This window comes from Paenarthrobacter sp. RAF54_2, assembly GCF_052113945.1.
Classification (GTDB): domain Bacteria; phylum Actinomycetota; class Actinomycetes; order Actinomycetales; family Micrococcaceae; genus Arthrobacter.
The window spans coordinates 1-114,139 of the sequence record NZ_JBFRDV010000019.1 but is presented as its reverse complement, the minus strand read 5'-3'; the positions used below and the strand labels follow the sequence as shown (position 1 = coordinate 114,139).

Below are 114,139 nucleotides of genomic sequence, written 5' to 3'. Positions count from 1 at the left end.
GCCCATGGTGCGGCCATGGAAAGCCCCCTCAAGGGCGATGATCTTGGTCCGCTTGGCGTCGCTGTTCCGGCGCGCCAGCTTGAATGCTGCCTCGTTGGCTTCCGTGCCGGAGTTGGCAAAGAAAACCTTGGAACCGGCAGGAGCGTTGGTGATGGCCAGGAGCTTTTCAGCAAGGGCGATCTGCGTGGGGCTCGTAAAGAAGTTGGACACGTGTCCAAGCGTGGCGAGCTGGCTGGAAATGACTGAGGTGACGAACGGGTGGGCGTGGCCCAGTGCGTTCACGGCAATACCGCCCAAGAGATCCAGGTACTCCTTCCCGTCGGCGTCCCACACGAGGCAACCCGCGCCGCGGACCAGGACCCGCTGAGGCGTACCGAAGACACCCATAAGGGATGACGAGTAGCGGGCCAGCCAGTCAGCGCCTGAGCTCTGGGAAACGAGCGTGGTTGCGGCAGCCTCCGCAGCGATAGAGGAATGGCTCAGTTCGGTACTCATGCGTCTACTTCCTCGTCGGGTACTACCTGCGTGCCGATGCCGGCGGTGGTGAAAGTTTCAAGAAGCATCGAATGCGGGAGGCGGCCATCCACGATGTGAGCACGTTCCACGCCTTCGTCGATCGCCTTCAGGCACGCGGCCATCTTGGGGATCATGCCCGACTCGAGCCTGGGCAGCATCTCTCGGAGCTCGGACGCGGTCAGCGAAGAGATCAGCGACGACTTGTCCGGCCAGTTCGCGTAGAGGCCTTCAACGTCGGTCAGGATGACGAGCTTGGTGGCGCCCAACGCCGAGGCGACAGCTGCGGCCGCTGTGTCTGCGTTGACGTTCAGGACCTGGCCGGTAGTGGGACCGGAACCGTTCCCGTCGTCGAGGATTTCCGGGGCGACCGTCGAGATCACCGGGATGCGACCGGCGTCGAGGATGTCCTTGATCCCGGCGGGGTCCACGCCTACGACTTCGCCCACCAGGCCGAGGTCAACTTCCTCGCCGTCCACCACGGTGCCCGTGCGGACTGCGCGCAACAGGCCGCCATCCTCGCCGGACATGCCAACGGCGTAAGGACCATGGGAGTTGATCAAGCCGACGAGTTCGCGTCCCACCTGACCGGTGAGGACCATCCGCACAACGTCCATGGCTTCCGGAGTGGTGACACGCAGTCCACCCTTGAACTCGGACTCAATGCCAAGCCTGCCCAGCATGGAGTTGATCTGGGGGCCGCCGCCGTGGACCACTACAGGGTGGATGCCCACGTGGTGGAGGAACACGATGTCCTCGGCGAAGGCGCGGCGAAGGTCATCGTTGACCATGGCGTTGCCGCCATACTTGATCACCATGGTGGTGCCGGCAAAACGCTGGATCCACGGCAGTGCCTCGATCAGGGTGCCCGCTTTGTCCTGGGCCGCTTCCGCCGAAACGTGACTCGTGGAGGTGGTTTCCCGGGTATGCGCAGTCATAGTCATCCGCTCAGCTCGAGTATGCGCTGTTCTCATGCACGTAGTCGTGCGTGAGGTCATTTGTCCAGATGGTTGCCTCGGCGTTGCCGGCCTGAAGGTCGATGTCGACGAGTACTTCACGTGGTTCCAGGTCAACGAGGTTGCGGTCGTCGCCGATGCTGCCGTTGCGGCAGATCTGCACGCCGTTCATGGACACGTTGAGCTGGTCCGGCTCGAATATGGCGTCGGTGGTGCCCACGGCGGACAGCACGCGGCCCCAGTTGGGGTCCTTGCCGAAAATGGCGGCTTTGAAGAGGTTGGAGCGTGCAACGGCGCGGCTAACGATCTCGGCATCGCCTTCGCTTGCTGCATTGAAGGTACGAATGGCGATATCGTGGCTGGCACCTTCGGCGTCGCCGATGAGCTTCCGGGCCAACTCGGCGCAGACCTTCGTGATGGCCTCGCTCAGCTGCTCCGCTGAAGGCAAAGCTTCCGAGGCACCTGATGCCAGCAGCACCACGGTGTCGTTGGTGGACATACAGCCGTCAGAGTCGGCGCGGTCAAAGGTGACCCGCGTGGCATCGCGGAGGACGACGTCGAGCTCGTCCGCCGGCACCTCGGCGTCGGTGGTGAGGACAACCAGCATCGTTGCGAGGCCAGGGGCCAGCATGCCGGCACCCTTGGCGATGCCGCCAACGGTGAATTGCTTGCCCTCAGCATCAGTGCCTGTGAAAACGGCTTCCTTGGACACGCTGTCCGTCGTCATGATGGCAGTTGCGGCGGCCGAACCGCCGTCTGCGGACAGCTCGCCGAATGCGGCCTCAACGCCCGGAAGGATTTTATCCATGGGCAGTTGCTCACCAATCAGGCCAGTGGAGCAAACCACGACGTCGGAAGCTGAGACTCCCAGCACTTCTGCCACTTTCTCGGCCGTGGCGTGCGTGTTCTGGAATCCCTGCGGACCAGTGCAGGCGTTGGCGCCCCCTGAGTTCAGGACCACTGCGTCAACACGTCCGTCGCTGACCACCTGGCGTGACCAGTGAACCGGAGCAGCGGCCACGCGGTTTGAGGTGAAGACAGCAGCAGCGGACTTTTGCGGGCCGTCGTTGACCACCAGGGCCAGGTCCGGGTTGCCGGATGCCTTGATGCCGGCTTTGACGCCGGAAGCCCGGAATCCCTTGGGTGCGGTAATGGTCACGGTGCAACTCCCTGCAGGTTAAGGCCGGCGGTTTCGTCCAGGCCGAGGGCAATGTTCATGGACTGCACGGCTCCGCCGGCGGTTCCTTTGGTCAGGTTATCGATGGCGCACGTCACGATCACACGGCCAGCGTGCTGATCAAAAGCCACCTGCATGACGGCATGGTTGGAACCCTGCACCGACTTGGTCGTGGGCCAGTGGCCTTCAGGCAGCAGGTGGACGAACGGTTCGTCGTCATAGGAGTCCGCCCAGGCTTGGCGCAGTTCTGCATAAGTAACGCCGTGACCGACTTTTGCTGTTGCCGTGGTGAGAATGCCGCGGCTCATCGGCGCCAGGGTGGGAGTGAAGGACACTGTCACCGGCTCGCCGGCGGCGTTGGACAATCCCTGCTCGATTTCCGGCGTGTGCCGATGACCGCCGCCAACACCGTAAGGGCTCATGGAACCCATGACCTCGGAGCCAATCAGGTTGACCTTCGCCGCCTTGCCGGCACCGGAGGTACCAGAGGCCGAGACAATCACGACGTCGTCCGTCAGGAGGAGATTGTTGGTGAACCCGGGCGTCAAGGCGAGCMGGGCCGACGTCGGGTAGCAGCCGGGAACGGCGATGCGCTTGGCGCCCTTGAGCGCGTCGCGCTGTCCCGGCAGTTCCGGGAGCCCATACGGCCAGGTGCCAGCATGGGCCGAGCCGTAAAACTTTTCCCATGCAGCCGCATCCTGCAGGCGGTGGTCCGCACCGGCGTCGATGACCACTGTGCCTTCCGGCAATTGGGCAGCGATCTCTGCAGAAGCGCCGTGCGGGAGTGCCAGGAAGACGACATCATGCCCGGACAGGTTCTCCACCGTGGTGTCTTCCAGAATCCGGCTGGCCAAACCGTGGAGATGAGGCTGCAACTCCCCTAGTCTGGAACCGGCGTTGCTGTGCGCAGTGATAGCACCGATAGTGACGTTCGGATGGCCTGCAAGCAGGCGCAGCACTTCTCCCCCGGCGTAGCCGCTGGCACCGGAGACGGCAACAGAAATAGTCATAGCTCCACTGTACAGCAAAACTATTCATGGTTGCCGATATTTATGCATGCCGTCTTCTGGCAAGTGCACGGCGTCACAATAGGTTAGTGCCGACAGCGTATGCTTAGTGGAGGGTGATCCAGACCGTGCAGTCCGAACGTCGGCTGCAGCGTTGCCCGTTAGCGATACGGGGCACATATATGGCACCCACGTCCACCGCTGAGCGCCCCAAAACACGCGCAATTCAGCCAAACCCCGTTGTCCAAAGCTATTCGGAGCTCCTCAAGAGCGTGAAAGCTGCCGGCCTCCTCGAACGGCGCAGCGGGTTCTACATCTGGCTCTTCGTAGCCCTCATGATCCTCATGGCCGCCACCTGGACAGGCTTCGCCCTCTTGGGTGATTCCTGGTTCCAGCTCCTGATCGCTGCCGCCGTGGGTATCTTCTGTACACAGTTGAGCTTCCTGGCCCACGAGGCCGGGCACAAGCAGATCTTCGCCTCGCGTCGTGCCAACGATTGGTCGGCCCGCCTCCTGGCAACAGGAATCGCAGGCATCAGCTACTCCTGGTGGGAGCAAAAGCACGGTGCCCACCACAACCATCCCAACGTCATTTCCAAGGACCCCGACATCCGGAACAACGCGCTGGTCTTCTACGAAGATGCAGCCGCCGAACGCAAGGGACGCCTGGCCTTCCTGACCAAGAAGCAGGGATGGTTCTTCTTTCCGCTCCTGACACTCCTTGGCCTGAGCCTGCAATTCGACTCACTTCGCTTTATCTTCGGCAAGCAGAAGGTACGCCACCGCTGGGTGGAGACGCCTATCCTCGTTGCCCGTCTTACCGCTCTTCCCGTCCTCGCCTTCACGTTCCTCCCCATCGGTATGGCGTTTGCGTTCCTCGGCGTCCAGATCATGGTCTACGGCTTCTACATGGGTGCTTCGTTTGCCCCCAACCACAAGGGCATGCCGGTCCTTCCCAAGGACAGCCGCGTAGACTTCCTCAACCGCCAGATCCTCACCTCGCGCAACATCTCGGGCGGACGCTTCATGGACTTCCTGCTGGGCGGACTGAACCGCCAGGTAGAACACCACCTGTTCCCTGACATGGCCCGGCCCCACCTTCACAAGGCCGCAGGAATCGTCCGCGAATTCTGCACGAAGCACTCCATCCCCTACACGGAAACCACGCTGATTCAGTCCTATGGAATAGTGGTCAGCTACCTCAACGAGGTAGGCCTGGCAGCTGGACGTGGCTTCGACTGCCCCGTCGCTTCGACGCACGGACGCTTCTAGGCCTCCGCAACCCTAGGCGGCATCCTTCATAGGATGGATCCTGGAACCGGGCACCGGAAGGACCGTCCCGGAGTAAGGAGCCACCATGACGCACGCCATTGTTGCCAACGAGCCCGGAGGACCTGAAGTCCTCGAATATGCCTCCGTGGAGCCACCAGTACCAGGTCCCGGGCAGCTGCTGATCAAAGTCGCAGCTGCCGGGGTCAATTTCATCGAAACCTACCAGCGCAGCGGCACCTACAAGGTTGACTACCCCTTCACCCCCGGCGCGGAAGCGGCCGGTACGATCGAAGCAATCGGTGAGGGTGTGGAGGACTTTGCGGTAGGCGACAGGATTGCCACGGCCGAAGGCTCCAGGACGTACGCTGACTACGCGATTGTGGAAGCTGAGAAGGCGCTACCCGTGCCGGCCGGCGTCGATGATCACACTGCCGCCGCCCTGCCCCTGCAAGGAATTACCGCCCACTACCTCATGAACTCCTCCTTCCGCGTGGAACCCGGGCACACGGTGCTGCTGCACGCGGGAGCCGGCGGTGTGGGGCTGCTGCTGACCCAACTCCTGAAGGCACGGGGGGCACGGGTCATCACCACCGTTTCTTCCGATGAAAAGGCCGACCTCTCCAAGCTCGCCGGCGCCGACGAAGTCCTGCGCTATGAAGGCTTCGCGGACAGGGTCCGCGAGCTTACCGACGGCGAGGGCGTGAACGTGGTGTACGACGGCGTGGGCAAGGATACGTTCGACGACTCCCTCCGAAGCCTGCGCATCAGGGGGACGATGGTGCTCTTCGGCGCCGCTTCAGGGCCCGTCCCCCCGTTCGATCCCCAACGACTGAACTCCGGCGGGTCCCTGTCGTTGACGCGCCCCACGATGGGCCATTTCGTCCAGAACAGGCACGAGCGGCGTTGGCGTTCAGCTGAGATCTTTGAAGCCGCAGCGAACGGTACGCTGGCGGTTCGCGTCGGCGCTACCTACCCCCTGGCCGAAGCGGCACAGGCGCACCGGGACCTTGAAGGGCGCCTCACCACAGGAAAAGTCCTCCTGCTTCCGTAGTCGCCCCGCTCAACCTCCACTGGGCGGTTCAGCTATGACCGCTAAGCGAACATCTGTGCAACAAACCGTGACGGGCAGGAAGCGTCCGACACCTTTTGTTCACCTTTCTGGGAAAAGCTGACTGCGTGAGCACAGAACATTCTGCCGTGGCCGGGAACACACCTGCCTTGGCTACCTATCGCCCCCAATTTCCGGGGGCTTCTGCAGCACCGGCCCAGCGGACCCTGGTGGATATCCTCGAGACGACTGCGGCAGCTTTTCCGGAATCCTCGGCGCTGGACGATGGCCGGAAGTCACTGAGCTACACCGAACTCCTGGGAGCAGTCCGAGCGTTCGCGCGGACCCTGAACGCCGCTGGTCTTGGCCGAGGGGACAAGATGGGCGTCCGCGTCCCATCCGGCACCAGCGATCTCTACATCGCCATCCTGGGAATCCTCATGGCCGGAGCAGCGTACGTCCCAGTTGATGCGGACGACCCCGACGAGCGCACCAGGCTGGTTTTCGGCGAAGCAAAGGCTGGCGCTGTGGTTGGCGCCGGTCTGGACCTTGACCTGGCAGGCGAGGCACGGCAGCCTGTGACTGAGCCGCAGAAACCCGGGCTGGATGACGACTCATGGATCATCTTCACCTCGGGTTCCACGGGTACGCCGAAGGGTGTAGCCGTCACTCATCGTTCCTCGGCCGCTTTCGTGGACGCCGAAGCCCGTCTATTCCTTCAATCCGACCCGATCGGACCGCAGGACAGAGTCTTGGCAGGCCTATCGGTTGCGTTCGATGCTTCCTGCGAGGAGATGTGGCTGGCCTGGCGGCACGGCGCCTGCCTGGTACCGGCTCCGCGCGCCCTTGTCCGGACCGGCATGGATCTGGGCCCATGGCTCATCAACCACGGCATCACCGTTGTTTCCACAGTGCCCACCCTCGCTGCCTTATGGCCAGTCGAAGCGCTCGAGAATGTGCGTCTCCTCATCTTCGGTGGGGAGGCCTGCCCGCCTGAACTTGCAGAACGGCTCGCCGTCGACGGTCGTGAAGTCTGGAACACCTACGGGCCAACCGAGGCTACGGTGGTGGCATGCGCGGCGCCCTTGGGCGGACCCGGCCCCGTTCGGATCGGACTGCCGTTGGACGGCTGGGACCTCGCCGTCGTCGATTCTGCCGGCGTTCCCGTGGCCGAAGGCGAAATTGGGGAATTAATCATCGGCGGAGTCGGACTGGCCCGATACCTGGATCCCGGCAAGGACGCTGAGAAGTATGCGGCCATGCCCACCCTGGGCTGGGACCGCGCCTACCGGTCCGGGGACCTTGTGCGCTTCGAAGCCGAGGGGTTGGTCTTCATCGGCAGGGCCGACGAACAGGTCAAACTCGGTGGGCGACGGATCGAACTGGGCGAAGTCGATGCCGCACTGCAGGCGCTGCCTGGGGTGGCAGGTGCGGCCGCCGCGGTGCAAACGACGGCAGCAGGTAACCAAATCCTTGTCGGTTACCTTGCGGCCACCGAGGGCTACGTACTGGACCTGGACGAAGCCCGCAGACGGTTGAGCGGGAGCCTGCCGGCAGCATTGATCCCCCTGCTGACGGTTGTTGATTCGCTGCCGACAAAGACCAGCGGCAAAGTGGATCGTCGCGCGCTTCCGTGGCCTCTTGCCGGGGCCGGGGCCAAGGAGGCCCGCCAAGCACCGCTGAATTTGCCGGACGACGCCCGATGGATTGTGGAGCAGTGGGAATCGGTCCTCGGCAGCCCTGTGAGCTCCCTCGATGCGGACTTCTTCGCGTACGGTGGCGGTTCACTGGCGGCCGCACAGCTTGTTTCCGCATTGCGCGTTCGCTACCCGATCATCACCGTGGCGGACATCTACGCGACACCGCGGGTGGGGGCACTCATAGATACTGCCCGGCAGTCACTTCCCGACGGCGGCATGCCCGGTCCCGTTGCGGAGCGCACGGTACGGCCCACTGCGTTTAGGTCGCAGGTCTTCCAAGTGCTCATGGGCGTACCACTGCACATCTTGGTCGGGATGCGGTGGTTGACCTACCTCATGGCTGCCAACAGGCTGTTGGCCGATTTCGCTGGGTTCACTGCGGCCCCCGTTGTTTCCTGGTGGTGGATCGGGGCATCCTGGCTGGTCTTCGTCAGTCCGCTCGGCCGGATGGCGATCTCGGTGGTGGCTGCCCGCATCCTGTTGGACAAGGTTGAGCCAGGAACATATCCCCGATCCGGCAAGACGCACCTGCGGCTTTGGCTGGCTGAGCAAATACAGGACCTCTCCGGTGCCATTGGTCTGGCCAGCGCACCGTTCGTTCCATACTACGCACGGGCCCTCGGCGCGAAGATTGGAAGGGACGTCCATCTGCATTCTTTGCCGCCGGTAACCGGTCTACTGTCCTTGGGAACTGGCGCCAACATTGAGCCGGAGGTGGATCTCTCCGGCTGGTGGGTGGACGGCGATTCTGTCCACATAGGGCAAATCCATGTTGGCGCTGGAGCCGTGGTGGGCTCCCGAAGTACGCTCATGCCCGGTGCAACCATCGGCGCAGGCGCACACGTCGAAGCAGGGTCTGCCGTGCTGGGCAAGGTGAAGGCCGGGCACCTCGTGGCCGGCTCCCCGGCCGGACGCCGCGGAAAAGCAAAACACGACTGGCCTGAGCCCAGCAACCGGCGTTCCCTGATGGACCGGCTCTGGTTCTCCGCCTTCGCTGCTGCGTCGGCATTGCTGGCATTGATCCCTTACATTTCAGCGTTCGCAGGCGCGATGGTGGTCCTTGCTTTCATCCAAGGCCATGACTCCCTGGAGACTGCAGTCCCCCGGATTGCACTTGCACTGCCTCTCGCAGCCCTCGTCTGGTTCTTCGGCAACCTCATCCTTATCCTGGCCGTGGCGCGGCTCCTCGGCTTGGGCTTGAAGGAAGGCTATTACCGGGTCCGAAGCCGCATTGGCTGGCAGGTTTGGGCCACTGAGCGGTTGCTGGACATGGCGAGGGACCTGCTTTTCCCCATCTACGCAAGCCTCTTCACTCCACTGTGGCTACGCCTGCTGGGGGCCAAAGTGGGCAAGAACGTGGAGGCATCAACTGTGCTGTTGGTGCCCAGGATGACCACCATCGGCGATGGTGCTTTCCTCGCAGACGACACCATGGTGGCGTCCTATGAACTCGGCGGCGGCTGGATGAGGATCGCCCCTGCCAAAATCGGAAAACGCTCATTCCTGGGCAACTCGGGCATGACGGCAGCGGGACGGAATGTGCCCAAGAATTCACTCGTGGCGGTGCTCTCGGCAACGCCTGCAAAAGCGAAGTCAGGGACCTCCTGGCTGGGCAGCCCGCCTGTCAGACTGCGCCGGACCGCCGTCGACGCCGACCAGACCCGGACGTTCCAGCCGCCCCTGAAACTCAAGGTAGCCAGAGCACTGTGGGAGGCATGCCGGCTTGTCCCGGTCATCCTCACGGTCGCCATCGCAGCCAGCGTGATGTTGGCCTTGGATTGGATTGCCCGTGGTTGGGGTTACGGGATAGCGGCCCTGCTGGGCGGTGTTGTGGTTCTGGCAGCAGGTGCCGTGGCCGCGTTCAGTTCCATCATTGCCAAGTGGGTCCTGGTGGGTGCCATCCGGGCCGGCGAACACCCACTGTGGAGTTCGTTCATTTGGCGGAACGAGGTAGTGGACACCTTCATCGAGATGGTGAGCGCACCGTGGTTCGCCCGTTCGGCAGCGGGCACGCCGGCCCTGGTGTGGTGGCTTCGCGGCCTCGGAGCGAAAATTGGGCGGGGAACGTGGTGTGAAAGCTATTGGCTGCCCGAGGCTGACCTCGTGACACTTGGGGAGAACTCCACCGTCAACCGGGGCTGCGTTGTCCAAACACACCTCTTCCACGACAGGGTCATGAGCTTGGATACGGTCACGTTGGGAAATGGTGCCACGATGGGACCACACGGCGTCATCCTCCCCGCGGCCAGCATCGGGAACGGCGGAACTGTCGGGCCGGCGTCGTTGGTCATGCGCGGCGAAACCGTGCCGGCCGGAACATACTGGATGGGAAATCCGGTGAGTCCTTGGGAGGGTCCGGCAGCACGGGCCGCCCGACTCAAGTAGATTGGGGCAGATCATGACGGAACCGATCACCAAACTTGTGGTCAATGCCGACCCCTACACGCTGGACCACGGCAGCACGAGCTACCGTGTGGATCGTTACGAATTGGATCTCGATGTCAGGCTCGGCAGTAACAAGCTGATCGGAAAAGCGATCCTCCGCTGCACTGCCTTGGAGCCTGCTGCCCAGATAGTCCTGGACCTGGTGGGCCTTCGGGCATCCAAAATCCAGGTGGATGGCAGGAAGGTCCAAAAGTTCAGCCAACGGGCCGAACACCTTGTGGTCACCACTTCGTCCCCCTTGAAGACTGGTCAGMCGTTTGTCCTTGAGATCCGCTATGAGGGCAACCCACAACCGCGACGCGGCTTGTGGGGCGAAGTCGGTTGGGAAGAACTGAACGACGGCGTCCTGGTGGCCGGCCAGCCGAACGGCGCAGCATCGTGGTTCCCTTGCAACGATCATCCCCGCAGCAAATCCTCGTTCCGGATCTCGGTGACCACGGATGACAATTACCGACCGGTGTGCAACGGCCAGCTGGTATCCCGATCACGAAAATCAAGCCGCGAGACCTGGGTCTACGAACATTCCGAGCCCATGGCCACATATCTCGCCACACTGCAGATCGGCCGTTACGTGATGATCCCGCTCAACCCTGCAGACACCCATCATCGGGTCCCGCAGTTCGCCGCGGTCACTGCGGACATGGCTGGCGACGCCCGCCAAGGGCTTCAACGCCAGCCGGACATGATGAAGACGTTTGAGGACTGCTTCGGCCCCTATCCGTTCAGCGATTACACCTCGGTTGTCACCGAAGATGAGTTGGAAATCCCGTTGGAGGCACAGACCGTCTCCATTTTTGGCCGCAATCACATGCGCGGCACGTGGGAGGCCGAACGATTGATCGCCCATGAGTTGTCTCACCAGTGGTTTGGTAACTCCCTGACTGCCAGCAACTGGAAAGACATCTGGCTCCACGAGGGGTTCGCCTGCTACGCCGAGTGGCTATGGTCCGAGGAGTCCGAAACCATGCCAGTCGCGGCCCGCGCCTTGGCCGCTTGGAAAAAGCTCGACGCCGGGCCGCAGGACCTGCTGGTTGGCGATCCCGGTCCGGAGCTGATGTTCGATGACCGCGTGTACAAGCGCGGCGCCCTTTCGCTCCACGCCGTCCGCCTGGCAGTCGGGGACGAAGCGTTCTTTGGGCTGCTGCAGCATTGGACGGAGCGGAACCGGCACGGATCCATTTCCACGGCAGCATTTATCGATGCCGCCGATTCTTTCATTCCAGGGTTGGATGCCGGGGGCATCCTTCGGCCATGGCTCTACGAGGCGGCACTTCCTCCACTAGCGTCGCCTCTTTAGCCCACTGCCAAGGCGGCGACGAAACCTTCCGGCAGATCAATGCCCGCATCGCCGCTGCTGTTCAGGTCCGGCAAGCCCGGACGCTCCAGCACATCCACCTCCGCCGGGTTCCTTCGAAGGCCTTCCCCGGTCATCTTCAGCCAGGCCTCCTTACGCGCCCAGAGCTGGGCACGCTGCTTTTTGCGCTGAGTATCTGGCACCGAGGTGAGGAACCGTTTCTCATCTGTGGTTAGGGCGACATCGTCAAAGCCCACGAACGCTGCTTGATCAGTCGCTTCAAGGTCCACTCCCAGCCGGAGGCCAAGCCTTGGATTCACGACGCCGGCCAGCAGCAACCAGCCCTGCGCTTTGGACGCGCTCAGCGCGAGAGGCGCGGGCACGCCGTCGAGCATGAAGCCTGGACGGCCGTGGTCCCGTCCGTGACCGCATTGAGGGCAGTGATAGTCGGGGTTCAGTCGGTTGGGGCTTACCCCAAGGAGCGAGGCCGCGAAGCGGTGCAGGGCAACCCGGCCGGCGATGAATTCTTCCCGAGCCTTGGTGCTGGCGAACCGCTGTGCGCGTTCCATGGCAGCCGGCCCGAGCTCCTGAACGGCAGAGTCCGGAACGGGGACGTCGGCGAGCTTCTGGAGCTCAAGCACAGGGCTTTGCACTATCGCAGTTCCTTCCGATCAGGACGTGGACCCGTCAGTAAGCGCTGAGACCGCATCCAGCTGCTTCGGCGTGAGCTCGAGGTCCGCTGCCGAGGCGTTGGCGCGGAGTTCGTCGACGGTCTCGGCCCCGACGATCACCGAGGCCACGGCAGGACGGGAGAGCAGCCACGCCAATGACACCTGCTGCATTCCGAGCCCCCATTCTCTGGCCAGACGGTCGAGCTTGCGGGCAACGGCGATCTCGGACTCCGAATATCCGGGTCCACCATAGCGCTTGTCCCCCGCAATTTCGCGATCCAGAACACTCAGATCGGCGAGCAGGCCGCCGTGCAGCGGCGCGTAGGGGACGATCGACACCCCGAACCGCACGCAGGCGGCGCTCAGCTCCCGCTCGACGCTGCGGTCCAGGAGGTTGTACATTACCTGCGCAGCCACGGGAGCAGAGACCAGCCGACGGTCATCGGCGATCCACAGGGCCTCGGCCACCTGCCAGGCCGGGTGGTTGGACAGCGCGACGTAGCGCAGCTTTCCTTGGCGGATCAGGTCGTCGTAGACAGCAAGTGTCTGCTCCAGCGGCGTATTCGGATCAGGGAAATGGGCGTAATAGAGGTCAATGCGGTCTGTGCGCAACCGGCGCAGGCTCTGCTCAACCTGCTGGATGATGTACCGGCGTGAGAGACCGGCATCCGGGTCGAAGCGGCGCTCCCCCGACTTCGTGGCCAGCACCACCTCATCCCGATGACCGGCGAGGGCGCGACCAAGGATCTCCTCTGCCGACGCCCGCTCCGAGGCAGGCGGGGCACCAGGCCGGTCGAATGTCGGCGTGGAGCCGTAAACGTCTGCGGTGTCGAAGAAGTTGATGCCCAGGTCCAGGGCTGCTTCGACCACGCCATTAGCTTCGTGTGCGCTCGGTGCTACGCCGAAGGTCGCGGTGCCCACGCAGATACGCGACACACGCACGCCGGTCGGGCCGAGAACGGAGTACTTCATCCTGAGGATTCCTATCTGCGGGTTCGGTCCGGCTGGGACGTGGAGCGATCGTTCAGGACGTCCCTGACGGCTACGAGCCGCGGCTGAGTTTAAACACTAACCAATTGGCTATATTTCGGCACGCCAGCACCTCCGCGTGGGGAGGCAACTGAAAAAAATCCCCGGAACCAGGAGGTTCCGGGGATTTCTTCGCAGAGAGAGGCCTAGCGCTGGACTGCTCCGAAGCGCTCCGAAGCAACAGCCGCGGCTCCGGCGCGGGCCTCCGAGGCCTCGTCGGCCGTCAAAGTGCGGTCGTCGGCACGGAAGCGAAGGCCGAAGGCCAAGGATTTCTTGCCTTCCTCAATCCCGGGTCCAACGTAGACATCGAATAATGCGACGTCTTCGAGGAGTTCGCCCGCACCTTCACGCAATGCTGCAAGGACCTGGTCAGCCGGCACCTCCTGCGGAACGACCAGGGCCACATCCTGGGTTGCCACTGGGAATCCGGAGATGTGCTTGGCAACAATGACGTCGGCAGCAGCTTCAAAGAGCGCCTCCACGTTGACCTCAACCGCCACAGAGCGTGCTGGCATGTCGTGGGCTGCGAGGAGCTTCGGGTGCAGCTCACCGGCGTATCCCACCACGTCGCCTGACCGCAGCGCGAGCTGTGCGGCACGTCCGGGATGGAATGCCTGGTGGCTTCCCTGGCTGACGACAAGTTCAACACCGAGAACATCCGCGATGAGTCGGGCCACATCCAAAGCATCTGCCCAGTCCCAGGGACGCGGCGTGTGCGTCGCCGCCGCAGGCGAATCGTGGCCGGTCAAGACAGCGGCGATGTGCAGCGGCTGGTGCGGGACGCCGTCGTACAGTGCATCCAGTACCTCATCGGAAGGCTTGATGCCCAGCGGCGGAATGGATTCAGTACCGAGCTTCTCGCCGGGCAGGAAGACAGAGCCGGCCTCGTAGAGTGCCAGGTCACGGAAACCGCGGGAGTGGTTGCGGCGCGCAACCTCGATCAGTCCCGGCAGGATGGACGTACGGAGGTAACCGTTTTCCTCGCTGATGGGATTCGCCAGCTTCAACGCCGCACGTTCTTCGCCTTCCGTCGGCACGCCGAAGGTGTCGTTGGCTACCTTGGCCACGAACGGATAGGACAAGACCTCCGTCAGCCCGGCGTCTGCCAGTGCCTGTACGACGCGGCGCTTCTGCTGCTGGCTGCGGCTCAGGCCACGCCCCGGAGGCGCCACGGGCAGGGTGGCCGGGATGTTGTCATAACCAACCAAGCGGGCAATTTCCTCGGAGAGGTCTTCCTTGGTTTCAAGGTCGTTGCGCCAGCTTGGAGCCGTCACCAGGTAACCGGTGGCAGTCTTTTCCACGGCAGCACCCAGATCCACCAGGGATGTGGTGATCTGCTCTTCCGTGAAGTCGATGCCGATACGGGCGGCAGCGAACTCTGCCGGCAGTTCAATCGTGACGGCGTCAGGGGCCGTTCCGACGTCGGTACCGGTCTCGTCAGCTGTGCCACCAGCGAGTTCAACCAAAAGGTCCACGACGCGCTGGGCGGCGATACTGGCAACGTGCCAGTCAACGCCGCGCTCGAAACGCTTGGAAGCCTCGGACGGGAGCTTGTGCCGACGACGCGAACGGGCAATAGATACTTCATCGAAGTGCGCGGCTTCCACCAGGATGTTCGTGGTGGAATCCGAAACCTCGGTGTGGGCACCGCCCATGACCCCGGCAATGCCGATGGCTCCGGAGTCATCAGTGATCAGCAGGTCTTCGACGTCGAGCGTGCGCTCTTTGTCGTCCAGAGTGGTGATCTTCTCCCCCGCCACGGCACGGCGGACCACGATGTCGCCCGCAAGCTTGTCGAGGTCGTAGCAGTGGTTCGGCTGACCGAGCTCAAGCATGACGTAGTTGGAGATATCAACGGGCAGGGAGATGGAACGGACGCCGGCCAGACGAAGACGGGCGGACATCCAAGGCGGCGTGGGACGGGAAGCGTCCACGCCACGCACTGTGCGTGCCACGAAGCGGTCACAGCCCGGCTTGCCATAGATGGGGGCGTCGTCGTTGAGCTTGACGCCGTAACCGCCTTGGAGGCTGGCCGGAGCGTTGACCTTGGAGGCCGGGTCAACGAAGGATGTTCCGGTGGCGTGTGCGTACTCGCGTGCCACACCACGGATGGAGAAGGCGTAGCCGCGGTCCGGGGTGACGTTGATTTCTGCAGCCTGGTCATAGAGACCAAGGAGTTTCATCGCATCCGTGCCGATTTCCGGATCCAGCCCAATCCGTGAGAGGACCAGGATTCCGTCGTGGTCATCGCCGATACCCAACTCGCGGACGGAAGCGATCATGCCCGCAGACAGGTGGCCGTAAGTCTTCCGCGCCGAAATCTTGAAGTTTCCGGGCAGCACAGCTCCGGGAAGCGTGACAACAACTTTGTCGCCTTCCACGAAGTTGTGGGCACCACAAATGATGCCCTGCACGCCGGAGGGATCGATTCCCTCGCCAGTCAGGGTCTGTTCCTGCCCTTCAGGGACAACACGGACCTGGCACCAGTTGATGGTCTTGCCATTGGATTGCGGTTCCTTGACCAGGCTCAGCACCTGGCCAACCACGATGGGACCCGTGAGTTCATCCGTGGGACGGTGGACTTCTTCTTCTTCGAAACCGACCTTGACCAGGTCCGCCATGACATCTTCGGCCGTAGCATCGGCCGGAACCTGCGCAAATTCACGCAGCCAGGAAAGTGGGATACGCACTGTTAGATCTCCATCCCGAAGTGCTCGCTGAAACGTACATCGCCCTCGATCATGTCGCGCATATCGCCGACCTCGTTGCGGAACATGAGCGTGCGCTCGATGCCCATGCCGAAGGCAAAACCTGAATAGACGTCCGGGTCGATGCCGGCAGCCCGGAGGACGTTGGGATTGACCATGCCGCAGCCACCCCATTCGATCCAGCGGGGACCACCCTTGGCACCGGGGTGCCAGATGTCCAGCTCAGCAGAGGGCTCGGTGAACGGGAAGTAGTTCGGGCGCAGGCGAATGGAGGCTTCGTCGCCAAACATCTGGCGGGCGAAGTGCTCCAAGGTTCCACGGAGATCGGCCATGCTCAGGTTCTTATCGATCGCCAGGCCTTCGAACTGGTGGAAGACAGGCGTGTGCGTTGCATCGAGCTCATCAGTGCGGAACACCTTGCCCGGGCACAGCACGTAGATGGGAACTTCGCGCTCCAGCATGGAACGCACCTGCACCGGAGAGGTGTGCGTGCGCATGAGCAGGTGTGCCTCGGGAGGCTCCACGAAGAACGTATCCTGCATTTCACGGGCCGGGTGGTCCGGCTTGAAGTTCAGGGCGTCAAAGTTGAACCACTCGGACTCGACCTCTGGGCCTTCGGCAATTTCCCAGCCCATGCCGACGAAGATGTCCGAAACACGGTCCTGCAGCGTGGACAGCGGATGACGCGCTCCCGCCCGGCGTCGACGCGGAGCAGCCGTGACATCAACGGTTTCCTCCACCAGGATCCGGGCGTCGTTCTCGGCTTCCAGGACTTCGGTCCGGGCTGCGAGCGCTTGGTTGACCCGGCCGCGCGAGGATCCCATGAGCTTTCCAGCCGCAGCCTTGTGCTCCTTGGCGAGGCCACCGATTTCACGGTTGGCCAGGCTCAGGGGCGACTTCTCTCCGGTGTGGGCGAGGCGGACAGCCTTGAGTTCTTCGAGGGAGGAGGCAGCCGCAATCGCGGCGATCGCATCCTCAACGGCGGCGTTGATGGCGGCTTCATCCAGCGGATTCGGGATGGCAGCGCCTGGCAAAGTGTCAGTCATCTACTGTTCTTAGCTACGAGTCGGGAGCGGCCGGCATGGCTGGCCTGCAAAACGAAAGGGCAGTGCTCACCACGGATGGCAGGCACTACCCTTCAGTCTAGTTGAAGCTCACAGGCGCCATTTAACCCCTGGTTTGTGTACGCCACGGGTCTAGCATGGCTTCATGACTCCCGGGCAGCGCTTACGGCAAGTTGCCAACATGCTGAACCTGACCACACCGTTGGGGCTGCTGGTCGCGCGGACGTCCCGATCGCGCATTTCGCGTGGGCCTCGGGGACTGCTGATAGCAGCAGGGTATGCGTGGAAGCTTCCACACGCCGGGGCGTTTACGGTGGGGAACGTCATCCTCTACCGCGCAGCCCACGGCGTGGCAGGACGCAACGAGCTGCTCCTTGCCCACGAGGAACGGCACAGCACTCAGTACGCCTACTGTCTGGGGTTGCCGTTCCTCGTTTTCTACGGTGTCGCCGCCGGCTGGTCCACGCTGCGTGCGGGCAATCCGGCGTCGAGGAATTTCTTTGAACGGCAAGCTGGACTCGCAGCGGGCGGCTACATTGACCATCGAATCGAGGCCGAAGCATGAAACGCACCATTACCGTCACGGGAACGGCGAGCGCCAAGGCAGTTCCGGACCTGGTGACACTGACTCTGGGCGTGGAGACGCGACGGGAGACTGCGTCCAAGGCATACGACGACGCCGGCCAGGCAGCCGCCGCCGTCGTCGCCAGTTTGCGGGCGGCTGGCCTGCAGGACGCCGATATGCGCACCAGCGGCTTAAACCTTCGGGCAGACCTCGTGTGGGTAGAGGGACAAGGACAGAGGGTCGCTGCCTATGTGGCGACCACCAATGTTCGCGTCAGCATCCGCTCACATGCCCAAGCTCCGGCCACCATCGCTGCCGCGGTAGCCGCCGGTGGGGACGACATCCGGATCAACGGCATAGAGCAGGGTTGTGCAGATATATCCCCGGTTACTAAACAGGCGCAGGAAGCGGCATGGCAGGACGCGCTTCAGCGGGCTGAACAGTACGCGTCCTTAGCGTCCGCCCGGCTGGGCTCCGTGGTTTCGATTTCCCAGCAACCTATGCCCGGCTCCCCCATTCCGATGGGTGTACTCGTTAGGGCCTCCGCTGCTGAAGCACTACCCATCGAGGCAGGAGAGTCGTCGGTAGCGGCAAGTGTCAGTGTGGAATGGGAACTTTTGAAACCCTAGGTCCATCCAATGGCACTTGGAGCGCCGTCCGCACCACCACTGCGATACCAGCGGCCATGGCCTCCAGCGGCATCGACGGCGTCGGGTTCCCCTCGGGCACCTGCTCCGGAAGATAGGGAAGATGGACAAATCCTCCCTGAACGCCGTCCTTACTTGCGAGGGCATGCATCAGCGCATAGAACACGTGGTTGCAGACGTAGGTTCCTGCAGACTGCGAGATCTCACCCTTGATGCCTTCGATCTGCAGGTTCCGTAGGGCGGCTTTGATCGGCAGCGTCGAGAAGTAGGCCACCGGTCCACCAGGAACCACTTCCTCGTCGATAGGCCGCTTGCCCTTGTTATCCGGGATGCGGGCGTCATCACAATTGATGGCTACACGCTCCAGGGAGACCCTTTCCCGTCCTCCAGCCAATCCAGTGCACACCACGACGTCCGGCGTCAGGGTTTCGACGGCGGCCAGCAGGACTGTCGCCGCTTCACCGAACACGCAGGGCAGCTCTAGAGCTTCCACTTTGTGCCCCTCGGAGCGAAGGATGTCCCGCACGCGCAGGACAGCCTGCCAGGAAGGATTAACCTCCTCTTCGCCAAACGGTTCGAAGCCAGTCAGCAGAATCATGGGCCAACCTTAGCAATGTCCGGAATCGGCATTTGAGGTCCTTGACATTAGTTCGAACATACATTCGAATAGAGTCCATGAGATGGGACGCACAAGCACTTTCGCCAACGCGTGGACTGGCGTCCGAAAGCGTTGGCAGTATGGCACCTGGCCCTGCCCCGGCCATGGACGCACTACTGCCGCTGGCCGGGCTTGTGCGTTCCGTCTCAACACCCGAATTCTCCGGAGTCACCTTCCATGAGGTCACCGCAAAGTCAGTGCTCAACAGGGTGCCTTCGGGTTCCAATATGCCTTTCGAGTGGACAGTGAACCCCTACAGGGGCTGCAGCCATGCCTGCGTCTATTGCTTCGCCCGGAAGACGCACACCTACCTGGAGTTCGACGCCGGACGCGACTTCGACTCCCAGGTTGTAGTCAAGATCAACGCGGCAGAGGTCCTTCGGAAGGAACTGGCCAAGCCCTCTTGGGAACGGCACCAGGTTGCCCTCGGAACCAACACAGACCCCTACCAGCGCGCCGAAGGCCGATACGCGCTGATGCCGGGGATCATCCGGGCCCTCGCCGATTCAGGCACACCGTTTTCGATCCTGACCAAGGGCACGTTGCTTGCCCGGGATATTCCCCTGCTCAAGCATGCAGCCGCCCAAGTCCCAGTAGATCTGGGCATCTCACTGGCCATGACCAACGAGGACCTTGCTGAGATTGTTGAGCCCGGCACCCCCTCGCCGAGGGCCCGCCTCAAGCTCATCGCGCGCCTGCGTGAAGCAGGTTTGGGTTGCGGAGTGATGGCCATGCCCATCCTGCCTTGGCTCACGGATTCAGACGAGGCCCTTGAGTCCCTGTTCTCAGAACTCTCCAAGGCCGGCGCCACAGGCGTCACTGCGGGAGCCCTCTACCTCAAGCCCGGTACACGAGAGTGGTACATGAAGTGGCTCGCCGCCCACCATCCCGAACTTGTAGGACGATACCGCCGCCTGTACGGGCAGGGATCTTATGCGTCAAAAGAGTACCGTTCCTGGTTGTCGGCCAGGATCAATCATTTCAAAGCCAAGCATGGCTTTACTGGAACACAAGGCTTCAGCCACCGTAATGCCCGGCCAGCCACCACTGCCGCCTCGGTCACGGATAGTGCCCTTGGGACGCCGTTGCCAGGGCAGGAGCCACTTTTCTAGGCAGCTAGGCGCGTGCAGTCACGCGTTCCAGTAATGCCCGGACTATTGGGAAGTCCGCCGGGATCCAGGCAAGGCTAAGAGCTTCTTCCTCATCAACCAGTGATACCCAGCGCAATTCGTCGTGATCCTCCAGGGCACGGGGTGTGCCTTCAGCGAGTTCCGCCAACCACACGCGCATGGCCGCGCGCTCATTGAGGGGCCACCCCGCGGCCTCACCGGACTCCAGCTCCGCACCGAGACGAACTATAACTCCCAGCTCCTCCGCGAGCTCCCGATGAAGGGCTGCTTCGGCCGACTCACCCTCCTCTACTTTGCCGCCTGGAAATTCCCACATTCCGGCGAACTGCGGCGGCGCAGTGCGACGCGCTACAAGGAGTCGGGCCGGGGCGTCCAAGGAGTCGACGACGGCGGCGCCCACCACGTTTACCAGTCCAATCACTGAACCAGTCTATGTGCTGGGAATCATGGGGATCGTCACATAGCGACGTCAAGTCACGGTCACGGGACTAAGCTTGTTATCGGATTTTCTCCACCTTTTCCCAGCCCTCAAGGCACCTCACGAAGCAGGCTCATGACTATCACTGTGTCCCCACCGGCCGTCGCCAAAGCAGCAAGGCGCCACCTAGGTTTGGCCATCCTGGCGCTGGCCATGGGAGGGTTCGCCATCGGCACCACCGAGTTCGCCATGATGGGTCTTCTCAAGGAAATTGAGGAAGGACTGGGCATCAGCACTCCCGAGGCTGGCAACCTCATCTCCGCCTATGCCTTGGGCGTTGTCATTGGAGCGCCCATCTTCGCTGCCTTCGGAGCCAAACTTCCCAGGAAGCACCTGGCACTGGGGCTGATGCTGTTCCTTTCCATCGCCAACCTGACCTCTTTCATTGCTCCCGACTACGGTTTTATGCTGCTTTCGCGTTTCGGGTCCGGTCTGCCCCACGGCGCGTTCTTCGGTGTGGCTGCTGTCATCGCTGCGGGCTTGGTGGCACCCACCAAACGGGGCTGGGCCATCTCCATGGTGATGGCAGGCCTCACCGTCTCCAACGTCATCGGGGTGCCTCTGGCTACCTGGGTGGGGCAGACCTTCGGCTGGCGGCTTCTCTTCATCATCGTTGGGGCCATTGGCTTGCTTACTGTGTTCATGGTGTGGAAATTCGTCCCCTTCGAAGCAGCGCACCCCGAGGCGAGTATTCGACGCGAACTCGGCGCCCTCAAGCGGCTTCAGGTATGGCTTGCTTTGCTGATCGGCATCATAGGCTTTGGTGGGTTCTTCGCCGTCTACACCTACATCGCGCACACCATGACGGGCGTGGCAGGCATACCAGAAAGCCTCATTCCGGCAGTGGTGGCGTTATACGGGCTGGGGATGGTTGCGGGGAACATGATTGGCGGCCGCATTGCGGATAAGTCCGTCATGGGCACCATCTATTGGGTCATGCCGGGCATCGCCGCAGCATTGGTCGTTTACGCAGTCGCAGCGCACTGGGCTTGGTCCGCATTCATCATGGCCTTCGTCGTTGGCGGCATAGGCTCCATGCTCACGCCAGCGTTGCAGACCCGTCTCCTGGATGCCGCCCCGGGCGCTGCCTCGCTCGCTTCATCGCTGAACCACTCCGCCCTGAACATTGCCAACGCTCTGGGCGCCTTCCTCGGCGGGACCGTGATCGCTTGGGGCTGGGGCTACGTGGCTCCGGCCCTCGTGGGTGCTGTCCTCGCCATCCTCGGTCTGGGAGTTGCCATCATCAGCGGGCTGCTGGAACGCAGGAAGCCGCTGGCTACCTCATAAATCGCTAGAGCGTGATCCAACTGCTGGATGCTGCAACAAAAAAGGTGGGCTCCGCTATTTGACCAGTTCAAATAGCGGAGCCCACCTTTGTTTAATGCGGACCTGACTAGGCCTGGACGCGCTCAACATCAGGTTCAAGGTAAATGACCCGCGCGATCGGAACGGCTGCCCGGATCCGCTGTTCGGCGTCGTCAATCACCCGGGCAATTGCCTGACCGGTATCGGCGGCACCCATGGTGATCTTGGCAGCAACCAGCAGTTCTTCCGGCCCCAGGTGCATCGTCTTGAGATGGATGATCCTGGTGCCATCCGCCTGCAGTGCCTCGGTGATTCGTGCGACGTCGTCTTTGGTAGCCGACTCACCCAACAGAAGCGATTTGGTCTCGACCGCAAGGATGACAGCAATGGCGACCAACAGCAGGCCGATCATGGCCGTACCGAAGGCGTCCCAGACGCCATCACCGGTGACGAGGGTCATACTGACGCCGAAGAGCGCGAACGCCAAGCCCAGCAAGGCGCCAAAGTCTTCCAGAAGGATGACCGGCAGCTCGGGCTGCTTGGCGTTGCGGATGAACTTGGCCCACGTCTGCTTGCCACGGATATGGTTCGATTCCACAATGGCGGTTCGGAAGGAGAACGACTCGGCAACGATGGCACCAACCAGGACGGCCAACGGCACCCACCAGAAGTCGCCTTCGATGCCATGCGGGTGCTGGAACTTCTCCCACGCTTCGTACAGGGCAAAGAGGCCACCCACGCTGAACAAGACAATGGAGACGATGAACGCGTAGATGTACCGCTCGCGTCCGTAGCCGAAGGGGTGCTCGGGGCTTGCGGCACGCTGTGCGCGCTTGCCTCCTACCAGGAGAAGGATCTGGTTGCCGGAGTCGGCCACCGAGTGGATGGCCTCGGCGAGCATGGATGATGACAGTGTCAGGACGAATGCAACGAACTTCAGGACAGCGATGGTCAGGTTCGCGGCGAGGGCCGCCACGATCGCTTTGGTACCGCCACTTGCAGCCACGAAAGCTTCACCTCTTCGGTTTTGGGTAAGTATGGATTGTGCCAAGAAGAGTCGTCATCGTCTTATCTTGCAAGAAATACCGTACCGGGCGTCAGGCTATTTCTGCATTCCCGACCCGGGCGCCCTGCTGCGAACGGGCGCTTGCATAGAGGCAAACGGTGGCCGCTGTACCCAGATTCAAGCTCTCGGCAGCGCCATAAACAGGAACGGCTACGCGGTGATCCGCGAGTGCCAGTTCAGCATCGGAGAGCCCTTGGGCTTCGTTCCCGAACAACCAGGCTGTGGGTGCCTCAAGGGCATAATCCGAGGCAACGGAGTCATTTCCGAGCCTCCGGGCAGCATTCTCGTCCTGGAGCTGGTCCAGGTTTACTGTCCCATAGCCGTCGGCAGCCAGGACTCCTATCCCCTGTGCCCGGCAGCGCGCGACGAGATCTTCAACATCAGCCCCCAGTACTACTGGGAGGTGGAACAACGAACCGGCTGTGGACCTCACCGCCTTGGGGTTGTAAATGTCCACGCTGGAGCCCGTCAAGACCACGGCGTCGGCACCTGCAGCGTCGGCCGCCCGCAAAACGGTGCCTGCATTGCCGGGGTCCCGGACCTGGCACATGATCGCAATAAGGCGAGGACCGGCTTCGAGCACTGATTCGAGGCTGACATCCACAAAACTACACACGGCAACGATGCCCTGCGGATTGACAGTGTCCGCGATGGCGGCCAGGACGTCGTCGCTGGCCAGCCGAAGCTGCGTTCCTTCTGCAAGGTCTGCGAGTTCCGGGAGCCGCTCAAGGCATGCCTCGCTCGCAAAGACTTCATGCACGACGGCGGCACCGCCAGCCGCTGTGCGCTCCCGGTGAAGGGTCAAAGCCTCGCGAACCGCCTGTGGACCCTCAGCCAGGAAACGGCCGCGCTTAAAACGGGCCGGGCGCCCGGCAAGCTTGGCGACGTCCCTCACCCGATCTGCTCGGGGGTTGGTCATCGGAAAGTCTTGCGGGCGCCCGGTTTGGTTCATATAAAGAACTTTAGTGGCAGTTGCGACTAGTTCTTGATCTGCTGGCGGGCTTCGCCGCCGGCCGGCTCGAAGCCGGCAGCCTTTGCAGCCTCTACCGTGGAGAACCAGTATTCAGCAGCAGTGTTCTCGTACCAAGTGGAACCCGGTACGTGGTACTTCTTGGACTCGGCGTTGCCCTTGATGGCGTGGCCTTCAGGAGCACCTTCGCCCTCAACGGCAGCAATRGCGCCATCGATGGCCGGCTTCTCGGAGACAGAAGCCTTGACAGCCGTTGCGGTAGCAGCAGCCGGAGCAACCTTGGCAGCCTTCGGTGCGGCAACCTCGGCCTTGGCAGCCGGAGCAGACGTGTCGGCCGGGAGGGCAGCCTTGGCAATGTTCACCAGTGCGGCGAATGCGTTGGCGTCCGAAACAGCCAGTTCGGCCAGCATGCGGCGGTCAACCTCAACCTCAGCGGCCTTCAGGCCCTGGATCAGGCGGTTGTAGGTGAGGCCGTTGGCGCGGGATGCAGCGTTGATGCGCTGGATCCAGAGGCGACGGAAGTCGCCCTTCTTCTTGCGGCGGTCGCCGTAGCTGTACACAAACGAGTGCAGCAGCTGCTCTTTGGCCTTGCGGTACAGGCGCGAACGCTGACCGCGGTAACCCTTGGCGCGTTCGAGGATAACCCGGCGCTTCTTGTGGGCGTTTACCGCCCGCTTCACACGTGCCACGTGCGTACTCCTTCAGAAATCTTTATCCCAAGCTGCTACTGCCGGAAATCCGGCCGGCCTGAGAAGGCTTTTGGTGTAGTCGGCCGCTACCGGATGGCAGCAACCAAAGAACTTGGAACTTAGACGCCGAGCATCTTCTTGATGACCTTGGCATCGCCCTTGAAGACGATCTTGTCGCCGGCGAGGCGACGGGTCAGCGTGGAGGACTTGTGCTCCAGGTAGTGGCGGCGGTTGGCCTGCTGACGCTTCAGCTTGCCGGTGCCGGTCAGCTTGAAGCGCTTCTTAGCACCGCTGTGGGTCTTCATCTTCGGCATGGGAACCGATCTCCTTACGTGTCCACGGACAAAGTCCGCAGTTCTTTCGTGCAGCCGGCCTACAAGGGCCGGCGTGCTGGTTGCTTGCCGTTGGAGGCCAGGGCCTCCGCGGCGTTGAACTAGTTGGTCTTGCGTGATGCAGGCTTCGGCGCAGCCTTGGGGGCTGCGGGCCGAGCTGCCGGCTTGGGAGCTGCCGGCTTGGCGACGGGCTTCGGAGCCGAGGGAACTGCAGGCTTCGGGGCAGCAGCCGGAACAGCTGGCCTCGGAGCTGCCGGTGCGGGGGCGGCCTTGGGGGCCGGTGCTTTCTCCGCCGGTGCAGCCTTCACAGCCGGGGCTTTCTCAACCACGGGTGCTTCTTCGACTACCGGAGCCGCTTCAGCTACCGGCGCCTCTTCGACTACCGGAGCTTCCTCAACAACCGGCGCCTCTTCAACTACGGGTGCTTCCTCAACAACCGGAGCCTCTTCAGCTACGGGCGCTTCCTCAACAACCGGAGCCTCTTCGGCAATGGGTGTTTCAGCCTCGGGAGCCTCCACAGTTTCCTGCTTGGGCTCTTCTTCGGAAGCAAGCAGGCCTGCCGGAAGAAGGTCGCCCAGGGTCTGCGTCAGCGGAGCCTGGTCGCCCGTGGTGTCCACGCGTCCGGAGGCCTTGGCCTCGTTCTGTGCCTTGGCTTCGGCACGCTGGGCTGCACGCCGGGCTTCAGCCTTGGCTTCGGCCTTGTTCTTCAGCGGACCGATCACCATGACCATGTTGCGACCATCGATGCGTGGGCTGGACTCAACAATGCCAACCTCGGCGACGTCTTCAGCAAACTTCTGAAGCAGGCGGATGCCCATCTCCGGACGCTGCTGTTCGCGGCCACGGAACTGGATCATTGCCTTGACCTTGTCACCAGCGCCGAGGAAGCGAAGTGCATGTCCGCGCTTGGTTTCGTAGTCGTGCTTGTCGATCTTGAGGCGGAAACGGATTTCCTTCAGAACCGTGTTGGTCTGGTTCTTGCGGGCCTCACGCGCCTTCACGGCAGCTTCGTACTTGTACTTGCCGAAGTCCATCAACTTGCAAACAGGAGGCTTAGCCTGCGGGGCAACTTCAACGAGATCGAGATCGGATTCGGCAGCAAGACGCAGGGCGTCCTCGATGCGGACGATTCCTACCTGTTCGCCGGCAGGGCCGACCAGCCGCACCTCGGGGACGCGGATACGCTCATTGATTCTTGGCTCGCTAATGTTAAAGCTCCTGTGGTTGTGGTGAGTTTCACCGGCAAATAGAGAAGGCCTCCAATTGCTGGTGCAATCGAWGGCCTCAAGGATCGGGTGTGCTCCCTTGTAGAGAAGCACGCACTCCGGAGGCTGGGCCTCTGAGCGTCCGACCAGTACCCGGCAACCTCTTGTTCCGTGAAGGAATCCTGTTCCCCGAAGGGAAAACGGCTGACGCGGGTGGGAGAGAACTCCGCTTGCAAACTGAAAATCAATTCTACAGAAATAACCCGCCAAGCGCACATTGCACGGGGCGGGAGCATTTAATGCGAATAACGACTTCCAGTCGGTCTGTGACAAGCTTACCAGTATGAGCACTGAAGACAGCAATTCGCGCAACTCCTACTCCGAGGACACCGCCACAGTCCCCGCCGCCGATGCCGGGGTTTCCCAACAGATCCGCGACATCGCGGAAGTTGCGGCAGTAGAAGTCATCACCACCGGCGCGGTCCACCTGATGAGCGCCGCCGCTGTGAAGGTCGGCCTTGCCGATGACCCCAACGCAGAAGACCTCAAAGACCTTGACGAGGCCCGCAAGCTCATCACTGCATTGGCTGGCCTCGTAACGGCAGCTGCCCCCGAAATCGGTTCCCAGCATGCCGGGCCTTTGCGTGATGGACTGCGCTCCCTCCAGTTGGCTTTCCGCGAGGCAACGGCCCCAAGTACATACGACGGCGGCCCCGCCCACATGTGGTCGGGGCCGCCGTCGTCGTTAATGCCGCCGTCATCATACTGCTGCGGCATCACTGAAGATTTACCGTCGTTGGAGCTACACGCGGGCCCGGCGCCGCTTGGACATGAGGGCGAAGCCCGCGATGCAAAGTACGACCCCTGCGGTTCCGACGGAGGCAAAACCTCCGGACGGGCCCACAGTGTCAATAAATATCCCGGCAAGGGGCGCGCCGAAGGCAATGCCAGCCGTTAGCGCGGATCCGTACCACCCCATGGCCTCCCCGCGGCGTTCCTCATCCACGAGGTCCGCCACCTTCTCCGACGACGCCGACAACACCGGAGCGCAAAGAAGACCCGGGAGAATCGAGAGCAGGGCAAGCGTCCAGGTGTCGTGTGCGAAACCCATCGGGATGGTGAGCGCGGCCATGCCCAACAACAGCAGCATGGGAGAGACCGAACGGTTCATGGCTCCATAAATGAGTCCACCCACAACCGATGCCGCACACCAGAAGAAGAAGACGATGCCGATCTCGTTCTGGTGACCGCCGCGCTCCAACAGGCCAACGATACTGACGTCGGAGCCGCTAAGTACCATCCCCGATCCCGCAGCTACGGCGAAAAGGGCCGCAACGGAAACTGTAAACCAGGTGAAATTGCGGGCCACGCGATTCCGAAGGCCGGCTGTGCGGGACACGGCTGCCGGCGCCATTTCAGACGCCGCCTCCTGCACGTGACCTGGTGCGGAGGCCACCATGGCCGCCTCGGCAGCGGCAAGGTCGGCGGCAGCGCGTGCCGCAGATTCCTCCGGGGTGCAGTTGGGATCGCTGCGGGTGGGAGGGTTGAACCAGATCAAGAACAGGCCAGCCACGGAAACAGAGATGCCCACCGCGGTGAGTCCCACTGCCGAGAAGCCGCTCGTGGCGACGATCGCACCAACAGCCGGGCCGATCATGAACACGAGTTCAGTGGCTATGGAATCCAGCGCAAACGCCGAGCGTCGCTGGTCCCCGTCCACCATGACACCCAGCGATTGACGGACCACGCTGAAGATCGGCAACGTGAACAAGCCCCCCACGAAGACCAAGGGAAGCAACCAGGCGTACGGGACGTGCGGAACAATGGACCAAATGACTGTTTCCGAGATGACGGATGGGATCAGGGCCTTCCGCAGGCCCACCATGTCCACGCGCCGACCACGCCAAGGCGCCCCCACGGCAATGCCAATGGTCATGACGGCGGCAGCGGCGCCCGCGGCGGCATAGCCCTCCCCCAGCGTCAGGACAATGTGCAACGTCAGGAGCACGCCAGCCGCCGAATGTGGGATGCGGGCGATCATGCCCACCAGCAGGAGCCGCCGGACAGGGCGGATAGACAGCATCTCTTTGTAGAGAGCGAAGTTCACGGACTAATTCCTCTTGTTCCCCCGGGGCAGTCCCCGGTGGACGGGTACTGCCGCTAGTGCAGCCCAGGCTCCTGCGCCGCACGTTGCAGTTTTACTTCGATGGAGTCGACGCCCTCGGCAAACGATTCCAGCTGCGCCCACGCCTCATTCAGGTCAGCCACCAGCGACTGGACGGATACGGCGTCGAGTCCGTCCTCAAGGAACAGCACTATCCGCAGTTCCGGGCCAGCGCCTCCGCCTGGGACCGCCCGGCCATCCGCCGTCACGCAGGCGACGCCACCACCGGTCTGTGTTTTGACTCGGCGCACCGCCGGAAACGCCTCGGCCTGTGAAGCGAGAGCAGACTCCAGTTGATCATCAAGGTAAGACGGCGTCCAGTCCCGCTGCTGCGCCAACGCCCACATGGCTGGCCGCCGAACCACGAACGTGAACGCGGAACCGGGGTCCAGCACCAGCAATTGTGCGCCTTCGGAAACGGCCGAAAGGGCAGCCCTTGCCGCATAAACAGCTACCGGCCGGGCGTCCGCATGCCAGGCTTCAAGAGCAGCGGCCGTCGTGAACACGGGCATGGCCTTCCGACCATCAGGGGCCTTGAGTGTGACTAATGCCATATCGGCCTGCTTGTCCCCGTGCAGCCCATGAACACCTTCGGCTTCCTCGGCGAGCTGGGCTACCACGGGAACGAAGACCCGGGCGGTCGCGAGTGAAGCTACAACCTCCGCCTCACTGCCCGTCCCATTCAGCAGTGCAGCAACCGCAGCGAGGTAACCTGAATCCGCCGAACCGTCGTCGTCCTCGAAATTGTGGATCTTGGCATCGTCACCACTAAGGCTGCGGCCTTCCCAAGGTTGCCCCGCCGAGTCTGTAGCTCCGCCGGCGCCGGCCAAGGCAGCAGCAATATGGCCCGGAAGTTCGCGTCGTGATGCTGTCATCAGCGGCGGCCGGCTACGTCCAGGGCTTCGGGCAGAGTGAAAGCACCTGCGTACAGGGCTTTGCCAACAATCGCACCCTCGACGCCCAAGGGCACGAGCTCGCGAAGCACGCGCAGATCCTCGAGGCTGGAGATACCGCCTGAAGCGACTACGGGCTTGCCCGTTTTCTGCACCATCTGGCGCAGCAAGTCAACGTTCGGGCCCTGCAGCGTTCCGTCTTTGGTGACGTCGGTAACCACGTAGCGTGCGCAGCCGGCGTCCTCCAAGCGGGCAAGAACTTCCCAGAGGTCGCCGCCTTCTTTGGTCCAGCCGCGACCGGCCAGGGTGGTACCTCGGACATCGAGGCCGACGGCGATCTTGTCACCGAATCGGTCGATGGCGCGCCGTGTCCACTCAGGGTTCTCCAATGCTGCTGTACCGAGGTTAACCCGCTCCACGCCCAATTCCAGGGCGCGTTCCAGCGACTCGTCATCCCGCAGGCCGCCGGACAACTCAACCTTGACGTTGAGCTGGGACACGACCTCGCTGATGAGGTCCGCGTTGTTGCCACGGCCAAAAGCGGCGTCGAGGTCCACCATGTGCACCCACTCAGCACCGGCGTTCTGCCAGTTCAAGGCAGCTTCCAGAGGCGTGCCGTAGCTGGTTTCCGAGCCTGCCTCGCCTTGCAGCAGGCGGACTGCCTGGCCATCAACGATGTCGACGGCGGGGAGGAGTTCCAGAACGGACTGGGCTGAGGTGGTCATGTGTGTCCTAGGAGTTGATGGGGACGCGGGGCGTTCAGTTGCCTGGCAGCGTCAGGAGATAGGCGGCCAGCAGGGACATCCCCGCCAGCACGTAGAAAGAGACGGAAACCCACAGTGGCTTCTTCTGCTGGTGGAAAGAGATACCTCCACCCACCAGCACGCCGGCAAGGCCCATGAGCACTACCGACCACATTTAGGCTGCACCACGATCGTCCGCTGCCGGAGCCTGTGCCACCGTGGATCCAGGCTTGCGAAGGCCGTCCACCCAGTTGCGCAGGAGGCGCGCCCCGGCGTCTCCGGATTTCTCGGGGTGGAACTGGGTTGCGCACAGGGGGCCGTTTTCGACAGCGGCGATAAAGCGTGCACCGTGCTCGGACCAGGTCACCAGAGGTGGGGCCATCCGAGGCTGGACGACGTCGAAGTTCCACTCCTGCACGCCGTATGAGTGCACAAAGTAGAAGCGTTCCTGCTCAACGCCCGCGAAAAGCTTTGATCCTTCAGGGACGTCCACCGTGTTCCAACCCATGTGAGGAACCACAGGGGCGGGAAGGAGTTCAACCTTGCCCGGCCATTCGGCCATGCCCTCGGACTCGGTGCCGTGCTCGACTCCGGCTTCGAAGAGCACCTGCAGCCCAACGCAGATTGCCAGGACAGGCCGCCCACCTGCGACGCGGCGGCCGATCATGCGGATGGCATCGACGGCCTTGAGTTCCTTCATTACCGTTTCAAAGGCGCCGACGCCGGGGACCAGCAGCCCGTCGGCATTCAGCACATCCTCAGGCTTGGAGCTGAGAACCACTTCGGCGCCCGCACGCTCAAGGGCGCGAACAGCTGAACGGACGTTGCCCGAACCGTAGTCCAGCACGGTAACCGTGGGCTTACCTTCAGGGGACTCCGGCTTGAGGTTAGCCGAAGCGTCAGTAACCGCACCGTCCTTCAGGATTTGCCCGCTCATAGCGCCCCCTTGGTGGATGGAATGCCCTCGACACGGGGATCCGACTCCACTGCCGAGCGAAGAGCCCGCGCGAAGGCTTTGAACTGGGCCTCGACGATGTGGTGCGGATCGCGGCCTGCAAGGACGTTCATGTGCAGGCAGATACCGGCGTGCAACGTGATGGCTTCAAAGACGTGACGGGTCAGCGAACCCGTGAAGTGGCCACCGATGAGGTGGTACTCCTGCCCCGCGGGTTCTCCTCCGTGCACCAGATATGGGCGCCCCGAAACATCCACGACAGCGTGCGCCAAGGCTTCGTCCAATGGAACCGTAGCTTCGCCAAAGCGGCGGATTCCGGCTTTGTTGCCCAAGGCAGTACGCAAGACCTCACCAAAAGTAATGGCCACATCCTCCACGGTGTGGTGGGCATCGATGTGGGTGTCACCCGTGGCCTTGACGGTCATGTCGATCAGGGAGTGCTTGCACAACGCCGTCAGCATGTGGTCATAGAAGGGAACCGTGGTGCTGATGTCCGAGACACCGGTGCCATCCAGGTTGATCTCCACCAGGACGGAGGATTCGCTGGTGGTGCGCTCCATGCGCGCAGTGCGGTCAGCGGACGGCTTGGCGCCGGTTTCGCTCATTGGGACGTCCTTATACACGAAGAATGGGGTGGGTCTATTGACAAGTTTAGTTGGGCTGGGACGCAGGGCTGTCCAGAAGGGCTTCCAAGGCCTCAAGGAAGGCCGTTGTTTCCTTTTCTGTTCCTGCAGTCACCCGCAAGTGTCCGGGAATGCCGACGTCGCGGATCAGGACGCCCGCATCCAGCAAGCCCTGCCAGATCGCATGTGGGTTCGAAAGCCCACCGAAGAACACATAGTTCGAGTCCGAAGCCGCCGGCTTGAGTCCCATTCGGAGGAGCTCGGTCACAATCCGGTCCCGTTGGACCTTGATGTCCTCGACGTCGGCCATGAGCGCTTCGCGGTGGTTGAGGGCAGCCAGGGCCGTGGCTTGCGTGACCGCTGAGAGGTGGTAAGGCAGCCGGACGAGCCTGATGGCGTCAGCAACCTCAGGTGCGGCAGCCATGTAGCCCAGGCGCGCACCTGCCAGGGCAAAGGCCTTGCTCATGGTGCGCGAGACGATCAAACGCTCCCGCCCGGGAAGCAGCGTCAGCGCGCTGGGCGTGTTCTCGTGCGCGAACTCGTGGTAGGCCTCATCCACGATGACGATAGCCTGGCTGGCCTCGCCGGCTTCATACACGGCTTCGACCACATCCAGGCCGAGACCCGTTCCCGTGGGGTTGTTCGGAGAGCACAGGAACACGATATTCGCGCCAGTCTCCTTCACCTGGGCAGCAGCGGAAGCCGCATCCAGGCCATAGTCATCAGCTCGCACTCCACGGACGTACTCAGTGTCCGTGCCACTGGCGAGCAGCGGGTACATGGAATACGTGGGAGGGAAGCCCAATGCCTTGCGCCCCGGACCTCCGAAGGCCTGCAGAATCTGCTGCAGGACCTCGTTGGAGCCGTTGGCCGCCCAGATGTTGTCCGCGGAAAGCCCGTGACCGAGGTAATCGGCGAGGGATTCACGAAGTTCGGTGAACTCGCGGTCAGGGTATCGGTTCAGGCCCATGGCCGCGGCCGCAACGGCCTCGGTAATGGCCGCTTGCACATCGGCCGGCACGCCATGGGTGTTCTCGTTGACGTTGAGCAAAATGGGGACATCAAGCTGCGGCGCGCCATAGGGGCTCAGTCCACGCAGGTTGGTCCGGAGGGGAAGTCGGTCAAGTCGCTCAAGCTGGTCACTCACCAAGACAGTTTAAGGTGCCGGTGCGACTGCAGAGTAACTGTGACGCCAGGGACGCCCACTCACGGCCGTCTGGCTACTCAATTGGCGGGAACGAACAGTTGCTGGCCGGGTTGGATGCGTCCTCCGCGGAGATCGTTCAACTGGATGATTTCTGCGATGACATCACGCGGGTCCCGCTCCGGCGCGGCCGCACCGGCGATGCCCCACAGTGACTGCCCGGGCTGGACAGTAACCGTGACGGCCACCGGCGGCTGCAGTTGGGACTGGGAATCCGAAGCCTTGGCCGGAGAGTTGATGAAGCCGGCAAGGCTCAGCAGCGCGGCAAGCAGCAGCATGGCGGGGATGCCGAAGAACACGATCCTGCCGCGCCGGGTAAGCCGGAGACGCGTAGGCGCCGGGGTGTTGCGGAATTCGTGGAACGTAGAGATTGCGGACATGAGCTGAGCCCTTCTGAGCGATTGCCTGCATCGGATGCCCGTTGCCGGCTGCCAATTCCTTGTGTTCGTTGGACCCGCCTCGGATATTCGAACACTTTCTTCGAACATCCGAGCCAGGTTCAACTTTTATAGAACACATATTCGAACCTTGCTATGACATTTTTAGCACTTATCAACGAACGGTGTCGAGACTCGCTAGAACGAATGTTTGATAAACGCCTGTGCCTGGCCTAGGTTTGAGTGAAGAAACAGGCACTGTTTCAGTGGAACAGGAGGGTCTGACATTTTTTCAGATCCAACATCCCCGGGCACACTTCAGACCGTGACCGGGCGGAACAGAAGGGCATTGGCGAACATGGCAGCGAAAGCCACCGGCGGCGGGGTACCCCTGCGGAGCCAGCAGCCTCAAAAGAGTCCCAAAAGCCTGACTGTCCGGCAGAAGAAAATCCTGGAAACTATCCAGCGGTCCGTCAATGACAACGGCTATCCGCCCAGCATGCGCGAAATTGGTGACACCGTTGGTCTGGCGAGCCTGTCCAGCGTCACCCATCAGCTCTCCCAGTTGGAGAAGCTCGGCTACCTGCGCAGAGATCCCAAGCGCCCCCGCGCCATGGAAGTCCTCATGCCTTTGACCCTTGACGGCGGGACAATTCCCGGAGTCGAAGCAGCTACCACACTGCGTAGCGCAGGTGGACTCGCCGTGACGGAGTTGGCCAGTGCCAGCGACACCGCCATGGTGCCCCTGGTGGGACGCATCGCGGCCGGTGGCCCCATCCTCGCAGACCAGACTATTGAGGACGTCCTGCCCCTGCCCCGGCAACTGGTGGGCCACGGCGAACTGTTCATGCTGAAGGTCGCTGGTGACTCAATGATCGACGCCGCAATTTGTGACGGTGACTGGGTAGTTGTCCGGCGCCAGAATGACGCCATCAACGGTGACATCGTGGCAGCACTCCTGGATGACGAAGCCACGGTAAAAACCTTCCGCCAGCGGGACGGCCACACGTGGCTGCTCCCCCAGAACACGCAGTACGAACCGATACTGGGAGACCAAGCCACCATTATGGGCAAGGTCGTTTCGGTCCTGCGCTCCCTCTAAGGCGTTCGCCTACGTTTTCTTCCCGCTCAAGCGTTCCAGGACGCCGCGCACAACATTACGATCCGTCGTTGCCCAGAAGGGTGGCAAAGCGGCACGCAGGAACCCGCCGTACCTTTCGGTGGATAGCCGTGAGTCCAGGACGGCGACCACGCCTTTATCGCCGGTAGAACGGATGAGGCGTCCTGCTCCCTGAGCCAGACGAATTGCCGCGTGCGTAGCTGACACCGCCATGAACCCGTTGCCCCCAGATTGCGCAACGGCCCGCGAGCGAGCAGTCATCAGCGGATCATCGGGCCGGGGGAACGGAATGCGGTCAATCACCACAAGGCGGCATGAACCGCCAGGGACGTCGACGCCCTGCCACAGGGACATGGTGCCGAAGAGGCAGGTGTCCGGTTCATCGGCAAACTGCTTCACCAGTGCTGCCATAGTGGATTCGCCCTGGCAGAGGATGTCCACATCCAGACGTGGGCGCATCGCCTCTGCGGCTTCCTCGGCCGCCCGACGTGAGGAGAACAGGCACAGTGCTCCCCCGCCGGATGCACGGATGAGGTCTTCTAGCTCATCGAGGGCTTCAGGAGAAGTGCCCCTGCCGGGCTTGGGCAGGTGCTTGGCCACGTAAAGGACGCCCTGCTTCGGATAATCAAAAGGCGATCCGACGTCCAACCCAGTCCAGCTCGGTGCACCCTCTCCAATCAGCCCCAGGCCACCGGCGGCAGGCTCAAAGGCGGATCCAATAGCGAGCGTGGCAGAAGTAAGCACCACTGTGTGCCCTGCGAAAAGGCCTTCCCGCAGCCGGCCGGCAACGCTAAGCGGAGCGATGTTGATCAGTGCGGGAGCGGTCTCATCCGGCGGGGAGTACCCCTGCTGGGGATCGAAGGTGCTGTTCCTGGAGAACCACACCACTTCGCGGTTCTCCTTGGCTGCGAGCATCCGCTCGCACAGTTCCAGAATGAGCATGAGCCGTGAGCGCGCAAGCTGCCGGCCGCCGTCGACCGCGTTTGAAGAGTCAGTCTTCGAGTCAGACAACGCAGCGCGTGTGGCATCACGCAGTTGGTCCAGGCAGTCCAGTTGTTCGTCGTTGAGCCCGTTGGGCAGCAGTCCGTTGGGGACTCCGGCAATGGCCATGTCCAGTCGGTCGGCTGCCGCGTTCAGGGCGTCTACGGTAATGGCGGTGTGCTTACGCGCGCTCGAAGCCGCAGCATGCACCATTGCTACGGACAGCTGGCCCGTGACGGCCCCCGTGACCCTGTCCTGCAGCTCATGAGCTTCATCAACCACAACGACGTCGTACTCGGGCAGTACAGCAAGCCCTTCGAAGGCACTGACGGCAAGCATGGCATGGTTGGTGACCACGACGTCCGCCTCAGCCGCCCGGGCCCGCGCCTGCTCGCTGAAGCATTCCTCAGCGAGCGGGCACTTTTGCGCTCCGAGGCACTCCATGGACGTCACGGAGACCTGCCTCCAGGCGCGGTCGGTAACGCCCGGCATCAGTTCATCGCGGTCGCCCGTGGCCGTCTTTTCGGCCCATTCACGGAGCCGGATGACTTCCTTGCCCAATTGCGACGACGGGCCGCCAACCGCTGCTGCGAAATGCGGCACGCTGGTGTCCTCACCCAGGGAAAAAAGTTGGCCCTCTGACGGTTCTTCACTGGGGAAGCCACCCTCCAGCTTTTGCAGGCAAACATAGTTTGCCCGGCCCTTGACGAGCGCCACGTTCACGGGACGCTCGAGGGCCGGGCTTATCGTCTCCAACAGCCGGGGCAGGTCCCGGCCCACAATCTGTGTTTGCAGGGCCAAGGTAGCGGTGGACACAAGCGTCGGTTTGTCGCTGTCCATGGAATGGGCGATCAACGGAATCAGGTAAGCCAAGGACTTACCCGTTCCCGTTCCGGCCTGGACCAGCAGATGTTCACCGGACTCGATGGCCCTGGTGACTTGCCTTGCCATCTCGTGCTGGCCTGAACGGCTTTGACCGCCCATCCCGTCAACAGCTTTGTCCAACAGCTCGAGGGTGAACTTCTCCCCCACTGACTCGACGACGTCCGCCGCGACCTTCTCAACCATTGCTGACGAATGACTCCAGCTCGGCGGCCAATCCTTCACGAACCATGGCCACCACGCGGGTTCCGTTTTCCTCGTGCTCGAGGCTCAGGATTTCCGAATCGGAGTTGTGCAGCTTGTTGACCATGTCACCACGGTCATACGGGATGAGGACCTCGAGGCGGACTCCCGGCCGGGGAATCGACCGGCTGATCTCTTCCAGGAGTTCAGGTATGCCCTGGCCCGTGCGGGTGGAAACCACGGCGTGCCGCGGCTCTTTCTGCTTCAGGCGTTCCACGACGAAAGGATCCGCTACGTCCACCTTGTTCAGGACGATGATTTCCGGAACCTTGCGGGCGTCAACCTCGGTGAACACAGCACGCACCGCCGCGATTTGCCCTTCCGGGTCCGGGTGGGAGGCATCCACGACATGCAGGATCAGGTCTGCGTCCGCTACTTCTTCCAGTGTGGAGCGGAAGGCTTCCACCAGCTGCGTAGGCAGCGAGCGGACGAATCCAACGGTGTCAGCCAGCGTGTAGCCGATGCCATCCGGGGTCTGTGCCTTCCTGACGGTCGGGTCCAGGGTGGCGAACAGGGCGTTTTCCACCAGCACCCCAGCATCGGTCAGCCGGTTCAGGAGCGAAGACTTTCCAGCGTTGGTATAGCCGGCGATTGCGACCGAGGGTACGGCATTACGACGGCGGTTGGCCCGCTTGGTCTCGCGCGCCGGCTTCATCGCGGCGATCTCCCGACGCAGCTTGGCCATGCGCGTCCGGATCCTTCGGCGGTCAAGCTCGATCTTTGTTTCACCTGGACCACGCGAACCCATACCGGCACCGGCTCCACCCACTTGGCCACCGGCCTGGCGGGACATGGAGTCACCCCAACCACGAAGCCTGGGAAGCAGGTACTCCAGCTGTGCGAGTTCAACCTGTGCCTTACCTTCGCGACTCTTGGCATGCTGCGCGAAGATATCCAGGATCAGCGTGGTCCTGTCCACCACCTTGACCTTGACGATGTCCTCAAGTCCGCGTCGCTGCGAGGGGGAAAGCTCGGTGTCGACCACCACGGTATCGGCGCCAGTGGCGGCCACGATGTCCTTGAGTTCCTGGGCCTTGCCCGATCCGAGGAACGTGCCGGGGTCCGGCTTTGTGCGCCGCTGAACCAGGCCGTCTAGGACCTCGGATCCTGCTGTCTCTGCCAATGCTGCGAGTTCGCGAAGCGAATTCTCGGCGTCAGCCAAAGTGCCTTCTGTCCACAGGCCAGCCAGGACAACGCGCTCCAGGCGCAGCTGCCGGTACTCAACCTCTGTGACGTCTTCGAGTTCGGTGGAAAGGCCCGCGGTGCGGCGGAGCGCACGTCGGTCCGCCAGGTCTTCCTGGTCGCCGTCGTAAATGCTGTGTTCGTGGTCAAGCGTGGAGATCGCTTGTGCCCTGCCGAAAACACCTTTGGCATCATTGTCATCGGATGCCTGTGCGGGTACATCCTTGGAAAGAATCCGGTCAATGACGGCCTGGATTTGTTCAGGACTCATGTCCTGGGCGTCGGAATCGGATCCGGAGTGCTTCTGGGTGGTCATGGTCTCCTTAGACTGTTCGGCATATCCAGAATAGTGCTGTTTTGCGTCCAATGGGACGGTATTCGCGGTGGGCTGACGAGCTTCGGCCATATAGGGCCTCCTGTGGTGCTTGGATCGAGCGGGTTGGTCCGCGGGAGGTCCTGTCCTGCAGGAGAATTCATCGCCAAACCCATAAACCAAGAGCTAACAGCAGATGGCAGGGCCACTGCTTTCGCGACAGCTGGGGTGGGACATGTTCTACTGAGCAACGGCGATCAACCAACAACGGGCGATTGCGGAGTCTGCCGGACGGAACCTGCGGGCGGAATGGCCATGAGCTGGGCTGATACGCCAAGCGGGCCTGCATCGCGGGCAGGTGCCTTGCCGACGTGAAAGGGTCGGCTCGGGCTGATTACTCAAAGATCAAGAACATGCCTTCCACATTAGCAGCACTGTCAAACTGTCCCGGCCCGAGGGCAGTTTCCCAAGCCGCCGATAGCCAACTAATCTGGCAAATTATGGAGTCTGCACACTATTTCAGCGCCCAACCGGCCGGTCCGTTCACCCGCAAGCCCCTCACTGTGGAACTGGCTGGAGCTACCCGTCATGTGCAGACGTCGTCGGGCATCTTCAGCCCCGACGGTGTGGACAAGGGCACCAAGGTACTTTTGGCCGAGGTTCCACCGCCTTCGCCCCGGGGCAACCTGCTGGATATTGGGTGCGGTTGGGGTCCTGTCGCCCTCACGATGGGGCTCATGGCGCCCCTGGCACAGGTCTACGCCGTGGATGTCAACGAGCGCTGCATCGCGTTGACCAACGAGAACGCGGCTGCCCTGGGCTTGAACAACGTGAAGGCCAGCCTCCCGGATGAGGTAGACCCCGGCGTCGAATTCGACACGATCTGGTCCAACCCGCCTATCCGCATCGGCAAGGACGAACTACACTCGCTGCTCCTGACGTGGCTGCCCCGGCTGGCACCTGGCGGCAACGCGTGGATGGTGGTTCAGAAGAACCTGGGCTCGGACTCCCTCCAACGCTGGCTGGCCAACGAACTGGACAAGTCCTTCACGGTTTCCCGCGAGAGCACTTCGAAGTCTTTCAGGATCCTTCGCGTCAGGAAAGCATCCCACCAGCCACAATGACTGCGGGGCCGCTGAGCTCAACGTGTTCCCGGCCATCCTCACCCGGGAAGAACTTCACGTCCACCACGCCACCGGGAACGTTGACGTGCCAAGAGTTGGGGGCGCTGCTGCCAGCCCAATGACGGATCGCGACGGCGGCGGCACAAGCCCCGGTGCCACACGATTGGGTTTCGCCGACTCCACGCTCGTGGACGCGCATGGTGATGGTTCCCACGCCGTCGTGAACCAGCGGCTCTGCGGGTACTACAAACTCGACGTTGGTGCCGTTTGCAGGCTTGGGATCCACTGCTGGAGCGGTGAATAATTTCGTAGCGGAGAGTTCGCTGAGCTCGGCAAGCGCAACCACAGTGTGCGGGTTGCCCATGCTGACGGAGAGGCCGGGCCTGGCCACTTCCAGGCCGTCTGCGCTGACCAAGGCATCCATGGCTTTGCTTTGTGCTTCTGCAGGGAAAATGAATTCCCAAGGGCCCATATCCACGGCGTAGCCGTCGGCCGTGCGCACAATCTTCTTAATCCCGCCACGTGTTCCGATGGTCAAGGACTGACCCGGACCAAGCTCTACCAGGCCTTCGGCAATCAGGAAATGCACGAAGACGCGGACGCCGTTGCCGCACATCTCCGACAACGAGCCATCGCCGTTACGGTAGTCCATGAACCATTCCGCAGAGGCGTCCTGCTCGAGCAGGACGCGGCCTTCGGGCAGATACCGCGAAGGAACAGCACGGATAAGACCGTCGCCACCTATCCCCCGATGCCTGTCGCACAGCTGTGCTACTTGCTCGGGAGAGATCTCGTGGACATCACCGGGATCAGCAATCAGGACGAAATCATTGCCCGTTCCATGGCCCTTGGAAAACGCCAAGCCGGAAAGGCTGGCAGTGGGCACGGGGGCGCCGGCAGCGGCGGACTGCTGGGCGGGAACTGCGGCGGTTTGATCCATGGGACTAGGCTACCCGCCGGGCAGGTTCGGCCAGAAATTGCTGTAGTGAGCGCCAGCCCGGCTAGGCCAGCGCGACTGCTTTGGACACGAGCTCCGAATCCTGCCAATCGAGCCACGCGATCCGCGGATCGGCCCGAAACCACGTCAATTGTCGCCGGGCGAACTGCCTCGTGGCCACAATGGTTTCTTCAGCTGCCTCCGGGACGCTGACTTCGGCGTCGAGCACCCTGAGGAACTGTGCATATCCCAGTGCACGCGAGGCTGTCTTGCCGCGTCGCAGGCCAGCCGCATCAAGCCGTTCCACTTCCTGCAGCAACCCCGCATCCACCATCCGGTGTACGCGGATCGCCAGCCGCTCCCGCAGGACCTCGCGGTCCACAGACAGGCCAATCTGCAGGGCCGGCTGGAAGTACTCGCGTTGTGGCATGAACGAGCTGAACGGGCGTCCTGTCATTCCGTAAACCTCCAGGGCCCTGATCACCCGCCGGGCATCCCCCAGACGGCCTGCCGAGACGGGATCCACCTTTTCAAGCCGGGCCCGCAACGGCGCCAGACCGAAGGTTTCCCATTCGTCCTCAAGCCGTTTTCGCAAGTCGGGGTCCCTGCCGGGGAACTCCAGTACATCCAGGGCGGCCCGCACGTAGAGGCCAGAGCCGCCCACCATGATGGCCCGCTTGCCCCGGGCGTGGATGTCATTGATGACGGCGCGGCATTCCGCTTGGAAGTCCGCCACGCTGGCTTCCTCCGTGACGTCCTTTGTGTCCAGCAGATGATGTGGCACGCCCTTGCGTTCGTCCACAGTGATCTTGGCCGTACCTATGTCCATGCCGCGATAGAACTGCAGGGCGTCAGCGTTGATGACCTCGCCATTGAGTGCAAGGGCCAGCTCGACGGCCAGGTCCGATTTACCGGACCCGGTTGGCCCGACGACGGCAATCACCGGCGGCGCGGCATGGGAGAGGGCCATTCGATCTCGAATAATCGACGTCAGGCGCCGCGAACAGGCAGCGACGGCATGCCCAAGGACACGCCCTTCTTGCCCGAGGCCGCACCAGCACTGGGAACACCGCAGGAATCTGCCTGCGAGCGATCCCAGGCGTCACCCGCCCTCGACCGGCGCAACATGTAATCGTCCAGGCTTGCAGGATCGGCAACCAGGTGAAATGCCGCGGCTTCGGTAATGGTCACGGTGACAAAGTCCCCGGGGCGAGGGGTTTGCGCACCGTCAGGTACTGAGAAATGAACGAGTCGCTGATCCTTGGAACGGCCAGACAACCGGTGCGTTTCCTCTGCTTTACGGCCGGACTGCGCTGTCACCAGGATTTCCACACGGCGACCCAGCTGCTTGGCGTTCTCCTCCGCGGCAATACGGTCCTGCAGGGCGGTCAGACGTTCAAAACGCTCCTGGACCACTGCTTTGGGAAGTTGCTCCGGGAGCTCGGCAGCAGGCGTACCAGGCCGTTTGGAGTACTGGAAGGTGAAGGCTGAGGCAAACCGCGATTTCTCGACGACGTCAAGCGTCGCTTGGAAATCCTCCTCGGTTTCTCCGGGGAAGCCAACAATGATGTCCGTAGTGATCGCCGCGTTGGGGATCCGCTCACGCACCTTGTCCAGGATGCCAAGGAACTTGCTGGAGCGGTACGAGCGCCGCATATCCTTGAGGACCTTGTCCGAGCCCGATTGAAGGGGCATGTGCAACTGGGGCATCACGTTGGGTGTCTCGGCCATCGCATCGATGACGTCGTCCGTAAATGCGGCAGGGTGCGGGCTGGTGAAGCGTACGCGCTCAAGGCCCTCGATGTCCCCACAGGCACGGAGAAGCTTTGAGAAGGCCAATCGGTCACCGAACTCAACGCCGTAGGAATTCACATTCTGGCCCAGCAACGTCACTTCCACGGCGCCGTCGTCCACCAAGGCCTTAATTTCAGCCAGGATTTCGCCGGGACGACGGTCCTTCTCCTTGCCACGGAGCGATGGCACGATGCAGAACGTGCAGGTGTTGTTGCACCCTACTGAAATCGAAACCCAGCCGGAATAGACGGAGTCGCGCTTGGTGGGAAGGGTGGAGGGAAAGACGTCCAGCGATTCCAGGATTTCGAGTTGGGCCTCGTTGTTGTGCCGCGCCCGCTTCAGCAGTGCCGGAAGTGCGCCTACGTTGTGGGTGCCAAAGACAGCGTCAACCCAAGGAGCCTTCTTGACGATGGTTTCCCGGTCCTTCTGGGCGAGGCAGCCACCAACAGCGATCTGCATGCCAGGGTGGGCTGCTTTGACCTGCCGAAGCTGGCCAAGGTTTCCATAGAGCTTGTTGTCGGCATTTTCCCGAACGGCGCACGTGTTGAACACCACAATGTCCGCAACCTCACCGTCCGCGGGCACGTAGCCGGCGTCCTCAAGGAGGCCGGCCATACGTTCGGAATCGTGGACGTTCATCTGGCAGCCGAAAGTCCGGACCTGATACGTCCTCGGTTCAAACGGGGCAGGCTCAAACGGGGCAGAGGCATCCGTCACTTGGGCATCAGCACTGGTTGCCAATGCCAGGGCCGAAGGCGTGGATTCTGCTGAGGGGGAAGGAATGGTCAAACTCACTACTCAAGGGTACCGGCTTGGGCAAGTACCTCACCGACGATCCGGAAGGCCATTGAAGGGGCATAGCCCTTCCGTGCCAGCATGGACGCCAGCCTGCGGGTGTACTTGTCACGTTCTGCGCGGTCCGAGAGATCCATGCCGGGCCTCAGTTTGCGCTCCACAAGCTCGCGGGCGGCGATTTCCTCATCTTCATCGCTGAGCTGTGAGAGTGCTTCCTCGGCATCATCGAGATCGATACCCTTCTCCGTCAGCTCACGACGAATGGCACCCTTGGCCAGCTTCCTGCTTTGGGAACGGCTGCGCACCCACATTCTGGCAAACTCAGCATCATCAATGAGCTGGACTTCCTCGAAGCGGTCCAGCACGGCCTCTGCAACCTCTTGGGGAACATTACGTTCTGCCAGCTTGCGGGACAGCTGCAGCCGACTCCGTGGCGCCATCGTCAATTGCCGCAGGACGATGGCGCGGGCCACGGATTCGGGATCAGGCTCAGGATCGCCGGATACGGAGGACTCCGGGTCCGGCCCGCTCCTAGCCGTCAACGGCCTTCAGCTTCGGGGAATCTGCCTCCGGCTTGACACCCACGCCAAGCTTTTCCTTGATGAGGCGCTCAAGTTCCTGGGCCAGCTCCGGGTTATCACGCAGGAAGCGCCGTGAATTCTCCATACCCTGGCCTAGCTGATCGCCGTCGTACGTGAACCACGAGCCGGACTTCTTGATGATGCCGTGCTCGACGCCCATGTCAATGATTCCTCCCTCGCGGGAGATGCCCTGGCCGTAAATAATGTCGAATTCAGCAATCTTGAAGGGCGGKGCCATCTTGTTCTTGACGATCTTGGCCTTGGTGCGGTTACCGACGGAGTCGGCACCTTCCTTCAGCGTCTGAATGCGACGGACATCGATGCGCACTGAGGCGTAGAACTTCAGGGCCTTACCACCGGTGGTGGTTTCGGGCGATCCAAAGAAGACGCCGATCTTCTCACGCAACTGGTTGATGAAGATGGCGGTGGTCTTGGTCTGGCTCAGGCGGCCGGTGATCTTTCGCAGGGCCTGGCTCATGAGCCTCGCTTGCAGGCCGACGTGGGAATCGCCCATCTCGCCCTCGATTTCAGCACGCGGGACCAAGGCAGCCACGGAGTCAATGACGATGACGTCCAGGGAACCGGAGCCCACCAGCATGTCCATGATTTCCAAGGCCTGCTCACCTGTGTCCGGCTGCGACACGAGCAAGGCATCCGTGTCCACGCCCAGCTTGGCTGCGTAGTCAGGATCCAAGGCGTGCTCGGCGTCGATGAAGGCCGCTATGCCACCGTTACGTTGCGCATTGGCTACAGCGTGCAGGGCCACTGTGGTCTTACCAGAGGATTCCGGGCCGTAGATCTCCACGACGCGGCCTCGGGGCAAGCCACCAATGCCAAGGGCGACGTCCAGTGCAATGGATCCGGTCGGAATAACTTCGATCGGTGCGCGGGTGTCATCACCCAAGCGCATGATGGAGCCTTTGCCGAACTGCTTGTCGATCTGGGCAAGCGCTGCTTCGAGCGCCTTCTCACGATCCGGGGTTGCCGCCATGGTTCACACCTCTGATGCTTTCTCGCTGTGGAGTGGCCTGAATGGCCGCTTTCCTGTCATGTCAGACGCTATTACGGCTCCCTGACATTTTTTGAAGCCGACGTGGGCTATGTGGATAACCACGCCCTCCGATTGCCTGTGGAATGCGTCCTTCAGGAACAATTTTCCTCTCACAGGAGCATATCCCCATCCGAACAGATATTCGAACAATGCATGCGGGCGTGTCACCACCATGGAGCCTGGAAGTCCCTCGGCAAACGTGGCTGGACTTCAGTTCGCCGCAGGCTTGATATCCCGGCCGAGCCTGCGCTCCGGCGGTACATCCTGGACTTCGCACATTGCCAGCCAGACGTCCCGGGGCTGGTAGCCGGCAGCCAGTGCCTCCACGGCGGTCCGCCCTCCCACGCCGGCCAGCACCAGGGAATTGGCCAGGACGCGGGAATAGCCTGCCCCAAATTCATCGTCCATTAAACGCCAGAAGTCACTTGCCCTCACGGATAGAGTCTCTCACGACGCCGGACTCTAGAATGGTTGCCATGAGCAATCCTCTCCAGAGCACGCCCCCCGAGGCCGTGCCAGGTGACACCATAGACGATGCCCTTCAGCAGGTGGAACACCAGCTGAGCCTGCTCTGGCGCCGTGCCCGTTCCATCTCGCATCAGTTATCCCGCCAGGTCCACCCCGACATGGAGCCTGCCGCGTACGGCCTGCTGACGATCATTCGCCGCGAAGGCCCCATCCGCCTGACGGACCTTGCCTCGTGCATCGGAGTGGGCAAGCCCTCAGTGAGCCGCCAGATCGCATTTCTGGAAAGTATTGGCCTGGTCTACAAGGAGGCAGATCCACAGGACGGACGGGCTCAGTCCATCCGCCTGACGGAAAAAGGCGAGGAGAAGATGCATCAAGTCCAGGACGCGCGCCGCCAGGTGTTCCGTGAGCGACTCGGTGAGTGGCCGCTGGAAGACGTCCAAACCTTGGCCGACTACATGGGCCGGCTCAACGCCGTCTATGGCGAAAGCATCATCAAGGACACCACCCTTAAGGACACCGAGTCCGGGGAGACTGCCAACCCCACGCAGGACTGACAGCAGCACCAATGCGAAAGGTCCCCAGCCAGAGGCTGGGGACCTTTCGTGACAATTCCTGGTCTGACCGTTACCGGGCCCCGGAGAGCATCCCTTGCGGGAAGTCGTCGGTAAGGTCAAGATCGCGACCGTAGCGCTGGGAGAATTCCTGCGGAACGGTGTCCGGAACAGCTACGCCCTCCGCAACGGCCACGCGGTCGCTGACTTCGCGGAGCATGCTGGACAACGGAACGTCCAGGGCGGTGCAGATAGAGGACAGGAGCTCGGAAGAAGCCTCCTTTTGGCCGCGTTCAACCTCACTCAGGTATCCGAGTGAGACGCGGGCGCTGTGCGAGACCTCGCGGAGGGTTCGGCCCTGACGCTGGCGGACATCGCGCAATACATCACCGATTTCGTGGCGTAGTACAACCATCTTGCGCTCCTTCTGTTCGCTCTGTGCCTGCTTAGCCAAGCCCACATCCTTCCAGCGGACAACGCCGTTTACGGATACGGGCTGCTTTACCATCTGTATCGCCTTGCTCCCTCGTTCATCCGGTTCGCTGGCTGGCGGACCGGTATGGTTTTTTACATCCTAGGCGCCCCGGCTGTTCCGAAGCGACACAATGACACAACTATTGGCAATGAGTTTTTGTTCCCGGCTACTCTACGAACGGTAACCAACCCCTTCCAGTGCATCAATCAGATGCGCCAGCGCAGCTTCGCAGGCCTTTTCCCTGATACTTTGCCTGTCCCCCGAAAAGCTGAATTCAAACGAACCAGTGCCACTACTCGTGGCGACGCCGACGAAGACGGTTCCCACGGCTTTGCCGTCATGGGGCTCCGGACCAGCCACGCCGGTAGTGGATATTCCGACGTCGGCCGTACAGGCGCGCCTGGCACCTTCGGCCATGGCCGCCGCTACTCCGCCATCCACTGAACCAACGGCAGAAATCAGCTCCGTCGAAACACCGAGGATTGAGGCCTTCACGGAGTTCTGATAAGCAATCACGCCGCCCTGCAACATTCCGGACGCACCGGGTGTGTTGGCCAGGCTGGCCGCCACCATTCCTGCTGTCAGCGACTCGGCGGTGGCAACGGTAAGGCTCTTTCCCAATGCCAAGGCAACTGCCGCCGTCGCTAGTTCCGAGGCTTTGGCGGCGTCCACGGGGTTGCTCATGCGCGGCGGCCCGCAGCCCGAAGGCGGAGCGCCTGGACGACGTACTCCGCTCCGGTCCATAGTGTGATGGCAAGGGCGGCCATCATGACCCAGAAGGCCACAATGACGAGCCACGGCGCGATGGCCTCAAGCGGCAGGATGTACAGGAAGATGGCCACTGTCTGGATGACGGTCTTGAGCTTTCCGCCGCGGGAAGCCGGCATGACGCCGTATCGGATCACAAAGAACCTCAGTGCCGTGATGCCCCACTCGCGGACCAGGATGAGGATAGTCACCCACCAGGGCAGTTCCCCGAGGATGGACAAGAGCACCAGCGCTGAGCCGATCAGCAGTTTGTCGGCAATGGGGTCCGCGATCTTGCCGAAGTTGGTGATGAGGCCACGGGCACGGGCGATATCGCCGTCGAGCTTGTCCGTGTAGATCGCTACGGCGAAGGCCACAACAGCAGCCCACCGCCAAATACCTTGGTGGTTATCATCCGCCACCAGGAACCAGACGAAAAAAGGAACCAGGACGATACGGAGCATAGTGAGGATATTGGGAAGGTTCCAGACGTCGGAGCTGCTGGAAGTGGCGTTGTCACCCTCGGCTGTAGTCACCCCTCTAGGCTACCGTCCGGTGAGCGACCAGGCGTCCTCGCCGCCCTCGTCCTCATCATCGGGGACGTCGGCGCCGTCGAAATATTCAACAGCTTGGGTCCGGTTGTCGAGGTCCGCTGCCACCAGGTCCTCGGCATAGCCGCCGACGGCGATATTGGAGTTTGCGTTATCGCTCAGTGCCGCAGTGTGGGCGTCAGGCGCAGCCGGCGATTCCTGTCCCTTCATGGCAGCAAGCACGGCAGCGAGGTCATCCGGCTTAACCAGGACATCCCGGGCTTTGGAGCCTTCGGAGGGACCCACGACGCCGCGGGACTCCAGGAGGTCCATGAGGCGTCCGGCCTTGGCGAAGCCGACACGAAGCTTGCGCTGCAACATGGAGGTGGAACCGAACTGCGTGGTGACCACCAATTCGGTGGCCTGCAGCAGCACCTCGAGATCGTCTCCGATGTCGTCGTCGATCTGTTTCTTCGGGGCTTCAGCAGCGACGTCGTCCCGGTACACCGCCTGCAACTGGCCCTTGACATGTTCAACAACCTTGTGGATTTCGGATTCCGTCACCCAGGCACCCTGCACACGCATGGCCTTGGAAGCGCCCATCGGCAGGAAGAGCGCATCGCCCTGGCCAATGAGTTTTTCGGCGCCAGGCTGGTCCAGCACCACGCGGGAGTCCGTGACGGACGAGGTGGCGAACGCCATGCGGGAGGGCACGTTGGCTTTGATGAGGCCCGTGACGACGTCCACGGATGGCCGCTGCGTAGCCAACACCAGGTGGATGCCGGCGGCACGTGCCAGCTGGGTGATGCGGACGATCGAGTCTTCGACGTCGCGTGGCGCCACCATCATGAGGTCCGCTAGCTCGTCCACAATGACCAACAAGTACGGGTAGGGCTTGATGACTCGCTTGGAGTCAACGGGCGGCGTGACCTTGCCTGCCCTGACCGCCTTGTTGAAGTCGTCGATGTGCTTGTACCCGTAGTTGGCGAGATCGTCATAACGGGCGTCCATCTCCCGAACCACCCACTGCAGGGCTTCGGCCGCCTTCTTGGGATTGGTGATGATGGGCGTAATCAAGTGTGGAACGCCTTCATACGCAGTCAGTTCCACGCGCTTGGGGTCCACCATGACCATGCGGACTTCGTCAGGCGTAGCGCGCATCAGGATCGAGGTGATCATGGAGTTCACAAAGCTTGATTTACCAGCACCTGTAGCACCGGCCACCAGGAGGTGGGGCATCTTGGCCAGGTTGGCGACGACATAACCGCCCTCGACGTCCTTGCCGACGCCCATGACCATCGGGTGGTCGGTGCGGCGTGCATTCTGGCTCCGCAGCACATCGCCAAGGGATACCGTTTCGCGGTCCGTGTTGGGAATCTCGATACCGATTGCGGACTTGCCGGGAATGGGGCTCAGGATGCGCACATCGCTGGATGCCACCGCGTAGGAGATGTTCTTGGACAGCGCCGTTACGCGCTCCACCTTGGTGCCGGGAGACAGTTCGATTTCGTAGCGTGTCACCGTTGGGCCTCGGCTGAAGCCAGTCACTGCGGCATCGACGTTGAACTGCGTCAGCGTGTCCGTCAAGGCGGCCACGACGGCGTCATTCGCTTCGGTGCGCTCCTTCGGAATGGAGCCTGGTGTCAGGAAGTCCGAGGCAGGCAGGGTGTACGTGACGTCCCCGGCCAGTGACAGTTGCTCTGTACGCTGCGGAATTGGCGTGGGCGGCGGAGGGGGCGTTGCTGGCCGGGCCGGAACCTGCGCCGCTGTGGGTGCCGTCATTTCCGGGGTGAGGACGGGAATGGCCTCTGTGGGGTTGTCGATGCCTGGAGCAGCACCCAAGCCCTGGGCAGCCTTGATCTTACCCACTGCTATCTCGGCTTGGGTGGGGCGGCGTACGCCCGGCGGAACGCGCGGGGCAGATGCTTGGGGAGTTTCGTCGTCGTCGACTATTGCATGCTCAAAGGCTTCGTCACCGACGTAGCCTTCCAAACCGGCGTCGGTATCCTCATCCTTGCCGAAGAAGCGCATCCGCTTCTTCTTCTTGGGCTTTGCAACCGCCCCGTTTTCATAGAGGTAGCTGCGATCATGGGCATCCTTGCCGGACTCGGCATCCATGAGGTCCACGCCCATGAGGTGCTCGTAGGCGGAGCGGATCCTGGAGGGGATCGCCCCGAACGGCGTGGCCGTAACGATCAGCACTGACACGAAGGCCAACAGGCTGTAGACGATCACCGGGACGGCGGCATGAATTGCAGCAAGTGGCGACGCTGCAAGGAAGCCCAGCATTCCGCCCGCCCTGCGCAGCCCATCGAAGCCATCGGCCACGGTGGGCTGGCCCCCGATGATGTGGGCCAAGCCGGAACCGGCAAAAGTCATGATCATGAAGCCGATGCCAACGCGGTTGTTGCCGCGGCCATCCTGCGGTTTGCGGAAGAGGCGGAAAGCGCAGATGAAAAGCATGAAAGGCAAAACAAGCGACATCCAGCCGAAAGTGCCGTTGACCACGCTGTAGACGGCGTCAGGCAGCCATCCGGTCAGGCCCCACCAAGCGAAGGTGGCAATGCCGATTCCCAGCACGAGGTTGAACAGGGCTGCACCGTCGCGGCGATCGGCGGGATCGAGATCGCTGACGTCGTATCCGATCCGGCGGACTCCTGCGCCAACTACGTGCCCAATGCCCTGCCAGACGCCCGCCAGCATGCGCACGGGCAGCGGCGCATGGGGCTCGACGGCGGCCGGCTGCTTTGTGCGGGCGCTGCTGCCCCGACCGTTCCTGGGCGTGGCTGCGGTGCYTTTGGATGCAGCTGCGCCCCGGCCTGTGCCGCCGGATTTACTACTGGAGCTGCCTCGTGGCGTGGAGGAAGTACGGGTCGCCATGCTTGCCACGCTACCCCAAGGGGGCCCGAAATCCGCGGATTTCAGACCCCCTGGGATGCATGTTGCCGGTGGACTACGCCTCCAGGACCACCGGAATGATCATGGGACGGCGACGAAGCTTCCGGTTCACCCATGTTCCGATGATCCTGCGCACTACCTGCTGCAGCTGGTGGTTGGTGTGGTCTGCGTGGTTGAGCACAGCTTCTTCCAACGCGGCGTTGATCTTGGGAATGATTTCGTCGAAGACGGCGTCATCCTCCGCCACTCCGCGCGCATGGATTTCCGGTCCGGAGACGATCTTGCCGGTGGTCCGGTTAATAACCGTGATGATGGAGATGAAGCCTTCGTCGCCGAGGATACGCCGGTCCTTCAGATCCGCATCGGTGATTTCACCCACGCTGGAACCGTCCACATAAACAAAGCCGACCTCTACCTGGCCAACGATGTTGGCCTTGTGGTCCTTCAGGTCAATAACGGTGCCATTATCGCTAAGGATGATGCCGTCGGAGGGCACCCCGGATTCTTCGGCGATATTTCCATTGGCAATCAAGTGACGCGTTTCACCGTGGACAGGCATCGCATTGAGGGGCTCAAGGATGTTGTAGCAGTACAGCAATTCGCCGGCAGCTGCGTGTCCGGACACGTGAACCTTGGCCGTTCCCTTGTGAATCACATCGGCACCGAGCTTCAGCAAGCCGTTGATGATGCGGAAGACTGCGTTCTCGTTGCCTGGGATGAGGCTGGAGGCCAGGATTACGGTGTCGCCCTGGCCGACAACCACGCGGTGGTCGCCGTTGGCCATGCGAGATAGTGCCGCCATGGGCTCGCCCTGGGAGCCGGTGGACATGAGGACCACCCGGTCATCGGGGAGGTTGTCAATGTTCTTGATGTCCACCAGGATCCCGTTGGGCACGTCAAGGTACCCCAATTTGGCCGCGATGGCCATGTTCCGAACCATGGAACGGCCCACGAACGCGACGTTGCGGCCATGCTTGGCTGCGGCGTCGAGAACCTGTTGGACGCGGTGAACGTGGGACGAGAAGGAAGCCACGATGATGCGCTTCTTGGCCTGGCCGAACAGCCGGTCAAGCGTGGGGCCGATCTCCTTCTCGGCGGTGGTGAACCCGGGAACGTCGGCGTTAGTGGAGTCTGCCATGAAGAGGTCCACTCCTTCTTCGCCCAGGCGGGCGAAGTGACGGAGGTCGGTGATACGGCCGTCCAAGGGCAGTTGGTCCATCTTGAAGTCGCCCGTATGCAGGACAGTGCCGCCCGCGGTGCGGATGAAGACTGCCAAGGCGTCCGGGATCGAGTGGTTCACTGCGATGAATTCGCATTCAAACGGGCCGAACTGCTCCACCTGGCCCTCGGTAACGGTCAGCGTGTACGGCTTGATCCGATGTTCCTGGAGCTTCGCCTCCACCAGGGCCAGCGTCAACTGGGAGCCGATCAGAGGGATGTCCGCTTTGAGGCGCAGCAGATAGGGAACAGCACCGATGTGGTCTTCGTGGCCGTGAGTGAGCACCACACCAACAACATCCTGCAGCCGGTCCTCGATGTAAGAGAAGTCGGGAAGGATCAAATCAACGCCGGGCTGCGTTTCCTCGGGAAAAAGTACGCCGCAGTCAACGATCAGCAACTTGCCGTCGATTTCGAAGACCGCCATGTTGCGGCCTATCTCCCCCAGTCCACCCAGCGGAACAATCCGCAATGTGCCTTGCGGCAGTTTCGGCGGAGTAACCAGTCCAGGAAGGGCTGTTTGGGTCATATTGTGCTTCTTTCCGGCGGAACCGTCCTAGACGTTGAAGTCCATTCCGGCTTCCGCCAAATCCCCGCGGATGGTTTGGATCTCGGCCTCGTCCGGCTCCACGAGGGGCAAACGGACAACCGAGTTGGGCAGGACTCCCTGCCACTTGAGAATCTGCTTGGCGGCTACAGCGCCTTGGACCCGCGTCATGGTTGCACGCACCACGGGTTCCAGTTCAAAGTTGATGGCCCGCGCCTTGGCGAGGTCATTGGCATTGACAGCGTCAATGAGTTCGCGGAAACGTCGGGTGGCCACGTGGGTGGTTACGCCCACGAGCCCTACGGCGCCGAGCGCCATCCACTGCAGTGTGAGGCCGTCGTCGCCGGAGTAAAAGACCAAATCGGTCTCGGCCATGACGCGGGTGGCTGCGGCGAAGTCCGCCTTCGCGTCCTTCACGGCCACGATGTTCGGGTGCTTCGCAAGCCCAATCATGGTCTCGGGAGCGATGGCAATGGAAGAGCGTCCGGGGATGTCGTAGAGCATGACCGGCAGGTCCGTAGAGGACGCAATCGTCTCAAAGTGGGCCCGAACGCCGGCCTGGCTGGGCTTGTTGTAGTAAGGAGTGACGATCAGAAGGCCGTCGATGCCAATCTGGGCCGCACGCTGGGACAGGTGCACCGAGTGCGCGGTGTCATTGGTGCCGGTTCCGGCAATGATGGCAGCTTTGCCCCCCACGGCTTCCTTGACCGCACGGAACATGCCGAGGTTTTCTTCGTCAGTAAGGGTTGAGGTCTCTCCAGTGGTACCGGTGACCACGAGTCCGTCGCAACCGTCCTGGACCAGCTTCTCCGCCAATGCTGCAGCTTGGTCGTAGTCGACCTTGCCATCCTCGGTGAACGGGGTGACCATGGCGGTCAACAGGGTACCAAGTGCGGGAATGTGGGCGCGGGAGTCAGACATAAGAAAAACGTTACCTTGTCACGGCCATGTTCCGGGAATGGGTTCCGCGTGATGGTCGTCATCGGCACTGCTGACTATGCGGGCTTGGGCGTCTTCAGCGTCCCCTCCGAACTCGCCGTCCCCTCCGAGCAATACTGCGCCACCGCTTTTTCCTTCAGCTGTTCCGCCCACGCAACCAAGCGCTGGGAAGCGCGGACGTAGTCGAAGAGTTCCCTTGGTGTGAGGGCTTCAAGGTCTGTTTCAGCCAGGCGACGTGCAAGCTCAGCACCCGGCGGCTGCTCGATCAGGACCGTGCCCTCGCTGCGCCACTGGACGTCCTCTGGCGGCTCGCCTGCCACGAGTTGCCTGAAGAGGAAGTCGACCACACCCGGACTCATCGCCTTCATGGGTCCGTGGAGGCCTTGCCGAGGATTTTGAGGCCGAGGATTTGGAGGCAGAGGACTTGGAGCATCGTTCATGCAGCCATGTTATTCGAACATATATTCGAAGACAAGGCCCTTGAGCCGGAGCCGCGCGCAATTCCGCTATGAGCCACCTGCCGCGAAGATGCTTCCAACCCGCATCACAGCGGCGCCATAGGCGCTTGTGAGACGATCGCAGCATGACTTCGCAAGAGACGGCGCCAGCCCGGAAGGTGCCCAGGGGACGCAAAGTCTCCACCCGCCTTACGGGCATTGACGCCGCCCGCGGCCTGGCCCTGCTGGGAATGATGGCCACGCATCTGATGCCGACCTTCGGCCCCTCCCCCCAGTGGGAACCCACCTGGGTGGGACTGGTTTTCTCGGGCAGGTCCGCTGCGCTGTTCGCAGTCCTCGCCGGAATCGGGTTGGCACTCACCACCGGGAAACAGGAGCCGCGCCAAGGCATGGACCTCTGGGCGGCCAGAAGCGGTGTTGCGATGCGGGCCTTGGTGATTGCCGTCGTCGGGCTGACGCTTGGGGGTCTGGACGTCAACATCGCAATCATCCTGGTGCACTATGCCGTCCTGTTCCTGTGCATCCTGCCGTTTCTGGGATTGCGACTGAAAGCGCTCTTCTTGTGGGCGCTCGGCTGGGTCCTGGTGTCACCCCTGATCGCCTACCTCGTCCGCCCGTGGCTTCTCGACGCCACCCCTCCCCTGCAGTTGGGCCACAATCCAAACAGCGAGGACCTGGAGACGCCGGGACGCCTTGTCGCCGACCTGTTCTTCACTGGCTACTACCCCGTGTTCCAGTGGATCGCCTATTTGCTGATCGGACTGGCGATCGGACGTTTGGCGCTCACGACGGCGAACGTCCAGTTGCTGCTCTTCACCTGCGGATTCGCCGTGGCCGCTTTGGCGAAAATCGCAGGAACCCTGGCCATGGAGGTATGGGGCGGTCGCGCCGCCCTCGAAGCACTTCCCGGAACACGGGGATACCCGCTCGAGAGCATGCTCCAAGTGAACCTGACCGGATTGCAGCAGGTGGATTCGTGGTGGTGGCTGGCAAGCGCGGCACCACATGCCGGCACCACCATGGACCTGCTTCATACCGGCGGGGTGGCGGCCGCCGTCGTCGGGTTCTTCCTGATGCTCGGCACGCTGGCCGAACGCATCAAGGTCAACTTCCTCATACTCCTCAGCGGTCCGGGTGCCATGACCCTCACGTTGTATTCACTCCACGTGTGGGTGGTCTCCGGTTTCCACAACAAGCCACTGCCAGCGGGGTGGACCGACGAAGGAATGTATTGGACACAGGCGCTGGCCGCCGTAAGCATCGGCGTGTGCTTTGCCCTCTTCCGACGCCGGGGACCTCTGGAGTGGCTGGCACACCAGGCCTCGCGTTTGGGCAGTTACCGCCCGGCTGCCGTGGGCTGAGAACGGAACAGTTTCACGGCGTCGCGCATTGAAGCGCGGGCACGTTTGCGATCTCCAGAGGCATCGTAGGCACAGCTCAATCGGAACCAGGAACGCCAATCCCCCGGCGCTGCCTCGGCCTCCTCACGGTACTTTTCGAACTCGGCGTCCGCGGCAGCACGCACAATGCGGCCACCGGGCGTGCGCGGCAGGGTATCCACAGGCAGTCCGCCCTCGGCCTCCAAAACCTTGGCCATCTGTTCGGTTCTCGCGCCAAACAACAGCTCACGAATGAGCGCCCAAGCGCCAATCATGGGCAAAACGAGGTAAGCAGCGCCGATGCCCTTTGCCACCAGATTGGGATCACCAAGCAACAGGATGGACCGCTGGAGGGAAACCACCAGATACAGCACCAACAGCAAGGTGATGGCACCAACCCAGATTTTGGTGCGGTTCTTCTTCACAGACTCCCAAAGAGTTCCCATGGTCCTAGAGCCCCAGGTCCAGGTAGCCATCCAGGCCCACGGTCAAGCCTGGGTGGTCCGCAACTTTGCGAAGCCCGAGCAGGACACCAGGCATGAACGAGGCACGGTCGAAGGAATCATGGCGCAAAGTCAGCTGTTCACCAGGCCCGCCGAAGAGCACCTCCTGGTGCGCCACCAGCCCGCGGAGCCGCACGCTGTGGACGCGTACACCCTCCACGTCGCAGCCCCGGGCGCCGTCCAGGGACGTTTCCGTAGCGTCAGGACTTGCTGGCACACCGGCTTCCTGCCTGGCCTGGGCAATCAGCTGTGCCGTACGCACGGCCGTACCTGAAGGAGCGTCTACCTTGTTCGGGTGATGCAGTTCAATGATCTCCACGGACTCGAAGTACTGCGAAGCCTTCGCCGCAAACGCCGACGCCAGCACAGAACCCAAAGCAAAATTCGGGGCGATCAGAACGCCTGTTTCCGGCTTCTGTTCCAAGAGGGTTCGCAACGATCCAAGGCGCTGCCCATCCCAACCCGTGGTCCCAACCACCGCATGAATGCCATGCTCAACCGCGAAGCGCACGTTGGCCTCGGTAGTGTCAGGAACAGTCAGGTCCACAACGTACTTGGCACCTGTGTCGAGCAGTGTCTGCAGGGAATCGCCGCGACCGAGAGCTGCTACCAGCTTCATATCGTCGGCTGCTTCAACAGCCTTCACGGCTTCAATTCCCATGCGCCCGTGGGCGCCCAGCACTGCAACGGCAAGTTGTTCGGTCATGCCTTTAACCCTACCGCCGGGCCGGGGTACGGCAGGAACCGTGACTCCGCGCTTACTCTCCTGGACCGTTCCCGCTCCCCCGCGCCGTTCCCGCTCCCCGGGCCGTTCCCGCTCCCCCGGGCCGTTCCCGCCTACTCCCCGGCCCCGACCCATTCCACGGTGCCGTCGCTGAAGAACTGTTCCTTCCAAATCGGCACCTGAGCTTTGACCCGATCCACGAGTTCCGCACAAACGGCAAACGCCTGGCCCCGGTGGGCGGCCGCAACGGCACACACCAGCGCGGGATCACCGATCTCCAGCATCCCGATCCTGTGCGCGGCCCAAATCCTGACCGGTTGCTCTGCTTCGCCGGAGTGCTCCGCGACCAGCTGCGCGACGACGTCAGACATGATCCGGTGCGCTGTGGGATGAGCGCTGTAGCTCAGGCGGTCCACGGGCTTACCGGAATCGTGGTTGCGCACCACGCCGCTGAAGCTGACTACTGCCCCGGCGGTGTCAGACTCCACCGCGGCAATTGCCTGGTCAACGGAGATAGGCTCGGCGCTCAGGACCGCGCTAACAACTTCAAAGTCTGTTTCAGTGCCCATGGCTTCCTTCCAATTGATCGCAAAGGTGCCCGATCACCGGATCCAGGACAGTCAATCCATCCATGACGCCCTTCGGGGAGCCGGGCAAGTTAATGATGAATGTCTTTCCCGCTGCTCCTGCGTGCCCACGGCTCAGCATTGCCATGGGCGTCTTTGCAGTGCCCGCCCGCCGAATGCCTTCCATAATGCCCGGAATCTCGCGATCCAGCAGCGGCAACGTCACTTCCGGCGTCTGGTCGTCCGGGCTCAGGCCTGTTCCACCACTGGTGATGACGACAGCGGGCTGCTGCGTCAGGAGCGCCCTCAAAGCCGCGCCAACGGGCTCACCATCCGGCACCACCATGGTGGGGAAGGCATCAAAGCCATGTTCCTTGAGCCAGTCCATGATGACGGGGCCGGTTTCGTCGGCGTAGATTCCCGCTGCCGCACGGGTGGAGGCGATAACGACGCCGGCCTTCCGCGGCCCGTGGGCGTTGGGTTCGCACGCACTCATGCTTGGGCTCCTTCAGGGGCGGATTCCGGGGCCGATTTCGGGGCAGAGCTACCCCGATTCCAATCACCGTGCTTCCAATCCCCACTCTTGCCACCGCTTTTTGCCAGCACCTGGATGTCTGTCAGGACTGCGTGCTTGTCCACGGCTTTGATCATGTCGTAGACGCTCAGCGCTGCTACGGAAGCAGCGGTGAGCGCCTCCATTTCGACGCCGGTGACACCGCGGGTCTTCACGGTAGCCAGTACTTCGATCGAGTCAACCCCCAGCTCAAAATCGATGGTGACTTTGGAAATCGGCAAGGGGTGGCACAGCGGGATCAGTTCGGGTGTCTTCTTGGCAGCCATAATTCCTGCCACGCGCGCCACTGCGAGAGCGTCGCCCTTGGGTAATTCGCCAGTGCCGAGAAGCGCCAGGACTTCGGCAGTGCTGCGCACCGTGGCCGTGGCAGTTGCCTCACGGGTGGTAACTGCTTTCTCTGAGACATCCACCATCTGGGCAGTACCGTCTTGCCGGAGATGGGTCAGGCCGCCGCTGTTGCCGGACGTGTTCGTGGGAATTTCATTCACAGCATCCATACTTCCACTTCGCTTCCCTCCGCGAGTTCCGTGACGTCGCTGGGAATCTGCACCAGGGCGTTCGATCGCGCCAAGGCGTGCATCAGGTGGCTTCCCGCGCCACCTTCCATTCGAACGGAGCCGTCAGGCAGCACTGTTCCGCGGCGCACTTGATGCTTGCCCTCGGGTGAGCGCAGGGGTTCCGCCAAGCGTGCCCGCTGTACTGGCCGCGGTGCCGGGACACCGTGGATCAGCGACAAGGCAGGGCGCAGGAACATTTCGTAGGAGACAAGGCAGCTGACAGGGTTGCCGGGAAAGCCGAGGAACGGAACACCTTCAAAGCGGCCGATCCCCTGTGGGCCGCCGGGCTGCATGGCAACTGGCAGGAACTCCACGTGCTGGGCGGCCATGGCTTGGCGGACAACCTCGTACGCCCCCTTGCTGACGCCACCGGTGGTCACGATCAGGTCCACCGGGTGCTTGCCGTCATCGCTTCCGACGTGGTTGCGAAGTACTGCGAGCAATCGTGCGGGATCGTCATCGGAGATTCCGCTTCGTACCACGTCAAGACCCGCTTGGCGCATGGATGCTTCCAGGAGGATTCCGTTGGAGTCGTAGATCTTGCCGGGCGTGAGATTCCGGCCCGGTTCCAGGACCTCATCGCCCGTGGTGACCAGCAGGACGCGCAATGGCTTGCGGACTTCGACGGCGGTCAGCCCCAGTGCGGCCAACAAGCCGAGCTGCGCTGGTCCTAAACAGGTCCCCGCGGGAAGGGCCAACTCCCCTTCCTGGATGTCGCTGCCGGCGTTTCGAACATAGGTGCCCGGAGCAGTGGCGGGCAGATCAACCTCAACGTCCCTGGCCTCAGGATTCGGGAAGGTGCTGGGACGCGCCCGCTCAATGGGAACCACGGCGTCGGCACCGTCGGGAATCATGGCGCCGGTCATGATGGGCACGGCATAGCCTGGCTTCAAGGCCTCCGGAGCCGCCCCCGCTGGAACCGGTGCCGCCACGCGTAGCTTCGCGCCGCCGTCGGGAATGTCAGCAGAGTTGACGGCAAAGCCGTCCATTTGGGAGTTGGCGAAGGGCGGCAGGGAAAGTGGCGCGTGGAGGTCTACGGCAAGCACCTTGCCCAGGGCATCCAGTAGCGGCAGCTGTTCAGTTGACGTGGTCGCGGCTTGACCGCTCAGTAGTTCCACCACGGCGTCGCGATGGGCAGCAACGGATCTGGGCAAGGACATCCTCCTGTGTGGTCACGCTGTGTGGTCACGCTGTGTGGTCACGCTCGGGGCCGGAGATTATCCGGACGTACCCAGAGTAGGGCCTTAAGTGACCTTCACGTTGATGGTGTGGTACCCGGTGGCGCCGTCGGGAGCTACCGGGGTCCGGTCTTCGGTCTGTGGTTTGCCCGTGGAGTCAGTGGCACGCACCTGGACTTCATAGTTGCCGGGCGTGAGATCAAGTCCCAGCTGCCACTGGTACCAGGTATCCGTGGATATCCCCGGTGCAAGCATCGTCTGGCGCCAAGGACCACGGTTGACGCGGAGCTCCACATGGTCAACACCGCGGTGCTGGGCCCAAGCGACACCACCAAACTGCACTTTGCCTGCTTTGACCGTGCGGCCACTGCGCGGTACGTCGATCCGGGACTGCGTCTTGATGGGGCCGTGATCACTCCAGCCGCGGGGAGTCCAGTAAGCGGTATCGTCCGCGAATCGGGTGACCTTGAGTTCGGTGAGCCATTTGGTTGCCGAGACGAAGCCGTAGAGTCCGGGCACGATCATCCGCACTGGGAATCCATGTTCCAGGGGCAGCGGCTCGCCATTCATGCCAACGGCCAGGAGGGCATCGCGGTCATCCGTGAGCGCTTCCAGCGGCGTACTTGCTGTAAAGCCATCGTTGCTTGTGGACAGCACCATGTCCGCTCCTGGTTTGGGACCCGCCATGGCCAGGAGCTCCCGCACAGGCCAGCCGAGCCACAGGGCATTGCCGATGAGATCGCCGCCCACTTCATTGGACACGCACGCGATAGTGATATGGCGTTCCGTCATGGGCTTGGTGAGGAGCGTCGCGAAGTCGAGTTCAATCTCTCGATCCACCATTCCGGTTACTTTCAATTTCCACTGTGGAGGGTCGATGGCCGGAACGGTCAATGCAGTGTCGATACGGTAAAAGTCAGGGTTCGGTGTCACCAAGGGGCTGATCCCTTCCAGCGGCAGTGAAGCCCCGTTAGGGATCGCCTGCTGGGTTGTCGCTGGCGCTGGCAGCGTCAAGGAGCCCCTGAAACCGGAAGCCACGGCTGTCGCGCGCGTGAGGACACTGGTGACAACGCCGCCAACAGCTGCCGCAATCGATGTGACCGCCAGTGCGTTCAGGAAGCTCCGCCTTGCCAGAGGGGCAGGCTCCGGCGAGGGTGCGGCAGTGGCTGTTGACCCTTCAGCAGATGGCACCACGCCGGATGACGCTTCACGCGGCGGCACCCAGGTGCCCAGCCGGCGAATCAGCATGCGGAGCAGCAGCATGGTGACGACGGCGGCCACGATGGGCGCGATGGCGGCTTGCGGTGTTGTTTGGGCACGGGTCAGGACTGCGCTTAGGCCCGCCGCACCTGCCAAGGCCGCCAGAACAAGTCCGAGTCCGGTTCGACGGCGCTCCAGAATCCCGGCCAGGGCAGCCAGAACAACGGCCACGATCAGGATGGAAGCGACCAGCACGACCTTGTCCGCCGTCCCGAAGAGCTGCACGGCGAGGTCCTTCACCCCTGGAGGTACGGAATCGATGACGGCACCGCCCAGGGCTGTCACCGGCGAAACGAGGGGGCTGAGGAAGCCGGCGCTCAACTCGCCTGCAGCAATGCCTGCTGCCCCGGCAGCCACCCCGGCAACCGCTGCCCAGAATCCAGGCTTTCTCATGCTGCGCCTCCTTGGCGATCCACGGCAGATCCTGCCGCAAGGGAGCCCTCCGGAAGGGAGCCGGCCGGAAGCGACAGCGCAAACCGACAACCGCCGTCGACGTTTTCCACGTTCACAGCTCCCCCGTGCGCTTTCACGATGCCAGCCACCATGCTCAATCCGATTCCTGCTCCGCTGTAGCTTCCCTGCGCTCCCGACGGGCTCCCCCGAGAAGGGTCCTTTTGCCAGCCGGTTTCGAACAGGTGGGGAAGGTCCTCCTCCGGGATGCCCCCGCAGTGGTCTTCCACGGCGACCACAGCGTTTCCGTTGTCACGCCCAACGCTGATGTGTACCTCGGTGTCCGGCCTGCTGTAAATAATCGCGTTGAGCAGCACGTTCCGGACAGCCCGGGCCATGCTCGGCCCGTCGGCTACGGCCATGCATTCGCGGTCTCCGCCGCCGGTGAGCGTAATGCCGCGTTGGGCGGCCAGCGGCGCCAGATCGGACAACGCATCGCTGACAAGGTCATAGAGGTCCAGCGATTCGGCGCGCAAGCGAAGGCTTCCGGCCTGGATCTTGGACAACTCCAGGAGGTCGTTGACCATGGCGGTCATTTGTTCGGTCTGCCCGATGATCTTCCGGTAATACTCCGGGACGTCGGCGGCCATGCCGTCCTCGAGGGCTTCGGTCATGGCGCGCATGCTGGCAAGTGGGGTGCGGAGGTCGTGCGAAATCCACGAGACGAGTTCGCGCCGCGCGGTTTCGATGGCGGCTTCCCTTGCCCGCGATTCCGCCAGGTTTCGGCTGCTGGCCTCCAGTTCCTGGGCCAGTTCAGCGAGTTCTGAGGTCATGGCAGGCTCGGCCCGCTTTCCATCCATACTGTTGTGGTCCAGGGTTTCGCCCCGGCCGAGTCTCCTGGCCACGGCTACAAGGCGCGCCGCATTCCGGGATACCCCGGCTCCCAATACGAGCGATAGCGCCACTGCAACTGCTGAAGCCATGGCCAGGATGTACCACATGACCTCAAGATCCCGGGCAGAAATGAACATGGCGTTGAAAGCACTGACCATGCCTGCCACAAGGACAGCCACGGTAGCCACCACAACCAGGCAAATCTGGGCCAGCACCGAGGCACGCCGGAGGACGCGTAACAGCACCAGCGTGATGGCACCGATAACCACTGCCCACAGGAGCACCCAGGCAAGGATGGTGGCAAGCTCAGTACCCTCCATGGCCATCCTCCTTGGCGTCGAATCTGTAGCCAACGCCCCAAACCGTCTTGAGGAGCTCAGGTTTGGTGGGGTTGTCCTCGATCTTCTCGCGGAGGCGCCGTACATGGACGGTCACGGTGGAAAGATCGCCAAAGTCCCAGCCCCAGACTGCCTTGATGAGTTCTTCCCGGCTGAAAACCTGGTTGGGCCTGCGCAGCATGAAGGCCAGGAGATCGAATTCACGCACTGTCAACGTCAGCGGCGTTCCACGGTGAGTGACGGTCCGGGATGCGGGATCCAGTTCAAAGCCTGCCAGTTCGACAGGTGGTTCGGGAGAGAATTCCTTGACGCTGCGGCGAAGCACAGACTTAACGCGAAGGACCAGCTCCCGCGGCGAGAACGGCTTGGTGACATAATCGTCCGCGCCCATCTCCAACCCCAGGATGCGGTCATCTTCGGTTCCCAGCGCCGTCACCATAATGACCGGCACGCTCATGCTTTGGCGGAGCCGGCGACACACTTCCACACCGTCCAGTCCTGGCAACATACGGTCCAGGATGACCAGATCCGGCTGGCGCGTCGCGGCGAGCCTAAGTGCCGTGAACCCGTCCCCGGCCATGTCCACTTGGAATCCGGCCTGCAGGAGATAGTCGCGGACAACATCGGCAATGGTCTGCTCGTCTTCGACGAGGAGGATGCGGCGATTGCCAGGCTCTGCCGCTGATGGTGCCGATTGCATGCTCACGCTTTCAGCATAGGTACGCCGGCGCTGCCCGGCACCGGATACGTGCCACTTCCGGGCGAATGTCCGTATTCCGTAAGAACTGCCTACCGCACGGACATGTCCCGGGGCACCTGAACGAAGCGTCCGATGAGTGAAACGGAATGTAGCCGGTATCACTCTTCACGCCATGGTGGCGTAGCCTGAATTTATGAGTGTTCAGCTAGGCATGCCTGTGCCTCCTTTGGGCAGCGCTGCAGGCGGCCCGGTTCCGCCGCCGCGTCCGGCTGGGACGCCCACGGGCTTGTGGGACCGCTACGGCCGCCGGGCGACCGATATGCGCCTGTCCCTGACGGACAAGTGCAACCTCCGCTGTACGTACTGCATGCCCGCCGAAGGGTTGGAATGGCTCTCCAAGCAGGCGGTGATGACCAAAGACGAAATCATTCGGATTGTGCGTGTAGGCGTTAACGCCCTGGGCGTGCGGGAACTGCGCCTCACTGGCGGTGAGCCGTTGGTCCGGGCGGACCTGGTGGACGTCATAGCAGGCATCCGGCACGAGCACCCCGAACTTCCCATTTCGATGACCACCAACGGCGTGGGCCTGGACAAGAAGGCCGCTGCCCTCAAGGCCGCGGGTCTCACCCGGATCAACGTCTCCCTTGATTCGCTTCACGAAGAAACCTTCACCAAGCTCACGCGCCGGCCTTTCCTGGACCGTGTCCTCGCCGGCGTGGACGCCGCCTGGGCTGCCGGTCTTGGTCCGGTCAAGTTGAATGCCGTGCTGATGAGGGGCATCAACGATGCCGAATCTCCGGACCTCCTCGCCTGGGCCTTGGACCGTGGATACGAACTCCGCTTCATCGAGCAGATGCCGCTGGACGCGGACCACGGTTGGACCCGGCGCAACATGATCACTGCGGCTGAAATCCGGGAACTGCTGTCCAAGGACTTTGTCCTCAGCCGGGATCCGCGGGAACGCGACGGTGCCCCGGCCGAACGTTTTGAAGTACGACGCCGGGACCAGGCAACCGATGAAGCCACAGGGCCGGTCCTCGGTACAGTCGGTATCATCGCATCGGTCACCGAACCGTTCTGTTCAGACTGCCGCCGGACCCGCATTACCGCTGAAGGCAAGATCATGAGTTGCCTTTTCTCCCGTGAGGAGTTCGACCTCCTCGGACTGCTTCGCCAGGGCGCAACGGATGACGAGCTTGCCCAACGTTGGCAGGACGCCATGTGGGTCAAACCCAAAGCCCACGGCATGGACCACACCGGCCTCGGCGCACCGGACTTCGTGCAGCCGGACCGCAGTATGAGCGCAATCGGAGGCTGAACCCTTGCTTGTACGTTACTTCGCTGCCGCACGCGCCGCTGCAGGTGTAGAAGAGGAGATCCACCCGCTCCCGGAAGGATCAAGCCTCGAGGCGTTGCTGGAAGCTGCCCTCGCCGTCGAACGTCCTCTGCCTCCGGAGGGGACGCCAACGCTTGCGCGCATCGTGGCCCGCAGCAGCTTCCTCAGGAACGAAATTGCGGTTCGAGACCCTTCTGCTCCCCTGGGTGCCGAGGACGTTATCGACGTCCTTCCTCCGTTCGCAGGCGGCTAAACGGCGGAGTCAACGAACGTGGATTCACCGGCTGCGGCGCTTCCGAGTGCCAACGCCAGGACGCCGGCACGGCTGTGCGTTCCGGTTTTCGCGAAGATGCTCTTGAAATGATCCTGTGCGGTTAGGGGCGAGATCCGCATCCGGCCTGCGAGGACCTCGTTCTCCATGCCTGCCGCCAACAGAGCCAAGGCCTGCCTTTCCCGTGCCGTCAATCCGTAGGCCCGAACGAACACGCCAAGCCGGGCTGCGGGCAGGCACTCCTGGATGGTGACGGCGATGGCCGGACCATGTGGCGAGTGAGTGGGACTGTCCATCCGGGCGGCCCGCAAGGAGGCCCACTGCCCTCCACCGACATGGATTCTGGCTGCAGACGCACGATTGTCTATATGTGCTTCCTTGGCCAACAACTGCGCCACCACGTTGTATACCTCTGCCGGGATTCCGGCGTGGGGCCGGGGCGCCCGTTGCAGAAGGGATAACCAGTTGCTGGCGCTGCTTGTCTGCCCGAGGACCTGCATGTCTTCGTCCATGACAAGAACCGCTTGGGCGGGCATGGACCCTTTCGACCCAACAGGAGATGCGGCGAACTGCCGGGCCCGGCTGCGGCGCAGGCCGCGGGTCATTGCCGGCGCGAGCGAAACAAGGAATTCGAGCTCCTCCTCGCTGAACGCAGGATCTGTGTCCTCCCTCCAGAGATCAAGCCATGACCAGATACCGTGCTGGTCCGCCAATGCCAGTGACGCTATGTCTCCCACTCCGTAGCCGCGGAGGATGGTGTCCCAGAGCGGGTGTCGGGCGGGATCTCCATTTGTGGCCGCAAAGAGTGAGGCAGCCGGCCGTTCGGCTTCGGACAGGACGGTCCAGCGGTTTATTCGGCTGGCATATCTGGCTTTGATGACCAGCGGCACTTCGTTGGGGCACGGCACCGCCGCCATAGGTGCAACACCGGTTGCCGACTCGGGATCAGTAAGCGGCCAGACGAAAGCGCTGAAGCCCACCGCGTGCCGGAGCTCCGCCACGGCAGCCTCCCGAAGGGCATGGTCGTCCCCAGCGGCGAGAAACAAGTCCTCAATCCGTTCCCGTGTCCGGTGGGTTGCCCGTGTGCTGGCCATGCAGCCAGTATGCGCCGCTGCCGGCGCTTCCGGACCCCCATGAATCTGGGATATCGGCGCCTGTCATCGGCACCTAAGCTGGCAGCACCAACGTGAACTACACAGGAGGGAATGCCATGTACACCCTGTACATCGAACACGGAATCAAGGACTTTACCCAGTGGAAAGCCGCCTTCGACCGTGACCCCCTGGACCGCGCCGCCTCAGGAGTAAAGCAGTTCCGGGTGGGGACGCCCATGGAGGATCCCCGCTACGTGCTTGTTGAAATGGATTTCGAGCGTGCAGAGCAGGCAACGGACATGGTTGAGCGACTGCACGCATCTGTCTGGAGCTCCCCAGCCAACGCCCCGGCCCTCCAAGGCGCACCAAAGACGCGGATTGCCGAAACGGTGTACACAGGATCCTATTGACGCCAGCTCCTGCCTGGCCGGACGCTGGGCAGTTTCCTCGGGCCGCCGTCAGGTTTTCCGGAACACACTCTTGAGCAAGGGACTGAACTCGGCTGTACCCTCAAGGCGCAGTTCCGCGGTGTGCACCAGGACGCCATCTTCAACACGAAAGGTGTGCCGGGCTACCCCCTCCGGCGTTCGCCGTTCCACCGTCAGCGTCCCGCCATGCCATGTGCCGCGCACCGGGGCAGTTGGTGGCCGGCCCATGCTGTCCACGTAATACCAGAGCGTGTCCCCATGGGCGGGATCCACGGTGAACATCCCGTGCCCTTCAAAGTGCGTTCCATCCGGCTCACGGTGTCGGTAGCTCTGCACTACGGCGTATCCACCGGCGGCTTGAGTGAAAACTGCTTCGGCCTCGGCAGTGTGTGCTGCACCCCATGGCGACTGTGCTATTTCCGTGATGCCCCGCCAATGTCCAATGAAGGCCTTCAGCAGTTCTGCGGCATGTCCGCTTGGCGGCAGATCCATCACGACTCCAATGTGAGCAGGGCAGCATCATCGTGTGATCATGCTGCCCTGTTTACAGTGCGGGAGTCCAGAGACGGTGGACCAGCTTAATGCTCTGTGTCCTAAAGACCGAAGGTCTCGCTTTCTTCAAACGGCCCGACGACGGTGATGGTGCGGGGAGCTGCGGCAAGTTCCTGGGCGAGTTCCTGGACTTCGTCCACAGTGACCGCCTTGATCCGTGCCAATGTCTCGTCAATATCCTGGAACTCCCCGGAAACGAGTTCTGCCCGGCCCAGCCGGGACATGCGCGAGCCCGTGTCCTCGAGGGCGAGGACGATGCCGCCGCTGAGTTGTCCCACAGCCTTCCGGAGTTCCTCCTCAGTGATGCCCTCCTTGGCGAGCTTGTCCAACTCAACACCAAGGAGGTCGAGCACTTGGCGCACTTTTGACGGCGTGCAGCCCGCATACATGCCGAAATAGCCGGCATCGGCGTAGGCGGCGGTGAAGGAATACGTGGAGTAGACAAGGCCGCGCTTCTCGCGGATCTCCTGGAAAAGCCTGGAAGACATTCCCCCGCCCAGCACCGCATTCAGCACACTCATGACGAATCGGCGATCATCTGTTGCCACGATAGTGGGGCAACCCATGATGATATTGGCCTGCTCCACGGGGCGCTTGACCACGTGAAGGCCGGACGTGCCCGTGATCACGGCGCGGTTGGTGGCCCGACGATCTACCGGAGCTGCTTCCGGATCCAACTGCCAGCCTGCAGCTTCCAACGCCTTCTGCACGAGATCGCAGACGACGTCATGGTCCAAACCGCCAGCCGCGGTGATGACCAGTTCTTCCGGACGGTAGTAGCGCTGATAGTGCTCCCAGACCGAGTCCCTGGCTACCGCCTTGATGGCGTCCGGTGTACCACCAATAGGACGCGCGAGCGGGTGGCTGCCGAGTACAGCTGCAACGAATTTTTCGTGGGCTACGTCTGTTGGGTCATCGCTGTCCATCGCAATTTCTTCAAGGATGACATCCCGCTCCTGTTCCAACTCCGCCGGATCCAGGACAGCCCCGGTGATCATGTCCGCGATGACGTCGATGGCCATGGGAAGATCCGAGTCCAACACCCGGGCAAAGTAGCACGTGCTTTCCTTGGCAGTGGCAGCGTTGGACTCGCCACCCACCTCATCAAAGGCTGAAGCGATTTCCAGCGCGGTGCGCCGCTTGGTGCCCTTGAACAGGAGGTGTTCCAGGAAGTGCGTGGAACCATGCTGGCCATCGGCTTCATCGCGGGATCCGACTGCCACCCAGAATCCGATGGTGGCCGAACGCTGCCCGGGCATTGCCTCGGTGAGCACGCGAACGCCTCCGGGAAGGACCGAACGCCGTACGACGGAACCGCCCTCTGCACCATGGATCAGGTCGCCGCCGGGAAGGGTCTGCTCCAACGGCAAGGGTACGACAGTCATTAAGACCTTTCAGGTTTTCGAGTTAAGGCCGGAAGGGCCGGTGGTGCTTTTTCAAGCCCACCGGCCCCGCCGGATACTGCTTTACAGACTACTCTGCGGAAACTTCAGCTTCTTCCGGAGCTTCCTCGGAGGCTGCGCCTTCTTCCTCGGCAACAACCGGGGAGAGGGAAAGCTTTCCGCGGTCATCGATCTTGGTGATCTCAACCTGGACCTTCTGGCCCACCGAGACGACGTCATCGACATTGTCCACGCGCTTGCCGTTGGCCAGCTTGCGGAGCTCGGAGATGTGCAGCAGGCCGTCCTTGCCCGGGGTAAGGGAAACGAAGGCGCCGAAGGTGGTGGTCTTGACGACCGTGCCCAAGTAGCGCTCACCGATTTCCGGTACCTGCGGGTTGGCGATGGCGTTGATGGCGGAACGTGCTGCATCAGCAGACGGACCGTTGGTGGCGCCAATGTAGACTGTGCCGTCATCTTCGATGGAGATGTCCGCGCCCGTGTCTTCCTGGATCTGGTTGATCATCTTGCCCTTGGGGCCGATGACCTCGCCGATCTTGTCTACGGGGATCTTGACGGCAATGACGCGGGGGGCGAACTCGGAGAGCTCGTCCGGCGTGTCGATCGCTGCGTTGATGACCTCAAGGATGTGGAGGCGGGCTTCGCGGGCCTGCTTCAGTGCTGCTGCCAGCACGGAAGCGGGGATGCCGTCGAGCTTGGTGTCCAACTGGATAGCCGTAACGAACTCGGACGTACCGGCAACCTTGAAGTCCATGTCGCCGAATGCGTCTTCGGCGCCGAGGATGTCGGTCAGGGCTGCGTAGCGGGTTTGGCCATCAACCTGGTCGGAAACCAGGCCCATGGCGATACCGGCAACGGCTGCCTTCAGCGGGACACCAGCGTTCAGCATGGAGAGCGTCGAAGCACACACGGAACCCATTGACGTCGAACCGTTGGAACCGAGGGCTTCGGATACCTGGCGGATGGCGTACGGGAATTCCTCGCGGGAAGGCAGAACCGGCACGAGTGCGCGCTCTGCGAGGGCGCCGTGACCGATTTCGCGGCGCTTCGGGGAACCGACGCGGCCGGTTTCACCGGTGGAGTACGGCGGGAAGTTGTAGTTGTGCATGTAGCGCTTGCGCGTTACCGGCGACAGCGAGTCGATCTGCTGTTCCATCTTGAGCATGTTCAGCGTGGTGACGCCCATGATCTGGGTCTCGCCACGTTCGAAGATGGCAGAACCGTGAACGCGCGGCAGAACCTCTACCTCGGCGGTCAGCTGGCGGATGTCCGTCAGGCCGCGGCCGTCGATGCGGACCTGGTCCTTGAGGATGCGCTGGCGGACAACGTGCTTGGTGACCGAGCGGAAAGCTGCGGACAGCTCCTTTTCACGGCCTTCGAAGTTACCGGCGAGTGCACCGAGGACTTCGTCCTTGAGCTCGTCGGAAGCGTTGTCGCGCTCCTGCTTGTCGGCGATCTGGAAGACTCCAGCCAGCTTGTCGGCAGCAGCGGCTTCCACAGCTGCGTAGACGTCGTCCTGGTAGTCCAGGAAGACCGGGAACTCGACGGTCGGCTTCGCTGCACGGGCAGCAAGATCGGCCTGGGCTTCGCAAAGAGCCTTGATGAACGGCTTTGCGGCTTCGAGGCCCTCGGAAACAACTTCTTCGGTGGGAGCAGTTGCGCCCTGTTCCTTGATGAGGTTCCAGGAGTTGTCGGTTGCTTCGGCTTCAACCATCATGATGGCGACGTCGTCACCTGCAATGCGGCCGGCAACAACCATGTTGAACACGGCGTTCTCAAGCTGCGAGTGCTTGGGGAAAGCAACCCACTGCGAACCCTGTTCGTCAGCGATGAGGGCAACGCGGACGCCACCGATCGGGCCGGAGAACGGGAGGCCGGAGAGCTGGGTGGACATGGAGGAGGCGTTGATGGCCACGACGTCGTAGAGCTCGTCCGGGTTGATCGCCAGGACGGTGACGACGATCTGGACCTCGTTGCGAAGGCCCTTGACGAAGGCCGGGCGCAGCGGGCGGTCCATCAGGCGGCAAGCCAGGATGGCTTCCGTGGACGGGCGGCCTTCACGGCGGAAGAACGAACCCGGGATGCGGCCGGCAGCGTACATGCGCTCCTCGACGTCAACCGTCAACGGGAAGAAGTCGAAGCCTTCGCGCGGCTGCTTGCCTGCGGTGGTTGCCGAGAGGAGTGCTGTGTCTTCGTCGATGTAGACCATCGAAGCGCCGGCAGCCTGCTTGGCAAGGCGGCCGGTTTCAAAGCGGATGACACGCTTGCCAAAACGGCCGTTGTCAATAATCGCTTCGGAGAACTGGATTTCGGGACCCTCCATTGAGAGTCACCTCCGTTTCTGATTTAGCGGAAGTCCGCCGCATCAACCCAGGCCTCTTCTTTATTCCTGGCCTGTACGACACCCGGTCATCGATCGAGATCCACGGGCTTCATCGTCACCGATGACCCTCCCGGGAATCACTACCGAGGACCGCGAATGCGCGATGCGGTTGATTTCCTGTTTCTAGTTGTTTTTGAAGAAGGCGGCCCGTTCCGCGAGGGACCGGGCCGCCCCCAAAGGCAGACTAGCGGCGCAGGCCGAGGCGCTCGATGAGCGAACGGTAGCGGGCGATGTCAGTGTTCTTCAGGTAGGTAAGCATGCGCTTGCGACGACCAACCATGGCCAGCAGACCGCGCTGGGTGTGGAAGTCGTGCTTGTGCTCCTTCATGTGCTCAGTCAGATCCTTGATCCGCTGGGTCAGGACTGCAACCTGGACCTCGGGCGAACCGGTGTCGCCTTCAGAGGTTGCGTACTCCTTGATGATGGACTGCTTTACAGCGGCGTCAAGTGCCACGTGAACTCCTAGAGTTGTGCCGTGCCTCCCGGTGCAGCGCCTCGCTGACGGGTTGCTTCCGGTGCGTCTCCGCACACAAAAACAGGTCCAGCCGCCACGGACTGCAGCCGGATCCAGTAACAGTTTACCGGCAGGTCAGCATTGTTGTCGAAATACCGCTAGCGCTGGGTCAGCAGCTCGTGTGCCTGCGCTACATCCAGGCACATCTGCTCCACCAGCGCCTCGGGCCCGCGATACGCCACCATGCCGCGGAGGCGCTGGGTAAATTCGACCGCGACAGTCTGTCCGTAGAGGTCGAAGTCCTCCACGTTCTCCTCCGGACGATCAATAACGTGGGCCTCCACTTGACGGCTCACACCGTCAAACGTGGGGTTGGAACCGACGGAAATCGCAGCGGGCCACCGCGTTCCGGACTGGTCTATCAACCAGCCTGCATAGATACCGTCCGCCGGTACGTACCCCGTGGAATCATGCGCAAGGTTCGCAGTGGGGAAACCGAGGTTCCTCCCGCGCGCTGCTCCATGAACCACCTCGCCGCGCATGCGGTGGGGGCGTCCCAGAACGGCGGCAGCGGTAACGACGTCGCCTTCGGACAAGGCTTCCCGCACCCAGGTGGAGGAGCAGCGGCGGTCGGCGTCGCCGTCGTCGTGGACCGGGAAGCCTCCTGCGCCATACTCATTGACCACCTGGACGCCAAAGCCCAACTGCTCGCCGAGTTCCTGCATGGTGACGACGTCGCCGACATTCCCGGCACCGAAGCGGAGGTCGTGGCCGACCACGACGTGCGCAGCATGAAGGCCCTCAAGGAGGACTTGGCGGACAAACTCGATGGGCGTCATGGAGGCGAGGTCCAGCGTGTACTTCATGACCAGGACGGCATCCACGCCTGTTTCGCCGAGGGCGTCCAGTTTGTCCTGGAGGCCCATGATCAGCTCCGGCGCAGACTCCGGGCGGTGGACCTGGGCGGGGTGGGGATCAAAGGTCACGGCCACTGAAGGGATGTGGTGCCGCTTAGCGGTGTTTGTCAGTTGCGCGAGAACATGCTGGTGGCCACGATGGACGCCGTCAAAGTTCCCGATGGTAACGACTGTTGGTCCGAAGTCCCCGGGGACTTCGGTGGGATCGTTCCAGATGTGGACCATCAACCTCGCCTTTTACTGCAGATATTCGTTCCGCCCGGCAACCTCCCGGCGCCGGAACATTCTAAGGTTACCCGTTGTGGCTGTTCGCCTTGGACGGCCGCCTCTTGTTCAACCACAGGAGTCCAAGGATGGGCAGCACGAGCGGGACGAAACCATAACCGCGTCCAAACAGCGACCACACAGTGTCATGCGGGAAGGCCACCGGATCGAACAGGCTTATGGCCCCAACTACCAGCACTCCGACGAGTTCCACGAGCACCGCGGCCAACGACACTTTGAACCATGTGCGGCCCGGTTTTGCCAGCGAGATGGTAGCTACGACATAGACGACGGCGGCGAACGCCGAGAGGATATGCGCCAGCGGAGCTTCGGCAAACTTGGTGGCAATCTGGTAGCCGGCACGGGCAGTGGCCGAGAGAGCGAAGACGGCATACACCGCGATCAGCAAGCGCCCAGGGCCGGTGTTCCGTGTGTCTTTTTGGGGTGTCCGGCCGGCATTTGCCTCAGTCTCGGTTCCAGTCATTTTGCGTTTTTCCTTCAAGGTCAGTACCAGATCTGGTTCATGCGGGCGGCCATGACGAGCGCAGTGACGCCCACCGCTGCCAGGACGAAGTTGCTCCACCGGGTCCGTTCAAGGATGGCCCAGTACACGGCCCCGAGCGGAATCATCAGCGCCGTGATCAGGTATCCCCAGAACTCCCAGGCTTCGCCGGCCATTTGTTCACCCGTGGCAACGCGGACAATCGAGCCAACCAAGTAGACCAGCAGGGCCAGCTCCACAGCCAACACGGAAAAGATTGTGACGTCGTTGGGGGCTTTCTTCATCAAACCTGCCACGACGCACGCGATCGTGGATACCAAACCAACAATAAGGATGGAGTAGAAATAGCCGTCCATGCCTACTTTTCCTCGCCGACTGTGGCGGTGCCGGTTCCGGGGGCAAAGACCAACACAGGCTTCGCGAAGCTCCCCGTATCGGCCAACAGGGCCACCAGCTCTCCCGACGGCGCGAACGCTGCGGCAGGATTCTCAGCGGTGGCAGCAGCCGGCGTTCCGGCGCCAGGGCCTGCGGCGATGCGTCTGCCAAAGGAGATCTCTGTGGTTTCCTGATCGCTCAATTCCCTGTTGGGCATCAGGGAACGCGCCGCAAGGGACATGTCCAGGACTTCGAGTTCCCCGGCGAGTTCTTCCAGCGTCCGCGCCTGGTCGATCGTGTAAGGGCCCACCTGCGTCCTCCGCAATGCGGTGAGATGTCCGCCGACGCCCAAGGCGATGCCGAGGTCGCGGGCCAAGGCCCGGATGTACGTGCCGGAGGAACATTCCACGGTGACATCGACGTCGACTACCCGGCCGCCGTCGATCCTGGTGATGGAGTGGATGTCGAAGCGGTGGATGGTGACGGGCCGGGCCGCAAGCTTGACTTCTTCGCCGGAGCGGACACGGGCATAGGAGCGTTCACCGTTGACCTTGATCGCGCTGACGCTGCTGGGTACCTGCTGAATGGGGCCCGTGAGGGCGGCGACGCCTTGAGCAATCGCTTCGTCGCTGACCTCCACTGCGCTGCGCGCCTGGGTAACTTCGCCTTCGGCGTCATCGGTGATGGTGGTTTCGCCGAGCCTGATAGTGGCCGTATACGTCTTGGACGTTCCCACAATGTAGGTCAGGAGACGTGTGGCCTTGTTGATCCCAAGGACCAGCACGCCTGTAGCCATGGGATCAAGCGTTCCAGCATGCCCCACTTTCCGGGTACCGGCCAGCCGCCGCATCCGGCCAACCACATCATGGCTGGTCCATCCCTGCGGTTTGTCAACGATTACCAGTCCAGAAAGCACGCTTACCAGTATATGGGTGGCTAGGATAGCTCCCATGCCTGAGCTTGCCGCACACGTCCGCGATGTCCCCGTGAACCAGATCCGAGAAATCACTGAGGCCGCCTGGACCACCCCCGGGGCGATCGTGCTCAGCATCGGCGAGCCGGGCTTTGCGCTCCCACGGCACGTCCTCGACGCCGGAATAGCGTGCCTTGAACGGGACGAAACCAACTACACCCCAAACGCAGGAATTCCCGCGCTCCGCGAAGCCTTCGCCAAGAGATTCCGTGAGCATCATCACGTGGATATCGGTGCCGAACGCGTCTACGTAGTGGACGGAGCCCAACAAGGCCTGCACTTCGCCATGAGCCTGCTTCTCTCCCCCGGCGATGAAATCCTCCTGCCCAACCCCGGCTACCCCACGTTCGCCATGACCAGTCGGCTCCTCCACGCGGTGCCCGTTCCGTATCCTCTGTATCCGCATAACGACTTCCAGCCGGACATCGAGGACATCGAAGCCCTCATCACTGGGCAGACCCGGGTCCTCATGCTGAACTCGCCCTCCAACCCCCTGGGCGCCGTCATCAGCGAGGACGCGACCCGGCAGCTCGTGGAACTCGCCGTCCGGCACGATCTCTGGATCATCTCTGATGAGTGCTATGAAGCCTTCACCTTTGACGTCCCGCATGTCAGCCCTGTCCGCTTCGATAGCGACATCTCCGGTGAGGCACGCGTCTTCACATCACTGACACTGTCAAAGACCTACGGGCTCACCGGCCTGCGAATCGGAGCCTTGATCTGCCCGCCGGGCATGGAAAAGAGGATGAACAATGTCATGGAAGCAATCGTTTCCTGCGTTGCCTCGCCATCGCAGTATGCGGCCTTGGCCGCGTTGACCGGCCCCCAGGACTATGTGACGGACGCGCGCAACCACTATAGGAGCAATCGGGATGCGGCCTCCGCCATCCTGGAAGGCAAGGGCATCCCCTTCCTCGGCGCACAGGGAGCTTTCTACCTGTGGGCCAATGTCTCCCATGTCAGTGGCGGCGACGTCCGGGCCTGGGTGCACGCGTTCCTGGCGGATTCGGGTGTCGCCTTCGCGCCAGGCACTGCTTTTGGCTCGATCGGCGAGGATTGGATCCGGATTGCGTTGTGCGGCGATCAGCAGGAACTGCTCGACGGCGTCAGCCGGCTTCCTGCCCGGCCGTAAGGGCCGCTAGTAGTCGGTGCGTTCGGTGTTGTTCCGCCAGGCCTCAAAGGGTGTCTCGGAGGCAGCTACCGGCGCATGTTCCACAGGAAGCAGCTCAGGCCGCGTACCGGCGAAGTACTCGTAGAACACGGCATCATCGAAACCGGCCCTGGCGGCTCCGTGCCGATCCGCAGCGAAGTACACCCCGCCGATCCTGGCCCAGAGTGTGGCCGAGAGGCACAAGGGGCAGGGCTCGCAACTGGCATAAAGCACCGAGCCGCTGAGATCGAAGTTGCCCAGATCCGCTGCGGCACGGCGAATGGCCACCACTTCGGCATGCGCCGTGGGATCGTTGTCTCGCGTTACGCGGTTGACACCCTCATGGACGCTGCCATCCGGGGTGACGACAACAGCGCCAAACGGCCCACCGCCGTCGGAGACGTTCTGGACGGCAAGCCGTATGGCGCGATTCAGGAATTCATCACGCTTCAGGAATTCATCATGCTGCTGGGCGTTGTGCGCGGACATGTTCAGATACTAGCGAGTTTGTGTACACACGTAATGCCCCTGGGAACGCGTCCCAAGGGCATTACGTGAACGCAACTCAAAAGATTCTTAGCGGTTGGCGTCTTCGTCGAGTTCGTCATCGTCCGCGAGGTCGATGTCTTCTTCGTCGAAGTCGTCTTCGTCGATTTCTTCGGAGCCCTCGGAAGCCTCGCCCTTATAGGGGTCAGCCTCGCCTGCATGCTTGGCGCCGGCAGCCAAAGCGGCTACCTCGGCGTCGCGACGCTTTGCTTCACGAAGCAGCTCCTCAAGGTTGGATGCATTGACCGGAATCTGGTCAGCAACGAACTCGAGCGTGGGAGTAAGCCGGACAGTGATGTTGCGGCCGACTTCCTGTCGCAGCACACCCTTGGCCTTCTCCAATGCCCTGGCGGCATCCGCGTGGGCAATCTCGTCACCAAAGACGGTGTAGTAAATGGTGGCGTGCTGAAGGTCGTTGGTGACGCGGGCGTCCGTGATCGTGATGGACTCGACGCGTGGGTCCTTGACCCTGCGGCCGAGGGCCTCTGCGACGACGACCTTTATCCGCTGCGCCAACTTGGCAGCGCGTGCCGGATCGGCCATGACTTCCTCCTGGAAAGTAGAAACGGGTACGGAACGGGTCCGCCGGGGCTACCCGACGGACCCGCTCCAAGCGGAACCTAGACGCGCGGCTTTTCGCGCATCTCGAAGGTCTCGATGATGTCGCCTTCGGAGATGTCGTTGAACGAGCCAAGACCGATACCACACTCGAAGTCGGTACGGACTTCGGTTGCGTCATCCTTGAAGCGCTTGAGCGTCTCAACGGTGAGGTTGTCACCGATGACCTTGCCGTCGCGGCTAACACGTGCCTTGGTGTTACGGCGGATGATGCCCGTGCGGACGATCGAACCGGCGATGTTTCCGAACTTGGAGGAACGGAAGACTTCGCGGACCTCGGCAGTACCGAGCTGGACTTCTTCGTACTCCGGCTTGAGCATGCCCTTGAGGGCCATCTCGATGTCATCGATTGCTGCGTAGATGACGGAGTAGAAGCGCATGTCCACGCCTTCACGGTCAGCCAGTTCGGCGACGCGCTCAGCCGGCTTGACGTTGAAGCCGATGATGATGGCGTTGTCCACCGTTGCCAGGTTGACGTCGTTCTGCGTGATGGCACCCACACCGCGGTGGATGACACGGAGCTGAACGTCGTCGTCTCCGACATCGATCTTGAGCAAGGCGTCTTCGAGGGCTTCCACGGCACCGGAAACGTCACCCTTGAGGATGAGGTTGAGGGTGTCGATCTTGCCTTCAGCAACGGCCTGGTCAAAGTCTTCCAGGCTGATGCGCTTGCGACGCTTCGCCAGTGCGGCGTTGCGGTCGGCAGCTTCACGCTTCTCGGCGATCTGGCGGGCCGTACGCTCGTCCGGCGTCACCAGGAAGGTGTCACCTGCACGCGGCACGTTGGACAGGCCGAGGACCTGGACCGGGCGGGACGGCAGTGCGACATCGAGTGCCTCGCCGTTCTCGTCGAACATGGCACGGACGCGGCCGTGAGCCGTACCGGCCACGATCGTGTCACCCACGGCCAAGGTACCGGACTGCACCAGAACGGTGGCCACGGAACCGCGGCCCTTGTCCAGGTTCGCTTCAATGGCAATGCCTCGAGCGTCCTTGTCCGGATTGGCACGCAGGTCCAGTGCGGCGTCGGCCGTCAGCAGGACGGCGTCGATCAGTTCATCGATGTTGAGGTTCTGGCGGGCAGAAACCTCAACGAACATGGTGTCGCCACCGTATTCTTCGGGAACCAGGCCGTACTCGGTGAGCTGCCCCTTGACCTTGTCAGGGTTGGCGCCTTCCTTGTCGATCTTGTTCACTGCGACGACGATCGGCACGTTGGCTGCCTGGGCGTGGTTGAGTGCTTCCACCGTCTGCGGCATAACGCCGTCGTCGGCTGCAACAACCAGGATCGCGATGTCGGTGACCTTGGCACCACGTGCACGCATGGCCGTGAAGGCCTCGTGACCGGGGGTGTCAATGAACGTGATGTCGCGGGCCGTGCCCTCGTGGATGTGGCTGATCTGGTAAGCACCGATGTGCTGGGTGATTCCACCGTGCTCGCCGGCCACAACGTTGGAGTTGCGGATGGCATCAAGCAGGCGGGTCTTACCGTGGTCAACGTGACCCATGACGGTGACAACCGGCGGGCGTGCCTCGAGGACATCGTCACCCTCGGCGTCGAGCTCGTCCTGGATGTTGATGTCGAACTGGTCCAGCAGCTCGCGCTCTTCGTCTTCCGGCGAAACAACCTGGAGCTTGTAGCCAAGTTCGGCACCAAGCAATCCAAAGGTGTCTTCGTCGAGGGACTGCGTGGCCGTTGCCATCTCACCGAGGTGGAACAGAACGGTCACGAGCGACGCGGGGTTCGCATCGATCTTCTCTGCAAAGTCCGTGATGGAGGAACCACGGCGCAGACGGATGATGGTCTCGCCATCGCCGCGGGGTACGGACACGCCGCCCAGCGACGGAGCACTCATCTGCTCCAGTTCCTGGCGCTTTGCACGCTTCGACTTGCGCTGCTTGCCACGACCGGCGCCGCCCTTGCCGAAGGCACCCTGGGTACCACCGCGACCGCGGCCACCCTTGCCAAAGCCACCGCCGGCGGGAGCGCCGCCACCGGTACCTGCACCTGGTGCGCCACCGGGACGACCCGGTCCGCCGCCACCCGGACGGCCTGCGCCACCGGGACGACCTGCGCCACCGGGAGCCGGACGCTCAGTGCGGTTGGGCATCATGCCCGGAGTAGGACGGTTTCCACCACCGGGACCGCCGGCCGGACGCGGAGCACCACCGGGACGGGGTGCACCGGGACGCGGAGCACCCGGACGGGGACCACCGCTGCCTGCTGCGGGACGGGGACCACCGGCACCTGCTGCGGGGCGGGGACCACCGGGGCGTTCGCCATCGTTGCGGCCACCTGCACGGGGCATGCCCTGTGAGGTTGCAAACGGGTTGTTGCCCGGACGCGGCGGACGTTCGCCGTCGCCACCACGGCCGCGGGGCATGCCCTGGGACGTAGCGAAGGGGTTGTTGCCCGGACGGGGACCGCCGGGACGCGGAGCCTGGCCGCCCTGGCGGGACGGAGCCGGAGTCTCTGCCTTGGGAGCAGGACGGGCACCGGGCTTCGCCGAAAACGGCGTCGTGGATGCGGCCGGAGCCGAGGGCGCTGCCGGGGCAGGCGCCGCAGGAGCAGATGCAGCGGGGGCGGCAGGTGCAGCCGCGGCGGGTGCTGCCGGAGCCGGAGCCTTTGGTGCAGCCGGACCCGGAGCCGGAGCGGCCGGACGGGATGTTGCGGGAGCAGCCGGAGCCTTGGGGGCGGCTGCAGGTGCGGGGGCAGCTGCCTTTGCAGCGCCTGCACCGGGGTAAGCGTCGCGAAGCTTCTTCACGACGGGGGCCTCAATGGTGGAAGAGGCGGAGCGAACGAATTCGCCCAATTCCTGCAGTTTTGTTACTGCATCTTTGGAAGTAATACCGAGCTCTTTGGCGAGCTCATGTACGCGGACCTTGGCCACATTTCTCCTGTCTCGGTCCGCACCGAGCCAGGCACGAACCGTCTACTTCTTACTGCGGGCCCCTGCCGCCAGCGCGACTAAAAGGCCCATTGCAGAGCGCAACAAAGTTGTCATCGTTACGCACTCATCGCTGGGAACTCATCGGGTTTCCATCAGTTTTCTGACCCGCTTTCAGGTTTGGACGGTTTTCCTGTGGCAGCCTGAGCCTCCACAAGTGGCGCGCCTGACATGAAGTAGCTTTCGACGGCGCTTGTTTCAGTAGCGCCCGCAAGGGCCCTTCCGAAAGCACGCCGCTTGATTGCCAATGCCAAGCACTTTTCGCTGGGATGCAGCCACGCACCCCTGCCGGCCATCCGGCGTCGAACATCCACAAGGACAGTGGACGAACCACGGCCTTGGGCGACCAGCCGGACAAGCTCGGACCGAGAGCCTTGCTTCCGGCATCCGATGCAGGTACGAACAGGGCCATGGCCGCGTTCAAGCAGTTCAGCCACGACGTGTCCTTACCTGCCTCTGCAAACTTGCGCTGACGGCCGACCCTGCACATGCAGATAAGGCACGTCAAAGCGCGCGGATACCGGACGTAAGCCCGGTTCCATCTATTCTAGCCCCCCGGCCCCGGACAGCCGAAACCGGCCACACCGCCAGCGCGGCGCGGCTCCCGGCGGCCAGGCCGCCGGAACGATCGTTAGTCGGTCTTGGCCGGGGCGGCGTCGGACACGATATCGATCCGCCATCCGGTCAGCTTCGCAGCGAGGCGTGCATTCTGGCCTTCCTTGCCGATCGCCAAGGAGAGCTGGTAGTCGGGCACAACTACACGGGCCGAGCGAGTTGCCTCGTCCGTGATAGTGACCGAATTCACCCGGGACGGTGACAAGGAGTTGGCGATGAAGGTCGCCGGGTCCTCGCTGAAGTCCACGATGTCGATCTTTTCGTCGTTCAGCTCGGTCATGACTGCACGGACGCGGGAGCCCATTTCGCCGATGCAAGCGCCCTTGGCGTTGACACCGGGGATGTTCGCTTTGACGGCGATCTTGGTGCGGTGGCCGGCTTCCCGGGCAAGTGCCACGATCTCGACGGAACGGTCCGCGATTTCCGGAACTTCCATTTCGAACAACTTACGGACCAGGCCCGGGTGCGAACGCGAAAGCGTAATGGACGGGCCCTTCGCCCCACGGTGGACATCCACCACGAAGGCACGAAGCCTGCTGCCGTGAATGTACTTCTCACCAGGAACCTGCTCGGGTGGCGGCAACAGGGCCTCCACGGATCCAAGGTTTACCTGGATCATGTGCGGGTTGTTGCCCTGCTGGATCATGCCGGCAACGAGTTCGCCTTCGCGACCCTTGAATTCGCCTAATACGTTATCGTCCTCAACGTCGCGAAGACGCTGCAGGATGATCTGGCGTGCCGTGCTTGCAGCGATACGGCCGAAACCGGCCGGGGTGTCCTCGAACTCCCCGATGGCCTCGCCGTCATCGTCGATTTCCGTTGCCCAGATAGTCACGTGGCCGCTCTTGCGGTCCAGCTCGGCGCGGGCCTTCTCGAAGGCACCGGGCGTCTTGTGATAGGCCACCAGGAGCGCTTGCTCGATGGTGGGAATCAGGAGGTCCAGCGGGATTTCACGCTCACGCTCCAGGAGTCTCAGTGCGCTCATGTCAATATCCATTAGGCCTCCTCGGAAGGTCCATTGTGTTCGTCTGCCAGCCCGGCCTCGTGGAGGTGGCTGAATTCAATCTCGACTTTTCCGTGACGGATCCTGTCGAAAGGAATAGTGATGGGGTCCCCCTGTTTGGGCTTCATGCCCTTTTTGACCTCGTGCTCCGGAATGAGGGTCACACCGGCGTCATCTACTGACGCAATCCGGCCAAGGACGTTCTCACCCTGGATGACGTTGACCCTGACCATGCGGCCGCGGGCCCTGTGCCAGTGGCGCGGTTCCGTCAGCGGACGGCCTACTCCTGGCGAAGAAACTTCGAGGTCGTAGGGACGGCCGTCGTCGTGGGGATCGTTGTCCAGAATATCGGACAACCCACGCGAGACATCTGCGATGGCGTCAAGGCTGACGCCTCCGGTCTCCTCCTGCGGAAGATCCACGACGACGTGGACCGTGCGGTGTGAACCGGCAACGTGGATGGAAACATCCTCGAGGTAGAGCCTGTTGGCAAGGACTGCCGGTTCGAGCAGCGCCTTTAGCCTGCGCTCTTCCGGGTTGTGGATGGTGGCCGTTGAATTCGACTCAGTACGGTCTGTTGAAGTCGTGGCTTCCGAGTCACTCACGTTGCCCGCCGCCTCCCGATAGATGTTGTTGTGACTACTAGCCTAACGATTTTCGGCAGCACATGGTGCACGGAGTTTCCCGTCCACATGACACCATGGTGTGTTGTGGACGAGCAGACAAGTGAAAAACGACAATCACCAGCGTGGGGTCGGCTCCTTCTCATTTCCGTGGTTGCGCTGCTCGTTGCGGGCACGGGAATCGTACTTCTACCGCGGGATTCCGGGACTCCCCCCGCGGTTTCATTCTCCGAGTCTGCCCTCGCCGACGCTTTCGCCGATACTCAGGGGCTGCGGGAATCGGCTGCTGGATTGATGGCAGCTGGAGGATCCGGTTCCCAAACGCCCGCCCTGGACGATGCTGTGACATTGCTGACAACACAGTCCCGGGCCCTCCTTCCACCTTCTGCCGCAACTGCTGCCACATCCGCAGCCTCGACGGCAAGCGATAAAGATGACCCATCTGAGGATGATGCGGCCCAGCAAGCGACGCCCGCTACAGTCGTGGCTGGCCTGACCGCCAGCGGGCGGCAACGACTGGACGACGCCCGCGAGGCCGACGGCGGGGTCGCCCGGTTGCTCGCCGCCGTCGGATCCGCCCAACTTCTCCAGGGCGAAAAGCTGGCTGCGGTGTGGCAGCTGCCGGTACCGTCGCCGACGTCAAGTGGTAGCGCGCCTGCCACTACGCCGGCTGTGCACCAGTGCCCTTCAATCAGCCCCACCCCGGATGCAACCGCTGCCACCACCGATGCGGCTTTGGCCGCCACTGTCCGTTCAGAACAGGAAGCCGTCTACATCTATCAGGTGGCGCTGAAGCGATTGGACGCTGGCGCAACTGCCCAAGCCGCCAAGGATCTTGCGGTGCACGAGCGTCTGCTTCAACAAGCGGAGGCCTTGACCCGTCGTAACTGTGGCGACGTCCCTACCCGGGAGGCCGGATACAGGCTGCCTGCACAGTTCGCTGAAGACCCGGCCGCGGGCTTGGGAGCCCTGGAATCGGACTCCCTGCAGGGATTTGGCGATCTCATCGCGCTTTCGACAGGAGAGACCCGGGACTGGGCCACCAGCGGCCTGCTGGCGGCCGTGCGCAGGAGCTTGCATTGGGGTGCCGCGCTGGCCGCTTTGCCGGGGTTGGAGTTCGACGCCGATGACTTGCCTCCCCTGCCGACGCCCGCCCCCAGTTAATCCACGCCCCGGTTAGTACCAACCGCAGTTAGTCCAAGCGGCGGATGGGATAGGCGAGCCTAGCCATGCTGGCCAAGGCGGCCCGGCGGTGCTTGGCTTGAACCATGGCTTCCGCAGAAACTGCTACCACGCACGAGAACGAACCGCATCGTGATGACCTTGCCCATAGGCTGAACTGGCTGCGCGCCGGAGTTTTGGGGGCGAATGACGGCATCGTCTCCGTCGCCGCGATCGTCGTCGGCGTGGCCGGTGCCACGACCAACACCGGCAGCATCCTTGCTGCCGGTACGGCTGGCCTCGTGGGTGGCGCCATTTCCATGGCGTTGGGCGAGTATGTATCCGTCAGTAGCCAGAGCGACACGCAGAAGTCGCTCATCGAGAAGGAACGCCGGGAACTCGCCGAGCAGCCGGAGGAAGAACTCGAGGAGCTTGCCGCGATCTACCAGGCGAAGGGGCTCACACCGCGTACCGCCCGGACAGTGGCCGAAGAACTCACGAAGCACGATGCCCTTGCGGCGCACTTGTCCGCCGAGCTCAATATCCACGAAGACGACATCGTGAGTCCGTGGAACGCCGCCTTTGCCTCGGCAGTGGCATTTACCCTGGGCGCCGTGCTTCCCATGCTGGCCATCCTGCTCCCTCCCCCCGAAATGCGGGTTCCACTGACGTTCGCTGCCGTCCTGCTGGCTCTCGCGATCACGGGAGCCCTGGGGGCCTGGATTGGTGGGGCACCCAGGTTCCGGGCAGCAGCCCGGGTGGTGCTGGGCGGAGCCTTGGCGCTTGCAGCCACGTTCTCGATCGGAAGCCTCTTGGGCGCCAGCGGCGTTTTCTGAGGGTAGTACCGCCGGGCAGAGCTAGGCTGATGGCGTGACCCTTCACGCCATGATTCCGATTCCGGGCGACCTCCACGCCCGATACAACCGCGATTCTGCGGGGCGGGACTGGCTGGCGAGCCTTCCGGGGCTTATCCGTGAGGCTTTGGACCGTTGGCAGTTGTCCGTGGACCTCGCACCCGGTGAAGAGCCGTGGAACGGACACGGAGCCTTGGTTGTGCCCGTTCTCCAGCACAGCAGGCAGGCTGCGCTGAAGATCGCCTATCCGCATGAGGAAGCTCTCGTGGAGCGCCATGCCTTGGCCCTGTGGGGTGGCCACGGAGCTGTCCGGCTCCTGGCTGCCGACACCGCCAGTTGCTCTATGCTGCTGGAACGCCTCGACGCGTCCTGTTGGCTACAGGATGTCCCCATGGATGAGGCCCGGCAGGTCTGGGGTGAGATCATGCGCGAGCTTTCCATTACCCCTGATGATCGTCCCGAATGGCGGGGATTCGATCACATCGCTGCCACGGCCGAGCGCTGGAGCGACGAAATGCCTGCGGAGTGGGAACGGCAGGATCGCCCCTTCCCGCGATGGTTATTGGAGGCCGCACTGGAAGTGTGCCAAACCCGCGGTGCTGTGGGCCGCCGATCCGGCAGGGACGTCCTGGTCCACACCGATCTTCACTTCATGAACATCCTCGGCACCTTGGGCACTGACCGCGGCGAATACCTGGCCATCGATCCGCAGCCGCAGATCGGTGAGGCCGAATTTGCGGTGGCACCCGTTCTGTGGAACCGCATCAAGGATCTGCCGGATCGCGATCCGGCGGCCGGCCTGCGCGAGCGGTGCCGCGAATTCAGCCTCGCCGCTGGCCTTGATCCGGAGGTCGCACGACAGTGGAGCATCGCCCGTGAGGTGAACAATGCCCTGTGGTACGCGGGAAAACGAGGACACGACGGCGATCTGGCCCGCTCCCTGTGGGTAGCAAGCACGCTGGCGGGCAGGACACTCGAAGGACTTCCGGCAGCACGTGATTTGCCCGGGCCGGGGGACGCGGTCAGCTGATGTTGTCGTTCCAGACGTCCATGCCGAGCTTGATGATCAGTGCCGCGACGACGATCAGGAACACGATCCGCACAAAGCCGCTCCCCCTGGCTACAGCTGTTCTGGCGCCAAGGTATCCGCCCGCCATGTTCGCGAACCCCAGCACCAGGCCCACTCCCCACAACAAGGAACCGTGAGGGAGGAAGAAAATCAGGGCACCGGCATTGGTGGCCATGTTGACGATCTTGGCCTTTGCGCTGGCTTCAAGGAAGGCGTAACCCATGGCCGAGACCAAGGCGATCACCAGGAATGACCCCGTACCGGGACCGATCAGGCCATCGTAAAAACCGATCACGGCACCGATCAGGCAAGCCACCACATAGTGCTTGTGCCCATCGTGCCGCAGAGCCGTCAGCTCGCCCGCGCTGGGGCGAAGTGCCGTGAAAATCGCGACGGCGATCAGCGCCACCACAATGATGGGCTTGAAAACGCTGGCCGGCAGCGATGCAGCAAGGATGGCACCGCCAAAGCTCCCCGCCAGCGCAATCACCGCCATGGGTATTGCCGTCTTGAGGTCCGGTCCCACCCGCCTGTAATAGGTGGTGGCACTGGTGGTAGTGCCGAAGATGGAACCCATCTTGTTCGTGGCCAGTGCCTGGACTGGAGTGATGCCAGGTACCAGCAGAAGTGCGGGGAGCTGGATCAGCCCCCCGCCTCCTACTACCGCGTCAACCCAGCCGGCTGCGAATCCAGCCACCACAATCAGGATGATGGTGGTGAGCTGGATAGTCTCGAAGCCGGAAATCACCGGTTACGGACAGCGTTGACCACGTAATCCACGGCCTTCTCCACCGAGATGTTCTCGGCTTCACCACTGCGACGGTCCTTGATCTCCACTACACCGTCCACAAGTCCACGGCCGACGGCCAGGATAGTGGGCACGCCGACGAGTTCGGCATCGCCAAACTTGACGCCGGGAGAAACCTTGGGCCGGTCATCAAAGATGACGTCGAGGCCTGCAGCCTCGAGTTCCGCCGATAGCTTCTCTGCGGCTTCGAAAATTTCGTTACCGCGGCCCACAGCCACAACGTGTACATCGGCCGGAGCCACCGAGCGTGGCCACACCAGGCCGCGGTCGTCATGGTTGGCTTCGGCAAGGGCTGCGACAGCACGGGTGACACCAACACCATAGGAGCCCATGGTGACGACAACCTGCTTGCCGTTCTGGTCCAGCACCTTCAGGTCCAGCGCCTCGGCGTACTTGCGTCCGAGCTGGAAAATGTGGCCCATTTCGATGCCACGGGCAGTTTCAAGCGGCCCGGAGCCGTCCGGTGCCGGATCCCCTGCCCGGACGTCGGTGCATTCGATGACGCCGTCCCAGGTGAAGTCGCGGCCCGCTACCAGTCCGAAGACATGCTTGCCATCAGCGTTGGCGCCCGTCACCCAGGTTGTGCCGGACACGACGCGGGGATCCACGAGGAACAGCAGTGTGGAGGACCCTTCCAGGCCCAGCACTTGTTCGTCCAGGGACAAACCAGGGCCGATGTAGCCCTTGACCAACCACGGCAGCTTCTTGAGGTCTTCCTCGTTGGCTGCTTCCAGACCGATCTCGCCTGCGATGGGAAGGAACGATCCAATGTTCGCCTCCACCCGCTTGAGATCCACCGCACGGTCACCCGGAACGCCGAGGACGACGATCTGGCGTTCACCCGTGGGGAGAGTCACGGCGAGGACGACGTTCTTCAGCGTGTCAGCGGCAGTCCAGGCGCCGCCGTCGGCCTCGCTGCGGGGTGCGAGCTGGTTGGCTGCGTCAACCAGTGTCTCGATGGTCGGTGTGTTCGGTGTGTCCAGAACCTGGGCAGCCGGCGCGTCCGTGAAATCAATATCCTCAGGGACAACCGTGGTGACTGCCTCGACGTTGGCGTAGTAGCCGCCGGCCGAGCGCACAAAGGTGTCCTCGCCGATCTCGGTGGGGAAGAGGAATTCTTCGCTCTTGGAGCCACCCATGGCACCTGCGGTGGCAGCAACCGGAATGACTTCCAAGCCCAGGCGTTCGAAGATCTTCAGGTATGCGGCGCGGTGGGCGGCGTAGCTTGCGTCCAAGCCGGCGTCGTCAACGTCGAAGGAGTAAGAATCCTTCATGATGAATTCGCGCCCACGGAGGAGACCCGCGCGGGGGCGCGCTTCATCGCGGTACTTGTTCTGGATCTGGTACAGGCTCAACGGCAGGTCCTTGTACGAGGAGTACAGGTCCTTGACCAGGAGCGTGAACATTTCTTCATGCGTCGGAGCCAAGAGGTAGTCGGCACCCTTGCGGTCCTGAAGCCGGAACAGGCCCTCCCCGTACTCGGTCCAGCGGTTGGTGGCCTCGTAAGGTTCGCGCGGCAGCAGTGCCGGGAAGTGGACTTCCTGCGCACCAATGGCGGACATTTCCTGCCGGATGATCTCCTCCACCTTGCGCAGGACGCTCAGTCCCAGCGGCAGCCACGTGTAAATGCCAGGTGCGGCACGGCGGATGTAACCGGCCCGGACCAGGAGCTTGTGGCTGGCGACCTCGGCGTCGACGGGATCTTCACGCAGGGTGCGCAGGAACAACTGGGAAAGGCGAAGGACCACGGGTACGTATCCGTTTCTATGGCAGATGTGGCAAAAACAACTGTCTACTAATCTACCGGCTGCCGGCGGGCGGCTCAGCACACAATGGCTCAGCACGGAACAGCTCAGCACAGAGAAGAGCCACGCCGTCGCGTATGGAAGCCCCTGGCCAAAGTTCGGCTGGTCATCCTGCGATGGCGTGGCTCAGCGGCCGGCCGGCCGCAGACTCTGTCCGGGGACTAATCCCCCGTTCCCTCCAGCGGAACGGGATCGCCTGCGACTGGGAAGCATTGGTGACTGCCGAGCTCACGGATGGTGCGGCTGCCAAAGGCATCCTTCAAGGTTTTTGCCATGATTCCCCCTGTAACCACCCGTGCCCCATCGACACGGCTTGGGAAAAACTTATGTGATAGCGGACACGTTTTCAAGGATTTTGATGGCAAAGTGCCCTTGACCGCGCCGTTGGCCAGACTTAGCGTTAATTCATCACTTGGTGAATTACTCGTTGGTGCCGGAGGCAGCCATGTCAGATGCAGCAATAGAAGCCAGTGGCCTGCACATCTCCCGGGGCCGGACAAGAATTCTGCGGGGACTGGACTTCGCCGTGGACAGCGGGCGCATCACTGGGCTGCTCGGCCCGTCGGGAAGCGGCAAGACGACACTCATGCGCGGCATCGTTGGGGTACAACGCATCACCCGTGGATCCATCAGTGTCCTTGGTCGTCCAGCGGGCAGCGCACCATTAAGGCACGACGTCGGGTACGTCACCCAAGGTGCCAGCGTCTACTCGGACCTCAGCGTCGAAGCCAACGTGAAGTACTTCGGCGCCATGCACAAGGCAACGGCGACGGACGTCGCGGAGTCGATTGCCGCCGTCGGGCTCGAATCATTTGCGAAGCAGAAAGCCGGGAACCTCTCGGGCGGGGAGTTCAGCCGCGTGTCCCTGGCATGCGCGCTGGTGGCGCACCCCAAGCTGCTGGTGCTGGACGAACCGACAGTGGGTTTGGATCCGGTACTGCGCGCGGAGTTGTGGGAGCGGTTCGTTGAAATGGCCGCTGGCGGAACGACGCTCTTGGTTTCCAGCCATGTGATGGAAGAAGCGTCGCATTGTTCCTCGTTGCTGCTTCTGCGGGACGGCCTGCTGCTGGCGCAGCTCACACCCGCCGAGCTCGCGGAGCGGGGACGCAGCAATGACCTTGAGCGCGCGTTCCTGAACATGATCAAAGACGCCGAACGGGGCCCGGACAGCGGCCAGCCGGCAAAGGAAAGCCAGGTGGCATCATGAATCTCCGGATGACCTTTGCCACCACAGCCCGGGTGCTGGGTCAACTGCGGCACGATCACCGCAGCGTGGCGCTCATTCTGGTGGTTCCGGCGCTGCTGCTCACCGCCGTCTATTATCTTTTCGAGAACGAAACCCTGCCTCCGGGCGTTCCGCGCACCTTCGATCGCGTTGGCCTGATGATGCTGGCGATCTTCCCGTTCGTCGTCATGTTTCTGGTCACGTCCATCACCATGCTGCGGGAACGAACCTCCGGGACCCTGGAGCGGCTCCTCACCACCCCCATCCATAAAGCGGACCTCTTGTTCGGCTACGCCATTGCCTTCTCCATCATGGCCGCGCTGCAGTCGCTGGTGGCCACGGCTGTTGCCTACTGGATCTTCAACCTCGACATCAAGGGCAGTCCCGGGTTCGTCGTACTGATCGCGGTCATCAACGCTGTCCTTGGAGTCGCCCTGGGGCTGCTGTGTTCGGCCTTTGCACGCACCGAGTTCCAGGCTGTCCAGTTCATGCCGGTTGTGGTGGTGCCACAGATCCTGCTCTGCGGGCTCTTCGTGGCGCGGGAGCAGATGAACGACGTCCTCGACGCCATATCCGGAGTCCTTCCCCTGACGTTTTCTGTTGACGCCCTTCAGGAGATCGCAGGGAACATCGACGCAACTGAAACCATGTGGCAGGACACGATGGTGATGGGCGGAATCGTGGTGGGAGTCCTTATCCTTGCCTCATTGACCCTGCGGCGGCAGACCTCATGAGCCTGGAACCCCTGCGCCGCGGCCGTCGAAGCGGGAGCGACCATTCGCGCGAAACCATTCTGGTGGCGGCCCGGAAGTTGTTCGCAGAGCAAGGGTTCGACGGCACGAGTCTTCGACAAGTGGCACGGGAAGCTTCAGTGGACCCGGCCATGGTGCACCACTTCTTCAAAGGCAAAGACGAGTTGTTCGCTTCCAGTGTGGAGTTGCCTGCCGATCCTGAAGAGGTACTGGCCGGGGTTGAAACCCTGGAACCGGAGGCGAGGGCTGAAGCACTGGTCCGTGCGGTAGTGCGGTTGTGGGAGAGCCCGGCGCAGCCTGGCCTGGTGGCATTCGTCCGGGGAACCATCGGATCGAAGGCCAAAACGGCACTGCTGCGGGAGACGGTGAGCCGGACCATCCTGTCCCGGGTCATGGTGGGCGTGGAGGGTCCTGCTGAGGAAGTCCTGCTGCGTGGCAATCTGGTGGCGACACAAGTGGTTGGACTGATGCTGCTCCGCTACGTAATCCGGCTCGAACCGCTGGCGAGTGCTGATCAGGAGGAGGTAGTGAGCTTGGTGGCACCGACCATCCAGCGGTATCTCACGGGGAACTTGGACTCCCCGGGCTAGAACAAGACTGTTGCGAACGTGCCGACTTGCTCGAAGCCGACTCTTTCGTAGGTGGCCCGGGCCTTGGCGTTGTAGTCATTGACGTACAGGCTCGTTACGGGCGCAAAGGTACGTGAGAGATTTACGACGGCGGCCATGTAGCCAGCGCTTTGGTGGTGCCCACGCATCTCCGGATTCATCCATACGCCTTGGACCTGCGTGACGTCCTGGGTAACTGCACCCAACTCTGCCTTGAAAACAACGGTCCCGGCAGCGTCGATGTGGACCAGCGAATGCCCTTGGCGGATAAGCCCGGCAACGCGCCTGCTGTAGAAGTCCTGGCCGCCCAGGAACGGCGAGTAGCCAACTTCTTCTTCGAACATGGCGGCGCAGGCGGGCAGGATGCGTTCAAAGTCCGCCATGGTGCCGAAGGTCAGCAAAGGATTGGCTTCGATGGCCGGCCCACCGGAAATAGTCAAAAGGGGCTGCCTGGAGCGGACTTCGTGCGCGAAGTGGCCCAACTGCTCAAAGCGGGAGTAGAGGGCCAGCACCGTTTCTGCTGGCCCAAAGATGGAGGCGTATCGCCTGCCGGATTGGTGGGCCGCCGTAGCTACATATCCGGTAAGCCCTGGGTCGAGTTGCACCGGGACCAGATTGGCCCCCGCCCAACAAGCTCCAAGGAGGGTGTCGTCGTCGAACACGCCAAAGACGCTGGCGCCGCCGCTGGTGGGCGCGGCCGACCCTACGCTGTCCAGGTGCGCCAGGATGAAGACGTTGGCAACGGGATCTTCGCTCGCAAGCGCGCGAAGGGCCAAGGTGTCGGCACTGCCGAGCACCCTGACCCCCAGGCCTGTCTCGTTACGAGACGCTAACCACGGGGCTACCCTTGACAGCATCTTCGCCATCGGCCTCCCCCATCTCTTCAGCGATACGCATGGCCTCTTCGATCAGTGTCTCAACAATTTCGCTTTCAGGCACTGTCTTGATGACTTCGCCCTTCACGAAAATCTGGCCTTTGCCGTTTCCGGAGGCTACACCGAGGTCCGCTTCGCGGGCTTCACCCGGGCCGTTGACTACACAGCCCATGACGGCCACGCGGAGGGGGATTTCCATCCCCTCAAGGCCGGCGGTTACCTGCTCAGCCAACGTGTACACGTCCACCTGAGCGCGGCCACAGGACGGGCAGGACACAATCTCAAGCTTGCGCGGGCGCAGGTTCAACGACTGCAGGATCTGGTTGCCAACCTTGATTTCCTCCACGGGCGGCGCCGAGAGGGAAACGCGGATGGTGTCACCGATGCCGCGGGACAGCAAGGCGCCGAAAGCAGTGGCGGACTTGATGGTTCCCTGGAAGGCCGGCCCGGCTTCGGTCACGCCAAGGTGCAGGGGCCAGTCGCCCTTTTCAGCGAGCATCTCGTAGGCAGCAACCATGATCACGGGGTCGTTGTGCTTCACGGAGATCTTGAAGTCGTGGAAACCGTGCTCTTCGAAGAGCGAGGCCTCCCAGACAGCGGACTCCACCAGAGCTTCAGGGGTGGCCTTGCCGTACTTCTTCATGATGCCCGGCTCCAGGGAACCAGCGTTGACGCCAATGCGAATGGACGTCCCATGGTCCTTCGCGGCCGCGGCAATTTCCTTGACCTGGTCATCGAACTTCCGGATATTGCCGGGGTTCACACGGACCGCTGCGCATCCTGCTTCAATGGCCGCGAAAACGTACTTCGGCTGGAAGTGGATATCGGCGATCACGGGGATCTGGGACTTGCGGGCGATGATCGGCAACGCCTCGGCGTCGTCGGCTGACGGGCAGGCAACGCGGACGATGTCGCAGCCGGAGGCAGTCAGTTCAGCGATCTGTTGAAGGGTTGCGTTGATGTCCGTAGTGGGCGTCGTGGTCATGGACTGCACGCTGATGGGTGAATCAGAGCCAACGCCAACGGATCCAACCTTGATCTGCCGCGTCTTACGGCGCGGGGCAAGGACGGGGGGTGGGGCTGCTGGCATTCCCAGGCTGACCGAGGTCACGTGGACTCCTTGGGTTTGGGGTGGATCGTTGTGATGGAGGACGCCGGAGCTAGGATGCGTGGGCAGCCAGGACGCCGATAATGGGGTCCCATTCTGTGGTACGGATGCCGGCTATGACGCCGGCTTCGGCGAACGGATCCTGCTTCAGGAGGTCATTGAGTTCGGCTTCATCTGCTGATTTGAAGATGAGCAGTGCGCCGGCACCATCACCGTAGGGTCCGCTCGCAAGCAGCGTGCCGTCCTCTGCGAGGTTGCCCAGCCAGGCGCGGTGCGACGGGCGGGCTTCGTCGCGGAGGGCGCCGGATTCGGCGACGTATACATACTCAACAGCGAAAACAGTCATGAAGCTAGCCTATCCCGACGCGTAGCGATGATCCGCCATCCATTGCAGCTCACTCTGCAGGCCCCCGGGTCCCGGTCAGGGGTTTCAGCCAAAGATATTCACCGGCTTGACGATGTCCGCGTAAATCAGGAGCGCGCCCATGGCCATCAGCAGCGCTGCCACCACATATGTGGCGGGAAGCAGCTTTGCGATATCGAAAGCACCTGGATCCGGCTTTCCCCTCAGCCTTGCCACCTGGCGCCGGGCCCCCTCATACAGGGCGCCCGCCACATGGCCGCCGTCGAGGGGCAGCAGGGGTACAAGGTTGAAGATGGCCAGCGCGAAGTTCAGGCCTGCAAGCAGCCCTACCAACGTTCCAATGCGTGCCTGGAGCGGTACCTCTTCCATGGCAGCAACTTCCCCGGCCACCCGACCGACGCCAACCACACTGATGGGGCCGTTGGGATCACGGGGTTCCTCGCTGAAGGCGGCCTTCGCCACCCCAACCACACGAGCAGGCAGGTTAAGGATTACTCCGGAAATCTGCTTGATATTCTCCCCTGCCATGGGAAGGACGGACGACGCCGGCTGGGGAACCAAGGCGCTCTGCGCGCCGATTCCCAGGAAGCCAACCTCCTGGTACTTCAGCACGCCATTGGCATCCTGCTCCTGGCGTCCATCGGCACCCACAACCGGCCGCGAGGACAAGACTGGAGTAACGGTAGTGGAAACTTCCGAGCCGTTGCGTTCTACGGTGATGGGTACTTCCCGGCCCGCCGAGGCCCGGATCCAGCCGGTGAGTTCATCCCAGCTGGTGACGGCTTTGCCGTCGAAAGTCTTGACGGTGTCGTTCGGCTGCAGCCCGGCGGCCGCCGCGGGTGTTGGCTTGCAGTCCGCCGAATCCGGGTCCACCGTTTTGCCGGCAGCCACCTGGCATTTTGAGATGTCCGCGATGGTGGTGGTGGCCGTGGCAACGCCAAAACCCATGAGCAGGACGGCCAGGAGGACCAAACCGATGAGCATGTTCATGGCCGGTCCGCCGAGCATGATGATGATTTTCTTCCAGACCGGCAGCTTGTAAAAGACCCTGCCTTCATCCCCCGGGCCCACTTCTTCATGCGCGACCGAACGGGCCTCACTGGCAAGAGTCTGGAACATGCCCGTGCTGGACGGACGCACCCCGCCATCTTCTTTGTTGGGCGGATACATGCCAATCATGGCCACGTAGCCACCCAAGGGAAGCGCCTTGAAGCCGTATTCCGTTTCGCCCTTCTTCTTGGCCCACAAGGTGGGCCCGAAGCCAATCATGTACTTGGTCACGCGCACTCTAAAGAGCTTCGCGGGGACCAGGTGGCCAACCTCGTGCAAAGCGATGGACACTGCGACGCCAAGGGCGACGAAGACGACTCCGAGGATGAAAAGAAGGACGGGACTCATGCCGATGGGACTGCTTCCATAGGGGGTTCTTTGTTTATACGGCGCTGTTGGCTAAACGATCATGGGTGCGCGTGCGTGCCCAACTCTCAGCATCCAGCACGGACTCCACCGTAAGCTCCGAAGAACCTGAATGTTCGCTGAGGACGGACTCCACCGTGTCCACGATGTCCGTAAAGCGGATGCGGCCGGCGTGGAAAGCCTCCACGGCTTCCTCGTTGGCCGCGTTGAAGACGGCAGGGTAGGTGCTGCCCTGCTTCGCAGCCTCCTTGGCGAGCTCCACTGCCGGAAACGCAACCGAGTCCAGTGGTTCGAATGTCCAACTTGTGGCTTGGGTCCAGTCACATGGTTGGGCAGCCCTTGGAACCCTCCCAGGCCAGCCAAGCCCCAAGGCGATGGGAAGCCGCATGTCAGGGGGCGACGCCTGGGCGATGATGGACCCATCCACGAACTGGACCATGGAGTGGACCACCGACTGTGGATGGACCACGACGTCGATCCTGTCCAGGGGTACATCGAACAGCAGATGTGCCTCGATCACTTCCAGGCCCTTGTTAACGAGGCTCGCCGAGTTGGTGGTGACCATGAGGCCCATATCCCAGGTGGGATGCGCCAGAGCTTCTGCGGGGGTGACATCGTGAAGCTGCTCACGGCTGCGGCCGCGGAAAGGTCCGCCGGACGCTGTGAGAATCAGCTTCTCCACCTCCTGCTCGGTACCTGAACGCAGGCACTGTGCGATGGCTGAGTGCTCGGAATCGACAGGCACAATCTGGCCGGGGCGGGCAGCCGCTTTCACCAGGGCACCACCGACAATCAGCGACTCCTTGTTGGCGAGCGCCAAGGTGGCACCGGATGCGAGCGCGGCCAGAGTGGGCGCCAGGCCAATGGAGCCGGTGATGCCGTTGAGAACGACGTCGCATTCGACTTCCGCGATACGGGTGGACGCGTCCGGACCAACGAAAATTTCCGGAACGAAGTTGCGCAAGCCGCTTCGGGCTGCCGCGGCGTCAATCAGGTTCTGCAGTGCTTCCGGATCGCCGTAGGCAATGCCTACTGCCTGCGCCCGCGTGTGGACAGCCTGCTGGGCGAGCAGTTCGAGGTTTCCGCCGCCGGCGCTCAATGCCACCACTTCGAAAAGGTGCGGGGCGCCGTCGACGACGTCAATCGCCTGTGTGCCGATGGAACCCGTGGACCCGAGGATGACGATCTTGCGCGGCTGCATTGCTTAAGTATCCCAGCAGCCGCAGAAGCGTGCGAACGTAGCACCCGGGTAAGTGGAAAACCCTGCTTGACCACTTCTTTCCCGCGCGTAACGTGGAATTGTGGAGTGGCTGGCCTGGTTTGATGCGCAGGATTGGTTTGACGCGCGGAACTACGAATTCGCGCGGCAGGTATTGCAACGCGGTACGGCCACCCTTTATCTGGTTGCGTTCCTCTCCACCATGAACCAGTTTCCGGCCCTTCTTGGCGAGCGTGGCTTGCTTCCCGTACCTTCGTTTCTTGAGATGGCGCGGCGTCTGGCCCGGCCCACTCTCTTTCAGTGGCGTTACTCGGATGCCTTGCTGCGTGCAGTCTGTTGGGTGGGCATCGCGGTGTCCGCCTTGCTGGTATTGGGCTTGCCGCAGTTGGGACCACCGTGGCTGCCGATGGTGGCGTTCCTCGCCCTCTGGTTCCTGTACATGTCGATCGTCAATGTGGGCCAGACGTTCTATGGCTTTGGCTGGGAGATCCTGCTGCTGGAGGCCGGTTTCACCGTAGCGTTCCTTGGCTCGGACCAGGTTCCGCCGCCCACTACCATCCTGATCCTGATTGTGTGGCTGGTGTTCCGGCTTGAGTTCGGCGCGGGAATGATCAAAATCAGGGGCGGGCGTGAGTGGCGCGACCTTTCGGCGATGTTCTACCACCACGAGACGCAGCCGATGCCCGGACCGCTGAGCCGGCAGTTCCATCTCCTCCCCCGTCCTCTGCACAAGGTGGAAGTGGTGGGAAACCACTTCGCGCAGTTGGTGGTTCCGTTCTTCCTGTTCGCGCCCCAACCGCTGGCCAGTATCGCGGCAGGAATTATCATCGTGACGCAGCTTTGGTTGGTGGGCAGCGGTAATTTTGCCTGGCTGAACTGGATGGCAATCGTTCTCGCCTTCGCTGCAGTGAGTGATCCGGTGGCGCATGCGGTTCTTCCCGTCATTCCGCTCGAGTGGCACCCTGGTGCCGAAACACCGCTGTGGTGGCTCGTCGTCGTACTTGCCGTGACGGTCCTGTTGCTGGTCCTCAGTTACCGGCCGCTCCTGAACCTCTTCTCGCGCCAGCAACTCATGAATGCGAGCTTCAACCGCTGGCGCCTGGTCAATGCCTATGGTGCGTTCGGTACGGTGACGAAGCAGCGGATCGAGATCGTCGTCGAAGGCACTATGGCTGAAGAGCCCGATGCAGCTGACGACCAATGGCTGGAGTACGGCTTCAAAGGCAAACCCGGCGACGTCCGCCGTCTGCCACGGCAATGGGCGCCGTATCACCTCAGGCTGGATTGGCTCATGTGGTTCCTGCCGCTGCGGACCGTCCACGAGGGTTGGTTCTACGCCTTCCTGGAAAAGCTGTTGGAGGCAGACAAGCCCACCCTTGGGCTGCTGCGCCATGACCCGTTCGACGGCGAACGCCCGCGTTGGGTGCGTGCGCGCAGCTATCTTTACCGTTTCGCCAGCCGTGCGGAGTTCCGTGAGTCGGGTGATCGTTGGGTGCGGGTGCTGCTGTATGACGCCATTCCGCCGGTCTCCCTTACGCCTCGACGGCGGCGGCTTCTTTAGCGTTATCCGACTTTGCCGCGGGCGGGCTTGGCCTTGGACGCAGGTTTGGCCTTGGACGCGGGCGGTGGGGCCGTAGACTCACGGACCACCAAGTGTGTGGCCAGTTCCACCCTTCGGGAATCGATATCTTCGCCGCGTACCTGGCGCAGGATGAACCGCAGGGCCGAACGGCCCATCTCCTGTAGTGGTTGTGACACGGACGTCAGGGGTGGAACGGATTCTTCCGCCTGATGGGTGCCGTCGAAACCGACCAGGCTCATGTCCTCCGGAATCCGGATGTCCTGCCTTCGGGCTTCTGCCAGGACACCCAACGCGATGCTGTCGCTTCCAGCGAATATTGCCGTGGGCGGATCTTCAAGTGCCAGCAGCGCCTTCATGCCTCTCACACCATTCTCGGGTCGAAAGGGGCCCGCGGAGACGTAGTCGTCGTCTACAGTGATGCCCTCCGCCATGAGTGCGGCCATATAGCCGTGGAGCCGCGCCTGGCTGCATTCTGCCGTGGCAGGACCGCCTATGTAGGCAATCTTGCGGTGTCCCAACTCGAGCAGGTGAGTAGCTGCGGCCTTGCCGCCGGCCCAGTTGCTGGCACCCACGCTGAAGACCTCTGCCGGCGGCGGGTTGAGGGGGTCCACCACCACGATGGGGATCCGGCGGCGTTGGAAGGCTTCCAACTGTGCCGAGCCAAAGGCGGAAGTGACCACGATCATTCCGCTGCGTCCTTCGTCGATGATGCGTTGGGCCCGCTCCTCCGGTCCCAAAGGTGACGCTGTTTGCCTGCTGGTGACCGAGAGGATGACCTCCATGTCCGAGACTGCCGCGTGCTCCATGACGCCGTTGAGGACTTCCACGGAGTAGGCCGAGTTCAGGGAGTCGAAAACCACCTCAACTGACTGCCGGGCGGGAAGGCTTTTACGTTGGAGCGGCGATTTGTATCCGGTTCGCTGCAAGGCCGCCAGCACGCGCGCCCGGGTTTCCTCGGCCACGTCCTCCCTGCCGTTCACCACCTTGGAAACCGTAGGCGCTGAGACACCCACCTCTTTGGCCACGGCAGCCAGTGTGAGCTTGAGCGGACGTAGCTCGCGTTCCATAATCCCCCTGCTTTCGAAATATTTCGGCTTGTTTCGAGTATGCGGGATGCCGAGGGAAAGCTCAAGAAGGCGGCCACAGCAGCTCAAGCAGCGAAAAAGTAAACCTTGACGTGTGATGGAATGCACTTTAGTTTAGACCGTGACCTAAACCGCATTCGCGAAATATTTCGGTATTTTTCGGGAGATGGTCACTCCTTTGGGAGATGGGCACCGCAACGTGCCCAACGAGGCGACTACACATGGAGAAGCAATGAAGCAGTTCCAATCATCACGGCGTTCTTTTCTGGCTCTAGCGGCTGTTACGCCATTCGCAGTCATGGCAACCAGTGCCTGCGGTACGTCCGGACCGGGCAGCGCGAGCGGAGGAGGCGCCAGCATGTGGTTCCTCTCCGGCGAGCCGAACCAGACCACCATCCAGAAAGCCGTCGATGCTTTTGGTTCGTCGAACCCCGATAACAAGATCGCTGTGACGTACTTCCAGAACGATGCTTACAAGACGAAGATCAAAACCGCGATCGGCGCCGGCCAGGCCCCCACCATTGTCTATGGATGGGGTGGCGGGACGTTGAAGACCTACGCCGAGGCCAATCAGGTGGAGGACCTGACCAGCTGGTTCGAGGCCAACCCGGATCTGAAAAACAAGTTCTTCCCCGCTTCCTTCGGTGCGGCTACCGTCAACGGCAAGATCTATGCCCTCCCCAATCAGTACGTGGCCCCAGTGGTGCTGTTCTACAACAAGGAGCTCTTTGAGAAGGCGGGGGTGCAGCCACCCAAGACCTGGGACGACGTCATGTCGCTGGTAAAGACCTTCAACGACATGGGCGTAGCCCCGTTCTCTTTGGGCGGTCAATCCCGCTGGACCTCCATGATGTGGTTGGAGTACTTGCTGGACCGCATCGGAGGCGCCGAGGTATTCAAGGCGATCTTCGAAGGCAAGCCCAATGCTTGGATGGATCCTGCAGTGATTGAAACGGGTACCAAGATCCAGGAACTGGTGTCCGCCGATGGCTTCATCAAGGGCTTCTCCTCCATCACGGCAGATTCGAAGGCGGATCAGGCGCTGTTGTTCACGGGCAAAGCAGCAATGTTGCTTCAAGGTTCCTGGACATACGGACCCATGAAGAAGGAAGGCCAGAACTTCGTCCAGGACGGAAAACTGGGCTTCGTCACCTTCCCGACAGTCGCGGGAGGCAAGGGAGATCCGAAGAATGGCGTAGGCAACCCCGCCCAGTACATGTCGATTTCGGCCAAAGCCACCGACAAGGAAAAGGAAACGGCGAAGAAGTTCTTCAAGGACGGCATCTTGACGGACACGGTCATCGACGCCTACATCAACTCCGGCTCGGTACCGATCGTCAATGGCATAGAAGGCAAGCTCGCCACGTCCCCGGACAAGGACTTCCTGAACTTCGTGTACGACCTGGCCAAAAATGCCCCGAACTTCCAGCAGTCATGGGATCAAGCCCTGAGTCCGACCGCGGCCGAGGCCCTGCTTAACAACATCGACCAACTCTTCCTGAAGTCGATCACGCCACAGCAGTTCGCCGAGAACATGAATGCCACCCTGGGCAAATGAGCTCAACAACCACTCACAGGGCTGCCGCTGCACCGCGGAAAATCGAGCAGACCGGGCAGCAAAAATCTGCACTGGCGTGGCTGACCGCGCCGGCTTTGATCTTCTTCGTGGTGTTCGCGCTTGCGCCGCTGGTAGGTGTCCTGGTTCTGAGCTTCGCCAACTGGGACGGCATCGGCGCCATTGGAGCAGCCGGCCTGGAGAACTGGTCCTCAGTTCTCAGCGACCCCGGACTGTACAACGCCCTGGGCCTGACTTTCCTGATCATGATTGTGTCCTGGCTGGTTCAGACTCCCATCAGCCTTCTCCTGGGAGTCTTCACCGCCGGAACACAGCGTTACAGGGCTGCCTTGGCGGTGTTGTACTTCTTGCCGCTTCTGCTCTCCTCCGCGGCAGTTGCCATCGCGTACAAAGCACTGTTGGACCCTAACTTTGGGCTGGCCATAGGATTGGGTTTGCCTTTCCTGGCCCAAGACTGGCTGGGCGTACCGCAGTTGGCATTGGGCCTGGTCATCTTTGTGATCGCCTGGCAGTTCGTGCCCTTCCACACACTCATCTACCAAGGTGGTGTCCGGCAAATCCCCAAGTCCCTGTACGAGGCAGCACAGATCGATGGTGCGGGAATCATTAAACAGTTCTTCCACATCACGCTTCCCCAGCTGAAATACACCATCATCACCTCATCCACCCTGATGGTCGTAGGATCGCTGACGTACTTCGACCTCATCTTCGTCCTGACTGGTGGCGGGCCGGGTAACTCCACCCGCATCCTGGCGCTGGACATGTACTTGCGCGGCTTCCGGGCCAACCTGATGGGCCCGGCAAGTGTCATTGCAGTCATCCTCGTCGTCATCGGCCTTGTCCTTGCCTTGTTCCTCCAGCGCCTTGGAGGCAAGGACAAGCAGGGCAGCCAATTGGAAGGTTTGTAAGGTGAGCACTGTCGTTCGCAGCGATTCGAAAACCGCTCCAGCCACTCCCCCGGGCCACTCAATCAAGGCCAAACAGAGCCTCGGTTCACGGGTCAGGCGGCTGAACATTCCCGGAGGCCTTGGCGGTTGGATATGGCTGGCCATCATCATTGTGCCGATCTACTACATCGTCATCACCAGCCTGAAGACGTCCGAAGGCTACTTTGGGCAGAATCCGTTGGCCCTCCCGGCGGCGCCTACTTTGGAGAACTACCAGCTGGTTCTCGAGGCCAACTTCACCACGTATTTCATGAACAGCGTGATCGTCACACTTGGCTCGGTGATCCCCACGGTTCTGATCTCCTTCATGGCAGCCTTCGCAATAGTTCGTGGTCGCGGCCGATACCTGAAGTTCGTCAACGGCATGTTCCTCATGGGCTTGGCGATTCCGCTCCAGGCAACCATCATCCCGATCTACTTGATGATCATCCGGCTGAACCTGTATGACAGCCTCCTTGCCATCATGCTTCCCTCCGTTGCATTCGCCATTCCTTTGACGGTGCTGATCCTGTCCAACTTCATCCGCGATGTGCCGAACGAATTGTTCGAGTCAATGCGCCTGGATGGCTGCAGCGATTGGCAAACGATGTGGAGGCTGGCGCTGCCCTTGACCCGCCCGGCGATAGTAACCGTGGCAATTTACAACGGCTTGCATGTCTGGAACGGATTCCTGCTGCCGCTGGTACTCACCCAAAGCCCTGGACTCCGTGTCCTCCCCTTGGGACTGTGGACTTTCCAAGGCGAGTTCAGCGTCAACATCCCCGCTGTGCTTGCCTCCGTCGTCCTGAGCACCCTGCCAATCCTGGTGATTTACGTCCTCGGACGCCGCCAGCTGGTCAGTGGTCTTACCGCAGGCTTCAGCAAGTAGAAAGGACCTTCACATGTCAGAACCCAAACGCCTCCGCGTGGGCATGGTGGGCTATGCCTTCATGGGCGCCGCCCACTCGCACGCCTGGCGGACAGCGCCGCGATTCTTTGACCTCCCCTTGGTACCTGAACTGACTGCCGTCGCCGGCCGCAACCCGGACGGCGTGCGTGCGGCCGCCTCCAAGTACGGTTGGGATTCCGTGGAAACCGACTGGCGCCGCCTGATCGAGCGCGATGACATTGACCTCATCGATATCTGCACCCCCGGAAACACGCACGCCGAGATCGCCATCGCCGCCTTGGAAGCGGGCAAGCACGTGCTCTGCGAAAAGCCACTGGCCAATTCGGTGGAAGAGGCGGAGAAAATGACAGCGGTTGCCCAGGCCGCAGCCGAGCGCGGTGTACTTTCCATGTGCGGCTTCAGTTACCGCCGCACTCCCGCTTTGGCTCTGGCAAAGCGGATGGTGGAGGAAGGGCGCCTGGGCGACATCCGCCACGTCCGGGCGCAATACCTGCAGGACTGGCTCAGTGACGCGGATGCGCCGCTCACGTGGCGCCTGGACAAGTCCAAGTCCGGCTCCGGTTCGTTGGGCGATATCGGCGCCCACAGCATTGACGCCGCGCAGTGGATCACGGGCTCCACCATCACCGGCGTCTCGGCCCTGCTGGAAACCTTCGTGAAGGAACGGCCAGTGGGTGGAGATTACGTGGGCCTCGGAGGTCGCGGCGGGACGGACGCCCCCAAGGGGCCGGTGACGGTGGACGACGCCGCGCTGTTCACCGCCCGGTTTGCCGGAAAGCACGACGACGGTGCTGGCGCCACCATCGGCATCTTCGAAGCCACTCGTTTTGCCCTGGGCCGCAAGAACGCCATGCGCCTGGAGCTCAACGGGACCAAGGGCTCGCTGGCTTTCGACTTCGAGGACATGAACTCGCTTCAGTTCTACGACTCGGCGCTGGAACCTGACGCCGGATTCCGCAAGATCATTGTCACCGAACCGTCCCATCCGTACACGGGCAATTGGTGGCCTACCGGGCACGGCCTTGGTTACGAGCACGGATTCACCCACCAGGTGGTGGACCTGGTGAATGCCATCGGCGCCGGGGAGCAGCCCACGCCGTCGTTCTCTGATGCCTTGCAGGTTCAAAAAGTGCTGGCCGCGGTTGAGGCGAGCGCGGGAAACGCGAGCCGCTGGCAGAACGTCTGAGAGGAATGAACATGACCCGACCCATCACCCTTTTTACCGGCCAGTGGGCCGACCTGCCGTTTGAGGAAGTAGCCCGGCTGGCTGGCGAGTGGGGCTTTGACGGCCTGGAGATTGCCTGCTGGGGCGATCATCTGGACCCCCGGCGCATCGTCGAGGACGACTCGTATCTTCAAAGCAAGCTGGACATCCTGGAGAAGCACCACCTCTCGGTCCATGCGATCGCCAACCACCTGACTGGACAGGCAGTGTGCGACGATCCCATCGATGAACGTCACCGGGACATCCTGGCACCAGACGTGTGGGGCGACGGCGATCCTGAAGGCGTTCGTCAGCGGGCCGCCGAAGCAATGAAGACCACGGCACGTGCGGCGGCAAAGCTTGGCGTCAAGACCGTCACGGGGTTCACGGGCTCGTCCATCTGGAAGTGCGTTGCCATGTTCCCGCCGGCTTCAGAAGGCATGATCGAGCGCGGCTACCAGGACTTCGCAGACCGTTGGAACCCCATTCTGGATGTCTTTGACGAGGTAGGAGTCCGTTTTGCCTTGGAAGTCCATCCGTCGGAAATCGCCTACGACTACTGGACTGCCAAACGCACACTGGAAGCGATCGGGCACAGGGACAGTTTTGGCCTGAACTTTGACCCCTCCCACTTCATCTGGCAGGACCTTGATCCGGTGATGTTCCTCCAGGACTTCGCGGACAAAATCTTCCATGTCCATGTGAAGGAATCCGTGCGCCAACTCAATGGACGCAACGGTCGCCTTGGATCCCACCTACCCTGGGCGGATCCCCGCCGTGGCTGGGACTTCGTCACCGCAGGCCATGGAGACGTGAACTGGGAACCCATTTTCCGGACGCTCAACTCGATCGGGTATGCCGGACCCACCAGCATCGAATGGGAAGACGCGGGCATGGACCGGCTGATCGGCGCTCCGGAAGCGTTGGACATGGTCCGCCGGCTGGCTGCTATCCGTCCCCCGGCTGCAGCTTTCGATGCCGCCTTCGCCGCTCGCTGAAACTGATTTTCGAACAGCCAACAGACTCACCCGGACGTTTACGAATATAAAGGAAAACATGACAAGCAAGAGCAAGACCGCACTGGTGGTTCGAGGCGGCTGGGACGGACACCAGCCGGTGGAAGCCACCGAACTGTTCCTCCCCTTCCTCAAGGCCAACGGCTACGAGGTCAGGGTKGAGGAATCCCCCAAAATCTACGCGGACACTGAATACATGGCCGGAGTGGACCTCATCGTGCAGTGCATGACGATGTCCACCATCGAAAAGGACGAGTTCGAGGGGCTCCGCACCGCCGTCGAAAATGGCACTGGACTTGCCGGATGGCACGGCGGGATCGCGGATTCCTACCGCAACACTTCGGACTACCTGCACTTGATCGGGGGCCAGTTCGCCTGCCACCCGGGCAAGCATGAGGACGAACGGATCGGCGAGCAGTCGGATAACTACGTTCCCTACACGGTGAACATGCTCCCGGCCGCAGCAGAGCACCCCATTACCCAGGGAATCGGAGACTTTGACCTCGTCACCGAGCAGTACTGGGTCCTGGCCGATGACTACATCGACGTCCTGGCGACCACTACGCAAAAAGTCCGCGAATGGGATCCGTGGAACCGTGAGGTCACCTCCCCCGCCATTTGGACCCGGCAGTGGGGCAAGGGAAGAATCTTCGTCTCCACTCCCGGCCACCGCGTGGAAATCCTCCAGGACAGCAACGTCCGCACGATCATCGAAAGGGGCATGCTGTGGGCATCCCGCTGAATGTAGGAATCATTGGCTGCGGCGCCATTATCGCCCAATACCTGACAAACTTCCGCCGGCTGGATTCCATCAACCTCGTGGCCGTCGCTGATCTGGATCCCGCCCGCGCCCAAGCTGTCGCCGACTCCTACGATGGCGTCCGTGCCTTGTCCGTGGATGAGCTGCTCGGGGCGGACGACGTCGAACTTGTCCTCAACCTGACCATCCCGGCAGCGCATGCTGAGATCGCCCTCAAGGCCATCGCGGCGGGCAAGTCCGTTTATGGCGAGAAGCCGTTGGCAGCAACCACGGCAGAGGCCCGGCAGGTACTCGAAGCGGCCAACGCGGCGGGAGTGATTGTGGGGTGCGCTCCGGATACAGTCCTCGGCACCGGTATCCAGACCGCCCGAAAAGCGATCGACGACGGCCTGATTGGCGCTCCGGTTTCGGCGACAGCCACCATGGCTACGGCAGGGCATGAGCGCTGGCATCCGAATCCCGATTTCTACTACCAGCCCGGCGGCGGTCCGCTGCTGGACATGGGCCCTTACTACGTGTCCGCACTGGTCACGTTACTTGGCCCCGTAGTGTCGGTGGTGGGCGCGGCCAGCCACACCCGCAGCGAACGCACCATCGGTTCCGGGCCCCGCCAAGGGCAAAAAGTACCGGTGGAGATCGACTCCCACGTCACGGGTGTCCTGGTCCACGCGTCCGGCGCCCTGTCCACGCTGTTCATGAGCTTCGACGCCGTCAAGACCAAGAGCCCCAACATCGAAATCCATGGGGAAAAGGGTTCGCTCATTGTTCCGGATCCCAACCACTTCGACGGCGATGTGCAGCTGTTCGAGTTGGGAGCCGAAGAGTGGAAAACGCTGCCTGTCTCCGCGGGTTACGTTGACGCCGGCCGCGGCTTTGGCATCGCCGACTTGTCAGCTACACCGGCCGGACAAGAACCCCGCGCCGGTGGCCAACTCGCTTTCCATGCCCTTGAGGTCATGGAGTCCGTGCTGGAATCCGCCAAGACAGGACGGGCGGTAGGCATCCAGAGCACGGTAAGCCGCCCGGACATGGTGGAACTGACAGAACTTTCGACGCCGGTACGCGCCTAGGCGATATGAATTGAGCGCTGCAGCCTCGCGCCGAGGTGACAGTTGAACCCCATGTTCTTCCACAACATGGGGTTCAACTGTTATTTCGCGTGGCGGGCCCGGCGCAGCGTGGCCTCGGCGTGCTTAAGGATGGGGCCATCAATCATCTTGCCTTTGAACTGGAACACGCCCGTTCCGGCCGCAGATGCTGCATCAAGAAGCTCGGCGGCCTCCGTCACGGCTTCAGGCGTTGGTGCGTAGGCCTCGCGGACTGTTGCCACCTGGCTCGGGTGGATGCAGGCTTTGGCACCGAAACCGCTGGCTACGGCGTCAAGGGATTCCACAGCCAGGCCATCAAGGTCGGGAATGTTGACATACACGGAGTCGATGGCTTCCTTGCCAGCGGCTTTGGCGGCAAGCAGCACAGCGGACCGTGAGTGCAGGGCCACTGCCCGGTAGCCGCCGTCGTCGTTCCTGCTGGAGAGACCGCCCAGGGAAGCCAGCAGGTCCTCGGCGCCCCACATCAAGGCAACAACGTTGGGCTCCGCAGCGATGGCTGAAGCATTGACGATGCCGGCGGCTGTTTCACAAAGTGCGATCACGCGGTAGCCCTCAAGCGCCCTGAGCTGTTCGGCGCTCTCCGCTTTGGCGAGCATGACAGTGCGGTAGGGAGTGTGTGCCAGGCTATGCAGGTCCTTCTCAAACTCCCCGGAGCCCACAGGATTGACGCGCACAATCGTCCGGCTCGGGTCCAGCTCAGCAGTGTCTCCTTCGGATCCGAGCTGCGCGAGGATCGCGCCCCGGGCCCTCTGCTTGTCCCCCGGAGCCACGGCGTCTTCGAGGTCCAGGATCACGGCGTCCGAACGATCCGCCGCCTTGCCGAAACGCTCCGGCCGGTCAGCGGGGCAAAAGAGGAGTGCCGGCCCCATGGTGAACGGCGTAACCGCACCATGGAGCGACGAATCGGGAGAAGGCATGAAGGGTTCCTTGCTGCTGGAATGCTGGAATGCTGGGCTGCTGGAATGCTGACAAATGCGGAAACGGCCTAGGACTGTGCGGCGTGTGCTTCCTGGGTCCACATCAGGCAGGTGCGCGTGGCAAGCGCCACCACCACTCCGTCCTGGTTCCTGCCAGTATGTTGCATGGTCACCACACCCTGGCCCGGACGCGAGGACGACAACCGTTTGGCGGTGATCACCGTTTCCGTGTACAGGGTATCCCCGTGATAGAGCGGGTGGGGAAAGGTGACATCCGTCAGCCCCAGCTGGGCGATGATGGTGCCCTGCGTCAACTGGGTCACCGACTGCCCCACCATTGTGGACAAGGTGAACATGGAATTCATCAGCCGCTGCCCGAACGGTTGCGCGGAACTCCATGCTGCGTCCAGGTGCAGCGCCTGGGTGTTCATGGTCAAGGTAGTGAACAGGACGTTGTCCGTCTCCGTCACGGTTCGTCCGGGTTTGTGGGCGTAGATCACGCCCTCTTCAAGCTCATCGAAGTACAGTCCACGCTGCTCAACAACCCGCGTCATACGGTGAGTTCCTGGTCCTCTTCGAAGAGTTCAGCTCCGGTGGCAGCCACGACCTCGTCCAAAGTGACGTTGGGGGCCAGCTCGCGAAGGACCAGCCGCGGCTCCCCCTCGTCCTTGACGACGTCGATCACGGCAAGGTCGGTGATGATGCGGTCTACGCAGCCCTTGCCGGTCAGGGGCAGGGAGCAGTCCTTGACGATCTTGGGCCTGCCGTTGCGGTCCACATGCTCCATCATGACGATCACCTTCTTGGCGCCGAACACGAGGTCCATGGCCCCACCCATGCCCTTGACCATCTTTCCGGGGATCATCCAGTTGGCAAGATCGCCGTTGGCCGCCACTTCCATGGCGCCCAGGACGGCGACATCCACGTGGCCGCCGCGGATCATGCCAAAGGACGAGGCCGAATCGAAGAACGCAGCGCCTGGTTTGGTGGTGACAGTTTCCTTGCCGGCGTTGATGAGGTCCGGATCAACCTGGTCCTCTGCCGGATAAGGTCCGACGCCCAGGATGCCGTTCTCGGAATGGAGGATTACTTCCACACCCGCAGGAATGTAGTTGGGAATCAGGGTGGGCATCCCAATCCCCAGGTTCACGTACTGGCCGTTGGTGAGTTCCTGGGCCACGCGTGCGGCAAGTTCGTTGCGGCTCCAGCCTTTGGCTTCGTGATGTTCGACGTCGGCACGGCGGTACTCGTGCCGCACGGCTTCTGGACGGGGCGGGATGTCATGGTACGAGTTGTCATTCACTGTGCTGCCCCTGTCTGCCCGGTTGCCTGGCTGCTTGCTTGGCTGGTGGTCAGAGCCACCGTCCGCTTCTCAATCCGTTTCTCCATGGTGGGGGCCACCACCACTCGTTGCACGAAAATGCCAGGCGTATGGATGTGTTCCGGGTCCAGCTCACCGGCTTCCACGAGTTCCTCGACTTCGGCAATGGTTGTCTTGGCGGCCATGGCACACAGGGGGTTGAAGTTCATGGCTGTTGCATGGAAAACGAGATTGCCGTGGCGGTCGCCCTTCCACGCATGGACCAGCCCGAAGTCCGGCGTCAGCGATTCTTCCAACACGTAGTCGGCGTCCTTGAAGGTCCGCACCTCCTTGGGTTCGGAGGCGATCGCAACGTTCCCTTCGGCGTCGTACTTTTGCGGCAAGCCGCCCTCGGAGACCTGGGTTCCCACGCCGGCCTTCGTATAAAAAGCGGGAATACCGGCGCCGCCTGCGCGCAATTTCTCGGCGAGGGTTCCCTGCGGGGTGAGGACCACTTCCAGTTCGCCCGCGAGGTACTGCCTGGCAAACTCCTTGTTCTCACCCACGTAGGAGCTGATAGTGCGTCGGATTCGCCCATCCTTGAGGAGGATTCCAAGGCCCCAATCGTCCACGCCACAGTTGTTGCTGACGGTCTCCAGGTCCGTGGTGCCTTGGCTATGGAGCGCGTCGATCAGCGATACGGGGATGCCGCATAAGCCAAAACCGCCGACGGCGAGCGAGGCGCCGTCGGGGATGTCCTTCACCGCTTCCGCGGCGCTGGCAACAACCTTGTCAATCATCCTTGATCCTTCCCCTACGGTTACAGACCCAGCTCGCGGGCGATGAGCATCAACTGGACTTCAGTGGTGCCTTCCCCAACTTCAAGAATCTTGGAGTCGCGGTAATGGCGCGCCACTGTGAATTCGTTGATGAAGCCATAGCCACCGAACACCTGGGTGGCGTCCCGTGCGTTGTCCATGGCTGCCTCGCCTGCGACCATCTTAGCGATGGCCGCTTCAGTCTTGAACGGCTTGCCGGCCAGCATCCTCGCTGCTGCATCGTAGTAGGCCAAACGAGCCGTATGGGCCCTCGCCTGCATCCTGGCGATCTTGAATTGGATGGCCTGGTACTTGCCGATGTTCTGGCCAAAGGCGCTGCGTTCCTTGGCATACTTCACCGAAAGGTCCACACAGCCCTGGGCCGCACCTGTCCCCAAGGCGGCAATGGCAATGCGGCCCTCGTCGAGGATGGAAAGGAAGTTGGCATATCCCCTGCCCCGCTGGCCCAGGAGGTTCGCTTCAGGAACCCGGACGTTGTCCAAAGTCAGAGGGTGCGTGTCCGACGCGTTCCAGCCCACCTTGTTGTAGGCCTTCTCGGCCTTGAAGCCCGGGGTTTCGGTGGGCACCAGGATGGTGGATATTTCTTTCTTGGCGCTGCCATCGGGGTTTTCCGTCTTACCGGTGACGGCAGTGACGGTCACCAAAGTGGTGATGTCCGTGCCGGAGTTCGTGATGAACTCCTTGTTGCCGTCGATGACCCATTCGCCGTTGTCCACGTGGGCGTGTGTCTTGGTGCCGCCCGCATCGGAACCGGCCTCACGCTCGGTCAACCCGAATCCGGCCAAGGACCGTCCGGATGCCAGCTCGGGAAGCCAACGCTCCTTCTGTTCCTGCGTGCCGAAACGGTGCACGGGCATGGCGCCCAGGGACACGCCGGCCTCAAGCGTGATTGCTACGGACTGGTCCACCCGGCCCAACTGTTCCAAAGCCAGCGCCAGGGCAAAGTAGTCCCCGCCCATGCCACCGAACTCCTCCGGGAACGGCAGGCCGAACAGCCCCATCTCCCCCATCTGCTTGACCACTTCGTACGGGAAGCTGTGTTCTTCATCGTGCTTGGCGGATACGGGAGCCACCACTTCATCGGCGAATTCCCGGACGGAATCACTGAGGTCCTGGTATTCCTCGTTAAGGTCAAAACTGCTCATGGCTGGAGATCCTTGTCTGTTTCTGCGGGCTTGTCTGTATCTTCGGCCCCTTCAAGAGGGCCTGCTGCGTGAATGGTGGCGAGCACCTGGTCGGCTTTGACCAGGTCGCCCGGTTTGCTGGTGAGGTGGACGGTTCCGGAGACCGACGCCACCAGTTGGTGCTCCATTTTCATGGCTTCCACCGCCAGGAGCGGCTGTCCCTCTTGGACCATGTCTCCGTTGGCCACTGCCACCGAAACCACCGTTCCCGGCATCGGCGAGCGCACCTCCGGATCTGCGGCACCTTCTTCGCGCTGAATGCCTGCCAGCATCCTCCGGAGACGTTCGGCGCGGTCCAGGACTTCCAGGCGGCAGGACCAGCCGTCGTCACCAAGGTAGATCGCGCGGATTCCGTTCGCCTCGGCTGGTGGCAGCCCCACGGCATAGGTGACCCGGCCGCCGTCGATCTCCAGGGCGATGCCGTCCCCGGTCCGTTCCACGGCGTTGACTTTGGCCGAACGGCCCGCGTCAGGGCCGCCGTCGATGACTGCCGAGAAGGTGCCGGTGTCCTCAGTCAAAGCAACGCCGGAGGTGCCGCCGCCCGGCAGTCCGAACGTGGCACTCCAGGCACCGCGGGCGCCAACGCGCCAGGAATCAAGCGAACTCCAGGCGCTGCCGGCATGGGCAGAAGCACCAGAGTTTGCCTTCAGCCACAGCGCGTTGCTTTCGAGCCACAGCGTCAGGGCGGCAGCGATCAACTCGTTGGCGCCTGCGTGCCTGAACTCCATGGACGGCAGCTTGCGTTCGATCAGCCCCGTGTCCAGGTGGCCGGCGCGGACGTCAGGATCATTGATCAGCAGCCGGAGGTATTCCACGTTCGTGTCCAGGCCCAGCAAGGTGTACCTGCCCAGGGCAGCGTCCAAGGAGTCCAGCGCAGCAGCGCGGTTTTCGCCCCACGCGATGACTTTGGCCAGCATGGGATCGTAGTCGCCGGTAATCTCAAGGTCCTCGCGCATGGCGGAGTCGATCCGGACGTTCCTGTGGGAGCGTTGCTCGCCGAGCACTTTGGGATCCGTCCCGCCATTCTCGGCGAGCGCCACGACGCGCCCCATCGAGGGCATGAAGTTCCGCTCCGGTACTTCGGCATACACGCGCGCCTCTACGGCGTGGCCGTCAAGCACGACGTCGGACTGCGCGACCGTGAGTACCTCACCGGCGGCGATCCGCACCTGCCATTCAACGAGGTCTATGCCTGTGACCATTTCGGTGACGGGGTGCTCCACCTGCAAGCGCGTGTTCATCTCCATGAAGAAGAACTCATCGGGATGCTCGTCGGACACCAGGAATTCCACCGTGCCTGCACCGCTGTATTTGACCGAACGTGCTGCGTTGCAGGCTGCCTCTCCAATGCGTGCCCGTTCGGCCGGGCCGTCCGCCAGCGATTCAAAGAGTGCTGAAGGGGCTTCCTCAATAACTTTCTGATGGCGGCGTTGAAGGGAACATTCGCGCTCGCCCAGGTGGATGACGTTGCCGTGGTTATCAGCGAGGACCTGGACCTCGATGTGGCGGGGTGCCTTGATAAGCCGTTCCAGGAACAGGGTGTCATCCCCGAACGCCGAAGCTGCCACACGCCGTGCGGTCTGCAGTGTGGCCGCCATGTCTTCGGGCCGCTGAACGATGTGCATCCCTTTGCCGCCGCCGCCTGCCGAGGGCTTGATGAGCAAAGGAAAACCTACCGACGGCGCAGCGTCGATCAGTTCCTGATCGGTGAGGCCGGGTACCGCAATTCCCGGTACGCACGGGACGTCGTAGGCCATGACGTGATTCTTGGAACGAATCTTGTCACCCATGACCTCGATTGCGTCAACGCCCGGTCCGATGAACGTGATCCCGGCCGCGTCAAGGGCTTTGGCGAACTCCACATTCTCGGACAGGAAACCGTAGCCAGGATGGACAGCGTCTGCACCGCTGCGGTGGCAGGCATCGATGATGGCGTCGATCTTCAAGTAGCTCTCCGAGGGCGCCGTCCCCCCGATGGCCACTGCGGTATCGGCAAGCGCCACGTGCTTGGCGTGCTTGTCCGCGTCTGAATAGACAGCGATGGAGCGGATGCCCATGTCGCGGAGGGTTCGGATCACACGGCAAGCGATCTCTCCACGGTTGGCAACGAGGACGGCGCTGAACGGACGGGATGCTGCGGTGGCGGCTGATGCTGTGGTGGTTGGCAGAGTCATGGTCACATCCTGAAGAGGCCGAAGGAGGTCTCGGGCAGTTGCTGGCGGGAGACGACGTCCAAAGCCATGCCCAGGACCCGTCGGGTGTCTGCGGGATCGATGATGCCGTCGTCCCAAAGCCTGGCAGTGGAGTAATAGGGGCTGCCTTGTTCCTCGTACTGCTGCTTAATGGGAGCTTTGAAGGCCTCCTCTTCCTTGGCAGACCATTCCTGACCGGCGGCCTCATACTGGTCTCGTTTGACCCTTGCAAGGACACTGGATGCCTGGTTTCCGCCCATCACGGAAATACGGGCAGCGGGCCACATCCACAGGAAACGCGGAGAGTAGGCCCGCCCGCACATGGAGTAGTTTCCGGCGCCGAAGGAGCCGCCGATGACAACGGTCAGCTTGGGGACCCTGGCTGTTGCGACGGCGGTGACCATCTTTGCGCCGTTCTTGGCGATGCCGCCTTGCTCGTAGTCTTTGCCCACCATGAACCCTGAGAGGTTCTGCAGGAAGATCAGCGGGATTCCGCGTTGATCGCAGAGTTCGATGAAGTGGGCGCCCTTAAGAGAGGATTCGCTGAACAGGACCCCGTTGTTGGCCACGATGCCCACGGGATGTCCATGGAGATGCGCGAACCCCGTCAAAAGCGTTGTGCCGTAGTTTTTCTTGAACTCATGGAACTGGGAACCGTCCACAAGCCGGGCGATTACTTCGCGGACATCGTACTGGGCGTTGACGTCTGTGGGGACCACGCCATAAAGGCCGGAGGGGTCGACGACGGGCGGCAGGACGACGTCGAGAACGTCCCACGCCGGCGGGGCTGGTTTGGGCAAGGTGCCGACGATGTCCCGGACGATCTCCAGCGCATGCTGGTCGTTCTCGGCCAGGTGGTCCGTAACTCCGGAAATCCTGGAGTGCACGTCCCCACCGCCCAATTCCTCGGCCGTGACAATCTCGCCAATCGCTGCTTTCACCAGCGGGGGGCCGCCGAGGAAGATAGTGCCTTGGTTGCGGACAATCACTGTCTCGTCACTCATGGCCGGCACATATGCTCCGCCGGCCGTGCATGAACCCATCACCGAGGCGATTTGAGGGATCTTCGCTGCGGACATGCGCGCCTGGTTGTAGAAGATCCGGCCAAAGTGCTCTTTGTCGGGGAACACCTCATCCTGCTTGGGCAGGAACGCTCCCCCGGAATCCACGAGGTAGATGCATGGAAGCTTGTTTTCCAGGGCAATTTCCTGGGCCCTTAGATGCTTCTTGACCGTCATGGGGTAGTACGTGCCGCCCTTGACCGTGGCATCGTTGGAAATCACCAGGACGTGCCGGCCATGGACCAACCCAATACCGGCAATCACTCCTGCGCCCGGCGAATCATCGTTGTACATGCCGTTGGCGGCCAAAGGCGCTATCTCCAGGAACGGGCTGCCCTCGTCCAGGAGGTAGTCAATTCGCTGGCGGGGCAACAGTTTGCCACGGGCGACGTGCCGCTCCCTGGATTTCGCGGGCCCCCCAAGGGCTGCTGTGGCAAGCCTTTCCTTCAGTTCTCCTACGAGGGCCAGCTGCGCTTCCTGATTGGCTTCAAAGGTGCCGCTGTTGGGTCCTGCCAAGCTGGCGATTGTCTCCATTGATCGCTGTTCCATTCCCGGCCCCAGGCCATTTCGGTTAGTGCCACGTAACTGAAATTTAGGTTAGTCTTTATTAACTGTGATGTCCAGCACAGTGGGAGCATACGAACCCACATGTCTGGCAGTGGCACCAAGGAGGAGAACGTGACCGGAGGCCCGGAAACAGGCACAGTCCGCAGCCCAGCCGCAGCAACACAGCGAGGTCAAGCCAAGGAACTCCGCAGGCTGGCATTGCTTTCAGCGGCCGCGGGACTCTTCGCAGAGAATGGCTTCAACAGGGTTTCGCTTGAGGATCTTGGTGCGGCCGCAGGCGTCAGCGGTCCCGCCGTGTACCGGCACTTCCCCGGTAAGCAGGCCGTCCTCGGCGAGCTCCTCCTCAGCGTCAGCCGCGACCTGCTCGACGGCGGCCTCCGCGTGGTCACGGAAGCGGAGAATCCCATGGAGGCGCTGAAGGGCTTGATCCAGTTCCAGGTGGACTTTGCGCTGAGCAACCCGGACGTCATCCGCGTCCAGGATCGCGACTTCGGGAGCCTCAGCAGCGCCGACCAAGCCGAAGTCCGATCCTTGCAACGCACCTACGTTGAAACGTGGGTAGACGTCCTGGCTCGCATCCACCACGGCGCAGATGTCGCCGGCCTCCGCGTCAGGGCGCATGCAGCCTTTGGCCTGATCAATTCCACGCCCCACTCCGTCCGCCATCACGGACGGAGGATCGCAGTGAAGTCTGCCAGGCCCATTCTGGAGCAGATGGCCCTGGCTGCGCTGACCTCAGCCTGATTGTTGGTTTTGCCGGGAGGTTGGAGCTGTCTTCCAGGTTCCTCTTAAAATGTCGGACCCCGATGAAATGATTTGATCATGGAAGATATGGGGCAGCTAACGGCACTTCGGACGGGATCGTCCCCTGTTGTTGCTGCCCTGGCCGCTGCCCGGTCACAGCGCTTCTTGAGCATGCCGGACTTGGTCAGGGCCGGGTTCAAGGATTCGACGGCGCCCATCATCTCGATCGGCCATTTCCACGGGCTGGGCAACAGAGCCGGCCTGGCTCAACCGAGCCCCCCTTTCGAAAATAGGCATCCCAATCCTGGGGCTACCGGACGGGACGTGGCGGCTCTTCTTGAGGACGGCGCGGCTCTTCTGGACCCCTTGCGGTTGACTGCAGCAGCCGATGCGGCGCGGCTGTTTGGGTTTGTTGAGGCCGCTGACTTTGCCGGCAGGATCGAGGAGATCTCCCGGTCGTTGGAGTACTTGCAGGTTGTCGCGGCGCAAGCGGTGGAAAGGACCCGGAAGGAAGCACAGCAAGCGTCGCCGGGGTCCTCGGCTGGCGCGCCGGAGTGGCGGACCGGCTGGACTGAACCAGCCACGCGGGCGACGGTTACGGGCACGGCCAGCTTCCTGGATGACGGGTACCGGAATGCCGCTGAGTTCCTTCGGGCCCGGTTGCGGATCAGCATCGGGGAAGCCCGGCGCAGGCTCGCCCTCGCACCCGACGTCCTTCCGCAGACCGGAATGGCCGGGCAGGAGATCCCGGCCCGGCGCGAAGTGCTGGCCGAAGCCCTCTCCTCAGCACTGGTGCCTTCCCGGTCCGCGACGATCATCAGCAGCGCTCTGGAAAAAGTCCGGCTGCTCACCGATGACGGCACCATCAACAGGATGGAACACGCCCTCACAGCCACGGCCCTTGAATCCGACCCGGACTTCGTCACCAAAATGGCTAAACGCTGGGTCGATTCGATCGACCAAGACGGTCCCGAACCGTCCGAGGAAGTTCTCCGCCAACTCCAAGGCGCGTTCTTCCGCCACCGCCGCCGCCACGGGCTCCACCACATCGAAATCTTCGCCACGGCAGAACAATACGAAACCCTGGCCACCGCCATGAACACCGCCACCAACCCCCGACTCACCACCGGACACAGCACCATCACTGGGGAGGGCGGCGGGACGAACAATGCCACCGGCGAAGGCGACGAGAGCGATGACGGGAGCCGCGGCGGGAACAACGAAACCGGCAACAACGAAACCACGGGCCCGGAACTGGACCGGCGTTCCCGCCCCATGAAACTCCTCGACGGACTCGTCGGAGCCTGCGCGGTCGCCATGACTACCGGGAAACTGCCCGCCAACGGCGGACTCCGACCCCAACTCACCCTCACCATCGACGAACGCGACCTCTTCGAACGACGCACCGACCACCAACGACTCAGCTCCGGGACCGCGACGTTCGTCGGCCCGATGCACCCCAACACCATCCGCAAAATCGCCTGCGACGCGGACATCCTCCCCGTCCTGCTCGGCACCGACTCCCGCGTCCTGGACATCGGCCGCACCACCCGGATCTTCCCACCCCACATCCGCAAAGCCATCACCGCCCGCGACGGCGGCTGCGCCTTCCCCGACTGCACCATGCCCGCCCCCTGGTGCGAAGCCCACCACATCACCTACTG

General features: G+C 62.4%; 109 protein-coding genes and 1 pseudogene (1 of these 110 cut by a window edge). 33 read left to right on the top strand and 77 right to left on the bottom strand.

Annotation, left to right across the window (positions count from 1 at the left end):
* The 4 genes in view from AB4Y87_RS18940 to argC are tightly spaced (at most 10 nt apart) and all read right to left on the bottom strand, a layout consistent with a single transcriptional unit that may run on beyond the window.
* Positions 1-495 carry the beginning of an acetylornithine transaminase gene (locus AB4Y87_RS18940; protein ID WP_442005827.1) on the bottom strand. It extends 780 nt beyond the left edge of the window, so 495 of the gene's 1,275 nt are visible here — the first part of the coding sequence; the start codon lies at positions 493-495; its stop codon lies off the left edge, out of view.
* Entirely contained in the window at positions 492-1,451 is a 960-nt protein-coding gene (gene argB / locus AB4Y87_RS18935; protein WP_442005826.1) for an acetylglutamate kinase, read from the bottom strand. Before argB ends, AB4Y87_RS18940 begins: the two co-directional genes overlap by 4 nt.
* A 10-nt stretch (positions 1,452-1,461) precedes the next feature.
* On the bottom strand, positions 1,462-2,628 hold the full coding sequence (gene argJ / locus AB4Y87_RS18930; RefSeq protein ID WP_442005825.1) for a bifunctional glutamate N-acetyltransferase/amino-acid acetyltransferase ArgJ: 1,167 nt from the start codon (positions 2,626-2,628) through the stop codon (positions 1,462-1,464).
* The gene (argC, locus tag AB4Y87_RS18925) at positions 2,625-3,656 is read right to left on the bottom strand and encodes an N-acetyl-gamma-glutamyl-phosphate reductase (protein ID WP_442005824.1); all 1,032 of its coding nucleotides are present in this window, start codon (positions 3,654-3,656) and stop codon (positions 2,625-2,627) included. The genes argJ and argC overlap by 4 nt, the downstream gene beginning before the upstream one ends.
* A 179-nt stretch (positions 3,657-3,835) precedes the next feature.
* Here argC and AB4Y87_RS18920 point away from each other — a divergent pair, with 179 nt between their 5' ends.
* The 4 genes from AB4Y87_RS18920 to AB4Y87_RS18905 all read left to right on the top strand — a co-directional run bounded on the left by AB4Y87_RS18920 (position 3,836) and on the right by AB4Y87_RS18905 (position 11,414).
* Positions 3,836-4,924 (top strand): fatty acid desaturase family protein, encoded by a 1,089-nt coding sequence (locus tag AB4Y87_RS18920; RefSeq protein ID WP_431119551.1) that lies wholly within the window; start codon positions 3,836-3,838, stop codon positions 4,922-4,924.
* A gap of 85 nt (positions 4,925-5,009) precedes the next feature.
* Positions 5,010-5,975, top strand: a complete 966-nt coding sequence (locus AB4Y87_RS18915) for a quinone oxidoreductase family protein (RefSeq protein WP_442005823.1) — start codon at positions 5,010-5,012, stop codon at positions 5,973-5,975.
* Between the two features lie 125 nt (positions 5,976-6,100).
* Positions 6,101-10,057: a Pls/PosA family non-ribosomal peptide synthetase gene (locus AB4Y87_RS18910; RefSeq protein WP_442005822.1), complete on the top strand. Its 3,957-nt coding sequence runs from the start codon at positions 6,101-6,103 to the stop codon at positions 10,055-10,057.
* Between the two features lie 13 nt (positions 10,058-10,070).
* Positions 10,071-11,414 (top strand): M1 family metallopeptidase, encoded by a 1,344-nt coding sequence (locus tag AB4Y87_RS18905; protein ID WP_442005821.1) that lies wholly within the window; start codon positions 10,071-10,073, stop codon positions 11,412-11,414.
* On the opposite strand, the gene AB4Y87_RS18900 is transcribed toward AB4Y87_RS18905, so the two are convergent.
* From AB4Y87_RS18900 to pheS, 4 genes are all read right to left on the bottom strand, one after another.
* Entirely contained in the window at positions 11,411-12,064 is a 654-nt protein-coding gene (locus AB4Y87_RS18900) for a 4'-phosphopantetheinyl transferase family protein (protein WP_442005820.1), read from the bottom strand. The two genes, AB4Y87_RS18905 and AB4Y87_RS18900, sit on opposite strands and share 4 nt — an antisense overlap.
* Before the next feature lie 18 nt (positions 12,065-12,082).
* Positions 12,083-13,054 carry an aldo/keto reductase gene (locus tag AB4Y87_RS18895; RefSeq protein WP_442005819.1) on the bottom strand — a complete coding sequence of 324 codons (972 nt, stop codon included), beginning with the start codon at positions 13,052-13,054 and terminating at the stop codon, positions 12,083-12,085.
* A gap of 203 nt (positions 13,055-13,257) precedes the next feature.
* Positions 13,258-15,801, bottom strand: coding sequence for a phenylalanine--tRNA ligase subunit beta (pheT, locus tag AB4Y87_RS18890; protein WP_442005818.1), 2,544 nt, complete (start codon positions 15,799-15,801; stop codon positions 13,258-13,260).
* Positions 15,802-15,803: 2 nt separating this feature from the next.
* Positions 15,804-16,865 (bottom strand): phenylalanine--tRNA ligase subunit alpha, encoded by a 1,062-nt coding sequence (gene pheS, locus AB4Y87_RS18885; RefSeq protein ID WP_223936608.1) that lies wholly within the window; start codon positions 16,863-16,865, stop codon positions 15,804-15,806.
* A gap of 163 nt (positions 16,866-17,028) precedes the next feature.
* On the opposite strand from pheS, the gene AB4Y87_RS18880 reads away from it, so the two are divergent.
* Positions 17,029-17,448: a hypothetical protein gene (locus AB4Y87_RS18880; protein WP_442005817.1), complete on the top strand. Its 420-nt coding sequence runs from the start codon at positions 17,029-17,031 to the stop codon at positions 17,446-17,448.
* The gene (locus AB4Y87_RS18875; protein ID WP_442005816.1) at positions 17,445-18,077 is read left to right on the top strand and encodes an SIMPL domain-containing protein; all 633 of its coding nucleotides are present in this window, start codon (positions 17,445-17,447) and stop codon (positions 18,075-18,077) included. The genes AB4Y87_RS18880 and AB4Y87_RS18875 overlap by 4 nt, the downstream gene beginning before the upstream one ends.
* On the opposite strand, the gene pcp is transcribed toward AB4Y87_RS18875, so the two are convergent.
* Positions 18,046-18,693 (bottom strand): pyroglutamyl-peptidase I, encoded by a 648-nt coding sequence (pcp, locus tag AB4Y87_RS18870; protein ID WP_442005815.1) that lies wholly within the window; start codon positions 18,691-18,693, stop codon positions 18,046-18,048. The genes AB4Y87_RS18875 and pcp overlap by 32 nt on opposite strands.
* Before the next feature lie 77 nt (positions 18,694-18,770).
* Here pcp and AB4Y87_RS18865 point away from each other — a divergent pair, with 77 nt between their 5' ends.
* A complete protein-coding gene (locus AB4Y87_RS18865) occupies positions 18,771-19,865 on the top strand; it encodes an Rv2578c family radical SAM protein (RefSeq protein WP_442005814.1) in 1,095 nt (364 codons plus the stop codon).
* A 4-nt stretch (positions 19,866-19,869) separates the two neighbouring features.
* On the opposite strand, the gene AB4Y87_RS18860 is transcribed toward AB4Y87_RS18865, so the two are convergent.
* Complete coding sequence (locus tag AB4Y87_RS18860) at positions 19,870-20,304, bottom strand: (deoxy)nucleoside triphosphate pyrophosphohydrolase (protein ID WP_442005813.1); 435 nt, start codon at positions 20,302-20,304, stop codon at positions 19,870-19,872.
* A 132-nt stretch (positions 20,305-20,436) separates the two neighbouring features.
* Here AB4Y87_RS18860 and AB4Y87_RS18855 point away from each other — a divergent pair, with 132 nt between their 5' ends.
* The gene (locus AB4Y87_RS18855; protein WP_442005812.1) at positions 20,437-21,648 is read left to right on the top strand and encodes an MFS transporter; all 1,212 of its coding nucleotides are present in this window, start codon (positions 20,437-20,439) and stop codon (positions 21,646-21,648) included.
* Positions 21,649-21,754: 106 nt separating this feature from the next.
* On the opposite strand, the gene AB4Y87_RS18850 is transcribed toward AB4Y87_RS18855, so the two are convergent.
* From AB4Y87_RS18850 to infC, 5 genes are all read right to left on the bottom strand, one after another.
* A complete protein-coding gene (locus AB4Y87_RS18850; protein ID WP_442005811.1) occupies positions 21,755-22,672 on the bottom strand; it encodes a cation diffusion facilitator family transporter in 918 nt (305 codons plus the stop codon).
* A gap of 91 nt (positions 22,673-22,763) precedes the next feature.
* Positions 22,764-23,684 carry a TrmH family RNA methyltransferase gene (locus AB4Y87_RS18845; RefSeq protein WP_442005810.1) on the bottom strand — a complete coding sequence of 307 codons (921 nt, stop codon included), beginning with the start codon at positions 23,682-23,684 and terminating at the stop codon, positions 22,764-22,766.
* Positions 23,685-23,710: 26 nt separating this feature from the next.
* Positions 23,711-24,391 (bottom strand): 50S ribosomal protein L20, sunset domain variant, encoded by a 681-nt coding sequence (rplT, locus tag AB4Y87_RS18840; RefSeq protein WP_431119525.1) that lies wholly within the window; start codon positions 24,389-24,391, stop codon positions 23,711-23,713.
* 119 nt (positions 24,392-24,510) lie between these two features.
* Positions 24,511-24,705, bottom strand: coding sequence for a 50S ribosomal protein L35 (gene rpmI, locus AB4Y87_RS18835; protein WP_059387794.1), 195 nt, complete (start codon positions 24,703-24,705; stop codon positions 24,511-24,513).
* Between the two features lie 119 nt (positions 24,706-24,824).
* Positions 24,825-25,889, bottom strand: a complete 1,065-nt coding sequence (gene infC, locus AB4Y87_RS18830; protein WP_442005809.1) for a translation initiation factor IF-3 — start codon at positions 25,887-25,889, stop codon at positions 24,825-24,827.
* 382 nt (positions 25,890-26,271) lie between these two features.
* Between infC and AB4Y87_RS18825 the strand changes: the two are divergent.
* Positions 26,272-26,661: pseudogene (locus AB4Y87_RS18825) on the top strand (DUF1844 domain-containing protein); the annotation flags it as partial.
* A gap of 69 nt (positions 26,662-26,730) precedes the next feature.
* On the opposite strand, the gene AB4Y87_RS18820 reads toward AB4Y87_RS18825, so the two are convergent.
* From AB4Y87_RS18820 to AB4Y87_RS18785, 8 genes are all read right to left on the bottom strand, one after another.
* Positions 26,731-28,035: an MFS transporter gene (locus AB4Y87_RS18820; protein ID WP_442005808.1), complete on the bottom strand. Its 1,305-nt coding sequence runs from the start codon at positions 28,033-28,035 to the stop codon at positions 26,731-26,733.
* A 53-nt stretch (positions 28,036-28,088) separates the two neighbouring features.
* Entirely contained in the window at positions 28,089-28,967 is an 879-nt protein-coding gene (locus AB4Y87_RS18815) for an SseB family protein (RefSeq protein ID WP_442005807.1), read from the bottom strand.
* Complete coding sequence (gene priA / locus AB4Y87_RS18810; RefSeq protein WP_442005806.1) at positions 28,967-29,710, bottom strand: bifunctional 1-(5-phosphoribosyl)-5-((5-phosphoribosylamino)methylideneamino)imidazole-4-carboxamide isomerase/phosphoribosylanthranilate isomerase PriA; 744 nt, start codon at positions 29,708-29,710, stop codon at positions 28,967-28,969. The genes AB4Y87_RS18815 and priA overlap by 1 nt, the downstream gene beginning before the upstream one ends.
* 34 nt (positions 29,711-29,744) lie before the next feature.
* Entirely contained in the window at positions 29,745-29,903 is a 159-nt protein-coding gene (locus AB4Y87_RS18805; protein ID WP_216925244.1) for a hypothetical protein, read from the bottom strand.
* Positions 29,904-30,665 carry an imidazole glycerol phosphate synthase subunit HisH gene (gene hisH / locus AB4Y87_RS18800; protein WP_442005805.1) on the bottom strand — a complete coding sequence of 254 codons (762 nt, stop codon included), beginning with the start codon at positions 30,663-30,665 and terminating at the stop codon, positions 29,904-29,906.
* Positions 30,662-31,288 carry an imidazoleglycerol-phosphate dehydratase HisB gene (gene hisB / locus AB4Y87_RS18795; protein ID WP_216925246.1) on the bottom strand — a complete coding sequence of 209 codons (627 nt, stop codon included), beginning with the start codon at positions 31,286-31,288 and terminating at the stop codon, positions 30,662-30,664. The genes hisH and hisB overlap by 4 nt, the downstream gene beginning before the upstream one ends.
* A gap of 46 nt (positions 31,289-31,334) precedes the next feature.
* Positions 31,335-32,453 (bottom strand): histidinol-phosphate transaminase, encoded by a 1,119-nt coding sequence (locus AB4Y87_RS18790; RefSeq protein ID WP_442005804.1) that lies wholly within the window; start codon positions 32,451-32,453, stop codon positions 31,335-31,337.
* A 77-nt stretch (positions 32,454-32,530) separates the two neighbouring features.
* Complete coding sequence (locus AB4Y87_RS18785; protein ID WP_442005803.1) at positions 32,531-32,890, bottom strand: LysM peptidoglycan-binding domain-containing protein; 360 nt, start codon at positions 32,888-32,890, stop codon at positions 32,531-32,533.
* Between the two features lie 355 nt (positions 32,891-33,245).
* Between AB4Y87_RS18785 and lexA the strand changes: the two genes are divergently transcribed.
* Positions 33,246-33,989, top strand: a complete 744-nt coding sequence (lexA, locus tag AB4Y87_RS18780; RefSeq protein WP_223936589.1) for a transcriptional repressor LexA — start codon at positions 33,246-33,248, stop codon at positions 33,987-33,989.
* A gap of 9 nt (positions 33,990-33,998) precedes the next feature.
* On the opposite strand, the gene AB4Y87_RS18775 is transcribed toward lexA, so the two are convergent.
* The gene (locus tag AB4Y87_RS18775) at positions 33,999-36,056 is read right to left on the bottom strand and encodes an ATP-dependent DNA helicase (RefSeq protein ID WP_442005802.1); all 2,058 of its coding nucleotides are present in this window, start codon (positions 36,054-36,056) and stop codon (positions 33,999-34,001) included.
* Complete coding sequence (gene hflX, locus AB4Y87_RS18770; protein WP_442005801.1) at positions 36,049-37,611, bottom strand: GTPase HflX; 1,563 nt, start codon at positions 37,609-37,611, stop codon at positions 36,049-36,051. Before hflX ends, AB4Y87_RS18775 begins: the two co-directional genes overlap by 8 nt.
* A 497-nt stretch (positions 37,612-38,108) precedes the next feature.
* Between hflX and AB4Y87_RS18765 the strand changes: the two genes are divergently transcribed.
* Positions 38,109-38,732 (top strand): class I SAM-dependent methyltransferase, encoded by a 624-nt coding sequence (locus tag AB4Y87_RS18765; RefSeq protein WP_442005800.1) that lies wholly within the window; start codon positions 38,109-38,111, stop codon positions 38,730-38,732.
* Here the strand turns inward: AB4Y87_RS18765 and dapF are convergent.
* The 6 genes from dapF to AB4Y87_RS18735 form a co-directional block, all read right to left on the bottom strand.
* The gene (gene dapF, locus AB4Y87_RS18760; protein ID WP_442005799.1) at positions 38,704-39,672 is read right to left on the bottom strand and encodes a diaminopimelate epimerase; all 969 of its coding nucleotides are present in this window, start codon (positions 39,670-39,672) and stop codon (positions 38,704-38,706) included. The genes AB4Y87_RS18765 and dapF overlap by 29 nt on opposite strands.
* A 61-nt stretch (positions 39,673-39,733) precedes the next feature.
* Positions 39,734-40,639 carry a tRNA (adenosine(37)-N6)-dimethylallyltransferase MiaA gene (gene miaA / locus AB4Y87_RS18755; protein ID WP_442005798.1) on the bottom strand — a complete coding sequence of 302 codons (906 nt, stop codon included), beginning with the start codon at positions 40,637-40,639 and terminating at the stop codon, positions 39,734-39,736.
* A 20-nt stretch (positions 40,640-40,659) separates the two neighbouring features.
* Complete coding sequence (miaB, locus tag AB4Y87_RS18750; RefSeq protein WP_442005797.1) at positions 40,660-42,258, bottom strand: tRNA (N6-isopentenyl adenosine(37)-C2)-methylthiotransferase MiaB; 1,599 nt, start codon at positions 42,256-42,258, stop codon at positions 40,660-40,662.
* Entirely contained in the window at positions 42,258-42,800 is a 543-nt protein-coding gene (locus AB4Y87_RS18745; protein WP_442005796.1) for a regulatory protein RecX, read from the bottom strand. The genes miaB and AB4Y87_RS18745 overlap by 1 nt, the downstream gene beginning before the upstream one ends.
* Positions 42,790-43,830, bottom strand: coding sequence for a recombinase RecA (gene recA, locus AB4Y87_RS18740; protein WP_223936581.1), 1,041 nt, complete (start codon positions 43,828-43,830; stop codon positions 42,790-42,792). The genes AB4Y87_RS18745 and recA overlap by 11 nt, the downstream gene beginning before the upstream one ends.
* A 270-nt stretch (positions 43,831-44,100) precedes the next feature.
* Positions 44,101-44,325 (bottom strand): DUF3046 domain-containing protein, encoded by a 225-nt coding sequence (locus AB4Y87_RS18735; RefSeq protein ID WP_442005795.1) that lies wholly within the window; start codon positions 44,323-44,325, stop codon positions 44,101-44,103.
* A 32-nt stretch (positions 44,326-44,357) separates the two neighbouring features.
* On the opposite strand from AB4Y87_RS18735, the gene AB4Y87_RS18730 reads away from it, so the two are divergent.
* A complete protein-coding gene (locus AB4Y87_RS18730; RefSeq protein ID WP_442005794.1) occupies positions 44,358-44,915 on the top strand; it encodes a MarR family winged helix-turn-helix transcriptional regulator in 558 nt (185 codons plus the stop codon).
* Positions 44,916-44,985: 70 nt separating this feature from the next.
* Here AB4Y87_RS18730 and AB4Y87_RS18725 read toward each other — a convergent pair whose 3' ends face one another.
* From AB4Y87_RS18725 to AB4Y87_RS18695, 7 genes are all read right to left on the bottom strand, one after another.
* Positions 44,986-45,420, bottom strand: a complete 435-nt coding sequence (locus AB4Y87_RS18725) for a helix-turn-helix domain-containing protein (RefSeq protein ID WP_216925260.1) — start codon at positions 45,418-45,420, stop codon at positions 44,986-44,988.
* A gap of 138 nt (positions 45,421-45,558) precedes the next feature.
* The gene (locus AB4Y87_RS18720) at positions 45,559-46,071 is read right to left on the bottom strand and encodes a CinA family protein (RefSeq protein WP_442005793.1); all 513 of its coding nucleotides are present in this window, start codon (positions 46,069-46,071) and stop codon (positions 45,559-45,561) included.
* A complete protein-coding gene (gene pgsA, locus AB4Y87_RS18715; RefSeq protein ID WP_442005792.1) occupies positions 46,068-46,670 on the bottom strand; it encodes a CDP-diacylglycerol--glycerol-3-phosphate 3-phosphatidyltransferase in 603 nt (200 codons plus the stop codon). Before pgsA ends, AB4Y87_RS18720 begins: the two co-directional genes overlap by 4 nt.
* A gap of 9 nt (positions 46,671-46,679) precedes the next feature.
* Positions 46,680-49,544 carry a DNA translocase FtsK gene (locus tag AB4Y87_RS18710; RefSeq protein ID WP_442005791.1) on the bottom strand — a complete coding sequence of 955 codons (2,865 nt, stop codon included), beginning with the start codon at positions 49,542-49,544 and terminating at the stop codon, positions 46,680-46,682.
* A gap of 73 nt (positions 49,545-49,617) precedes the next feature.
* Positions 49,618-51,309, bottom strand: a complete 1,692-nt coding sequence (locus AB4Y87_RS18705; protein ID WP_442005790.1) for a ribonuclease J — start codon at positions 51,307-51,309, stop codon at positions 49,618-49,620.
* Positions 51,310-51,336: 27 nt separating this feature from the next.
* Positions 51,337-52,248: a 4-hydroxy-tetrahydrodipicolinate synthase gene (gene dapA / locus AB4Y87_RS18700; protein ID WP_223936573.1), complete on the bottom strand. Its 912-nt coding sequence runs from the start codon at positions 52,246-52,248 to the stop codon at positions 51,337-51,339.
* Positions 52,249-52,322: 74 nt separating this feature from the next.
* Positions 52,323-52,634: a hypothetical protein gene (locus AB4Y87_RS18695; RefSeq protein ID WP_442005789.1), complete on the bottom strand. Its 312-nt coding sequence runs from the start codon at positions 52,632-52,634 to the stop codon at positions 52,323-52,325.
* Between the two features lie 215 nt (positions 52,635-52,849).
* Between AB4Y87_RS18695 and AB4Y87_RS18690 the strand changes: the two genes are divergently transcribed.
* Complete coding sequence (locus AB4Y87_RS18690) at positions 52,850-54,085, top strand: heparan-alpha-glucosaminide N-acetyltransferase domain-containing protein (protein ID WP_442005788.1); 1,236 nt, start codon at positions 52,850-52,852, stop codon at positions 54,083-54,085.
* Here the strand turns inward: AB4Y87_RS18690 and AB4Y87_RS18685 are convergent.
* From AB4Y87_RS18685 to AB4Y87_RS18645, 9 genes are all read right to left on the bottom strand, one after another.
* Positions 54,061-54,549, bottom strand: a complete 489-nt coding sequence (locus AB4Y87_RS18685; RefSeq protein ID WP_442005787.1) for a hypothetical protein — start codon at positions 54,547-54,549, stop codon at positions 54,061-54,063. The two genes, AB4Y87_RS18690 and AB4Y87_RS18685, sit on opposite strands and share 25 nt — an antisense overlap.
* A 4-nt stretch (positions 54,550-54,553) precedes the next feature.
* Positions 54,554-55,312: a 4-hydroxy-tetrahydrodipicolinate reductase gene (gene dapB, locus AB4Y87_RS18680; RefSeq protein WP_442005786.1), complete on the bottom strand. Its 759-nt coding sequence runs from the start codon at positions 55,310-55,312 to the stop codon at positions 54,554-54,556.
* A gap of 131 nt (positions 55,313-55,443) precedes the next feature.
* Complete coding sequence (locus tag AB4Y87_RS18675) at positions 55,444-55,899, bottom strand: molybdenum cofactor biosynthesis protein MoaE (RefSeq protein ID WP_442005785.1); 456 nt, start codon at positions 55,897-55,899, stop codon at positions 55,444-55,446.
* Positions 55,889-56,392 carry a MogA/MoaB family molybdenum cofactor biosynthesis protein gene (locus AB4Y87_RS18670; RefSeq protein WP_442005784.1) on the bottom strand — a complete coding sequence of 168 codons (504 nt, stop codon included), beginning with the start codon at positions 56,390-56,392 and terminating at the stop codon, positions 55,889-55,891. The genes AB4Y87_RS18675 and AB4Y87_RS18670 overlap by 11 nt, the downstream gene beginning before the upstream one ends.
* Complete coding sequence (moaC, locus tag AB4Y87_RS18665; RefSeq protein WP_442005783.1) at positions 56,389-56,967, bottom strand: cyclic pyranopterin monophosphate synthase MoaC; 579 nt, start codon at positions 56,965-56,967, stop codon at positions 56,389-56,391. Before moaC ends, AB4Y87_RS18670 begins: the two co-directional genes overlap by 4 nt.
* Positions 56,955-58,187 (bottom strand): molybdopterin molybdotransferase MoeA, encoded by a 1,233-nt coding sequence (locus tag AB4Y87_RS18660; RefSeq protein WP_442005782.1) that lies wholly within the window; start codon positions 58,185-58,187, stop codon positions 56,955-56,957. The genes moaC and AB4Y87_RS18660 overlap by 13 nt, the downstream gene beginning before the upstream one ends.
* 84 nt (positions 58,188-58,271) lie before the next feature.
* Complete coding sequence (locus AB4Y87_RS18655) at positions 58,272-59,858, bottom strand: molybdopterin-dependent oxidoreductase (RefSeq protein ID WP_442005781.1); 1,587 nt, start codon at positions 59,856-59,858, stop codon at positions 58,272-58,274.
* Positions 59,855-61,069, bottom strand: a complete 1,215-nt coding sequence (locus AB4Y87_RS18650; RefSeq protein ID WP_442005780.1) for a sensor histidine kinase — start codon at positions 61,067-61,069, stop codon at positions 59,855-59,857. Before AB4Y87_RS18650 ends, AB4Y87_RS18655 begins: the two co-directional genes overlap by 4 nt.
* Positions 61,056-61,787 carry a response regulator transcription factor gene (locus tag AB4Y87_RS18645; RefSeq protein WP_442005839.1) on the bottom strand — a complete coding sequence of 244 codons (732 nt, stop codon included), beginning with the start codon at positions 61,785-61,787 and terminating at the stop codon, positions 61,056-61,058. The genes AB4Y87_RS18650 and AB4Y87_RS18645 overlap by 14 nt, the downstream gene beginning before the upstream one ends.
* A gap of 193 nt (positions 61,788-61,980) precedes the next feature.
* On the opposite strand from AB4Y87_RS18645, the gene moaA reads away from it, so the two are divergent.
* Positions 61,981-63,105: a GTP 3',8-cyclase MoaA gene (moaA, locus tag AB4Y87_RS18640; RefSeq protein ID WP_442005779.1), complete on the top strand. Its 1,125-nt coding sequence runs from the start codon at positions 61,981-61,983 to the stop codon at positions 63,103-63,105.
* A 4-nt stretch (positions 63,106-63,109) separates the two neighbouring features.
* Positions 63,110-63,376, top strand: coding sequence for a MoaD/ThiS family protein (locus AB4Y87_RS18635; protein ID WP_442005778.1), 267 nt, complete (start codon positions 63,110-63,112; stop codon positions 63,374-63,376).
* Here the strand turns inward: AB4Y87_RS18635 and AB4Y87_RS18630 are convergent.
* Positions 63,373-64,488: a helix-turn-helix transcriptional regulator gene (locus AB4Y87_RS18630; protein WP_442005777.1), complete on the bottom strand. Its 1,116-nt coding sequence runs from the start codon at positions 64,486-64,488 to the stop codon at positions 63,373-63,375. The genes AB4Y87_RS18635 and AB4Y87_RS18630 overlap by 4 nt on opposite strands.
* 116 nt (positions 64,489-64,604) lie before the next feature.
* Here AB4Y87_RS18630 and AB4Y87_RS18625 point away from each other — a divergent pair, with 116 nt between their 5' ends.
* Positions 64,605-64,898, top strand: a complete 294-nt coding sequence (locus AB4Y87_RS18625) for a hypothetical protein (protein WP_442005776.1) — start codon at positions 64,605-64,607, stop codon at positions 64,896-64,898.
* Positions 64,899-64,946: 48 nt separating this feature from the next.
* On the opposite strand, the gene AB4Y87_RS18620 is transcribed toward AB4Y87_RS18625, so the two are convergent.
* The 8 genes from AB4Y87_RS18620 to truB all read right to left on the bottom strand — a co-directional run bounded on the left by AB4Y87_RS18620 (position 64,947) and on the right by truB (position 72,679).
* A complete protein-coding gene (locus AB4Y87_RS18620; RefSeq protein WP_442005775.1) occupies positions 64,947-65,408 on the bottom strand; it encodes a DUF1579 family protein in 462 nt (153 codons plus the stop codon).
* Positions 65,409-65,509: 101 nt separating this feature from the next.
* Positions 65,510-66,853 (bottom strand): M16 family metallopeptidase, encoded by a 1,344-nt coding sequence (locus AB4Y87_RS18615; protein WP_442005774.1) that lies wholly within the window; start codon positions 66,851-66,853, stop codon positions 65,510-65,512.
* An 88-nt stretch (positions 66,854-66,941) separates the two neighbouring features.
* On the bottom strand, positions 66,942-69,191 hold the full coding sequence (locus tag AB4Y87_RS18610) for a polyribonucleotide nucleotidyltransferase (RefSeq protein WP_442005773.1): 2,250 nt from the start codon (positions 69,189-69,191) through the stop codon (positions 66,942-66,944).
* A 244-nt stretch (positions 69,192-69,435) separates the two neighbouring features.
* Positions 69,436-69,705 (bottom strand): 30S ribosomal protein S15, encoded by a 270-nt coding sequence (rpsO, locus tag AB4Y87_RS18605; protein WP_442005772.1) that lies wholly within the window; start codon positions 69,703-69,705, stop codon positions 69,436-69,438.
* A gap of 158 nt (positions 69,706-69,863) precedes the next feature.
* Complete coding sequence (locus AB4Y87_RS18600) at positions 69,864-70,847, bottom strand: bifunctional riboflavin kinase/FAD synthetase (RefSeq protein WP_442005771.1); 984 nt, start codon at positions 70,845-70,847, stop codon at positions 69,864-69,866.
* Between the two features lie 67 nt (positions 70,848-70,914).
* Positions 70,915-71,370 (bottom strand): hypothetical protein, encoded by a 456-nt coding sequence (locus tag AB4Y87_RS18595; RefSeq protein ID WP_442005770.1) that lies wholly within the window; start codon positions 71,368-71,370, stop codon positions 70,915-70,917.
* Positions 71,371-71,390: 20 nt separating this feature from the next.
* A complete protein-coding gene (locus AB4Y87_RS18590) occupies positions 71,391-71,744 on the bottom strand; it encodes a hypothetical protein (RefSeq protein WP_442005769.1) in 354 nt (117 codons plus the stop codon).
* A gap of 2 nt (positions 71,745-71,746) precedes the next feature.
* Positions 71,747-72,679, bottom strand: coding sequence for a tRNA pseudouridine(55) synthase TruB (gene truB / locus AB4Y87_RS18585; RefSeq protein WP_442005768.1), 933 nt, complete (start codon positions 72,677-72,679; stop codon positions 71,747-71,749).
* A gap of 34 nt (positions 72,680-72,713) precedes the next feature.
* Here truB and AB4Y87_RS18580 point away from each other — a divergent pair, with 34 nt between their 5' ends.
* Complete coding sequence (locus AB4Y87_RS18580) at positions 72,714-73,868, top strand: pyridoxal phosphate-dependent aminotransferase (RefSeq protein ID WP_442005767.1); 1,155 nt, start codon at positions 72,714-72,716, stop codon at positions 73,866-73,868.
* Positions 73,869-73,874: 6 nt separating this feature from the next.
* On the opposite strand, the gene AB4Y87_RS18575 is transcribed toward AB4Y87_RS18580, so the two are convergent.
* The 6 genes from AB4Y87_RS18575 to rimP all read right to left on the bottom strand — a co-directional run bounded on the left by AB4Y87_RS18575 (position 73,875) and on the right by rimP (position 80,221).
* Positions 73,875-74,375, bottom strand: coding sequence for a nucleoside deaminase (locus AB4Y87_RS18575; protein ID WP_442005766.1), 501 nt, complete (start codon positions 74,373-74,375; stop codon positions 73,875-73,877).
* Between the two features lie 87 nt (positions 74,376-74,462).
* A complete protein-coding gene (gene rbfA / locus AB4Y87_RS18570; RefSeq protein WP_442005765.1) occupies positions 74,463-74,975 on the bottom strand; it encodes a 30S ribosome-binding factor RbfA in 513 nt (170 codons plus the stop codon).
* Positions 74,976-75,052: 77 nt separating this feature from the next.
* Positions 75,053-77,941, bottom strand: a complete 2,889-nt coding sequence (gene infB / locus AB4Y87_RS18565; RefSeq protein ID WP_442005764.1) for a translation initiation factor IF-2 — start codon at positions 77,939-77,941, stop codon at positions 75,053-75,055.
* Between the two features lie 152 nt (positions 77,942-78,093).
* Positions 78,094-78,435 carry a YlxR family protein gene (locus AB4Y87_RS18560; RefSeq protein ID WP_442005763.1) on the bottom strand — a complete coding sequence of 114 codons (342 nt, stop codon included), beginning with the start codon at positions 78,433-78,435 and terminating at the stop codon, positions 78,094-78,096.
* 194 nt (positions 78,436-78,629) lie between these two features.
* A complete protein-coding gene (gene nusA / locus AB4Y87_RS18555; RefSeq protein WP_442005762.1) occupies positions 78,630-79,610 on the bottom strand; it encodes a transcription termination factor NusA in 981 nt (326 codons plus the stop codon).
* A complete protein-coding gene (gene rimP, locus AB4Y87_RS18550; protein ID WP_224092279.1) occupies positions 79,610-80,221 on the bottom strand; it encodes a ribosome maturation factor RimP in 612 nt (203 codons plus the stop codon). Before rimP ends, nusA begins: the two co-directional genes overlap by 1 nt.
* Before the next feature lie 105 nt (positions 80,222-80,326).
* Between rimP and AB4Y87_RS18545 the strand changes: the two genes are divergently transcribed.
* From AB4Y87_RS18545 to AB4Y87_RS18535, 3 genes are all read left to right on the top strand, one after another.
* Positions 80,327-81,403 (top strand): DUF4439 domain-containing protein, encoded by a 1,077-nt coding sequence (locus tag AB4Y87_RS18545; RefSeq protein ID WP_442005761.1) that lies wholly within the window; start codon positions 80,327-80,329, stop codon positions 81,401-81,403.
* Between the two features lie 104 nt (positions 81,404-81,507).
* A complete protein-coding gene (locus AB4Y87_RS18540) occupies positions 81,508-82,236 on the top strand; it encodes a VIT1/CCC1 transporter family protein (protein WP_442005760.1) in 729 nt (242 codons plus the stop codon).
* Positions 82,237-82,285: 49 nt separating this feature from the next.
* Positions 82,286-83,284, top strand: coding sequence for an aminoglycoside phosphotransferase family protein (locus tag AB4Y87_RS18535; protein ID WP_442005838.1), 999 nt, complete (start codon positions 82,286-82,288; stop codon positions 83,282-83,284).
* Here AB4Y87_RS18535 and AB4Y87_RS18530 read toward each other — a convergent pair.
* Positions 83,277-84,071 (bottom strand): sulfite exporter TauE/SafE family protein, encoded by a 795-nt coding sequence (locus AB4Y87_RS18530; RefSeq protein WP_442005759.1) that lies wholly within the window; start codon positions 84,069-84,071, stop codon positions 83,277-83,279. The genes AB4Y87_RS18535 and AB4Y87_RS18530 overlap by 8 nt on opposite strands.
* Positions 84,068-85,879 (bottom strand): proline--tRNA ligase, encoded by a 1,812-nt coding sequence (locus AB4Y87_RS18525; RefSeq protein ID WP_442005758.1) that lies wholly within the window; start codon positions 85,877-85,879, stop codon positions 84,068-84,070. Before AB4Y87_RS18525 ends, AB4Y87_RS18530 begins: the two co-directional genes overlap by 4 nt.
* Before the next feature lie 502 nt (positions 85,880-86,381).
* Between AB4Y87_RS18525 and AB4Y87_RS18520 the strand changes: the two genes are divergently transcribed.
* The 3 genes from AB4Y87_RS18520 to AB4Y87_RS18510 are packed head-to-tail and all read left to right on the top strand — an operon-like array spanning position 86,382 to position 88,503.
* On the top strand, positions 86,382-87,143 hold the full coding sequence (locus tag AB4Y87_RS18520) for an ABC transporter ATP-binding protein (RefSeq protein ID WP_442005757.1): 762 nt from the start codon (positions 86,382-86,384) through the stop codon (positions 87,141-87,143).
* Between the two features lie 8 nt (positions 87,144-87,151).
* Entirely contained in the window at positions 87,152-87,895 is a 744-nt protein-coding gene (locus tag AB4Y87_RS18515; RefSeq protein ID WP_442005837.1) for an ABC transporter permease, read from the top strand.
* Complete coding sequence (locus AB4Y87_RS18510) at positions 87,892-88,503, top strand: TetR/AcrR family transcriptional regulator (RefSeq protein ID WP_442005756.1); 612 nt, start codon at positions 87,892-87,894, stop codon at positions 88,501-88,503. Before AB4Y87_RS18515 ends, AB4Y87_RS18510 begins: the two co-directional genes overlap by 4 nt.
* On the opposite strand, the gene AB4Y87_RS18505 is transcribed toward AB4Y87_RS18510, so the two are convergent.
* From AB4Y87_RS18505 to dxr, 5 genes are all read right to left on the bottom strand, one after another.
* A complete protein-coding gene (locus tag AB4Y87_RS18505) occupies positions 88,500-89,378 on the bottom strand; it encodes a GNAT family N-acetyltransferase (RefSeq protein ID WP_442005836.1) in 879 nt (292 codons plus the stop codon). The genes AB4Y87_RS18510 and AB4Y87_RS18505 overlap by 4 nt on opposite strands.
* Positions 89,341-90,507, bottom strand: coding sequence for a flavodoxin-dependent (E)-4-hydroxy-3-methylbut-2-enyl-diphosphate synthase (ispG, locus tag AB4Y87_RS18500; protein WP_216925300.1), 1,167 nt, complete (start codon positions 90,505-90,507; stop codon positions 89,341-89,343). Before ispG ends, AB4Y87_RS18505 begins: the two co-directional genes overlap by 38 nt.
* Positions 90,508-90,556: 49 nt before the next feature.
* Positions 90,557-90,850 (bottom strand): YciI family protein, encoded by a 294-nt coding sequence (locus AB4Y87_RS18495; RefSeq protein WP_442005755.1) that lies wholly within the window; start codon positions 90,848-90,850, stop codon positions 90,557-90,559.
* An 84-nt stretch (positions 90,851-90,934) separates the two neighbouring features.
* Positions 90,935-92,266, bottom strand: coding sequence for a M50 family metallopeptidase (locus tag AB4Y87_RS18490; RefSeq protein ID WP_442005754.1), 1,332 nt, complete (start codon positions 92,264-92,266; stop codon positions 90,935-90,937).
* 34 nt (positions 92,267-92,300) lie between these two features.
* Positions 92,301-93,485, bottom strand: coding sequence for a 1-deoxy-D-xylulose-5-phosphate reductoisomerase (dxr, locus tag AB4Y87_RS18485; protein WP_442005753.1), 1,185 nt, complete (start codon positions 93,483-93,485; stop codon positions 92,301-92,303).
* Positions 93,486-93,585: 100 nt separating this feature from the next.
* Between dxr and AB4Y87_RS18480 the strand changes: the two genes are divergently transcribed.
* A complete protein-coding gene (locus AB4Y87_RS18480) occupies positions 93,586-95,064 on the top strand; it encodes a lipase maturation factor family protein (RefSeq protein WP_442005752.1) in 1,479 nt (492 codons plus the stop codon).
* Positions 95,065-95,066: 2 nt separating this feature from the next.
* Here AB4Y87_RS18480 and AB4Y87_RS18475 read toward each other — a convergent pair whose 3' ends face one another.
* A complete protein-coding gene (locus AB4Y87_RS18475; RefSeq protein ID WP_442005751.1) occupies positions 95,067-96,152 on the bottom strand; it encodes a LacI family DNA-binding transcriptional regulator in 1,086 nt (361 codons plus the stop codon).
* 250 nt (positions 96,153-96,402) lie between these two features.
* On the opposite strand from AB4Y87_RS18475, the gene AB4Y87_RS18470 reads away from it, so the two are divergent.
* The 7 genes from AB4Y87_RS18470 to AB4Y87_RS18440 are packed head-to-tail and all read left to right on the top strand — an operon-like array spanning position 96,403 to position 103,632.
* Positions 96,403-97,728, top strand: coding sequence for an extracellular solute-binding protein (locus AB4Y87_RS18470; RefSeq protein ID WP_442005750.1), 1,326 nt, complete (start codon positions 96,403-96,405; stop codon positions 97,726-97,728).
* Entirely contained in the window at positions 97,725-98,654 is a 930-nt protein-coding gene (locus AB4Y87_RS18465; protein WP_442005749.1) for a carbohydrate ABC transporter permease, read from the top strand. Before AB4Y87_RS18470 ends, AB4Y87_RS18465 begins: the two co-directional genes overlap by 4 nt.
* A gap of 1 nt (position 98,655) precedes the next feature.
* On the top strand, positions 98,656-99,561 hold the full coding sequence (locus AB4Y87_RS18460) for a carbohydrate ABC transporter permease (RefSeq protein WP_442005748.1): 906 nt from the start codon (positions 98,656-98,658) through the stop codon (positions 99,559-99,561).
* 13 nt (positions 99,562-99,574) lie between these two features.
* Entirely contained in the window at positions 99,575-100,768 is a 1,194-nt protein-coding gene (locus AB4Y87_RS18455) for a Gfo/Idh/MocA family protein (RefSeq protein WP_442005747.1), read from the top strand.
* Positions 100,769-100,779: 11 nt separating this feature from the next.
* Positions 100,780-101,784, top strand: coding sequence for a sugar phosphate isomerase/epimerase family protein (locus AB4Y87_RS18450; protein WP_442005746.1), 1,005 nt, complete (start codon positions 100,780-100,782; stop codon positions 101,782-101,784).
* 58 nt (positions 101,785-101,842) lie between these two features.
* On the top strand, positions 101,843-102,544 hold the full coding sequence (locus AB4Y87_RS18445) for a ThuA domain-containing protein (protein ID WP_442005745.1): 702 nt from the start codon (positions 101,843-101,845) through the stop codon (positions 102,542-102,544).
* Positions 102,529-103,632 carry a Gfo/Idh/MocA family protein gene (locus AB4Y87_RS18440; RefSeq protein ID WP_442005744.1) on the top strand — a complete coding sequence of 368 codons (1,104 nt, stop codon included), beginning with the start codon at positions 102,529-102,531 and terminating at the stop codon, positions 103,630-103,632. The genes AB4Y87_RS18445 and AB4Y87_RS18440 overlap by 16 nt, the downstream gene beginning before the upstream one ends.
* Positions 103,633-103,712: 80 nt before the next feature.
* Here the strand turns inward: AB4Y87_RS18440 and AB4Y87_RS18435 are convergent, their stop codons facing one another.
* The 7 genes from AB4Y87_RS18435 to AB4Y87_RS18405 form a co-directional block, all read right to left on the bottom strand.
* Positions 103,713-104,588 carry an HpcH/HpaI aldolase/citrate lyase family protein gene (locus tag AB4Y87_RS18435; RefSeq protein ID WP_442005743.1) on the bottom strand — a complete coding sequence of 292 codons (876 nt, stop codon included), beginning with the start codon at positions 104,586-104,588 and terminating at the stop codon, positions 103,713-103,715.
* Positions 104,589-104,656: 68 nt separating this feature from the next.
* A complete protein-coding gene (locus AB4Y87_RS18430; protein WP_223948528.1) occupies positions 104,657-105,142 on the bottom strand; it encodes a MaoC family dehydratase in 486 nt (161 codons plus the stop codon).
* Positions 105,139-105,891 carry a CoA transferase subunit B gene (locus AB4Y87_RS18425; protein ID WP_442005742.1) on the bottom strand — a complete coding sequence of 251 codons (753 nt, stop codon included), beginning with the start codon at positions 105,889-105,891 and terminating at the stop codon, positions 105,139-105,141. The genes AB4Y87_RS18430 and AB4Y87_RS18425 overlap by 4 nt, the downstream gene beginning before the upstream one ends.
* Positions 105,888-106,688, bottom strand: a complete 801-nt coding sequence (locus tag AB4Y87_RS18420; RefSeq protein WP_442005741.1) for a CoA transferase subunit A — start codon at positions 106,686-106,688, stop codon at positions 105,888-105,890. Before AB4Y87_RS18420 ends, AB4Y87_RS18425 begins: the two co-directional genes overlap by 4 nt.
* Positions 106,689-106,708: 20 nt before the next feature.
* Positions 106,709-107,872 carry an acyl-CoA dehydrogenase family protein gene (locus AB4Y87_RS18415; RefSeq protein ID WP_442005740.1) on the bottom strand — a complete coding sequence of 388 codons (1,164 nt, stop codon included), beginning with the start codon at positions 107,870-107,872 and terminating at the stop codon, positions 106,709-106,711.
* Positions 107,869-110,085 (bottom strand): ATP-binding protein, encoded by a 2,217-nt coding sequence (locus AB4Y87_RS18410; protein ID WP_442005739.1) that lies wholly within the window; start codon positions 110,083-110,085, stop codon positions 107,869-107,871. The genes AB4Y87_RS18415 and AB4Y87_RS18410 overlap by 4 nt, the downstream gene beginning before the upstream one ends.
* Positions 110,086-110,087: 2 nt before the next feature.
* The gene (locus AB4Y87_RS18405) at positions 110,088-111,698 is read right to left on the bottom strand and encodes a carboxyl transferase domain-containing protein (RefSeq protein ID WP_442005835.1); all 1,611 of its coding nucleotides are present in this window, start codon (positions 111,696-111,698) and stop codon (positions 110,088-110,090) included.
* Positions 111,699-111,812: 114 nt separating this feature from the next.
* Here AB4Y87_RS18405 and AB4Y87_RS18400 point away from each other — a divergent pair, with 114 nt between their 5' ends.
* Entirely contained in the window at positions 111,813-112,475 is a 663-nt protein-coding gene (locus AB4Y87_RS18400; protein ID WP_442005738.1) for an SACE_7040 family transcriptional regulator, read from the top strand.
* A gap of 78 nt (positions 112,476-112,553) precedes the next feature.
* Positions 112,554-114,139, top strand: a 1,586-nt coding sequence (locus tag AB4Y87_RS18395; RefSeq protein ID WP_442005737.1) for a DUF222 domain-containing protein, incomplete at its 3' end; no start/stop codon positions are given.

Bases quoted from the DNA above. Each gene is read 5' to 3' on its own strand.
- argB (WP_442005826.1), bottom strand. From the start codon at position 1,451: ATGACTGCGCATACCCGGGAAACCACCTCCACGAGTCACGTTTCGGCG.
- AB4Y87_RS18920 (WP_431119551.1), top strand. From the start codon at position 3,836: ATGGCACCCACGTCCACCGCTGAGCGCCCCAAAACACGCGCAATTCAG.
- AB4Y87_RS18915 (WP_442005823.1), top strand. From the start codon at position 5,010: ATGACGCACGCCATTGTTGCCAACGAGCCCGGAGGACCTGAAGTCCTC.
- AB4Y87_RS18895 (WP_442005819.1), bottom strand. From the start codon at position 13,054: ATGAAGTACTCCGTTCTCGGCCCGACCGGCGTGCGTGTGTCGCGTATC.
- pheS (WP_223936608.1), bottom strand. From the start codon at position 16,865: ATGACTGACACTTTGCCAGGCGCTGCCATCCCGAATCCGCTGGATGAA.
- AB4Y87_RS18880 (WP_442005817.1), top strand. From the start codon at position 17,029: ATGACTCCCGGGCAGCGCTTACGGCAAGTTGCCAACATGCTGAACCTG.
- AB4Y87_RS18875 (WP_442005816.1), top strand. From the start codon at position 17,445: ATGAAACGCACCATTACCGTCACGGGAACGGCGAGCGCCAAGGCAGTT.
- pcp (WP_442005815.1), bottom strand. From the start codon at position 18,693: ATGATTCTGCTGACTGGCTTCGAACCGTTTGGCGAAGAGGAGGTTAAT.
- AB4Y87_RS18865 (WP_442005814.1), top strand. From the start codon at position 18,771: ATGAGATGGGACGCACAAGCACTTTCGCCAACGCGTGGACTGGCGTCC.
- AB4Y87_RS18855 (WP_442005812.1), top strand. From the start codon at position 20,437: ATGACTATCACTGTGTCCCCACCGGCCGTCGCCAAAGCAGCAAGGCGC.
- AB4Y87_RS18845 (WP_442005810.1), bottom strand. From the start codon at position 23,684: ATGAACCAAACCGGGCGCCCGCAAGACTTTCCGATGACCAACCCCCGA.
- rpmI (WP_059387794.1), bottom strand. From the start codon at position 24,705: ATGCCGAAGATGAAGACCCACAGCGGTGCTAAGAAGCGCTTCAAGCTG.
- AB4Y87_RS18815 (WP_442005807.1), bottom strand. From the start codon at position 28,967: ATGACAGCATCACGACGCGAACTTCCGGGCCATATTGCTGCTGCCTTG.
- priA (WP_442005806.1), bottom strand. From the start codon at position 29,710: ATGACCACCTCAGCCCAGTCCGTTCTGGAACTCCTCCCCGCCGTCGAC.
- AB4Y87_RS18805 (WP_216925244.1), bottom strand. From the start codon at position 29,903: ATGTGGTCGGTAGTGCTCATGGGCCTTGCCGGCGTGCTGGTGGGTGGA.
- hisH (WP_442005805.1), bottom strand. From the start codon at position 30,665: ATGAGCGGGCAAATCCTGAAGGACGGTGCGGTTACTGACGCTTCGGCT.
- hisB (WP_216925246.1), bottom strand. From the start codon at position 31,288: ATGAGCGAAACCGGCGCCAAGCCGTCCGCTGACCGCACTGCGCGCATG.
- AB4Y87_RS18785 (WP_442005803.1), bottom strand. From the start codon at position 32,890: ATGTCCGCAATCTCTACGTTCCACGAATTCCGCAACACCCCGGCGCCT.
- lexA (WP_223936589.1), top strand. From the start codon at position 33,246: ATGGCAGCGAAAGCCACCGGCGGCGGGGTACCCCTGCGGAGCCAGCAG.
- AB4Y87_RS18775 (WP_442005802.1), bottom strand. From the start codon at position 36,056: ATGGTTGAGAAGGTCGCGGCGGACGTCGTCGAGTCAGTGGGGGAGAAG.
- hflX (WP_442005801.1), bottom strand. From the start codon at position 37,611: ATGACCACCCAGAAGCACTCCGGATCCGATTCCGACGCCCAGGACATG.
- AB4Y87_RS18765 (WP_442005800.1), top strand. From the start codon at position 38,109: ATGGAGTCTGCACACTATTTCAGCGCCCAACCGGCCGGTCCGTTCACC.
- dapF (WP_442005799.1), bottom strand. From the start codon at position 39,672: ATGGATCAAACCGCCGCAGTTCCCGCCCAGCAGTCCGCCGCTGCCGGC.
- miaA (WP_442005798.1), bottom strand. From the start codon at position 40,639: ATGGCCCTCTCCCATGCCGCGCCGCCGGTGATTGCCGTCGTCGGGCCA.
- AB4Y87_RS18730 (WP_442005794.1), top strand. From the start codon at position 44,358: ATGGTTGCCATGAGCAATCCTCTCCAGAGCACGCCCCCCGAGGCCGTG.
- AB4Y87_RS18725 (WP_216925260.1), bottom strand. From the start codon at position 45,420: ATGGTAAAGCAGCCCGTATCCGTAAACGGCGTTGTCCGCTGGAAGGAT.
- AB4Y87_RS18720 (WP_442005793.1), bottom strand. From the start codon at position 46,071: ATGAGCAACCCCGTGGACGCCGCCAAAGCCTCGGAACTAGCGACGGCG.
- AB4Y87_RS18705 (WP_442005790.1), bottom strand. From the start codon at position 51,309: ATGACCCAAACAGCCCTTCCTGGACTGGTTACTCCGCCGAAACTGCCG.
- dapA (WP_223936573.1), bottom strand. From the start codon at position 52,248: ATGTCTGACTCCCGCGCCCACATTCCCGCACTTGGTACCCTGTTGACC.
- AB4Y87_RS18695 (WP_442005789.1), bottom strand. From the start codon at position 52,634: ATGAAGGCGATGAGTCCGGGTGTGGTCGACTTCCTCTTCAGGCAACTC.
- AB4Y87_RS18690 (WP_442005788.1), top strand. From the start codon at position 52,850: ATGACTTCGCAAGAGACGGCGCCAGCCCGGAAGGTGCCCAGGGGACGC.
- AB4Y87_RS18685 (WP_442005787.1), bottom strand. From the start codon at position 54,549: ATGGGAACTCTTTGGGAGTCTGTGAAGAAGAACCGCACCAAAATCTGG.
- dapB (WP_442005786.1), bottom strand. From the start codon at position 55,312: ATGACCGAACAACTTGCCGTTGCAGTGCTGGGCGCCCACGGGCGCATG.
- AB4Y87_RS18675 (WP_442005785.1), bottom strand. From the start codon at position 55,899: ATGGGCACTGAAACAGACTTTGAAGTTGTTAGCGCGGTCCTGAGCGCC.
- AB4Y87_RS18670 (WP_442005784.1), bottom strand. From the start codon at position 56,392: ATGAGTGCGTGCGAACCCAACGCCCACGGGCCGCGGAAGGCCGGCGTC.
- moaC (WP_442005783.1), bottom strand. From the start codon at position 56,967: ATGGATGCTGTGAATGAAATTCCCACGAACACGTCCGGCAACAGCGGC.
- AB4Y87_RS18660 (WP_442005782.1), bottom strand. From the start codon at position 58,187: ATGTCCTTGCCCAGATCCGTTGCTGCCCATCGCGACGCCGTGGTGGAA.
- AB4Y87_RS18655 (WP_442005781.1), bottom strand. From the start codon at position 59,858: ATGAGAAAGCCTGGATTCTGGGCAGCGGTTGCCGGGGTGGCTGCCGGG.
- AB4Y87_RS18650 (WP_442005780.1), bottom strand. From the start codon at position 61,069: ATGGAGGGTACTGAGCTTGCCACCATCCTTGCCTGGGTGCTCCTGTGG.
- AB4Y87_RS18645 (WP_442005839.1), bottom strand. From the start codon at position 61,787: ATGCAATCGGCACCATCAGCGGCAGAGCCTGGCAATCGCCGCATCCTC.
- moaA (WP_442005779.1), top strand. From the start codon at position 61,981: ATGAGTGTTCAGCTAGGCATGCCTGTGCCTCCTTTGGGCAGCGCTGCA.
- AB4Y87_RS18630 (WP_442005777.1), bottom strand. From the start codon at position 64,488: ATGGCCAGCACACGGGCAACCCACCGGACACGGGAACGGATTGAGGAC.
- AB4Y87_RS18625 (WP_442005776.1), top strand. From the start codon at position 64,605: ATGTACACCCTGTACATCGAACACGGAATCAAGGACTTTACCCAGTGG.
- AB4Y87_RS18620 (WP_442005775.1), bottom strand. From the start codon at position 65,408: ATGGATCTGCCGCCAAGCGGACATGCCGCAGAACTGCTGAAGGCCTTC.
- AB4Y87_RS18615 (WP_442005774.1), bottom strand. From the start codon at position 66,853: ATGACTGTCGTACCCTTGCCGTTGGAGCAGACCCTTCCCGGCGGCGAC.
- AB4Y87_RS18610 (WP_442005773.1), bottom strand. From the start codon at position 69,191: ATGGAGGGTCCCGAAATCCAGTTCTCCGAAGCGATTATTGACAACGGC.
- AB4Y87_RS18600 (WP_442005771.1), bottom strand. From the start codon at position 70,847: ATGGTCCACATCTGGAACGATCCCACCGAAGTCCCCGGGGACTTCGGA.
- AB4Y87_RS18595 (WP_442005770.1), bottom strand. From the start codon at position 71,370: ATGACTGGAACCGAGACTGAGGCAAATGCCGGCCGGACACCCCAAAAA.
- AB4Y87_RS18590 (WP_442005769.1), bottom strand. From the start codon at position 71,744: ATGGACGGCTATTTCTACTCCATCCTTATTGTTGGTTTGGTATCCACG.
- AB4Y87_RS18580 (WP_442005767.1), top strand. From the start codon at position 72,714: ATGCCTGAGCTTGCCGCACACGTCCGCGATGTCCCCGTGAACCAGATC.
- AB4Y87_RS18575 (WP_442005766.1), bottom strand. From the start codon at position 74,375: ATGTCCGCGCACAACGCCCAGCAGCATGATGAATTCCTGAAGCGTGAT.
- rbfA (WP_442005765.1), bottom strand. From the start codon at position 74,975: ATGGCCGATCCGGCACGCGCTGCCAAGTTGGCGCAGCGGATAAAGGTC.
- nusA (WP_442005762.1), bottom strand. From the start codon at position 79,610: ATGGATATTGACATGAGCGCACTGAGACTCCTGGAGCGTGAGCGTGAA.
- AB4Y87_RS18540 (WP_442005760.1), top strand. From the start codon at position 81,508: ATGGCTTCCGCAGAAACTGCTACCACGCACGAGAACGAACCGCATCGT.
- AB4Y87_RS18535 (WP_442005838.1), top strand. From the start codon at position 82,286: ATGATTCCGATTCCGGGCGACCTCCACGCCCGATACAACCGCGATTCT.
- AB4Y87_RS18520 (WP_442005757.1), top strand. From the start codon at position 86,382: ATGTCAGATGCAGCAATAGAAGCCAGTGGCCTGCACATCTCCCGGGGC.
- AB4Y87_RS18515 (WP_442005837.1), top strand. From the start codon at position 87,152: ATGACCTTTGCCACCACAGCCCGGGTGCTGGGTCAACTGCGGCACGAT.
- AB4Y87_RS18510 (WP_442005756.1), top strand. From the start codon at position 87,892: ATGAGCCTGGAACCCCTGCGCCGCGGCCGTCGAAGCGGGAGCGACCAT.
- AB4Y87_RS18505 (WP_442005836.1), bottom strand. From the start codon at position 89,378: ATGCTGTCAAGGGTAGCCCCGTGGTTAGCGTCTCGTAACGAGACAGGC.
- AB4Y87_RS18495 (WP_442005755.1), bottom strand. From the start codon at position 90,850: ATGACTGTTTTCGCTGTTGAGTATGTATACGTCGCCGAATCCGGCGCC.
- AB4Y87_RS18490 (WP_442005754.1), bottom strand. From the start codon at position 92,266: ATGAGTCCCGTCCTTCTTTTCATCCTCGGAGTCGTCTTCGTCGCCCTT.
- dxr (WP_442005753.1), bottom strand. From the start codon at position 93,485: ATGCAGCCGCGCAAGATCGTCATCCTCGGGTCCACGGGTTCCATCGGC.
- AB4Y87_RS18475 (WP_442005751.1), bottom strand. From the start codon at position 96,152: ATGGAACGCGAGCTACGTCCGCTCAAGCTCACACTGGCTGCCGTGGCC.
- AB4Y87_RS18470 (WP_442005750.1), top strand. From the start codon at position 96,403: ATGAAGCAGTTCCAATCATCACGGCGTTCTTTTCTGGCTCTAGCGGCT.
- AB4Y87_RS18465 (WP_442005749.1), top strand. From the start codon at position 97,725: ATGAGCTCAACAACCACTCACAGGGCTGCCGCTGCACCGCGGAAAATC.
- AB4Y87_RS18455 (WP_442005747.1), top strand. From the start codon at position 99,575: ATGTCAGAACCCAAACGCCTCCGCGTGGGCATGGTGGGCTATGCCTTC.
- AB4Y87_RS18450 (WP_442005746.1), top strand. From the start codon at position 100,780: ATGACCCGACCCATCACCCTTTTTACCGGCCAGTGGGCCGACCTGCCG.
- AB4Y87_RS18435 (WP_442005743.1), bottom strand. From the start codon at position 104,588: ATGCCTTCTCCCGATTCGTCGCTCCATGGTGCGGTTACGCCGTTCACC.
- AB4Y87_RS18430 (WP_223948528.1), bottom strand. From the start codon at position 105,142: ATGACGCGGGTTGTTGAGCAGCGTGGACTGTACTTCGATGAGCTTGAA.
- AB4Y87_RS18420 (WP_442005741.1), bottom strand. From the start codon at position 106,688: ATGATTGACAAGGTTGTTGCCAGCGCCGCGGAAGCGGTGAAGGACATC.
- AB4Y87_RS18415 (WP_442005740.1), bottom strand. From the start codon at position 107,872: ATGAGCAGTTTTGACCTTAACGAGGAATACCAGGACCTCAGTGATTCC.
- AB4Y87_RS18410 (WP_442005739.1), bottom strand. From the start codon at position 110,085: ATGACTCTGCCAACCACCACAGCATCAGCCGCCACCGCAGCATCCCGT.
- AB4Y87_RS18405 (WP_442005835.1), bottom strand. From the start codon at position 111,698: ATGGAGACAATCGCCAGCTTGGCAGGACCCAACAGCGGCACCTTTGAA.
- AB4Y87_RS18400 (WP_442005738.1), top strand. From the start codon at position 111,813: ATGTCTGGCAGTGGCACCAAGGAGGAGAACGTGACCGGAGGCCCGGAA.